Below are 89471 nucleotides of genomic sequence, written 5' to 3'. Positions count from 1 at the left end.
CCCTGGCAGCGCGGATCGAACGAGAACACCAACGGCCTGCTGCGGCAGTACTTCCCCAAAGGCACCGACCTGTCCGTCCACAGCCCAGAAGACCTCGAACACGTCGCCCAGCAACTCAACCGCCGACCACGCAAAACGCTCGACTGGAGAACACCAGCCGAGCGCCTGCGTGATCTACTGACGACCACGTAAGCCATCAGGTGTTGCGAGGACCCCGAGAATCTGCCAATCTGCCGTCTCGCGGGGCCCTTCGCCGTGGAACGGCCGCCTCAGGCGTTGCGGCGCTTGCGGGCCACCACGACGGCACCGGCGCCGAGGGCGGCGAGGCTGCCGACGCCGGAGGCGATCGGGACCCAGATGTCCGCGCCGGTGCGGGACAGTTGCGGGGTGGCGTCGGCCGCCGTGAAGTCGTAGGCGGACGCGGGGGTGCGGCGGCCGGGCGGCTCGAAGCCGTCGTCGGCGCCGTCGGCCCCGCTGCCGGGAGCGGGCTCGTCGTCCTTGGGCGCGGGGACCGCAGGGGCGCCGGACGCCGGGGCCTCGGCGCCGGGGAGCCGGGACCCGGCTGCTTCGACGCCGGGGAGCCGGGGCCCGCGTGCTTCGACTTCGGGAGACCCGGCCGCGGGGGCTTCGCTGTCAGGGACTCCGGCCGAAGGGACCTCAGCCTCCGGAACCCCGGCTCCGGTGACCTCAGCCTCTCGTGCCCCAGCCTCGGGGCCCCTGCCGCCGGGGACCTCAACGTCGGAGCCCCTGCCCCCGGGGATCTCAGCCCCGGGGCCTCGCGCCCCGGAGACCCCGGCCCCGTGGTCATCCGGCTCGGCGGGCCCCGTACCCGAACCGGGCCCTCCGGTGCCGTCGTCCTGCGCGGCGTCATTTCCGCCGTCCGGAGTCCGCGTCCCAGCGCCGGACTCCTCCTCGCAGTCGTCGTCCGGGACCGCGGCCTCGAACGCGGCCGTCTCCGACTCGATCTCCGACTCGCTCTCCGACTCGATCTCCGACTCGCTCTCCGACTCGCTCTCCGACTCGCTCTCCGCCTCGATCTCCGACTCGATCTCCGACTCGATCTCCCCCTCCATCCGCGCCTCGGTCTCCGCCTCGGCCGCCGCCTCCGACGCCGCGAACCCGGCCTCCATGTCCTCCGCGGTCTCCGCGACCGGCGGCTCGGCCCCGGCCCCGGCCTCCGCGGCCTCCGGCCCCCCGGACGCGGCGAAACCGCTCGCAGCCGCCGGTCCCTCCGACTCCTCCCGCTCCTCCGGCGCCGGGTGTACGGTCCCCGCGGCCGGCGCCGCGTGGACCTCCGGCGCCGCGCCCGCGAGGGCCGCGGCGGCAGACAGCGCCCCGCACAGCACGCGGAGCCGACGGCGTGACAAACGCTTCATGGTGGGTGTCCCTCTGCTCGGTGACGGGGCATCAGGTGCCGACGCCCACCATGGCTATCACTGATACATGATAAAACGACTAAAACGACTTCTCTCTCCGCGGCAGATTCGCCCCGTCGGCCTACCCGCCCACCCCTGCCCCCGCTCCCGCCTCGTCCTCCAGCTCCGCCGCGAAGTGGCACGCCGACGGGTGCACCACCGCCCCCTTCGCCTCCCGGAACCACGGCGGCACGTCCAGCGCCGGGTCCTTCTCCGCGCACACCGGCTGCGCCTTCCAGCACCGCGTCCGGAACCGGCACCCCGACGGCGGGTTCGCCGGCGACGGCACGTCGCCGGCGAGCAGGATCCGCCCCCGGGTCTCCCGCGCCTCCGGGTCCGGCACCGGCACCGCCGAGAGCAGCGCCTGCGTGTACGGGTGCGTGGCGTGCTCGTAGATCGCCTCGTCGGTGCCGGACTCCACGATCCGGCCCAGGTACATCACCCCGACCCGGTCCGAGATGTGCCGTACCACCGACAGGTCGTGCGCGATGAAGATGTACGACAGGCGGAACTCGTCCTGCAGCCGCTCCAGCAGGTTCACCACCTGCGCCTGCACCGAGACGTCGAGCGCCGAGACCGGTTCGTCCGCGACGATGACCTCCGGCCGCAGCGCGAGTCCCCGCGCGATGCCGATCCGCTGCCGCTGCCCGCCGGAGAACTGGTGCGGATAGCGGTTGATGTGCTCGGGGTTGAGCCCGACGACGTCCAGCAGCTCCTGAACCCGCCCCCGCCTGCTGCCCTTCGGCGCCACCTCGGGGTGGATGTCGTACGGCTCGCCGACGATGTCGCCCACGGTCATCCGCGGGTTGAGCGAGGTGTACGGGTCCTGGAAGACCATCTGGATGTTGCGCCGCACGGCCCGCAGCGCGCGCCCGGAGAGCCGGGTGATGTCCTCGCCCTTGTACCGGATGTGGCCGGCCGTGGGCTGCTCCAGGTTGACCAGCATCTTGGCGATGGTCGACTTGCCGCAGCCGGACTCGCCGACGATGCCGAGAGTTTCGCCGCTCAGCAGGTCGAAGTCGACGCCGTCCACGGCCTGTACGGCCCCGACCTGCTTGCGGAAGACGATCCCCCGGGTGAGCGGGAAGTACTTGACGAGGTCGCGTACTTCGAGGATCGCCTCCCCGCCCGGGGGGCCCGGCCGGCTCTTGGTCAGCTCAGGGCTGGTCATCGAATGCCTCCGTGGATACCCCGGCCTTCAGGCCGGGGAGGAATCGGACTCCTGCGGAGCAGGGCAGGAGTAGCCGATACGCCCCCGGGGCGGATCGGCGCCTGGTAGCGTCCCGGCCGTGGGTTGCGAGAGCCAAGCTGCCCGCGCGTGCTGATCGAGAGCCAAGACAGCACATGCACCTCCAAGAGCTTTGCCGTATCAAACCGGGCTGGTTTCAACCCGGCTGGTGTTGATCGTGGAAGACCTGTCGGGTCGCTGACCCGCAGGCAGCGTGAGCCAGGAATCCCCCTGCTTCAGCCGGGGGAGGATTCAAGCAACTGGTCCTTCCAGAAATGGCACGCGCTCCCCCGCCCCGGCAGCGGCCGGCCCTCGTCGTCCGTCACCTCGTACAGCGGCGGGCGGTCGGTCAGGCAGATGTCCTGGGCGCGCGGGCAGCGGGGGTTGAAGGGGCAGCCCGGGGGGATGGCCAGCAGGCTGGGCGGGGTGCCGCGGATGGCGCTCAGCTCCTGGCCCTTCTGGTCCAGCCGCGGGATGGAGTCCAGCAGCCCGCGGGTGTACGGGTGCGCCGGCGCCTTGTACAGGTCGTGTACGGGTGCCGTCTCCATGATCCGGCCCGCGTACATCACGGCGATCTTGTCGGCGACGTCCGCGACCACGCCCAGGTCGTGGGTGATGAGGATGAGCCCCATCCCCGTCTCCTCGCGCAGCTCCGCCAGCAGGTCCATCACCTGCGCCTGTACGGTCACGTCCAGCGCCGTCGTCGGCTCGTCCGCGATGATCAGCTCGGGGCCCAGCGCCAGCGCCATCGCGATCATGATGCGCTGGCGCATGCCGCCGGAGAACTGGTGCGGGTAGTCGTTGACGCGCACCCGGGCGGCCGGGATCCGTACCCGCTCCATCAGCTCGATCGACCGGGCCTTCGCCTCCGACCTGCTCGCGCCGCGGTGCACGCGGAACATCTCGCCGAGCTGGAAGCCCACGCTGAGCACGGGGTTGAGCGACGACAGCGCGTCCTGGAAGATCATCGCCATCCGCTCGCCGCGCACCCTGCGCCGCGCCTCGCGGCCCAGCTTCAGCAGGTCCTCGCCCTGGAAGAGCACCTGCCCGCCGGTGACGAACCCGGGCGGCGAGTCCAGGATGCCCATCACGGCCTGGGCGGTGACGGACTTGCCGGAGCCGGACTCGCCGAGCACCGCCAGCGTCTCCCCCGCGGCCACGCTGTAGGAGACGCCGTTGACGGCCTTCGCCACCCCCTCGCGGGTACGGAACTCCACCTGAAGGTCGCGGACGTCGAGCAGCGCGGTCACGGGCACCTCACCTGAGCTTCGGGTCGAGCGCGTCGCGCACCGCGTCGCCGAGCATGATGAACGCCAGCACGGTCAGGCTGAGCGCCCCGGCCGGCCACAGCAGGGCGTGCGGCGCGTTGCGGATCTGCTGCGAGGCGGTGGAGATCTCGCTGCCCCAGGAGATGGTCGGCGGCTTCAGGCCGACGCCGAGGAACGACAGGGTCGCCTCCAGCGCCACGTACGTGCCCAGCGCGATGGTGGCGACGACGATGATCGGCGCGACCGCGTTGGGCAGCACGTGCCGGAGCATGATGCGCTTCGTGGAGGCGCCCAGGGTGCGCGCGGCCTGCACGTAGTCGTGCTGCTTGGCCGTGATCACCGAGCCGCGCGCGATCCGCGCCACCTGCGGCCAGCCCAGCAGCACGATCAGCCCGATCACCGGCCAGACAGAACCGCTCTTGATCACGGAGAGGAAGACCAGCCCGCCCAGCAGGATCGGGATGCCGAAGAACACCTCGGTGATCCGGGACAGGACCGCGTCGCCCCAGCCGCCGAAGTAGCCGGCGAAGCCGCCGAGTACGGTGCCGAGGACGGCGGCGCCGAGGGTGGCCAGGGTGCAGACGGTCAGCGAGGCACGGGCGCCGTAGACGGTGCGGTTGTAGACGTCGCAGCCCTGGCTGTCGAAGCCGAAGGGGTGGCCGGGCTCGGCGCCGGCGTTGCGCTGGGCGATGTCGCAGTTGTACGGGCTGCCGGTGGCCACCACGCTGGGCCACAGGGAGACGAAGACCAGGAAGAGGATCAGCAGCCCGGCGACGACGAAGACGGGGTTGCGGCGCAGGTCGTGCCAGGCGTCGGACCACAGGCTGCGGGCCGGCTGGTCCGTGCCGGCGATGCCGCCGTGCTCGGCCTGCAGGACGTCGCTGCCGGGCAGCGAGTCCGCCTCCTGGCTCCCGATGTCCGCCCGCTGCTTCTCCTCGTAGCGCTCAGGCATAGCGGATCCGGGGGTCGAGCACCGCGTAGAGCACGTCCACCAGCAGGTTCGCCAGCAGATAGACGATGACCAGGACCGTGACGAAGCCGACGACCGTGGGCGCGTTCTGCCGCAGGACGCCCTGCCAGAGCTGGTAGCCGACGCCCTGGATGTTGAAGATCCGCTCGGTGACGATCGCGCCGCCCATGAGGTTGCCGATGTCGATGCCGAGGAAGGTCACCACGGGGATGAGGGAGTTGCGCAGCAGGTGGCGGACCGTGATGCGATGGCGCGGCAGGCCCTTGGCGACGGCGGTGCGGACGTAGTCGGCGCGGGCGTTCTCGGCCACGGAAGTACGGGTCAGCCGGGTGGTGTACGCCAGCGACACCAGCGCCAGCACCACCGCCGGCAGGATCAGCTCGTCCCACGGGGCCCCGGAGGAGACCGCGGGTGTGACCCAGCCCCACTTGACGCCGAGCAGGTACTGCAGCACGTAGCCGGTGACGAACGTCGGGATGGAGATGACGACCAGCGTGGCGAAGAGCACCCCGGTGTCCACCGCCCGGCCGCGCCTGAGCCCGGAGATCACGCCGAGGGTGACGCCGATGATCATCTCGAAGAGCACGGCGAGGAGGGCGAGCCGGACGGTGATCGGCCAGGCGTTGCGCATCAGGTCCAGCACCGGCTGGCCGTTGAACGCCCGGCCGAAGTCGCCGGTGAAGATGTTGCCCATGTAGAGCACGTATTGCTGCCACAGCGGCTTGTCGAGGTTGAGGTCCCGGCGGATCTGCGCCGCGGTCGCGGGGTCGGGCGCCCGGTCGCCGAACATGGCGGCGACCGGGTCGCCGAGCGCGTAGACCATGAAGAAGATGAGGAACGTGGTGCCGATGAACACGGGGATCATCTGCAGCAGCCGCCGGATCACGTAGCGGCCCATGGGCGCCCCTCCTCTCCTTGCGTGTCCCCGCCTTCCGTCCGTGCCGCGGCGGACCGCCGCGCGGGCGCTAGCTGACCTTGATGTCCGGGTAGAACGGCACGCTGAAGGGGTCGAGGAAGACGTCGGAGACGCGGTCGGAGTGGCCGGCGACGCCGTTCTGGTACCACAGCGGGATCGACGGCACGTCCTTCGCGAGCAGCCGCTCCGCCTCCTTGTACTTCTCGACGGCCGCGGCGGTGTCCTCGGCGGCGTTGGCCTGGTCGAGGAGGTCGTCGAACTTCTTGTTGCTGTACTCGCCGTCGTTGGAGGACGCGTCGGTGTAGTACAGGGGCGCCAGGAAGTTCTCGATCAGCGGGTAGTCCATCTGCCAGCCGGCGCGGAACGGGCCCTTGAAGCTGCGGTCGACGACCTGGGTGCGGAAGTCCGCGAAGGTGCCGATGGGGTTGACGACGCAGGCGTTCTCCTTGCCGAGCGCCTTGTTGATGCTGTTGCAGACCGCGTCCATCCACTCCCGGTGGGAGCCGGTGTCGACGTTCGAGGAGATCGTCACCTTGCCGCCGGGCAGGCCGCCGGCGCCGTCGATGAGCTTCTTGGCCTGCTCCGGGTCGTACGTGCACAGGTCGCCGCAGATCGTGTCGTCGAAGCCGCCCTTCTCGCCGATGACCGGCGAGGTCCAGTCCTTGGCGGGGACGCGGGTGTCGTTGTAGATCTGCTTGGTGATCTGCTCGCGGTCGATCGCCATGGAGATCCCGCGGCGCAGGTCGACCTTGTCGTCGCCGCCCCAGGCGTCGTCGTAGAGCGGGATGGTGAGGGTCTGGATGATGCCGGCCTTCTGGTTGATGAAGCGGTCGCCGAGATCGCTCTCGGCGTTGGCCAACTGGCCGGCGGGCAGCTCGTCGGAGACGTCGAGGTTGCCGGCCAGGAGGTCGGTGTAGGCCGTGTTCTGGTCGGTGTAGACCTTCAGCTCGACGCCGTCGTTCTTCGCCTTGTCCCGGCCCGTGTACTTGTCGTCCTTCACGAGCTTCATCGACGAGCCCTTGGAGTACGAGTCGATCTTGTACGGGCCGTTGCCGATCGGCTTGTCGAGCCAGGCGTCGTGGTCGTCGAAGAACGCCTTCGGCAGCGGCGCGAAGGCCGGGTAGCCGAGGGTGTCGGGCCAGATGGCGAACTTCTGCGACAGCTTGGCGGTAAACGTGTAATCGTCGACGACTTTCAGCCCGGCGAGCTTCTGCGCGCTCGGCTGGCCGCCCTCTTCGGTCGGGTGGACCGCGTCGTAGCCGTCGATGTACCGGAAGAAGCTGCTGTTGACCTGCCGGTTCTTGATGTTGGCCGCGTAGTTCCAGGCGTCCACGAAGGATCGGGCGGTGACCGGCTCGCCGTTGCTGAACCGGTGCCCCTTCTTGACCTTGATCGTCCAGGTCTGCTGGTCGTCGCTCTCGATGGACTCGGCGAGCATGTTCTTCGGCTCGGCGGTCTTCGGGTCGTAGACGACGAGCCCGCGGGTGATCAGCTTGAGGACCTTGCCGCCCTGGACCTCGTTGGTGTTCGCCGGCTCCAGCGGGTTCTGCGGGTCGCCCCACTGCGCGGTGACGACGCCGCCGCCTCCGCCGGAAGAACCGCCGCCGCCGTCACCGTCGTCACTGCCGCAGCCGGTCGCAGCGAGCGCGGCGCAGACGACGCAGGCGGTCCACGAGGCGCGGGTGGCTCGGCGCATGGGGTACCTCCCAGGGGTCCCAAGTATCACTTAAGTGACATAAGACCCCACAAGGCGCATGCGCGCCTCCGGTGGCACGCCATCAGGAGGGCACAACCCCCGGATGGCCCGGCCGCCCCGGCCCCCGCGCGGCACCGAGCTGTGAGTCTCGCACGACCACGGAGTGCGCCCTGCCTGGTGGGCGGCGGCTTCCTCCGCCGCTCGGCGCGGTCACGGCGTCTGGGCGTGGCAAGCCGCACTGCGGATGCACATCGCCCTGCACGACGCCCCGGGACGCCATCCCGCCGCGTCCGCGGCAGGCTTAAGCGTGCTTCGCCCGCGAGACCGCCCGGGCCCGCTCGCGCCCGTCCAGCACCACCTTGCGGATCCGCACCGTGTCCGGCGTGACCTCCACGCACTCGCCGTCCCGGCAGAACTCCAGCGACTGCTCCAGCGACAGCTTCCGCGGCGGGACGATCGACTCGGCGATGTCCGCCGTGGACGACCGGACGTTGCTGAGCTTCTTCTCCTTGGTGATGTTCACGTCCATGTCGTCGGCACGGGAGTTCTCCCCGACGATCATGCCCTCGTACACCTCGGTGCCCGGCTCCACGAAGAGCGTCCCGCGCTCCTGCAGGTTCGTCATCGCGAACGCCGTCACCGCGCCCGTCCGGTCCGCGACCAGCGACCCGCTGCTGCGCGTCCGCAGCTCGCCGAACCACGGCTCGTGCCCCTCGAAGATCGAGTGCGCGATGCCCGTGCCGCGGGTCTGCGTCAGGAACTCCGTACGGAAGCCGATGAGGCCGCGCGCGGGCACGACGAACTCCATGCGGACCCAGCCGGATCCGTGGTTCGTCATGGTCTCCATCCGGCCCCGGCGGGCGGCGAGGAGCTGCGTGATCGCGCCGAGGTGCTCCTCCGGGGCGTCGATCGTCATCCGCTCGACGGGCTCGTGGACCTTGCCGTCGATCTCCTTGGTGACCACCTCGGGCTTGCCGACGGTCAGCTCGAAGCCCTCCCGGCGCATCGTCTCCACCAGGATCGCCAGCGCCAGCTCACCGCGGCCCTGCACCTCCCAGGCGTCCGGTCGCTCGGTGGGCAGCACCCGCAGCGACACGTTGCCGACCAGCTCGCGGTCGAGGCGGTCCTTGACCAGCCGGGCGGTGACCTTGTGGCCCTTGCCCTTCCCGCCGCCGACCCCCTTGCCGACCAGCGGCGAGGTGTTCGTCCCGATCGTCATCGAGATCGCCGGCTCGTCCACGGTGATCAGCGGCAGCGCGACCGGGTTCTCGGGGTCCGCGAGGGTCTCGCCGATCATGATCTCGGGGATGCCGGCGACCGCGCAGATGTCCCCGGGTCCTGCGGCCTGCGCGGGCCGGCGGGTGAGCGCGTCGGTCATCATCAGCTCGGTGATCCGCACGTTCTGCACGGTGCCGTCGCGCTTGATCCACGCGACGGTCTGCCCCTTCTTCAGCTCGCCCTGCTCCACGCGCAGCAGCGCGATACGGCCGAGGAAGTTGTCGGCGTCGAGGTTCGTCACGTGCGCCTGCAGCGGCGCGCCCTCGTCGTACGACGGGGCGGGGACGTAGTCCAGCACGGTGGAGAAGAACGGCTCCAGGCTGTCGCTGTCCGCCGGCACCGTGCCGTCCTCCGGCTGGGTCAGCGAGGCGACGCCGTCACGGGCGCAGGCGTAGACGATCGGGAACTCGATCTGCTCGTCGTCGGCGTCGAGGTCGAGGAAGAGGTCGTACGTGTCGTCCACGACCTCGGAGATCCGCGAGTCGGGCCGGTCCGTCTTGTTGATGCACAGGATCACCGGCAGCCGCGCCTGGAGCGCCTTGCGCAGCACGAACCGGGTCTGCGGCAGCGGCCCCTCCGAGGCGTCCACCAGCAGCACGACGGCGTCCACCATGGACAGCCCGCGCTCGACCTCGCCGCCGAAGTCGGCGTGGCCGGGGGTGTCGATGATGTTGATCACCACCGGGTCGCCGCCGCCCTTGGGGTGGTACTTCACCGCGGTGTTCTTCGCGAGAATGGTGATGCCCTTCTCGCGCTCCAGGTCCCCGGTGTCCATGACCCGGTCGTCCACGGACTGGAGCTGGTGCTCGGCGAAGGCGCCGGCCTGCTTGAGCATGGCGTCGACCAGGGTGGTCTTGCCGTGGTCGACGTGGGCGACGATGGCGACGTTGCGAATGTCCTGGCGCGTCGGCATGACTGGTCGGTGCTCCGAACTCTCAAGGGGGTCAGCCGGGCGATCGGCCACGGCCTTCCTATCGTACGGTCCCCTGCCGGCACCCCCACGCGCCGCGGGTCCCCGCAGCGCCCCGCCGGGCGGCGGGGCGGCGCCGTCGGGCCCGCCGGTCAGTTGCGGTAGCCGATGTCCTGGTAGCGGGGGGTGGCGAAGCCGAAGGCGCCGGCGTTGGCCAGGTTGCGGGTGGTGGCGACGAGCTGGGGGCGCTGGTAGAGGGGGATCGAGCCGGCCGCCGCCCAGATGCGGGCGTCGGCGCGGGTCAGGAGTTCCTGTGCCGCCTCGTCGTCCGGCTCGGAGACCGCCTGGGCGAAGAGCTGGTCGATCTCGTCGGTGCCGACGCGGGAGTAGTTCTGGTCGACGACCAGGGAGCCGTCGGGGGACGGCACGGGCTTGGCGTAGATCGGGCGGGCGTCGGTGGCCGGGTAGGGGGTGCCGGGCCAGGAGTAAAGCGCGAGGTCGAACTCGCCGGCCGCGACGTAGTCCTTGAAGTAGCCGGGCTCGCCGGCCTCCACCACCTCGGTCCGTACGCCGATGTTGTCCATCATCTTCACCACCCGCGAGGCCACCGCCCGCAACTGCTCCGTGCCCGGCCCTTCCGGCACCACGAAGCGCAGCGTCAGCGGCTTGCCGTCCTTGACGAACGGCCGCTGCCGCGGCGGCTGCGCCACCCGCGTCTCCCGCTCGGCGAGGGCCGCGCGCGCCAGCCGGGCGGCCCGCACGGCCTTCTTGTACGGCTTCGAGGCCTTGCCGTGCTTCGCCGCCGCCGCCCACAGCTGGGCCTGCCGGCCCAGCGCGACGTGCTGCGCCCGCGCCGGCTGCGTGACCGACAGCGGCAGGTCGTACGTCGGGAGCGGGGCCGCGGCCGGCTTGCCGTCGCCCGAGCGCGCGCCGTCCGCCCGGTCGTCACGCCCGTCACGCCCGTCGCGCCCGTCCCGGCCGTCCCGGCCGTCCCCGTCGCCGGAGCCCTTCGCCTCCGCGCCCTGTGTCCCCGGGCCGCCCTTCCAGCCCGCCTCCGCCAGCAGCTTCTGCGCCGCCATCACGTCCTGCGAGCCGAGTGCCGCGCTCTGGTCGCTGTAGCCCGGCTGGCCCGGCATCAGCAGGTGGCTGCCCAGCGGCTTCGCCGGCAGACCGTGCGGGCCGAGGACGCTGCGCGCCAGGGTGCCGCGGTCCACGGCGCGGGCGACGGCGCGGCGTACCCGCGCGTCGGCGAGCGGGCCCGAGCTGCCGTTGAGTGCGAGCTGCGTGTACGCGGGCTCCAGCGCCCGGTGCACGGTGTACGGGCGCGGGCCGGCCTTCGGCAGGGAGACCAGGTCCGCCGGCTTGCCGTCCTGCGCCCGGTCGGGCTTGGCGACCCGCACCGTGGACAGCGCGGCCTTCTCGGCGCGGGCGGCCTCGAGGGCCTCGTCCCGTTCGACCTCGGCGATGTCCAGCCGGCCGTCGGCCAGCGCCTTCTCCCGCCCGGTGCCGCGCGGCACCTCCGCGAAGACCAGCTTGTCGAGCAGCGCCCGGTCGCCCCACCAGCGGGGGTTGCGCACGAGCGTCACCGACGTGGGTTCGCTCGCGTCGCGCGCCCCCTTCTTCCCGCCGTCCTTCTTGCCGCGCTTCCCGCCGTCCTTCTCTTCCCTCCCGTCCTTCTCTTCCTTGTCTTCCTTGTCTTCCTTCTCTCCCCTGTCTTCCCCGTCTTCCCTGTCCCCCTTGTCCGCCCGCTTGCCGTCCTTGTACTCCCCGCTCTTCCGCCGCTCGTCCTCCCCGCCGGTGACGTCCTTGATCACGAATGGTCCCGCGACCTCCGCCAGCCCCGTCCGCGCCCCTTCGTTGAACGCCTCCGGCGTCTTCGTCACGCTCATCGGGTACAGCGGCGAGAACAGCGCCTGCCAGTCCGCGTACGGCTCGTCGAAGACGACCTCCACCTCGCCCGGCTCCTCGCCGGGACCGACCGACTCGATCCGGTCGTAACCGGCGTTGCGCGCCGTCCAGTACGCCGTGTCCTCGCCGTTCAGCGCCAGCCACTGCGCCTCGAAGTCCTCCGCCCCGATCGGCCGCCCGTCGCTCCACACCGCCCTCGGGTTCAGCCGGTAGACCACCCGCTGCTTCGGGCTGCGGTCCTCGACCTCCGCGCTGTCGAGATAGTCCGGGTCGGCCGCCGGCTGGCCGTGCTCGTCGAGGGTGAACAGCCGCGGCAGCACCGCGCCCGCCACGCGGTCGGTCGCCGCGCCCGCGTCGGCCTGGAAGACGTTGAACGTCTCCGGCGCCGCGTCCACGGCCCAGCGGACCGTGCCGCCGGGCCGCAGTTGCTCGCGCGAGACGGCGGTCACGTCGTGCGCGGCGCCGGCCGCGTTGTCCGGGGAGGTGTCGCAGCCCGCCAGGGGCAGCGTGACGCCCGCCGCGATCAGCACGGCGGCGCAACGTCTGCGGCTGTGAAGGGACATGCGCGATACCTCCGTGATGCACACTTTCGGCGCCATGTGCCGCTCATCACACTGCTCTTGCCCCGCCATCTGAAACGAGCCCGCGCCGGACCCCGCGGCGACACGGCGGGCGCACCGCGCAACGCAACCCGTCCGGCCCAGCCGTAGGCAGATCGGCCCGTGTGTTTTCGGTACGGATCGGCAGGATCCAGCCCCGTATCTCACCCCGGCAGGGGGAAATCTGCAGATCCCTTCCCAAGCGAGTGCGAGACGCGCAACACTTCCCCCCACAGCGCCCTGAGCGCGTCTTCGCCGTGCGCGAAGACGCGCCCGGGGCACCGTCAGCACCGCCCGACCGAAGACGTGAGGGCATGTCATGACCCTGAACGAAGAGCTGACCGCAGCGCAGCGCTGCGTCGACGATCTCGTACGCACCGTGGGCCGCCTGGAGCGGAGCATGGGCACCGGCGCGCTGGAGCTGCGCCGCGTCCGGACCGACGCCGACCACCTGCGCGAATCCCTCGCCCTGCTGCGCGAGGTCTCCGCCCAGGGTCCGGAGGAAGCGGGACCGGCCCCGGTCCTCATCCCCGACCAGCCGTACGACCACACCCTGTGGCGGGACGCCGACGACGAGGGACTCGGCGCCGGCGGCCGGCGCGCCCCCTAGCCGGGCAGCCGGACAGCCGGAACGTCCCTGCCGCACCGCGCGCCCGGGCCTCGTCAGGCCCGGTCCGCCGCAGCACCCCCGTCCATCCCCGACCCCACTCCCCCGTCCTGCCGGAGACAACCTTGGCCACCGGAACAACCGAACGCCCACCCAGCCCCGACCAGCCCGGCGGTGTCCGCGCCCCGGGCCGCGCCGCCATCGCGGCGGGCCATCTGCGCACCGACCGCTGGTGGGTACAGCCCGCCGCCGTCGTCGCCGGGCTGATGACGTTCATCGTCTACTCGACATGGCGCGCCTTCGTCAACGACGACTACTACGCGGCGCCCTACGTCTCACCGTTCTACTCGCCCTGTCTGGGCTCCGACTGCGTGGACATGAAGAACGGCCCGAACGTCGCGCTCTTCGGCGACTGGTGGTTCATGTCCCCGGCGGTGATCATCCTGATCTTCCCGCTGGGCTTCCGCTTCACCTGCTACTACTACCGCAAGTCGTACTACCGCAGCTTCTGGGCGTCGCCGCCCGCCTGCGCGGTGGCCGAGCCGCACAAGACGTACACCGGCGAGACCCGCTTCCCGCTGATCGTGCAGAACGTGCACCGCTACTTCTTCTACGCCGCCTTCGTGGTCGCCGGGATCCTCACGTACGACGCGATCCTCGCCTTCCGCAACAGCGAGTACGAGTGGGGTCACGCGGGCCTTGGCACCCTCGTGCTCTGGACCAACGTCGTGCTCATCTGGCTCTACACCCTCTCCTGCCACTCCTGCCGGCACCTCATCGGCGGCAGGCTCCGGCACTTCTCCAAGCACCCGCTGCGCTACCGCGCCTGGGGCTGGGTGGGCAAGCTCACCCAGCGCCACGCGCAGCTTGCGTGGGCGTCCCTGATCAGCGTGGGGCTCGCCGACCTGTACGTATACCTGGTGGCTTCGGGCGCGTTCGACGACCCGGTGCTGTTCTGAGCGCAGTGAGCCGACCGATGGGAAAGGCGAAGCACAGAAAATGACGCAAGTCGAACGGCAGCAGTGGGACGTCGTCGTGGTCGGTGCCGGGGGCGCCGGGCTGCGGGCGGCTATCGAGGCCCGTGAGCAGGGCCTGCGCACGGCCGTGATCTGCAAGTCGCTCTTCGGCAAGGCCCACACCGTGATGGCCGAGGGCGGCATCGCCGCGAGCATGGGCAACGTCAACGAGAGCGACAACTGGCAGGTGCACTTCCGCGACACGATGCGCGGCGGCAAGTTCCTCAACAGTTGGCGGATGGCGGAGCTGCACGCCAAGGAGGCACCGGACCGCGTCTGGGAGCTGGAGACCTGGGGTGCGCTCTTCGACCGCACCAAGGACGGCAAGATCTCCCAGCGCAACTTCGGCGGCCACGAGTACCCGCGCCTCGCCCACGTCGGCGACCGTACGGGGCTCGAACTGATCCGTACGCTGCAGCAGAAGGTCGTCTCCCTCCAGCAGGAGGACTTCAAGAGCGGCGGCGACTACGAGTCCCGGATCAAGGTCTTCCAGGAGTGCACGGTCACGCGCATCCTCAAGGCGCCCGACGGCCGGGTCTCCGGCGTGTTCTGCTACGAGCGCGAGTCCGGCCGGTTCTTCGTGATCGAGGCACCCTCGGTGGTGCTGGCGACCGGCGGCATCGGCAAGTCGTTCAAGGTGACCTCCAACTCCTGGGAGTACACCGGCGACGGGCACGCGCTCGCGCTGCTCGCCGGGGGGTCGCTCATCAACATGGAGTTCGTCCAGTTCCACCCCACCGGGATGGTCTGGCCGCCCTCGGTCAAGGGCATCCTCGTCACCGAGTCGGTCCGCGGCGACGGCGGTGTCCTGCGCAACAGCGAGGGCAAACGTTTCATGTTCAACTACATCCCGGACGTCTTCAAGGAGAAGTACGCGCAGAGCGAGGAGGAGGGCGACCGCTGGTACGAGGACCAGGAGAACAACCGGCGCCCGCCCGAGCTGCTGCCCCGTGACGAGGTGGCCCGCGCCATCAACGCCGAGGTCAAGGCCGGCCGCGGCACCCCGCACGGCGGCGTGTTCCTGGACGTCTCCTCCCGCCTGCCGGCGGAGGAGATCAAGCGCAAGCTGCCGTCCATGCACCACCAGTTCAAGGAGCTGGCGGACGTCGACATCACCGCCGAGCCGATGGAGGTCGGCCCGACCTGCCACTACGTGATGGGCGGCGTCGACGTCGACCCCGACACGACGGCGGCGCTGGGCGTACCGGGCCTCTTCGCGGCCGGCGAGGTCGCCGGCGGCATGCACGGCTCCAACCGCCTCGGCGGCAACTCCCTGTCGGACCTGCTGGTCTTCGGTCGCCGCGCGGGGCTGTACGCGGCCGAGTACGCGCGCGACGCGGCGAACTCCGACGCCGGGCTCCCGGAGGTCGACGAGGAGCAGGTCGCGGCGGCGTCGGCGGAGGCGCTGCGCCCGTTCAGCGCGGAGGCCGGTGCCGACGGCGCGGCCGACAAGGCCGCGGGCGGCGACGGAGACGGGGACGGCGGCGCCAGGCCGCCGGAGAACCCGTACACCCTCCACCAGGAACTCCAGCGGTCCATGAACGACCTGGTCGGCATCATCCGCCGGGAGCCGGAGATGAGCGAGGCCCTGACCCGCCTCGGCGACCTGAGGGCACGCGCCCGCCGCGCGGGCGTCGAGGGCCACCGGCAGTTCAACCCCGGCTGGCACCTCGCGCTGGACATGCGGAACATGCTGCTGGTCAGCGAGTGCGTCGCGCGCGCCGCCCGGGAGCGTACGGAGTCCCGCGGCGGCCACACCCGCGACGACCACCCCGCCATGGACCGCGACTGGCGCAAGCACAACCTGGTCTGCCGCCTCGCCGACCAGGCCGGCGGCGTACTGCCCGCGGCGGACGTCCCCGACCCCGAGCGCGGCCAGATCCGGCTGGAGAAGCGCGAGATGCCGCCGTTCCGGCCCGATCTGCTCGACCTCTTCGAGAAGGACGAGCTGGTGAAGTACCTGACGGACGAGGAGCTGACGGAGTGACCACGGCACCCACCACCGGCACGGACACCGTGTCTTCCGGGGGGCAGTCCCCCCAGACCCCCCAGTTCGCCCGCTTCAGGATCTGGCGCGGCGATGACGAGGGCGGTGGCCTGGAGGACTTCGACATCGAGGTGCACGAGGGCGAGGTCGTCCTCGACCTCATCCACCGGCTGCAGGCCACGCAGGCCCCCGACCTGGCCGTGCGCTGGAACTGCAAGGCGGGCAAGTGCGGCTCGTGCAGCGCGGAGATCAACGGCCGCCCCCGGCTGCTGTGCATGACGCGGATGTCGGTGTTCGAACCCGGCGAGACCATCACGGTCACCCCGCTGCGCGCCTTCCCCGTCGTCCGCGACCTGGTCACGGACGTGGGCTTCAACTACGAGAAGGCCCGCGAGGTCCCCGCGTTCGTGCCGCCGGAAAAGCTGGCGCCGGGTGAGTACCGGATGCAGCAGGAGGACGTGGACCGCTCGCAGGAGTTCCGCAAGTGCATCGAGTGCTTCCTGTGCCAGGACACGTGCCACGTGGTCCGCGACCACGACGAGAACAAGCCGGCCTTCGCGGGCCCGCGATTCCTCATGCGCGTCGCCGAGCTGGACATGCACCCGCTGGACGCGGCGGCGGACGAGGGTCTTGACCGCAAGACCACGGCGCAGGAGGAGCACGGCCTGGGCTACTGCAACATCACCAAGTGCTGCACCGAGGTCTGCCCGGAGCACATCAAGATCACCGACAATGCCCTGATCCCGCTCAAGGAGCGGGCGGTGGACCGCAAGTACGACCCGCTGGTGTGGCTGGGGAGCAAGATCTTCCGCCGCAAGGATTAACGCCGGTCAGGTATCACCGGTCGAACCAATGACACGGGCGGCAAGGTACTTGTTGCCCGTGTCCCGGTTCGCCATGCTCCACTGTCATGAGCAGATCCCCCAGCCGCCCGAAGTCAGCGGCGCGTACGTGGACTTGGCCGGCCGCCGCCGCGATGGCGGCCCTACTCGCCCTCGGCCTCGGCGGCGGTGCCCCCGCCGGGGCGGACCCCGACGACGACCGGCTCAAGCAGGCGCTGGACAACGTCCTCGCCGACGAGCGTCTCGAAGGCGCGCTCGCGTCCGTCGTGGTGGCCGACGCGGCGAGCGGCGAGACGCTGTACGAGCAGTCCGCCGCCACCCGGCTCACCCCCGCCTCCAACACCAAGCTGCCCACCTCGGCCGCGGCGATGGAGCTGCTGGGCCCCGACTACACCTGGTCCACGGACGCCCTCACGGCGGGCGGCGACCTGTACCTGCGCGGCAGCGGCGACCCGACGATGCTGGCCGCCGACTACGACGCGCTGGCCGCCGAGGTCGCGGCGGCGGGGGTGGACGAGGTCGGCCGGCTCGTCGCGGACGACACCCGCTTCGACTCCGTACGGCTCGGCAACGGCTGGTCCGCCGACTACGAGTCGGACTACTACGCGATGCAGATCTCCGCGCTCACCCTGGCCCCGGACACGGACTACGACTCCGGCACGGTGGTCGTGGAGGCGTACCCCGGCAAGAAGGCGGGCGACCCGCCGACGGTGGAGGTCACGCCGGCCAACGACTACGTGAAGATCGACAACCGCGGCCGTACGGTCGCGGCGGGCGAGAGCGACACGCTGGGCATCGCGCGCGAGCACGGCACCAACACCATCGTCGTCAGCGGGAACATCCCGGTGAAGGCGAACGCCACCAAGGAGTGGATCACGGTGTGGGAGCCGACGGGCTACGCGGCGGCGGTCTTCCGGGACGCGCTGGAGCGGCACGGGGTCCAGGTCTCCGGCCAGACGGTGCTCGGCCGGGCGGCACCGGCTGACGCCCGTACGGTCGCGAGCCACGCCTCGATGCCGCTGAAGGACCTGATGGTCCCGTTCATGAAGCTCTCCAACAACGGCCACGCGGAGATCCTGACGAAGACGATCGGCGTCGAGACGGCGGACGCCGGCACGTGGAGCGCGGGCCTGCGCGGCGTCTCGTCGTACCTGGACTCGGTGGGCGTCGACACCGCCACCCTGCGCCAGGTCGACGGCTCGGGGCTGTCCCGGGGCAACACGATCCCCAGCCGCGAGTTCGTCAAGCTGCTGACGGCGGTCCAGGACGAACCGTGGTTCGACACCTGGTACGAGTCGCTGCCGCTGGCGTGCGACCCGGACCGCTTCGTCGGCGGCACGCTGCGCACGCGCATGTGCGACACCCCGGCAGAGGGCAACGCCCGCGCGAAGACGGGCTCGCTGACGGGGGCGTCGGCGCTGTCGGGGTACGTGACGGACGCGGACGGCAGGGAGCTGGTGTTCAGCGTGGTGCTGAACAACTACCTGGCGGGTTCGGTCAAGGACATCGAGGACGCGGTGGTCACGACGCTGGCGGGCTACGGCGCGGGCTCGCCGGCGGCGGAGCCGCGGTCGCAGCCGGACCGCGGGGCGGAGCGCCCGGCGAACGTGGAGTGCGCATGGCTGAAGCCGAGGGGGTGCTGAGGCTCCGCTCACGGCGGGGGCGGTGCGGGGCCCTGCGGGGCGCGGCGGGCGGGGGCACGGATCACCCGCCCGCTTCCCGGCCGCCCTCCTCCCTCGCCCGCCGGTGGATGTGTGACTCTCCGCTTCGTCTTTCCGGGCCCCTTGATCAGCAGGACGAGGAAGACCACGATGCCTAACAGGCCGGCGTCCGCCCAGAGGGGGGACATACCGCTGTTCGGATCGCTGCCCTGCTGCACGGCAGAGAGGCAGAGTACGAGGCCGATTACGGCTTGCCAACGCTTCATACGACGGATGCTGCCACGCACTCCCGGGGACCCCTCCCCTGCCGGAGACAGGAGCGCCAGACCGCCCGCCGATGAGCCGCTCCGCGGCCCGCCGATCCGCCGAAGCAGACAAGGCCGCCTGACAATAGACCCCCGCCAGGGCCGCACCACGCACTGACACCGAGGAGACCGCCGCTCATGACCACCGCCCCGATCGACCCCACCGGGCCGATTATTCCCATGCCCGACAAGACTCCCGCGGCGCTCCGCATCGCCATCGCCCAACTCGATCCGTCCGCCGTCGCCGCGTTCGATCAGCAGTGGAACGAGGCGATTCGCCAGGCCCGCGACGAATACACGCTCACACCGCCCCGCGCGTTCGTCGAACACTGGTGGTCCTGAGTCGATGTCGCACGGTTCCCCGAACGGCTTGCCCGCTTCCGCGAATGCCAACGCATCGTCAGCGAGTCCGCTGATCGCGCAGAGCGCCGCGCCGCCGCCTCGGAACTCGCCGCGCTCCTCGCGGAGGCGGAGGCCGCCGCCGCGTGAGTGACTGGACCTGGGAGTACGAACCCGACGCCGAGAACGTCGTCGGCAGCCTGAGCGAGACGCAGGCGCGCGACGTCATCGGCCTGCCGGCAGGCGGGCAGTGGGTCGCCGTCCGCACCCTGCAGGGCGTGCTGTGGCCGCGGGGCAGGGCGCAATAGCCGAAGGGGCGGCGTCTCGTACGCCTCCGGGGGTCGTTCCGGGGTACGCGGCGAGCGGAGCCGGAGTTCCGGGAGGGGCGGGTCAGGGAGACCCCCCGCGCCGGACCCCCTGCGTGCGATCCGAACGACCTCTGCCGCGGACCCAGGCCCCCGTCAGCCGAGTGCTTCGATCGCCCGCAGGATCAACGCCCGCGCCTCCGCTCCGTACACCGCCAGTCGGCGCAACTCCTCGAACACCTTCACGTACAGGCCGACCTCCGATGGCTGTGTCACGTTCACCTCGGCGGAGACCAGCTCCACCGACACCAGCTTGTCGTCGTAGACATGAAAGGTCTCCCGCGGCCATGGGGCCCGGTCTTCCGTCGCTGCCGGGATGATGCCCAAGGACACCGCCGGAAGGGCACCGGCAGTCAGCAGATGGCCGAGCTGGGCAGCCATCGCGTCGGCGTCACCGACGCGATAGCGCAGAACGGCTTCCTCGATCAGCAGCACGAACCGATGCCCCGGTTCGTGGATAATGCGGGAGCGCTCGACCCTGGCACGCGCTGCCTCATCGGCATCATCAACGGGCAGGTTCTCGGTGTCGACGACAGCGCGCAACACAGCGGCTGCGTAGCCCTCGGTCTGCAGAAGCCCGGGCACCAGGGTGGTCGAGTACACCCGGAACAGCCCTGTGTCGCGGTAGAACTGCACGACGCTGTCCTGCAACTGCTTGAGTCCACCGCGGACTTGAAGACGCCACTCCCTGTACATCGACTCGGCGTTGACGGACTGGGTGATCAGATCCCGGGTTTCACCTTCGGCCTGGGCAGCGGCGCACCAAGCACGGATGTCCTTCGCCGAGGGTCCGGTGAGGGCGTTCTCAATGCGGGAGACCTTGGAGTAGTGCCAGCCGCACAGGCGGGCAATCTCGACGATGGTCAGCCCCGCCTCCTTGCGAAGGCCACGCAGCCGTCCGGCGACGGCTTCGCGCGCGGCCTGGGCTGAAGAGGATGGGGAAACGGACATGAGCCGGCTTGCCAGTGCCTTTCTGTCAGCGGATCTCGTACCGGTCGTGCGGGACGGCGCGCTCCCACACCGCCTCGAAGGCCGCAGCGCACAGCTTGGCCGTGGCCGGGGCGTCGGTGACTTCGTCAGCGATCCACGCGCCGTCGCCGGTGAAGTGGTTCCAGTGCACCCAGCGCTCGTCGAACAGCCAGAAGTCGTTCCCAGGCAGGGCCAGATCCGACGCCCGGCGCCGCGGCAACCAGCGCACCTGCTCACCGGCGGCGAGATTGACCGGCGTTCCCGCGTGCTCGTACCGGATGTACTCGCTGACCGGTTCAGAGACGATGCGGGCCCGACGGACGTTGACACCGCGGGCGACCACACGAGAGATCAGATCAACCCACGGGGACCAGTACGCCGAGGCGGGATCGGTGTCCCGCTGCCCGGTGCTTCGCCAGTGGGCAAAGCCCTCTGCCTCGTCGTCGACTCCGTAGGCATCGCGCATCTCCAGGTGCACTGCCGAGCTGGTGCAGCCGGCCATCAGCGACTCAAACGGCGGTGCGCTCGACTGCATCACACGCCTCCCGGATCATCGGCACCATCCTTGCGGGGATGCGGATCACGGCCTCTCCCTCCGGAATCCCCTGGGCGTGGCCGGGGACCTCAAACCCGGCGCATTCCGCTTCGAGTTCAGGGCCCGGTTTCCATCCCTGAAGTACGAGTTCCCCGTGCTCCGGGTCGACCCATACGGTTGGGCTGTTCTTGGTCCCGGTGTCCGGGTCGATCCCGAAGAACCTTAACGACATGTCGGTGCCTCCGTCTGCCTTGCCTTGCAGCCCTTTGCTTCACCGTCGCGCGAAGCGTGCGGTACGTCAAGGGTGCAATGTCGTGGATGACATGGGCACTAGAAGTCTTGAGCAAACTTCTGCACATTCATCGCGTGATCCAACGGCTCCTCCCTACCTTCCTGGGCATGGCCGTCCCTCTGGCCAGGCCAGGTAACGCCCCGGGCGGTCCGGGGCGAACCAGTGAGGAGGCACCACCGATGAACCTTCCGAGCGCAGTGACGATCGACCTCGGCACCACCGCGGTGGTCGGCGTTCTACCCGTACCGGAACTGGACCACCCAGACCTGCTGACGGTTGCCGCCGACCACCACCCCCAGGGCCTCTACGGCTCCCGTGGCGGACACCGGAACGCCTGCGCCGCCTGGGTCGTCTGCACCGGCTGGTCCGCCCGCATCGGCGGCTCCGGCCCCCGCCTCGACCTCCCGCACACCACCTGGCGCCTGCGGCCAGGCCACCGCGTCCAACTCGCCGAGCAGACGTACGGCCACGACACCCTGCACACCGGCACCTTCACCCTCAACGACACCGAACAGATGAAGCAGGCCCTCCAACTCATCCGCTGAGCATCCGACGGCCGGTTCTCGTTACCCCCGGCCACGCCCCTCACCGGGCGCCCGCCGGGTCAATCCTCCGGCAGGACGAGCATCGCCGCAGAGTTCCACAAGTACGTCCGACCGAGTTCCACGTGCCCCCTGAGTTCGGCGACCCGAAGCCCTTTCGCGACCTGCACGCTCACCGCCGGGCGTAGCGTGGACGTATACGTCCTCTGGCGGGGGTGCAGATGTCCAAACACCGTACGATTGGCGACCGCATTCGAACGCTGCGCGAGTTCCGCGGCGGCGTCTCGCAGGAGCAACTCGCTGAGCGCGCCGGCGTCCACGTCGACACCATCCGAAAGCTGGAGCAGGGTGTACGCGCTACGGCCCGCATTAACACACTTCGCAAGCTCGCGGCAGCGTTGGACGTCGAGCTGGAGCGGCTGCTAGGCCAGCCAACCGTGACACCTCAACAGACCGACGACGGCGGCCTGCTCGCCCTGCGCGACGCCATCCAGAACATCACCGCCCTACCCGGCGTGCCCGCCGAGCCAGACCTTGAGGAACCGCCTACCGTGGCCTCCTGGATCGCCAGCGTCCAGCACGCCACCAGTCTCTACTGGGAGGGCGGCTACAGCGAACTCTCCGTCGCCCTGCCGCTGCTCCTGCGGGACGGCCGCGCGGTCGTCCGTGAGGCAGGCAACGGCCCAGAAGCCTCCGGTGCCTGGCAGAAACTCGCGCTCGCCTACCAGCTCGCCGCCTGCCTGTGCACCCAGGCCGGGCACACCGCGTGGGCGGTCGACGCCGTACGTCAGCAGCTCGCCGCGGCGCAGCGGGCCTCTGACCCGCTGATGGAGGGCATGGGGGTCTCGACCTTGTCCTGGGTACTGCTGCGGCAAGGCTCATGGGAGACAGCCCAGCAGATCGCCGAGGCGAAAGCCGACGCCTTGGAGCCCAGCTTCCGGCATGGCACCCCCAAGGAGTTCGCCGTGTACGGCAACTTGCTCGTCGCGGCTGCCACCCCCGCGGCACGGCGCGACCGTCACGACGAGGCGAAGACGATGCTGGGCACCGCCGAGCGGGCCGCCAAGCACGTCGGCCACCCGGTACGCACCTACGGAACAGCCTTCTCGGTGGTCGATGTCCGAACCCAGATGACGAACATCGCGCTCGCCGGGGAGCCCGAGCCTGCGGAGGCCCTCGCGCAGGCGGCTCGCGTCGACCTGGGCGCGATCTCGCGGCCGGTGCATGCGGCGTCCCACCGCGTGGATGTGGCGCAGGCGCAGTACCTCACCGGGGATTCCGACGGCGCGCTCGACACGCTGCTGGAGGTTGAGGAGGACCAACCCGAGTGGATCAAGTACCAGACGCTCGCGGGCGAGACGGTGCGGGAGATGCTGGAGGCTGAGCGCCGCCGAAACACGCGGCTGCGTGGCCTTGCCGGGCGCCTGGGAGTTGACCCGACGTTATGAGGTAGGACGCCGCGTCATACCCGCGGCCGATCTTCGGCACAATGGGTCCTGCGCCTGGGGAACTTCGTCCCTGGGAATGCCTGCAGCGGCTCCCTACCTTCGTACGTGACGCTGCGGCGCCGAGCACCGCACTCCCACCAGAGCCCGGTCGGCGCCGCTCCCCTCACGAAGACGCAGGGAGCCGCCATGGTCCGCCGTACCGACGACGAGAGAGCCCGCCGGGATACGCTCGCCGACGCTGCGGCGGGCATACTCACCGTCCGCCCCGAGGCGCCGCCGACGCCCGAGCGTCCGCTGATGACGCTACGGGTGTCCCGCGACAGCGGGCGTACGTGGGGGTCCCGGATGCGGTACTACGCCCGCGACTGCGACCCTCCCCTGCTCAACAGCACGATGCCGCCGTGCGAGTGCCCGCGCTGCCACGGGGGCCGCCCGTGAGCGGCGGCAGGCGGCCCGTAGAGCCGCGTCGGCTCCCTTCGGTGCCCCATAAGTGGGAACGGGGACCCGAGCCGTTCAACCATCGCCCGGCGCTGGCGAGTCTCGGTGAGGCGCCGGACTGGGGCGGCCACCCACCCACCACGCGGAAGGGGCCCTTCTGATGCGTTACTGCACCCACTGCGGCCGACTCGGCACCGCCGAACGCCCCGTGGAGTCCGTGGGTGAGCCCGGTGAGTCCGGCGGCGGCTCCGTCGTCTACGCGCACCCCGCCTGCCGGCCGAAGCCCCGCCGCACGTCGCCGTCGCCCGCCGTGCCACCCAGCCGCAGCGGGCGACCGCGATGACCGGCCGCTACCGCACTCCGGCGGGCACCCCCAAGCGCGCCTGACCGGACAGCGGGCGCCCCCGGCCCGCGCGGGGCGGAGCCCGCCGCCCGGATGCGGGGTGGAGGAAAGGCGCATAACCTCCCGTACAGGGCGTGCCGACCTGCGGTGCGTACCGGTGCGGGAGGCGCGCGCATGCGGACACGGCGGCTGGCTGCCCGGCTCACCGCTGCCGGGGCCCTCGCGCTGCTTCCCGTCGCCGCGCCGGCGCTGCCGCCCGTACCCGCGCACGCGCACCCCCGCGAGGCCGGTCCCACCGCGCACGCGCCCCGCGCCCCCGCCGCGCACCCGCCTGGCGAGGGCTCCGGTCCCGCCCGGCGCGGCCTCGGCACCGTGGGCGCCGGGTCCGGGGCCGTCGGGCCCGCCCTGGGCCGCAGTGACCGGGCCAGGGCCGCGGCCGGCGGGACGGGCGGGTACGCCGCCGTACTCGACGGGCGGACCGCTGTCGCGGCCGGAGTCACCCCCGGGCCCGCCGGCCCGGGCGGTGTACCCGGCGGCGGCTCGGGCGGCTCCGGGGGGTCCGAGGGCTCCGGGGGGGTTGAGGGGTCCGGGGGGTTTGAGGGGTCCGAGGGGTCCGCTCAGGGCGACACCGGCGCCGCCGACTTCGTGGCGCCGGTCGCCGCTGCCCTCGCCGCCGCCGTCGTCGCCTACGCCTACTTCTCCCGGCGGCGCAGGCAGCCCCGGAAAACGCGCCTGTGGCCGCAGGGCACCGCAGCCGCCCCCTCTCCGGTGGCCGAACTCGACGCCCGGGCCACAGAACTCCTCGTCGAGACCGACGACGCCCTGCGCACCAGCCGGGAGGAGATCCGCTTCGCCGCCGCCCAGTCCGGCGACGAGAGCGCCCGGCCCTTCGCCGATGCCGTCGGCCAGGCGCAGGCCGAGCTGACCGCCGCCGTCCGGCTCCGGCAGGCCCTCGACGACGCGCAGCCCGAGGACGACGACGCCCGGCGCGCCATGCTGGAGGAGATCCTCATGCGCTGCACCGACGCCAACGCCCGGCTCGACGCCGAGTCCGACGCCTTCGACCGGCTGCGCGCGACGGTGTCCCGGGCCCCGCAGGTCCTCGCCGCCGCACAGGCTGCCGCGGAGCAACTGCCGGACCGTATCGGCGCCGCCGACGACACACTCACCGCGCTGGCCGGCGCCTACGCCCCCGCCGCCGTCGCCGCCGTCGCCGGCAACCCCGCCGCCGCCCGGGACCGCCTGGAGTTCGCCACCGACAACCTCACCCGCGCCCGTACCGCCCTCGACGCCGGTGACCCGGCCGCCGCCGCCGTCCACGTACGGGCCGCGGAGAGCGCCGTCGACCAGGCCGGCACCCTCGTCGCCGCCGTCGAACGCCGCGAGCAGGAGCTGCGCGAGGCCGCGGCCCGGCTCCCCGACGCGCTGCGCGACCTCCGCGCGGACCTCGCCGAGGCGCGGGGCGTGGTGCGGGGCACGGCCTCGGAGGAGTCGAGCGCCGATCTGCAGGGGCGGATCGCGGGGGCGCAGACCGTGCTGGCGGACGTGGAGCGGGGGGCGGGGCAGGAGCCGGGGCAGGCGGCCGAGGGGCGGTACGACCCGCTGGCCGCGCTGCGCCGCGTTCAGGAGGCGGACGCGGCGCTCGCCGGGGCCCGGGAGCAGGAGGAGGCCGCGCGGCGGCTGCTGGACCGGGCGCTGGTCGGCGCGCACAGCTCGGTGGCCGCCGCCCGCGACTTCGTCACCACCCACCGCGGCGGCATCGGCCCCGCGGCCCGTACCCGGCTGGGCGAGGGCGAGCGGCACCTGACGCAGGCCGAGGCGCACGCCGGCACCGACCCGGCCGGCGCCCTCCGGCACGCCCAGCGCGCGGACGAACTCGGCCGCGTGGCGCGCCGGCTGGCGGAGCAGGACGTCCAGGGCTTCGACGGCTCGTACGGCGGCGGGCCCTTCGGCGGCCCGTACAGCGGTGGCTACCTCGGCGGACGAGGCGCGCGCGGCGGACGCGGCGGCATGGGCACGGGGATGCTCGGCGGCATCATCCTCGGCGGCATGCTCGGCGGGTTCGGCGAGGGCCGGGGCGGGGGCTTCGGCGGCGGCTTCGGCCGCGGGCCCGGCAGCTTCGGAGGCGCGGGCACGCGGCGGCGGATGGGCGGTTCAGGCCGCTTCTAGCGCTTCCGGGAGTACGGGGCAAGCGCCGGCCTGGCGGATGAGGGGGACGGGTAGGTGTGGGGTAGGTGGCTTCCGGGAGTACGGGGTACGCCCCGGCCCCCGGCGCGTACCCCAGCCGGGACCGGGCGGCAGTCTGACCGCGGCAGGACGGCCGAGCGGCGTCTGACCCGAGCAGGGCAGCCGGGCCGCGGCGCCGGGCGCCGGATCAACCGGGCGCCGAATCAACCCCGGGCCGCCGCGCAGCGGCCCCCGCGCCGGGCTCAGAACGCCGACAGCAGCGCTTCCTCGTCCAGCTCCGCCTGCGGTCCGCTGCCCGGCAGGGCCAGTTCGTACCAGACCGTCTTGCCGCGGTGGGTGCGTCTGCTGCCCCAGTTCTGGCTGAGCATGCTGACCAGTTGCAGCCCGCGCCCGCCCTCGTCGGTGTCCCGGGCGCGGCGGCGGCGCGGCTGGACCAGGTTGCTGTCCCACACCTCGCACACCAGCGTGCGGTCCAGCAGCAGGCGCAGCCGTATCTCCGGCTCGCCGCCGCCGCTCCGGCCGCCTTCGCCGTGCCGCAGGGCGTTCGTCACCAGCTCGCTGACCAGCAGCTCGGTGGTGTCGATAAGCGGCTCCAGATGCCAGGCGGCGAGCTGCGTACGGGCGTGTTCGCGGGCGAGCGCGACGGAGCGGGGCTCCGCGGGCAGCAGCCAGTCGCCGACGGTGTCGGCGGGCAGGCCGCGGATACGGGCCGTCAACAGGGCGATGTCGTCCTCTCCGTGCCGGGTGTAGAGGGTGTCGAGTACGTGGTCGCAGACGTCCTCCAGCAACTGGGCGGGGTGGGAGAGCGCCTTGCGGAACTCCTCCAGGCCCTCGTCCAGGCCGTGGTCGCGGGACTCCACGAGGCCGTCGGTGTAGAGCGCGAGGAGGGCGCCGTCGGGCAGCTCGACCTCGACCTCCTCGAACGGCTCGCCGCCGACGCCGAGCGGCATCCCCGCGGGCACCTCCAGCAGCAGCGGCGGCTCGCCGGGCTCGACGACGGCCGGCGGCAGGTGGCCGGCGTTGGCGAAGGTGCAGCGCCGGGTGACGGCGTCGTAGACGACGTAGGCGCAGGTGGCGAGGTAGACCTCGTCGGAGACGCCGCCGAGGCCGCCGGCGATCTCGTCGAGCGCGGTGAGCACTTCGGCGGGCTCCAGGTCGAGCATGGCCAGGGTGCGTACGGCGGTGCGCAGTTCGCCCATGGCGACGGCGGCACGCAGGCCGCGGCCCATGACGTCGCCGACGACGAGCGCGGTGCGGTGGCCGGGCAGCTCGATGACGTCGAACCAGTCGCCGCCGACCTCGGTGGCGGAGGTGCCGGGCAGGTAGCGGCAGGCGATGTCGAGGCCCGCGGCCTCGGGGTCGCCGGGCGGGAGCAGGCTGCGCTGGAGGATGAGGGCGCGGGAGTGCTCGCGCCGGTAGAGGCGGGCGTTGTCGATGCACACGGCGGCGCGGGCGGCGAGCTGGGCGGCGAGGGCGGCGTCGCGTTCGCCGAAGTCCTCGCTGCCGCGGGCGCGGGCGAACTGCACGAGCCCGACGACGGTGTCCCCGGCGACCAGGGGCACGGCGAGCGTCGTCTGCACCAGGCCGCTGTCGCCGCCGGGCACCCAGCGCACCTGGGCGGTGCGCAGGGCGGCGGCGTACGGGGAGTGGAAGTCGAAGTGGTGGGTGGAGCCGACGGCGGTGAGGGGGGCGTCGGAGACGGCGCTGGCGAAGGCGACGCGGCGCAGCTCGGCGCTGCCGTCGGCGAGACCGGGGCGGCCCTCGTCGCCGTCGAGGAGGCTCTGGTAGACGTCCACGCAGGCCATGTCGCAGAACTGCGGGACGGTGACGCCGAGCAGCTCGCGGGCGGTGGTCTCCAGGTCGAGCGAGTGGCCGATACGCGCGCCGGCCTCGTTGAGCAGCGCGAGGTTGCGGCGGGTGCTGGCGGCCTCGCTCTCGGCGCGGCGGCGGCGGGTGACGTCGGAGACGATGGCGGCGACGCCCATGGGCCGGCCCGTGCCGCTGTGCACCCGGTAGAGCGATATGGACCACCGCAGGCCGCCCGGCTGCCCCTCGCGCCCGGCCGGGGCGGCGGAGCCGGTCTGCGGCTCCTCGGGGACGGGCCCGAGGATCTGCATGTCGGTGACGGGCTCGCCGGTGTCGAGGACCTGTTTGAGCGCGGCGGTGACGCGCTCGGCCTCGGCGCGCGGGAGGTAGTCGCGGGGGGTGCGTCCCGCGTGCGCGGCGACGCTGCCGCCCAGGGCGGCGGCGACGCGTTCGTTGACGCGGACGAGGCGCAGGTCGGTGCCGAAGAGCAGGAATCCCATCGGGGCTTGGCCGAAAACGGCCTGGGACGCGGCGAGATCGGTCTCGATCCGGCGCAGCGCGTACGCGTCGACGGTCAGGCACAGCGCGCCGCGGGAGCCGCCGACGCCCGTGGTGGGCATGACGTACAGCTCGGCGATGCCGTCCACGGCGGGGTGCACGCCGCCGGCGGCGTCCGTCTCGGCCGGTCTGCGGTACGGCAGCAGGCCGGTCCACTCCCGTCCGTCGAGGATCTCCGCGACCTTCTCCCCCACATCCGCCCGCAGTTCCTCCGGGACCAGCGCCTCCACGGCATCGCGGCCCAGCACCTCGGCGGCGGAGATGCCGAGGAGTTCCTCCGCGCGGGCACTCCACTGCTCGATGTGCCCCTCCGCGTCCAGGGCGAAGGAGGCCACCTTGATGTGGTCGTAGATGGAGCCCGGCGGATTGCTCTGCCAGAACGGTGCTCCCACGCGACCGCCCCCTTTGCTGATCCTGCACCGGGTACGCACCGCAGAGTATGCGGGAAGATCCGTATCCGGAACATGGTCGTCGGGTCACGGGTTCGGAACGCCCCACCGCTTCCGGCCCCGGTGACCGCTGCGTCTGCGAAGTGGTGCCCGCCCGGCACCCGGCGCTACGCCCCCGCGCGCCCCCTTCCGTACGCCGAAGAAGCCTCCTTCGTACGTTCTAACCAGCCGACCCCAGCTCGAACCACACCGTCTTGCCCATTCCGCCGCACCTGGTTCCCCAGCGCAGCGCGACGCTGGCGACGAGCTGCAGGCCGCGGCCCCCTTCCTCGTCCGGCGCGGCGGCACGCAGCAGCGGCGGCACCGGCAGCGTGTCGGAGACCTCGACGCGGACGCCGCCGCCGGCGTCGGGGCCGCCGACGGGGCGCAGGCGCAGGCCGACGGGTCCCGAGGCGTAGCGCAGGGAGTTGGTGACCAGCTCGCTGACGAGCAGGACGGCGAGGTCGGTCACGGGGTCGAGGTGCCAGGTGCGCAGGGTTTCGCGGACGACGACGCGGGCGGTGCGCACGCAGCCGGGGTCGGCGGGGAAGCTCCACTCGGCGGGTCCGGGAGGACCCGGGAAGCCGGCGGGGCCCGCGGCGTCACGGAAGCCGGGAAACCCGGGGAGGGCGGCGGAGCCGGGGAGATGCGTGAGCGGTGTCACGGCGGCGTGGCGGAGGAACGGGGGCTTGCTCACGCCTACCACATCCCAGCGGAGTCCTGTCGGCTTTGCCCGACTTGAGGGGAGTGATAGCCATATACCCGCTTTGGAGGGAAATTATCACCTAGGTGCGTCCGCGGACCAAGGACTACGCGGAGCCGGCGTCTCCGACAGCCGAGCGCTCCACCCGGTATACCTGCCGTTGCTCCGCGGGCCCGAAACGGGAGACCGCGCGCTCCGCCTCGTCGCGCGTGGCGTAGCGGCCGACGCGGTAGCAGTTGCCGTTGCCGTCCTCGCGGACCACAACCCACGGGCGTGCGGCGCTGCTGTCACCCGCACTCATAGAGCCCACCCCAGGAATGTCTGCCAAGGGCACCCGGGACGGCTATGGCCCCCGGCGCCCTGTTTGCCTGCCGAATATGCCAGAGCTTACGCCCGGCATTCACTCCCCGCATACGCCTTTACACGAGAAGTGCCAGCCTCGGCCGAAAGTTCGAATCGGGGGGCGGCCGGGGCCCCGGCTACCTGACGGGCAGGTGGTAGCTGACGCGGTAGCGCTCGGCCGGAGCGATGACGTCCGCCGTCTCGACCGCCCGCCCCGAGGCGTAGAACGTCCGCTGGATGCACAGCACCGGCTGCCCCGGCACGGTGCCCAGCGCCTGCGCCTCTTCGGCCAGCCCGGGGCGGGTGCCGACGTCCTCCACGACGTTGTCCACGACGACGTCGATCGCCGCCATCCGCTCCACCACGCCGCGGCCGGCGAGCGGCCCCTCCTCGGGCAGCATCACGGGCGTACGGCCGGTCAGCGCCAGCGGCTCCCAGGAGGTGGACAGCAGCACGGGCTCGCCGGCCGAGCGGAAGACGTAGCGCGTCCGCATCACCGGCTCGCCGGCGGCCAGGTGCAGCCGGGCGGCGACGGCCGCGTCGGCGTGCTCCTGCGCGCTGCACGAGTCCCAGGAGCCGGCGACCGACTCGTCGGCCTGCTCCTGGCGGAAGGGGGTGAGGTCGCCGAGGCCCCGGTAGCCGGTACGGACCAGCCGGTGCGGCTCGGGCCGCGAGCGTACGTACGTACCGGACCCGGACCGGCCCTCGACCAGGCCCTCGGCCATCAGCACCTTGCGCGCCTCCAGCGCGACGGTGTCGGAGACCCGGTACAACTGGCGGATCCGTGCCTGGGAGGGCAGCCGTGCGTGCGGCGGCAGTTCACCGTCGACGATCTTCCGGCGAAGGTCCGCGGCCACCCGCAGGTAGGCGGGCTGCTCACCTAGAGGCACCGTTTCTTCACACCCCCGTCACCACCGTCGCCGTCCCGGCCCGCGCCGGCTCCGGCCTGCGCCGTTTCGCGCTGAACACCCGCGAAAGCTTGGCAACGTGCGAGCGGGCCCCGCAACCTCGGGGGAGAGGATGACCGAACGCGTTCGCCGATCGGTGTGCGCCGGGGTGCCGAGGCGTACGCCCGCGTACACCTCGGCACCCTCACAAGCCGGTCACAAGCCGAGCACCACGCGGGCCATGAGGAAGTAGATCACCAGCCCGGTGGCGTCGACCAGCGTGGTCACCAGCGGGGCCGAGATCACCGCCGGGTCGATCCCCAGCTTCCTGGCCAGCAGCGGCATCACCGAGCCGACCGACGCCGCCCAGGAGCAGATCAGCACCAGCGACAGCGATACGGTCAGCGCGATCCCGCCGTCCGTCATGATCGTGGCCAGCACGCTGCCCACGGCGCCGAGCCCCACGCCCAGCAGGAACCCCACCCGGCACTCGCGCCACGCCACCCGGGCCACGTCGCCGGGGCGCAGCTCGCCGACCGCGATGGCCCGCACCGCGCCCGTCGCGGCCTGGGCGCCGACGTTCCCGCCGGTGCCGATGAGCAGCGGGATGAACACCGCCAGCGCGGTCACCTCCGCCAGTTCCCCCTCGAACGCCTGCAGCACGCCGGCGGTGAGGGTGGCGGCGACGATCAGCAGGAAGAGCCAGATGATGCGCGCGCGGGCCAGCCGGAAGACCCCGACGGACAGATAGTGCCCCTCGACGGGCTCGGCGCCGGACTGCCGGGCCACGTCCTCGGTGTCCGCCTCCTCGATCAGCTCGATGGCGTCGTCCACGGTGAGGATGCCGACGACCCGGTCCTCGCTGTCCACGACGGGCAGGCCCAGGAGGTTGGCCTCCTGCATCAGACGCGCGGCGGTCTCGGCGTTGCCGGTGGCGTAGACCCGCGGGAACTCGGTGTCCACCAGCTCGATGAGCGGGCGCTCCGGTGGGGCGAGCACCACCTCCCGCAGGGAGACCACGCCGACCAGATGCCGGCGGTCGTCCACGACGGGCAGCGTGTAGACGGTCTCGGCGTCCGGGCCCTGGCGGCGCACCCGCTCCAGCGCCTCGGCGACGGTGGACTGCTCCTTCAGCCGCACCAGCTCCGGCGACATGTGCCGGCCGACGGCGTCCTGTTCGTAGCCGAGCAGCGGGGCGGTCAGGGCGCGCTCGCGGGGGCTGAGGCCGGCCAGGACGCGCTGGGTGAAGTTGGCGGGCGCCTCGCCGAGGAGGCGGGCACGGTCGTCGGGGTCCATCTCCTCGACGACGTGCCGGAAGGTCTGGTCGCGCAGCGCTTCGAGGATCTTCTGCTGGTCGCCGGGGTCCAGTTCCTCGAAGACCTCGACCGCGCGGTCCTTCTCCAGCAGCCGGAAGCAGAAGACGGCCGTGACCTCGTCGGCGCGGGCGAGTTCGTCGGCGACGACGTGCGGGGGGTGGTCGGCGAGCCACTGCTGCAGGCCGGCGACGTCGTTGCCGTCGAGGAGGTCGCCGAGGTCGGTGTCCGCGGTCATGCCCGTACCTCCCTCCTCCGCTCCGGCCGCTGTCCGGCTTCACCCTAGAACGTGCCGATTACCGCGCTGAGCAGGGACGTGCCGCCGGGTGCGGCGTACGGTACGGACCCTTGACCCGGAGGTCATCGCCCGGAAGGCCGCGTACACCGACGACCGCAACCTGGGCGGCGCGATGGTCTGGTCCCTGGACGGCGACGACGACGGCGAGCTGTACCGGGCCCTGGACCGCGGTCTGGACTGACCGACCCCGGCGGGGCGGTGCCGGGTCCGGGCCCGGCACCGCCTTGTCGCCGCCCCGCCCGCGGGGCGGCTGCCGGGGCGGGGGGCGTGACACCCCGTCGTGTGACGATGGCGGGATGATGGCGGCATGACTGACAGCGCTCACGCCGACGCGGCGTCCCTGGCTCCCCTTCCCGACGACTGGCAGCGGGCTCTCGCGATCGTCGCGCACCCCGACGACCTCGAATACGGCACCGCCGCCGCGGTGTCGAAGTGGACCGACGCCGGCAAGCAGGTGTCGTACGTGCTCGCCACCCGCGGCGAGGCCGGCATCGACGGGATGGAGCCCGGGGAGTGCGCCCGGGTACGGGAGGAGGAGCAGCGGGCCAGCTCCGCCGTCGTGGGCGTGACCGCGCTGGAGTTCCTCGACCACCGCGACGGGGTGCTTGAGGAGGGCCTGCCGCTGCGCCGTGACCTCGCCGCCGCCATCCGCCGGCACCGCCCCGAGCTGATCGTCACCCTCAACCACCACGACACCTGGATGCCCGGCCCCGGCGCCCCCCGCAACACCCCCGACCACCGCGCCGTCGGCCGCACCGTGCTGGACGCCGTCGGCGACGCCGGCAACCGCTGGATCTTCCCCGAGCTGCTGGAGCAGGGTCTTGAGCCCTGGGGCGGCGTCCGCTGGACGGCCGTCGCCGGCTCCCCGTACCCCACGCACGCCGAGGACGTCACCGACACCGCCATGGGCCGCGCGGTGGCGTCGCTGGCCGAGCACCGCGCGTACATCACCGGGCTGGGCGAGGAGAACCCCCGCGAATACGCCCGGAACCTCATCGAGCGGATGCTCGCCGACGCCGGCAAGCTCCGCGGAGCCGACCTCGCCGTGGGCTTCGAGCTGGTGCCGCACCGCTTCGACGACTGAGCTTGACCTTGACGTAACGTCAACTTCTACGGTGAAGGCACACCGACCGGCCGACCGGCCGACCGGCCGACCGCGGATCGAGGAGGGAGCACCGCCATGGAGTGGTCCATCCAGGAGATCGCGCGCACCGCGGGCACCACGAGCCGCACCCTGCGCCACTACGGCGAGCTGGGGCTGCTCCGCCCCAGCCGCGTCGCGGCCAACGGCTACCGCTACTACGACGAGCACGCCCTCCTGCGGCTGCAGCGCATCCTGCTGCTCCGCGGACTCGGCCTCGGCCTGCCGGCCATCGCCGACGTGCTCGACGGCAGCGGCGGCCCCGCGGACGCCGTGGCCGCGCTCCGGACGCACCTGGAGCTGCTGGAGCAGGAACGGCGGCGCCTCGGGCGGCAGATCGCGTCGGTGGAGACGACACTGCGGAAGCTGAAAGAAGGTGAGCCGCTCATGGCGGCAGAAGTGTTCGACGGGTTCGACCACACCCGGTACGAGGAGGAGGTCACGCGGCGCTGGGGCAGGGACGCGTACCAGCGGGGCGATAGCTGGTGGGGCTCGCTGAGCGAGGAGCAGCGGCAGGACTTCCAGCGCCGCCAGCGCGGCATCACCCGCGACTACGCCGCCGCGCGGGCCGCGGGCGAGGCGCCGGACGGCGACGCGGCGCAGGAGATCACGCGGCGGCAGTACGAGTGGATCAGCGCGGGGTGGCAGGGGCAGGGGCCGGCCGCGGAGGCGTTCACGGGGCTGGGGCAGATGTACGTGGACGACCCGCGGTTCACCGCGAATTACGACGCGCACGGGGAGGGGACGGCGGCCTTCGTACGGGACGCGATGCGGGTGTACGCGGAGCGCAACCTGGCGTAGGGCGTAGGGGCAACGCCCGTACGCGGTACGGGCGTTGCCGCAGGCCCGAAAGCCGTGGCTCCGTACCCGCGCCGAAGGCCGGCCCGTCCCCCGTGGACGGGCCGGCCTTCCCGGCGCCCCTTCACGCCGCCAGCGCGACCGTCTCGACCGCCGGCGTCCGCAGCGCCCGCCGCGCGGTGCCCAGCGCGGTGCCGAGCGTCGCCGCCGCGGCCACCCCCACGACCGCCAGCCAGATCCCGTACCCCGCACCGGGCAGCACGTCGTCCGTGCGGGCCACCGTGAAGGGCACGATCCCGGCCACCGCCGCCAGCGTCCCGAAGAACACCCCGGTCACCGTCAGCAGCAGCCCCTCCAGGCCGACCCCCGCCAGCACCTGGCCGGGCGTCGCGCCCGCCAGCCGCTGCTGGCCGAACTCGCGGCTGCGATACGAGGTCGCCGCGTACAGCGTGTTGATCAGCATCACGCAGGCGAAGACCGCGATGATCCCGACGACCACGAAGTTCAGCGTCTCCACGTTCTTGTCGTCCACCGACTGCGTCAGCCCGGCGGCCTCGATGTGGTCGTTCTCGACGGACTGCATGTACACCGTCGCGACCGAGATGCCCACGAACAGGACCATCGGCATCAGCACCCCGGACAACTGCGCGGCCCGCTGCCGCAGTCCGTGGACCGTCAGGTAGCCGCTGCCCCCGCCGAGCGCCGTCAGCAGCCCGCCGGTGAGCCGCAGCAGCCCGCCCAGCAGCGTCGGCGAGAAGGCTGCGAAGCCGACGGACAGCAGGATCGCCCCGTACGCCGGCGGCGCCATGGCCTCCGGGCCCGCGTCGCCCATGGCGAACCCGGTCAGGCACAGCGCCGCGCCCAGGCCGAGCGCGGCGCAGCCGCCCCAGGTGCGCAGCCGGCGGCGCGGGGCGCGCTGCTCGCGCGCCGTGTTGGCCCGGCGCACCGCGAGGAACGCGGCGCCGACCGACGCCGCCAGCGTGATGTCGATGCCGGACATCAGCGCGATGGTGCCGAAGGCGTGGTCGACGTCGTCCGCGACCTGCCCGCTGTCCTGGAACATGTCGAGCAGGATCCGGCCGCCGATCATGCCGGGCACGATCGCCAGCAGCGAGCCGACGAGGGCGACGACCGCCGCCTCGCCCACGATCATCCTGGTGATCTGCGCGGGGGTCGCGCCGGTGGAGCGCAGCAGGTCGATCTCGGTGGTGCGCTGCCGTACGGCGACCGTGAGGGTGGAGGCGACTGCGAAGAACACCAGCAGCGAGCCGTAGCCGCCGACGACCATCGCGGCCGTGGACAGGGACTCCGAGCTGACGTCGTCGACGCCCTTCGCGCCGGCGGTGTCGAGGAGCGAGTTGAACATCATGATGACCGTCGCGCCGAGGAAGGCGGACAGGAGCGTCGCGCCGAAGCGGCCGGGCCGCTGCCGGATCGAGCGCATGGCGAGGGAGAACACCGGTCACACCCCCATGGGCGCGGAGTCGCGCGGGTCGTAGTGCGCGGAGCCCGGGGCCGACGGCCCCTGGCCCTCGTACAGGTCGCCGAGGTGGGTCATCCGCTCCGCGACGGCGTCGGCGGTCGGGGCGTTCATCTGGCCCACCAGCCGGCCGTCGGCGAGGAAGAGGACCGAGTCGGCGTACGAGGCGGCCACCGGGTCGTGCGTCACCATCACCACGGTGCGGCGGTCGACGCGCACGGTCTCCTGCAGCAGGCCCAGCACGTCGCGGGCGCTGCGGGTGTCGAGGGCGCCGGTCGGCTCGTCGGCGAAGACGACGCTCGGCGCGGCGACGAGCGCGCGGGCGATGGCGACGCGCTGCCGCTGGCCGCCGGAGAGCTGGTCGGGCCGGTGCCGCATCCGGTCGGCGAGGCCGACGCGGGCGAGCACCTCGCGGACCCGGGCGCGGTCGACGCGGCGGCCGGCGAGCTTCAGCGGCAGCACGGTGTTCTGCGCGACGTTCAGCGTGGGCAGCAGGTTGTACTGCTGGAAGACGAACCCGATCCGCTCCCGGCGGAACTTCGTCAGCTCCGTCTCGCTGCCCGCGGTCATCTCTGCGCCGTCGACCATCACCACGCCGCTGTCGGGCCGGTCCAGGCCCGCGGCGCACTGCAGCAACGTCGACTTCCCGGATCCGGAGGGGCCCATCACGGCGGTGAAGGACCCGGCCGGCAGGCTCAGCGACACCCCGTCGAGCGCGGTGACGGCGGCCTCCTCGGCGCCCCCGGAGCCGTAGACCTTGGTCACCTTCACCAGCCGCAGCGCCTCGTGCGGCGCGCCGGCGGCGACGGGACCGGCGCTCCCGCGGCGCTCGTTGCGTCCGAACATCGTCTTCACCCCTCGTTATCCCGGCGCTCTCTGCGCCTGACTTCGAAGCTACGGACGGTGACGGCCGCGGGCACTGGGCGCACGACCCCAATGGGGGGTGGTGTTACGTACACCACGCCGGGCCGGGTTGACCTGAAGTGCGGTTGAGGTCGGAGGCTGGCGGTGCCGTCGACGAAAGAAGGACGATCATGATCCTGGTGACCGGAGCCACGGGCAGAGTGGGAGGTCAGGCCGTTGCGCAACTGCGCTCGGCGGACATTCCCGTACGCGCCCTGGTGCGCGATCCCGCCCGCGCGGACCTCCCGGCGGGGGTGGCGGCCGTACGCGGCGACCTGGCCGACCCCGCGACGCTGGGCCCGGCCTTCGACGGCGTCTCGGGGGTCTTCCTCCTCTGGGCGCTGCCCACCGCCGGCACCGCCCCCGCCGTCCTGGACGCGGCCCTCGCCGCGGGCGTACGCCGGATCGCGTACGTCTCCGCCTGGGGCGCGTCCGACGACCCCGACGAGGAACCCGAGGGCATCCTCGGCTTCCACACCGCCATCGAGCGCCTGCTGCGGGCCTCGCCGACGGAGTGGACCCTGCTGCGCGCCGGCGGCTTCGCTGCCAACACCCTGCACTGGGCGGACCAGATCCGCGCGGGCGACGTGGTCCGCGCCCCGTACGCACAGGCGGGCCGCTCCCTCATCCACGAGGCCGACGTGGCCGCGGTCGGCGTCCGCGCCCTGACGCACGGGGGCCACGCCGGGGCGACGTACCACCTGACGGGCCCGGAAACCCTCACGCAGGCCGACCAGGTCCGCACGATCGGCGAGACCCTGGGCCGCCCCCTGCGCTTCGAGGAGTCCCCGCCCGGCGCCGCCCGGGAGGCGTACGTGGCGGCGGGCCTGCCCCCGGCGTTCGCGGACGGCATCCTGGCGGCCCAGGCCCGGATGGTGACCCACCCGGAGCCGGTGACGGACACGGTGGCGGAGGTCACGGGCCACCGGCCCCGCACGTTCGCCGCCTGGACCCGGGACCACGCACGGGACTTCGGCGGCTGACGGCTGCCGGCCGGGACCCGTCGCTCCGGCACTGGGTGCGACGTGGCTACGGCCTCAGGGGTTCGTCCACGCGTCGGGGTCCTCCGCCAGCTCGTGCACGTACCCCGGCAGCCGCGCCGACGCCACGTCCGCGAGCGTGACCTCCCCCAGGATCCTGCGTACGTTCACGCGCAGCGCGATCCACAGCGGCAGCAGCGACTCCGCGGGCCCCACGTACGACAGTTCCGGCGGCCGGGCGCCGCGCACGGAGACCAGCGGGCCCTCCACCACCCGGATGACGTCGGCGATGGTGATCTCGTCGGCGGGCGCGGCGAGGCGGTAGCCGCCCCGGCCGCCGCGCTGGCTGACCACGAGCCGGCCGCGGCGCATGTCGCCGAGGATGCTCTCCAGGAACTTGTGCGGAATGCCCTGCGCGTCCGCGATGGCCTCAGCCTTGACCGGGGCCTCCTCCGTCGCCGCCGCCAGTTCCAGTGCCGCGCGCACCGCGTAGTCTGCTCGTGCCGAGATCCGCATGCCGGTCATTATGTCTGCATGGCCGCCCCTGTTCTGTCAGGGGCATGCGCGTCACCCCGCCGTACGCGCGTCACGGGTGCGGCGCGGGCGGCCGGTCCGGGAGCGGGATCACGGCGCGCACCCGGTAGCCGCCGCGGGGGCGCGGGGCGGCGTGGAGCGTACCGCCGTAGACCGCGAGGCGTTCACGCAGGCCGATGAGGCCGCGACCGCTGCCGGCGGCGGCGCGGGCGGCGGGCGGGCCGCCGGTGTCGGTCACCTCGACGCACAGCTCGCCGGGGGCGTGTGCCACCCGTACGGCCACGGAGGCACCGGCGGCGTGCTTGACGGCGTTCGTCAGCCCTTCCTGCACGACGCGGTACGCGGCGAGGTCCACGCCCGCGGGCAGCGGGGCCTCGGGGGCGCCGGTCACGGAGAGCTCGACGGGGACGCCGGTGTCGCGTACCCGCCCGGCGAGGGCGGCGAGTTGGCCGAGGCCCGGCTGGGGGGCGAGGTCGACGGCGAGGGCGGGATCGGCGGGATCGGCGGCGTCGGGGGTGCGGGCCGCATGGCGCGCGCCGCCCGCCGCCTTGCGGTACGGCTCCGCTGCCGGACCGGCGGCCGGGTCCGCCGGGTCCGCCGCCGGGTCCATCGCCGAGCCCGCCGCCGGCCCCTCCGGTTGCGCCGCCGCCATCGTCAGCAGCCCCATCACGTGCCGCAGCTCCGCCATCGCCGCCCGCCCGCCGGCCTCCACCGCGCGCATCGCCTCCCGCGCCTGCTCCGGCGAGGTGTCCAGGACCTTGCGCGCCGCCCCCGCCTGGATCGTCATCATGCTCACGTTGTGCGTGACGACGTCGTGCAGTTCGCGCGCGATCCGCGACCGCTCCTCGTCGACCGCCCGCCGCGTCGCCGCCTCCTGCTGCTCCTGCAGCGCGCGCAGGCGCTGCTGCCACGTGTGGATCGCGTTGGCGGCAAGACCGATCGGCAGCAGCACCAGCAGCGGTACGAACCCGCGCCCCACCTCCGGCACCACCCCCGCCGCCGCGAACAGCGGCACCCCGGCGAGCAGACTCGCCAGCGCGCTCCTGCGGTACGGGCTGTACATCACCGCGCTGTACGCCGCGACCACCCCGGCGGCGAACGCGAACGCCGTCGCGCCCCGGGCGACCTCGCCCAGGTGGAACGCCACGGCCGCGCCGAGCACCGCCCAGAACGCGGCGAGCGGCCAGCGGCGCCGTACGGCCAGCGGCACGGCGGTCAGCGCCGCGAGCACCAACTCCCAGCCCTGGGCGGGCGGCAGCACGTGCTCGTAGACGGGCGGCAGCGGGGGCCGCACCTCGCCCGGCGGCTCTTCCGACGCCCCCGGGGTGCGCTCCCGCACCCCGGCCGGACCGGGCTCGGGCAGCAGCGGCGGCTGCGGAAGCGGCGTCGAGCCGGGCTCCGGGTCCGGCAGCGGACCGAACGCCGGCGGCGGGGCGACCACCTGCGGGCCGTCCTGGCTCGACGCGTAGAACGAGCGGTCGAGGTCGGCGACGACGGTGCCGGTGGACAGCACCAGGGCGAGGGCGACGTCGGCGGTCCACGCCCACCGGGACAGCCGCGGCGGCAGGCGCACACCGCCGTCCCCGCCCGTACGCCCGCGCGCGAACCACCCGCGCACCCGCGCCACCGCGCGCCCGTACCGACCGATGACCACACCCGCCCACGCCATCGCCTCAGTGTGCCAACCGGCCCCCGGCGCCCGGATCCACCGCGAGGCCCACCCCCCGTGCGCCCGGCGCCTACCTCGCGCGGATGACGCCGCCCGCCGTCGGCCTGATGCGGTACGGACCTTCCGTACCGCGGCCGACGTGCCCGCGCCCCCGCCGCGCCTAGCGTCTGGCCGCACGCCGACCGCCGAGCTGGGGAGGACCCCGACCATGACCACCGCACCACCGCACACCGCCCGCACCGGGAGCGACGCCGGCGCCGGGGTGCTCATCGACCTGCGCGGGGTCAGCAGGACGTACGACGAAGGCCCGCCCGCGCTCGACGACCTGACCCTCGCGGTACGCACCGGGGAGGCGCTGGCCGTCCTCGGGCCGTCCGGCAGCGGCAAGTCGACGCTGCTCAACCTCATCGCGGGCCTGGACCGCCCGGACACCGGCACCGTCAGCGTCGACGGCCTGCGCGTGGACGAGCTGAGCGAGAGCGCGTCGGCGAAGTACCGCAGGGCGTCGGTGGGGATGGTCTTCCAGTTCTTCAACCTGCTCGACGACCTGACCGTGGCCGACAACGTCCTGCTGCCGGCGCAGTTGGCCGGGATGCCCCGCGCCCGCGCCGCGGCGCGGGCCGCGGAACTGCTCGCGTACCTCGGCATCGAGCGGCACGCCGGCGCGTACCCCGGCCGGCTGTCGGGCGGCGAGCGGCAGCGTGTGGCGGTGGCGCGGGCGCTGATGAACCGGCCACCGCTGCTGCTCGCCGACGAGCCCACGGGTGCGCTGGACACCGCGTCGGGGGCGGAAGTCCGCGAGCTGCTGCGGGACTTGCACGCGGACGGGCAGACGGTGGTGCTGGTGACGCACGACCTGACGCTGGCGGAGTCGTGCGCGACGCGGACGGTGGAGCTGGTGGACGGGCGGATCGCGCGCGACAGCGCGGAGGCGCCCGGGGCCGCCGCCACCGCCGGCACCGCTGAGACGCCCGGGGCCGGCCGATGAGCGCCCTGGGCCGGGTGGTGCGCGCCGGGGTCGGGAGGCGGCGCGTGCAGACCACCGTGATGGTGCTGACCACGCTGCTCACCGTCGCCGCGGCCGTCCTGGCGACCGGGCTGCTCGTCGCCTCCCGGGCGCCGTTCGACGACGCCTTCGACCGGCAGCACGGCGCCCACCTCACCGGGCAGTTCGACGCCGCGAAGGCCACGGCGGCGCAGGTCCGCGCCACCGCAGGGGCCGCCGGCGTCACCGCGGCTGCGGGCCCGTACGAGATCACCTCGCTGCGTCTGCGCGTCACCACCGCTCCCGAGGGCGCCGTGTCGGCGCCGCTGACGGTGGCCGGGCGGGCGTCGGCGGGCGGGCCGGTGGACGACCTGGACGTCACGGCGGGCCGCTGGGCGCGGGAGCCGGGCGAGATCGTGATCGAGTCGGGGTCGCTGACCCCGGACATGGTCCTCGGCGCGCGGGTACGGGCCGACGGTGCGGCGGACGGTCCGGTGCTCACGGTGGTCGGGATCGCCGAGTCGGTCGGCGAGAGCGCGGACGGCTGGGTCGTACCGGCGCAGCTCGGCGCACTGACCGGGGCCGGCGCCCGCCCGGAGCGCCAGATGCTCTACCGCCTGGCCGACGCGGGCACGCGCGGCGAGGTCGCGGCGGGGCGGAAGGCGGTGGCCGCGGCCGTACCGGCGGGGGCGCTGACGGGGTCGCAGTCGTACCTCGACGTCAGGCAGGCCGCGAACGAGAACACCGCCGCGTTCATCCCCTTCGTGACCGCCTTCGCGCTGCTGGGGCTGGCGATGTCGGTGCTGATCGTGAGCATCGTCGTCAGCGGCGCGGTGGGCGCGGCGACGCGGCGGATCGGGGTGCTGAAGTCGCTGGGCTTCACGCCGCCGCAGGTCGCGCGGGCGTACGTGGCGCAGGCGGCTATCCCCGGAGCGGTGGGGGCGGTGCTGGGCGCGGCGGTGGGCAACGCGCTGTCCGTACCGCTGATGAGCGAACTGGCGAGCGCGTACCGCATGGGGCGGATCCTCATCCCGCTGTGGGTCTCCGTCGCGGTGCCGGCCGCCGTCCTCGCCCTCGTCGCGGTGACGGCCCTGGGCCCGGCGCTGCGCGCGGCCCGGCTGCGGACGACGGCGGCGCTCAGCGTCGGCCGCACCCCGCGCGCCGCGCGGGGGCGCCGGGTACGGCACGCGCTGGGCCGGCTGCCGCTGCCGCGGGCGGTGGGGCTGGGCCTGGCGGGTCCGTTCGCGCGGCCGGCGCGGTCGGCGACGATGGCGGCGGCGGTGACGTTCGGGGCGCTGGCGGTGACGTTCGCGGTGGGGCTGGGGACGTCGCTGATCGCGGTGCAGACGGAGGGGACGCCGGACGAGGCGGGGGAGGTGACGGTGCACAGGATGATGGCGGCGGGGCCCCCGGCCGACCATGGAGCCGACCCGGGAGCCGGCCCGGGCGCGCCGCCGAAGCCCCCCGCTCCACCCGCCGGCACCACTCCCGGCGCCGCCCCCAACCAAGCCCCCGGCCCCGCCTCCGGCACTGCCCCCGGCCCCGCCTCCGGCACCTCCCATGCCGAGGTTGCCGCGGCGATCGACGCCCGCCCGGAGACGGAACACCGCTTCGCCACCGCGGCAACCGACGTCGCCGTCACCGGCCGCAAGGGCGCCGTCCCGCTGGTCACCTACCGCGGAGAGGCCCCCGCCGACGGCCACCGCCTGGCGGCGGGCCGCTGGTTCAGCGCCCCGGGCGAAGCGGTCGCCGCGGCCCGCTTCCTCCAGGCCACGAACACCGGCATCGGCGACACCGTCACCCTCCGGGACGGCAACCGCACCGCCGAACTCCGCATCGTCGGCGAGGTCTTCGACCTGGACGACGACGGCATGGCCGTACGCACCGCGCACGCGTCCGTCGCCGGCCTCGTCCCCGACCTGGAGCCGGAGCAGTACATGGTGGACCTGGCCCCGGGCACGGACCGCGGCGACTACCTCAAGGCCCTCAACGCCGACCTGCAGCCGCTGGGCGCGGAGGCGGTCGCCACGGAAGACGACGACGCGTCGCCCGTGCTCCTCGCCATGCAGGCGCTGATCGCCATGCTCACGGCGATGCTGGTGGCGGTGGCCTGCCTGGGCGTCCTCAACACCGTCGTCCTCGACACCCGCGAACGGGTCCACGACCTGGGCGTGTTCAAGGCCCTGGGCATGAGCCCGCGGCAGACGGTCGCGATGGTCCTCACCTCGGTCGCGGGCATCGGCCTGGCCGCCGGCGCGGCCGGCGTCCCCCTCGGCGTGGCCCTGCACCACTACGTGGTCCCGGAAATGGGCCACTCGGTCGGCACGAACATCCCGGACGCCCTGGTCGACATCTACACCCCGCCGGGCCTGACGCTCCTCGCCCTCGCCGGAGTCGCCATCGCCACAGCCGGCGCCCTCCTCCCCGCCACCTGGGCAGCCGCCACCCGCACGGCAACGGCCCTGCGCTCGGAGTGACCGCGGCCCGGCCGCCGGGGGGAGGCGGCCGGGGCCGGCGCTGTACCGGCCCCGGCCGTCCTCGACGATTGCGGGGACACCTCAACTGGCCTGGCGGGTAGGCATGATGGTGACCTGCTGGAGGTTGACCCGCGGCGGGAGGCTCGCCACGAAGCCGACGGTCTGCGCGACGTCCCGGGGCGTGAGCCACTCCATGGTCTCCTTGGATCCCTCCAGCCACTCCAGCGCCCCGGCGTCGGTGACATGGCTCTGCAGCTCGGTGCCGACGATGCCCGGCTCGATCGCCGAGACCCGGACATTCTTCGCACCCAGTTCGGCGCGCAGGTGCCGGGAGAGATGGGTGACGTACGCCTTGGTGGCGGAGTAGACGGCGAAGTTGGGGAAGATGTTCTGCGCGGCGATCGACGACGTGTTGACCAGGTCGGCCACGCCCCGCTCCCGGGCGGCGGCCACCAGTTGCGGCGTGAACGCGCCCATCACGTTCATCAGACCGCTGATGTTCAGGTCGATCTGGTGCTGCCACTGGCCGGTGGCCAGCTCCTCGACCGGGGCCGGGAGCATGACACCCGCGTTGTTGAACAGCAGGTCGGCCCCGCCGAGTCGGGCCGCGACCCGCTCCGCGACCGCCTGCACGGCCGCGGTGTCGGTCACGTCGACCGCCAGGGCCAGCGCCTCGCCGCCGTTCTCTTCGATCCGGGCGACCAGGTCCTCCAGCCGCTCGGCGCGCCGCGCCAGGGCGACGACGCGGGCGCCGAGCCCGGCCAGGTGCTCGGCCGACGCCTCACCGATACCGCTAGAGGCGCCGGTGACGACGGCGACGCGGCCGGAGAGGGGACGGGCAGAGGTGTGCGTGGTCATGGGGAATCCTTTCGGGGTGGGTTGGTGAGGGGCCGGGTCTGCGGCCTGTCACCGCCGGGGCCTTCACCAGAACACCACCCGCAGACGTCGCATGGGGCGCCGCAAAGGGCCCTGAGCAGGCAGGTATCCGCGGGGCAGGTACGGGCAGTACCACCCGGCGCCCGGTGGGACGCGCCCTCGCCCGCCACACTGGGGGTATGGATGACCGTGGTCGCGAACTCGCCGATTTCCTGCGCACCCGCCGGGCCCGGATCACCCCCGGCCAGGCGGGGCTGCCTGCTGACGGCCGGGTCCGCCGGGTGCCCGGCCTGCGCCGTGACGAGGCGGCCCGCCTGGCCGGAGTGAGCACCGAGTACTACACCCGGCTCGAACAGGGCCGTGCGCAGAACCCCTCCCCCGAGGTCCTCGACGCCCTGGCCCGCGCCCTTCAGCTCGATGCCTCCGAACGCGAGCACCTCACCGATCTCCTGGCCCGCCACGCCCCGGCCCGGCGCGCCCCCGCCAGCCCGCAGCGCGTACGGCCCGGACTGCACCTGATGCTGCAGACCCTCGACCACGTGCCCGCCTTCATCCTCGGCCGGCGCACCGATGTCCTGGCGTCCAACCGCCTGGCCAGGGAAGTCCTGACCGACTTCGATGCCCTGCCCGCGCCCCGGCGGAATCTGGCCCGCTACTACCTTCTGGACCCCGAGGCCCGCGTCCGCGTCGGCGACTGGGAGCGGATCGCCGCCGAGACCGTCGCCATGCTCCGCCTCGAAGCCGGACGCCGCCCCAACGACCGCCAGCTCGCCGATCTCATCGGCGAGCTCACGCTCAAGTCAGCGGAGTTCTCCGCCTGGTGGAACGACCACCGGGTGCTGCGCCGCACGCACGGTGCGAAGCACTACCACCACCCCCTGGTCGGCGACCTGTCCTTCTCGTACGAGTCCTTCCAGGTCCCCGGCGACGCCGAACAGACCCTGTGCGTCTACAGCGTCGAGCCCGCCTCCGACACCGCCCAGGCCCTCCGGCTCCTCACCAGTTGGACCGCGCCGCAGCCGGCGGGGACGCCGGAGGAACGAGGAGCGTAGCCGGCGAACCCTTGCGTGACCGAGATCACCTATGTCACGACACATGTGTCGTGGCCGCCACCGTGGGGTGCAGCTCCGGCCGCGCCAGCACGCAGGTGCGGGCGCTGCTGGACGAGACGGAGTTCCCCGAGCGGCGCGGCCGTTCGCATCCCCTGCCGGCGAAGGTCCGCACGCTCGCGGAACGGGCGCTCGCCCAGGAGCCGGGCGACAGCGGGCTGGACCTGCCGTCGACCGGCAGCCTGCGGCTGCGGACTGGTCGCGGTACAGGTCTGCGGTACAGGTCGTGGGATGCGCCGGGGCGCACGCTCCGCCGTCCGGATGACTGCGGGCCGGCCCCTGGGCCGCGGACCGGGCGGGCCTGCCATCGTGGGACCGCACAATCCAACCGACTTGTCCGGGTTGTGGGGAGGCGCGCAAATGGACGTGACGGCTGTGATCGTGGCCGCCTCGCGGGCGGTGGAGACCGGCGGCGACCAACCGCTGTTCGAGGACGACTTCGCCGCGGAGTTCGTCCGTGCCGCGGGTCTGTCCGAGGTCTTCCCGGTCAGCCACGCACAGATCGGGCAACGCGACAACGCCGAGAACCTGCGGGCACTCGCCCGCATCACCGCGCTGCGCACCCGGTTCCTTGACGACTACTTCGCCGAGTCCGCGCTGAACCAGGCGGTGATCCTGGCGGCGGGTCTTGACACCCGGGCGTTCCGGCTCGTGTGGCCCGCGGGGTGCACCGTGTTCGAGCTTGATCACGGCTCGGTGCTCGACTTCAAGCAGAACGTGCTCGACCACGCCGACGCGCGCGCGAGGTGCGACCGGCGCCCGGTGCCGATCGACCTGCGGACGGACTGGGGCGGCGCGCTCATCCGGGCCGGGTTCGATCCGGAGCGGCCCACGGCGTGGCTGGCCGAGGGGCTGTTTCCGTTTCTGCCGCCGACCGCCGAGGGGCGGCTGCTCGACCGGATGCACGAACTGTCGGCGGTCGGCAGCACGGTCGCGGTGTGGGCGATGGCGGCGGACATCCGCGGCGCCGACGAGTCCGTACGTTCGACGATCACCGACTTCGGGATCGACATCAACCGGGTCACGAACACCGAGCCGCGCCGCGACGCCCGGGCGCACCTGGCGTCGCTCGGCTGGACGGTGACGGAATCCACCGTGGACGAACTGGGTGAACGCTACGGCCGTCCGCAGCGGAATCACCCGGTCACCTTCTTCACCGCGCAACTGGCGTGAGGCCGACGCGGGCGAACAGGCAAGGACGAGGCGGGGAATCATGGAGATGCCGAACATCGGCCGGCTGCTGACGAACGCGGCGCGGGCCCACCCGACCGCCACGATCCACTACTGCTCCGGAACAGGCGTGCGGCAGAGCGGCTACGCGGAACTGCTGGACGAGGCACTCCGCGTGCTGACCGGCCTCCGCCGGCACGGGCTGCGCCCGAACGACAACGTCCTGCTGCTCCTAGACGACGCGGGATCGTTCCTTCCGGCCTTCTGGGCATGCGTACTCGGCGGCTTCGTCCCCTGCCCGCTCCCGCCGGGCACCACGGACGCCGACCGGGACCACCACAAGCACCTGCACGAACTCCTGGACCGGCCCCTGCTCGTGGCCGGTGAGCGGTTTCCCCTGCCGGACGTGCGCATCGCCGCATTCGAGGAGCTGGCGGGCCACGAGCCGGCGACCGGCACGTACGACGCCGGTCCTGACGACGTCGCGGTCCTGATGCCGACCTCCGGATCGACCGGCCGGCCCAAGGCGGTGATGCTCACCCACGGCAACCTCACGGCGTCGATGGCCGCCAAGAACGGGTTCCACCGGCTGACGCCCGCGGACGTCACGCTCAACTGGATCGGCTTCGACCACGTCGCCGCGCTCCTGGAGTGCCATCTGCTGCCCGTCTTCGCCGGGGCCTCGCAGGTGCACGTGCCGGCGTCGGCGATCCTCGACGAACCGCTCGACTTCCTGCGTCTGATCGCCCGGCACCGGGTGACCGTCACGTTCACCCCGAACTTCCTGCTCGGTCTGCTCAATTCGGACCGGCACCGGCTCCCCGCGGACGTGGACCTCTCCTGCCTGCGGCACATCGTCAGCGGCGGCGAAGCCGTGCCCTGCGCGACCGGAACCGCGTTCCTGGAGAAGTTCGGGCTGCCCGGTGGCGTGCTGTGGCCCGCGTTCGGCATGACCGAGACCTGCGCGGGAAGCGTGTACTCGCGCGACTTCCCCGACGCGGACCAGGGGCGGGAGTTCGCCGCGGTGGGCCGTCCCGTGGAGAACCTGGACATGCGGATCTCCGACGCGGGTGAGCTGCAGCTCCGCGGGCCCGTGATCACGCCCGGCTACTACCGGAACGAGGAGGCCACGCGCGCGGCGTACACGGAAGACGGCTGGCTGCGCACCGGCGACACCGGCCGGATCGACGACGGGCGGCTCACGCTGATCGGCCGGAACAAGGACAGCATCATCGTCAACGGCGTCAACTACTACAGCCACGACATCGAAACGGCGCTGCACCAACTCGACGGCGTCGCCCCGTCGCACGTCGCCGCGTTCCCGACCAGGCCGCCGGGCAGCGACACGGAGCAACTCGTCATCGCGTTCCACCCGACCACCGAGGACGACCGGACGCTGTTCGGCGTGCTGACCGCCGTCCGCAGCACCGTCGTCATGCACTGGGCGTTCCGGCCCGCGCTCGTCATCCCCCTGCCCCGCGAGGAGTTCACCAAGAACAGCCTCGGGAAGATCTCCCGGTCGAAGCTGCGCGCCAGGGCGGAGGCCGGCGAGTTCGCCGACGCCATCGCGCGCACCGCGGACCTCGTACGACGCCACCAGGGCGAGTACTCGCCGCCGCGCACGCCGACCGAGGAAGCCCTCGTCGAGGTCTACGCCGACCTGTTCGACATGAGGCCGGACGACATCAGCGCCACCGCCGACTTCTTCGACCTCGGCGGCACCTCGCTGGACCTGCTCCGGCTGCGCGGCGCCGTCAGCAGTCGTCTCGACGTACCGGACGTCGAGACCAGCACGCTGCTGACCGCGCCCACCGTACGCGCGCTCGCCGCGCGCCTCACCGGCGGAGCGCGGGGCTACGACCCCGTCGTGACGATGCGTGCCGACGGCGACAAGGCACCGCTCTTCTGCGTGCACCCCGGCGCGGGTGAAGTGCTCGCGCTCCTGGACCTGAGCCGGTACTTCGCCGGCGACCGGCCCTTCCACGCACTGCGCGCCCGGGGCTTCAACGAGGGCGAGACGCCGTTCACCACGCACGCCGAGATGCTCGCCGCGTACACCGCGGCGATCCAGGCCCGGCAGCCGCACGGCCCGTACGCGCTCGCCGGCTACTCCTCCGGCAGCATCGTCGCCTTCGCCATCGCCCAGGAGCTGCAGTCCCGCGGCGAACAGGTGGCGTTCTTCGGCGCCATCGACTTTCCGCCGCTGCTGCGCCCGCTCCTGCCCGGCCTCGACTTCTCCGTGACGATCTCGGTGCTGGCCCTCTTCCTCGGCCTGATCACGCCGGAGCAGTCACGGACGCTGCCCGCCAAGGTGCGCGGCCTGCCGGCCACGGAGCAACTCGCCGAGGTGATCGGCTCGGCGTCGCGGCGGCGGCTGGTGGAACTGGACATGGACCTGGAGAAGTTCACGGACTGGATGATGCTCGCCGAGAGCCTGAAGGCGGTCCGGGCCGAGTACGACCCCAGCGGGACCGTGCCGGAGATCACCGTCTTCCACGGCGCCGAGCCTCCGCCGCTGCCGATGTTCGACGACATGCCCGCCGACGAGTCCAAGGCGCTCTGGCTCGAACTCCTGCGGGACTGGGACAGGTTCTCCGACCAGCCCGTCCGCTACCTCCAGGTCCCCGGCGAACACCACATGCTCACCACCCGACCGCACGCGGTCACGCTGCAGGCCCGGCTGCGCCGGGAGATCGACCGGCGGCTGGGCGCCGCCTCTCGGGCATGACCTCCGGCCCGCAGCGGGCCCGTCCCGGTGGACCCCGCCCGGAATGCCCTATCTCACCGCCCGGAAGCGGCCACTGACAGCAATCTGCCAATCCCGCTTTCGCCTCCGGCGGGTGATGATTCCGGTACGGGTCCGAAGCGGTGACGCCTGAAGTGGGGTATCCGGATGGGCAATGGCACCTCGCGCGCACCGAACCCGACCCCGAACGCGAACCAGCACCCCGGCCCTGCCCCCGCCCCGACCCCGCCTCCCGGGCCCCCGGTGGCCACGCACTGCCCGTACTGCGCGCTGCAGTGTGGCACGCACCTGCGGCCCGGCGCAGCCGCCGACGCCTCCCCCGACGCACCCGGCACCTCCCCCGAGCCGCCCCTCCACGTCGAGCCCGACCCCGGCTTCCCCGTCAACCAGGGCGGGCTGTGCCAGAAAGGCTGGACCGCCCCCGCCGTCCTGCGCGCCCCCGACCGGCTGCACACCCCCCTCGTACGCGACGGCGCCGGCCGCCTCGCACCCGCCGCGTGGGACGCCGCCCTGGACACCGTCGCCGCCCGGCTGGCGGAGATACGGGCCGCGCACGGCCCCGACGCCGTCGCCGTCTTCGGCGGCGGCGGGCTGACGAACGAGAAGGCGTACCTGCTCGGCAAGTTCGCCCGCGTGGCCCTCGGCACCCGGATGATCGACTACAACGGCCGGTTCTGCATGTCCTCCGCCGCGGCGGCCGGCACCGCCGCCTTCGGCCTGGACCGCGGGCTGCCGTTCCCCGTCACCGACCTCGCCGAGGCCGACACCGTCCTGCTCGCCGGCGCCAACCCCGCCGAGACCATGCCCCCGTTGATGCGCCACCTCAACAAGGCCGGCGCCCTCGTCGTCGTCGACCCGCGCCGCACCCCCACCGCGGAGCGCGCCGCGCTCCACCTCGCCCCCGCCCCCGGCACCGACCTCGCGCTCGCGCTCGGCCTCCTGCACGTCGCCGTCGTCGAGGGCCGGCACGACGAGGAGTACGTACGGACCCGTACCGCCGGCTTCGACGCCGCGTGGCGGCACGCCGCGGGCTGGTGGCCGGAGCGCGTGGAGCTGGTGACCGGGGTCCCGGCCGACGCGCAGCGCGAGGCGGTACGGCTGCTGAGCGAGGCGCGGCGCGCGTACGTCCTCACGGGGCGCGGCGCCGAGCAGCACAGCAAGGGCACGGACACCGTGGCGGCGTTCGTCAACGTCGCGCTGGCGCTGGGGCTGCCGGGGCGGTCCGGTTCCGGATACGGGTGTCTGACCGGGCAGGGCAACGGGCAGGGCGGTCGCGAACACGGCCAGAAGGCCGACCAGTTGCCCGGCTACCGGCACCTCACCGACCCCGCCGCCCGCGCGCACGTCGCCGGGGTGTGGGGCGTCGATCCTGACAGCCTGCCGGGGCCCGGGCTGAGCGCCGCGGAGCTGCTGGGTGCGCTCGGCACCGACGGCGGGCCGCGGGCGCTGCTGGTGTTCGGCTCCAACCCGGTGGTCTCGGCGCCGGACGCCGAGCGGGTCCAGCACCGGCTGGCGGAGCTGGACCTGCTGGTCGTCGCGGACTTCGTACCGTCGGAGACCGCGGCGCTGGCGGACGTCGTCCTGCCGGTCACCCAGTGGGCCGAGGAGGAGGGCACGCTCACCAACCTGGAGGGCCGCGTCCTGCGCCGCCGCCGCGCCCTGACCCCGCCGACGGGCGTCCGCAGCGACCTTGCCGTACTCCGCGACCTCGCCGTCCGCCTCGGCGAGCCGCCGGACCGCTTCCCGGCGGACCCGCGCCGCGTCTTCGACGAACTGCGCCGCGCCTCCCGCGGCGGCCCGGCGGACTACAGCGGCGTCAGCTACGAGCGCCTGGACGCCGGCGAGGCGCTCCACTGGCCCTGCCCCGCCGCCCCCGAGGGCGCCGCCCCCCACCCCGGCACGCCGCGGCTGTTCCTCGACCGCTTCGCCCACCCGGACGGCCGGGCCCGCTTCCAGGACGTCGACCACCGCCCACCGGCAGACGCGCGCGACGACCTCTTCCCGCTGTGGGCCACGACGGGCCGGCAGCTCGCGCACTACCAGTCGGGCGCGCAGACGCGCCGGGTGCCGGAGCTGGTACGGGCCGCGCCGGAGGTGATCGTGGAGATGCACCCGGACACGGCCGCGCGGGCGGGGCTGGCCGAGGGCGAGCTGGCGCAGGTGCGCTCGGCGCGCGGTGCGGTGCTGGCGCGGGTGCGGCTGGTGGCGACGCTGCGGACGGACACGGTGTTCCTGCCGTTCCACTTTCCGGGGCACGGGCGGGCGAACCTGCTGACGGGCACGGCGCTGGATCCGCGCAGCAGGATGCCGGAGTTCAAGGTGAGTGCGGTGAGCGTGGGGCCGGTGGAGCAGCCGGAGCGGGTGCGGGAGCCGGCGGCACGGGGCGCGGCGGAATGAGGCGTACGGGGACGGAACGCACCCGGCCCGCACCCGGCGGACGCCCCGGCCCCGCCGGGAGCCCCGCTCGCGGCGGGAATCCCGGCGCCGGCAAGAGTCCCGCTCGCGGCGGGAGTCCCGCTTCCGGCGGACACCCCGCCCCCGACGGGCATCTCCGCCCCGCGGGGCGCCCCGCCCCCGCCGGACGCCCCGCCTCCCCGGCCGCCCGCGTCGTCATCGTCGGCGGCGGTCCCGTGGGCCACCGCGTCGCGGAGCGCCTGCGCCACCACGGGCACGACGGCCCCGTCACCCTCCTCGACGCCGAACCCGGCCCCGCCTACCACCGCGTCCTCCTCCCCGCCCTCCTCGACGGCAGCCTCGCCCCCGCCGACCTGAGCCTCCCCGACCTGCCCGGCGTCACTGTCCGCCGCGGCGTCTCCGCGGCCGGCATCGACCGCCGCCGGCGGCAGGTGCGTACGACCGAAGGCGACCGGCTCCCGTACGACACCCTCGTGCTGGCCACCGGCGCCCGCCCGCACCTGCCGCCCGTGCCCGGCCTGCGCCACGCCTCCGGCTGGCTGATCGACGGCGTCACCGGGCTGCGTTCCCGTACGGACTGCGCCCGCGTGCGCGGCGACGAGATCGTCGTCCTCGGCGGCGGCCCGCTGGGCGTGGAGGCCGCGGCGGCGCTGCGCCGCGGCGGCCGGCGGGTCACGCTGGTGCACCCCGGCCCGTACCCGCTGGACGACCGCCTCGACGCCGAGGCCGGCGGGCTGCTGACGCGGCATCTGGCGGAGCTGGGCGTGGGGTTGGAACTCGGGCGGGTGGCCGCCGAGGTGCGGCCCGGCAAGCTCGCGCTCGACGACGAGTGGCTGCTGTCCTGGGACACCCTCCTGTGCTGCACGGGCGTCCGCCCCCGCACCCGACTGGCCGAGGCGGCGGGTCTGGCGGTACGGACCGGGGTGCTCACCGACGGCGAGGGCCGCACGAACGACCCGGCCGTCCGCGCGGTGGGCGACTGCACGGAGCCCGCGGGTTCGCTCTTCGCGGGCTGGGAGCAGGCGGAGGCGGTGGCGAGGTCGCTGACGGGCAGGGGTGCGCCGTACGGGCCCGGCGGCCGGCACCGGCCGGTGTTCCGGCTGCGGGTGCCCGGGCTGACGCTGGGAGTGCTGGGCGGCGGCCGGGGCGCCGCGGGGGACGAGACCGTGATGTACCGGGACCCGGCCCGCGGCCGGTACGCCCGGCTGTCGGTCGACGCGACGGGCCGGCTGCGGGCGGCGGTCCTGGCCGGCCTCCCCGCGGCCCTGGCCACGCTGACCCAGCTCTACGGCACGGGCACGCCGCTCCCCGAGAGCCGCCTCGCCCTGCTGCTGGGCCGCCCCGCCCCGCGTACGGGCCCGCTGCCGGCGCTGGGGCCGGAGGCGGTGGTGTGCCGGTGCAACAACGTGACCAAGGGGGCGCTGGCGGCGGCCTGGAAGCAGGGCGCGCAGGACCCGGGCGCGCTCGCGGGGGCGACGCGGGCGACGACGGGGTGCGGTTCGTGTACCGAGGAGGTCCGGGAGTTGTGCACGGAGTTCGCGGGGAGCGCGCCGTGAAACGCCTGCTGGTGATCGGCTGCGGCATGACGGCACACCGCCTGGTGGAGGAGGTGCGCTCCCAGGACGTGGCGGGCCGCTGGCGGATCACGGTCCTGGGCGAGGAGCCGTACGGGGCGTACAACCGCATCGCGCTGGCGGACCGGCTGCGCGGCGTACCGGAGGGCGGGCTGGCGCTGGCGGCGGCGGACGACCCGCTGGTGGAGGTGCGTACGGGCGCACGGGCGGTGCGGATCGACAGACCGGCGCACGAGGCGGTGACGGCCGGGGGCGAACGGGTCCCGTACGACGCCCTGGTACTGGCGACGGGCGCGACACCGGCGAGACCGCCGCTGCCCGGGGCAGAGCTGCCGGGGTGCTACGTGTACCGCACGCTGGACGACGTCAACGCGATCCGCGCGGCGGCGTCGGCCAGGGCGGGCGAGAGGGCGGTCATCGTCGGCGGCGGCCTGCTGGGCCTGGAGACCGCGGAGGCGCTCCACCACCACCTGGGCGTACGCCCCCACGTGGTGGAGGCGGCCCCGCACCTGATGCCGGCCCAGTTGGACCCCGCGGCGGCCGGCCTCCTGGCAACCGGCCTGAGCCGCCGGGGCATCCGCCTCCACCAGGGACAGGCACTCCGCTCCGTGGACCCCGGCCCGGACGGCGAGGTGACCGGGATAACCCTGGCGGACGAGACCCGGATCACCACGGGTCTCGTGGTCTTCACCGCGGGCACCCGCCCCCGCGACGACCTGGCGGCGGGAGCCGGCCTGCCCCGGGGCGAGCGGGGCGGCTACCTGGTGGACGACGACTGCCGCACACCGGACCCGGACATCTGGGCGATCGGCGACTGCGCGGCGATCCACGGCCGCCGCACGGGCACGGTGGCCCCCGGCTACCACATGGCAGCCCAGGTGGCGGGCCACCTCCTGGACCACCCCGTACCGCCGCCCCCGCTGTCCCCCGCGGAGCCCTCGACGGTGCTGAAGCTCCCGGGCGTCGACGTAGCCAGCATGGGCGACCCCCACGCCACCGCCGAAGGCGCCGTAGAACTCACCTACACCCGCCCCGACCCGGCCCCCCGCTACGCCAAACTGATCCTGGACCCGGCGGCGAACACCCTCCAGGCAGCCATCCTCCTGGGCCACCCCCGCGCGTACTCCCGCCTCCACGCCCTGGTGGGCCACCCACTCCCGGCCCCCGCAGAACAACTCCTCGCGTAAACGCCGGCCGTGATCGAACGCCCACTGCCGGGCGGGACCGTCCGGGTCGACGGCAAGGGGCAGCGGGGCATCCAGCCGGGTGGTCTCGCCCGCGAGCGCGGTCGTTCGCTCGACGTACCGGCCGTCTTCAAGCTCGTAGACCACGGGCATGGGCGCGGGGTCGAACTCAAGTCGCCAGAAGTACGGGATCGCGGCCTCCGCGTAGAGCATCGGCTTGAACTTGCAGTCGATAGTGCGGTTGCCGGGTGAGACGAGTTCGACATCGGCGTTTCAGGCATCGTCGTCGAGGTCGACCTCGTACTCGACGACAGTTGTGTCAGCTCGCCGCACGATAGGACGGGCGACCTCCACCACACGCCCACCGGTCGTGATATGCCGGCGAATGATCCGCAGGACCGGCACACCGGCGCCCAGACGCAGTGTCTCGGCCTCGTCCGGGGTCGGCATCCCGCCCGTCAGAGCTTCTGTCACCTTCATTACGCGAATGCCCAAGCCGGCCAACTGCGCTCGTGTGCCGCCCGGCCATGGCTCGTTGATCGGATCGGCCACGGGCGTATCGGCGACGTCGGACCACCGCACGTAGCTGGTGCTCATCTGCGTAGGTACGTCGTTGTCGTGGAACACGAAGTGCCGTGCGAGTAGTTGCTCGCCGGCCTCGCCCTCGAACAGTTCGGCGAGTTCGTCGTCGGCCTCGACCTGCTCGAACCGCTTGTCGAGCCGATACTCGGACCATCCGATGCCCTGGTCGCGTGTGTAGGGAGTCGCCGGCAGGTGGGTGCCCCTGTTGCGGTACCGGTCGGCCTGTAGCCGGTGCACTGGCGGGCGCGCCCGCACGAGTGTGCCGGCGCGCGCTCGCGTCTCAATCAGCCCTTCACTGCGCAGCGTCGCGAGCGCCTGCCGGATAGTGGTTTCCGACACGCCATATGTGGACGCCAGTTCAGGGAGCGTCGGAAGTTGCGAGCCGGGCGGGTACTCGCCGGTCATGATCCGTGCGCGTAGCTCGCGTGCGATGCGCACGTACTCGGCCTGATCGTGCCGACCCGCCACCGTGCCACCTCCTTGGGAAGTGATCGTTTCGATTTCTGTGCACACATACTGCCTTCACTGACTTGACCGGCGCCAACCCCGCACGCCAATCTGTACACAGAAAGAAGTTATCCGTACACAGATAGTGCCTGAGGGGATCCCTCATGGCCGATGCGGGCCAGTCGGGACAGTCATGGCAGCGCGCGTTCAAAGGACTGCCCGAAGAAGCACGCGCGGTGCGCTGCTGGACCAGCGAACGCGTCTCCCACGCCAACGCACCCCAGGTCGCACACGAGATGTTCCTCGTCGCCCTCGCATGCTCACCCGGCTCCATCGAGGTCACCCTCTCGACCGCCGGCGCCCGCGTACGGATCACCGTCATGGGCCTATGCGAGATACCGCTCAAGTACGTCTACGGGCCCGGCCCCCGCATCATCTACGCCCTGTCCGACGGCCTGTCGGGGACCACCACCGACGGGCGCCGGCCTGTGGGCACAGCTCGCGAAGGAGTGAACATGTCCACTAGCGAAGAGCCTGGTGGAGCGCCGGACGCGCCACCAGCCCACCCCGCACCGGCCGACGGCGACGTTGAGCCGCTGCCTCGACGCACCCGCGGCGCCACCATCCCCCACCGCGCCGCCCGCGTCGCCCGGTTCCACGGCAAGCCCGGGCCTGCCCCCGCTACCGAGGGAAGGCGAGTCCGTGTGAGATCGCGTACGTTCTCCCGCAGCGCTGAGGCCGTCGGCCGTGCACGAACCTTCGTAGCCGGCTGCACCCTTGGATGCGCTCCCGAACTGGCCGACGACATCCAGCTCTGTGTCTCGGAGTTGGCGACCAACGCCATCCAGCACACGCCCACCGGCCGCCGCTTCCTCGTCCGGGTCGTTGGGATAGACAGCATCCTTCGCATCGAGGTGCACGACGCCGGTAGGGACACACCACGTCCGTGCGCGCCCTCAGACACCGACGACCGCGGCCGTGGCCTGATGCTCGTTTCCGCGTTCGCGGATGACTGGGGAGTGTCCGACCGTTCCGGCCCCGGCAAAATGGTGTGGGCGGAGTTCAAGATCCAGACCGTGGCGGCGGCGTGTTAACCGCCCGCCCCGCGGCTCCCCGCCCCGTACGCGCCGTCGTTGGCCGCGGGCGCGCGCCCCTCGGCGCGATCACCGTACGAACGCGCCACCGGCCGACAGATACCACGCCAGCGCCGCCCGCGCCACCACTCCCCTGACCCCGCTCCGGGCCGCCTCAACCCCCGCCCAGCCGGCCGGCATCCCGGCGAGGGCGGAGGGCAGCCCGGAGCGGCCCCCTGCCGCCTTCTCGCCCCCGCGGCTGGACGGCAGGGGCACGGCGCGCCGCCGGTGGCCCCGTCCCGGCGACCCGCTTCTACGACGCCGTCACCGACGCCCCGGGCCTGTTCGTCGAGACGATCCGCGCCATGGCCATCAAGAGCGCTGTGTACGAGGAGACCTGTGACGAGCGGACCGCCGAACTGCCCGTGAGCGTGCCGGTCGACACGATGTCGCACGCCTTGTGCGCACAATTCGCCCTCCAGTCCCGCATGCAGGAGCACACCGGAATCGCGTTGGTCCACATGACGGACATGGAGGAAGGACAGGGGCAGGCCGGCGGCACCTGGGACCACGGCGACTACACCTCACAGTGCTACCGGCAGGCGTTCGGCCCGATGACCGACCGGTACTGGACCGGCTCCGCCGAAACCGAGCGCCGGCGAAAGGTGCTCGACCAGATGTACGCCGGTATCGGCGTCACCGACCGCGGAAGGAAAGTCTCCATCGCCTTCGGTGCCGCGGCGCAGGCTCCGGCGCCGTGGGGGACTCCGGCATGCTGGCCGGCGCAATGCGGTCCGGCTCCAGCCCGATCTTGCGCGGGTGCGCACAGGCCGGGGTCCCCTCTGCCGTGTGCCGGTACCCGTCGGCCGCGGCCTGGGCGCAGGCAACGCATATTGCGGGGCAAAAATCGGCCTCGGTGGGCGATTTGACCCGATTCTATGGACAGGTTACCCCGAGTTTGTCACCGCGAAGTGCAGTCGCGGCCCTTCACGCCGGCCGCGGCAGGACCGCGCCCGGCGTGAAGGGCCGCGCCGCCCGGCGGGGTCGGGGTTCGGGGGCGGCGCGGGGCACGGGTGGGGGCTGCGGTGGGGTCAGCCTGTTTCGGTGGCGGAGGAGTGGGCGGGGACCGTGAGGGTCTTGCCGTCGGAGAAGGTCACCGTCTGGGCTGCGGCGCCGTAGTTGTGGGCCGCGTACGTCTTCGTGGTGCCGTCGCTGAAGACCGCCGCCGTCGGGCTGTCCGCCGTCACCGTGGGGTCCGGGGCGCCCGTCGCCGCGAGGGTGTGGATCCAGTGGTAGACGTGCGCCCACGACTCGCCGGCCTCCGGCGCGTACGTGCCGCCGCCGCCCGCCGCGTACGCCTGGCGTGCCGCGGCCGGGTCGCTGAGGGCCTGGAACTCCCAGAGCAGTTCGCGCCACTCGACCGCCGGGCCGCCGTTCTCGCGTTCCATCTCGGCGAGGTTGCGGTCGATCGCGGCCTTGTCGCGGGCCAGGTGCAGCGAGCCGCCGGTGACCGGGAGGACGTTGATGCCGTGGATCTCCTCCGGGTTGCCGGTCCACCACGTGGCGTGGGCGCCGCCGGCGCTCCACACCATGCCGAGGGTGTTGTGCTGGAAGTCCGCCGGGAAGGTGGTCTCGTCGGCGTCGAACCAGTAGCTGCGTACGGCCTCCGACTCCGTCGTGAGCAGGTACACGCCGAGATCGCGCAGTTCGGTGTCGCCCGTGGCGGCGCCGAACATGATCAGGCCGGTGCTGAGGTTGACCGACTCGGAGGCGGTGATCTGCGCGGCGCCGCCGGTGGCCCCGGCGTAGACGAAGGGGCTGCCGTGGCCGATGGTGGCGCGCAGGGTCCTGCCGCCGTCGGACCAGTAGGGGCTGACGGTCCAGTCGGACCAGCCGTCCGCCCTGGCGTCGGGCGAGTTGAGGCCGGCGACGCCGAGGGTCAGGTCGGCCTTGTGCGGGAACTCGTACTGCGCGCCGCCCCCGACGATGACGTGCTCGGTGGGATACCCGACCTCCAGCCCGCCGGCCACGGCGCGGTAGCTGAGGGGATGGGCGAACATGGGCAGCGAGTACGGGTTGTCGGCGGCCCGCTGGAACGCGAGCGACGACCACCAGTCGTTGGTCGGTACGGGCTGGTCCGCGACCCGTTCCGTCACCTTCGGCGACACCGGCTGCCCGGCGTTGTCGACGGGTCCTGAGGTGCCGGGCGGCCGGGTGTCGGAGTAACTCCCGCTGCCGACCGGTATCTCGGCGGCGCTGGCCGGCCCTGCGGGCAGGGCGGCGCCGGCGAAGGCGGTGGCGGCGGCGGTGAGGGCCAGGAGGGTGCGTCTGCGCTTCGGATGTGGTCCCACGAGCTGCGTACCTCGCAATGAGTGGGGGCAGAGGAGGGTGAGAGCGCTCTCAGAAGGGCGTCGCAGAAACTAGAACCACCCGGAACCGCTGTCAACACCTCTCGTCAGGACTCAACCCGGTGTCTGCCCATACGCGTTCAGTTTCTGAACGCACCTCGGGGGCCGGAGGCGTCAGGACTTGCGGAGCACACCGCCGTACTCGTACAGCCTGTCGCTCTTCTTCGTGGCGCCGACGAACTGCTCCAGCTCCGCCGCGACCGGCGGCAGCGGCGGCTGGGACGGGTCCGGGCGCCACTTCAGGACGTTCACCAGGCCCGGGTCGACCGGCTCCAGGCCGTCGGTGAAGGCGTCGACCTGCCGGGGGGTGCGGGTCTGCCAGGGGACGCGGTTGGTGTTCATGTACTCGGTCGTTCCCCGGGCGGCCTCCTCGTCGTCGGAGACGACCTGGGAGAGCGCGAGGTAACTGCCCGGCACGGCGTCGTCGATGACGGTGCGCAGGATGCGGCGGGGGTCGTCGGCGTCGAGAAGGTGGTGCACCACGGAGAGGAAGAGCACCGCGACCGGCTCGTCGAAGTCGATGAGCCGCTGGAGGTCCGGATGGCCGAGGACGACCTCCTGGTCACGCATGTCGGCGGTGATCACCGCGGTGGAGTCGTCGTCGGCGAGCAGCGCGTGGCCGTGGGCCAGGACGATGGGGTCGATGTCGACGTAGACGACCCGGCAGGACGTGCCGTACTCCTGCGCGACCTGGTGGACGTTGTTGTTCGTGGGCAGGCCGCAGCCCATGTCGATGAACTGCCGGATACCGGCCTCCCGCGCGAGGTAGCGCACCGCGCGGTAGAGGAACAGCCGGTTCTGCCGGGTCATGTCGACGCCCTCGGGGAACCGCTTCAGCCCGGTGCGGAGCATCTCGCGGTCGACCTCGTAGCTGTCCTTGCCGCCGAGCATCCAGTCGTAGGCACGGGCGGAGGTGGGGCGGTCGGTCGGGATGCCGGGTACCGCGGGTGCTTCGTCGGACGTCACTGTTCACTCTCCTCGTCTCGCTGGTCTTGCTGCGTCTTGCTTCCCCTTGCCGGCCCCCGTCTTGGCGAGTCCCGTCTTGTCGAGACTCGCCTCACCGAGTCTCATCTTTCCTTGCTGCGGCCGAACATGCCTTCGTACGGGGGGAGTTGACACTACCCAGTGCCCGCCCACGCGGACCACGGCCCCCCGCCGAGCCGGCGCGCCGCGCGGCCGGTGCTCCGCGGCAGGCCGCGGGAGCGTGGCGCTGACCGGGGGTTTACGGGGGAGCCGGCGGGCGGTCCGGTGCCGCGCCGCGGGTACGTACCGGCCCGGGCGCCGTCTTCGGCCCGTACAGGCTGAACGCGGTCTCCCCGAGCGGATCCGGCGCGTCGGCGACGCGCGTCCTGACCGGGCCGGAGCCGCAGCCGCAGCCGGAGCCGGAGCCGCAGCCGCGGAAGCAGGTGCGGAGCAGGAGCGTCCCCGATCGGCAGCACCCGGCTCCGCGCGGGCTCCACCGAGCGCGGGGCCGTCCCCCGTGTGACGGCCCCGCGGCCGGTGACCGCGTCCACGATGCGGCATGGACCTGGCACGGACCTTGCAGGCACCTAGAATCCGCTGGTGCCGCCGGGGGGCGGCACAGCCGACGGGGGACGGTGACGGGGATGGAGTTCCACCTGCTGGGCGGGATCGAGGCCGTGGCGGACGACGGCAGCACGGTGGACCTCGGCCCGGCGCGGCAGCGCAGCGTGCTCGCCGCGCTGCTGCTCGACGCGGGGCGCGCGGTGCCCACGGAGCAGCTCATCGAGCGGGTGTGGGGGTACGGCCCGCCGCAGCGGGCCAGGGAGACGCTCTACAGCTACCTGTCCCGGCTGCGCCGGGCCCTGGCCGGCTCGCCGGCAGCCCTCGGCCGCAGCTCCGACGGCTACGAACTGGCCGTCGCGGGTGCGGAGGCGGTGGACGTACACCGCTTCCGCCTGCTCCACACCCGGGGCCGGGCCGCGGCAGACGACGCCGAGGCCGCGCGCCTCCTCCGCGAGGCGCTGGGGCTGTGGCGCGGCGTGCCGTTCCCGGGCGTCGACACCCCCTGGTTCAACGCCGCGCGCGACGCCCTCGGCAAGGAGCTGCTCGCCGCGGAGCTGGACTGCGCCGACGTGCGGCTGCGCCTCGGCGACCACGCGGCGCTGGTGACCGTACTCGCCGGCCGCAGCGCCGGGCACCCGCTGGACGAGCGGCTGGCCGCCCAGTACATGACCGCCCTGTACCGCTGCGGCCGGCAGGCCGACGCGCTCGACCACTACCGCCGCATCCGCCGCCGGCTCGCCGAGGAGCTGGGCATCGACCCCGGGCGGCACCTCCAGCGGGTGCACCAGGCGGTGCTGGGCGGCGAGAAGGAGCTGAGCCCGCCGGAGTCCGCCCGGGCGGCGGCCGTACGGGCGCCGTCGGCGGCCAGGACCGCCCCGCCCGCGTGGCGGGCGCAGTGCCAACTGCCTCCGGCCGTACGGGGCTTCGCCGGCCGCACCGACCTCGTCGCCCGCCTCACCGGGCTGCTGGAGTCCGCCGACGCCGCCCCCGTCGTCGTCTCCGGCTCGCCCGGCGTCGGCAAGACGGCGCTGGCCGTCCACCTCGGCCACCGGCTGCGGCGGGCGTTCCCCGACGGCCAGTGGTACGTACGGCTGCAGGGCACCCGCGAACGCCCGCGGGAGCCGGCCGACGTCCTCGCCGGCCTGCTGCGCGTCTCCGGCGAGGACGCCGCCGCCATCCCCGAGTCGCTGGAGGACCGGGCCGGGGCGTTCCGCGGCCGGGTCGCCGACCGCCGCGTCCTGCTGGTGCTCGACGACGCCGCGGACGCCGAGCAGGTACGCCCCCTGCTGCCGGGCACCGCGGGCGTGGCGGTGCTGGTCACCAGCCGCTCCGACCTGCGGGGCCTGACGGCCAGCCACGCGGCGCACCCCGTACCGCTGGACGTCCTGCGCCCCGGCGAGGCCACCGACCTGCTCGCCGGCATCCTCGGCGAACAGCGGGTCGCCGCGGAGCCCGCGGCGGCGGAGCGGCTGGCGGAGCTGTGCGCCCGGCTGCCGCTGGCGCTGCGGATCGGCGCGGCCAACCTGGCGGCGCGGCCGGGGCGTTCGCTCGGCGCGTACGCGGAGGAGCTGGCGGCCGAGGGGCGGCTGGCGAAGCTGTCCATCGCCGGCGACCGCGAGGCCGCGGTCCGTACCGCCTTCGACCACTCCTACGCCGCCCTGGAGCCGGCCGCGGCCCGGCTGTTCGGCCTGCTCGGGCTGCACCCCGGGCCGGACTTCACGGCGGCGTCGGCCGCCGCGCTGCTCGGCTGCGCGCCCGCCGGGGCCGAGGAGCCGCTGGACCGGCTGGCCACCGCGGGGCTGGTGCAGCCCTCGGGCGCGGACCGGTTCCTCTTCCACGACCTGCTGCGCCTGTACGCCGCGGAGCGGGCGGCGGCAGAACCGGACGGCGAGGCGGCGTGGCGGCGGCTGTGCGACTGGTACCTGGCCTCCGCGGACGCCGCCACGGCGTTCGACTTCTCCGGCCTCGCCCAGCTCCCCCGCCCGCGCGGCACCTCCGGCCGGTTCCGCGACGGGCAGCAGGCGCTCGCCTGGCTCGACGCGGAGCGGGCCAACTGCGTGGCGGTCGTCACCCGCGCCGCCACGGCCGGCCCGTACGAGATCGCCTGGCAACTGGCCGACCAACTGCGGATGTTCTTCTTCTTCCGCCGCCACAAGACCGAGTGGGAAGCGACGGTCACGGCCGGGCTGCGGGCGGCGGAGGAGCACGGCGAGGTGCGGGCGCGGGGGGCGATGTACCACAGCCTGGGGCTGTTGCGGCAGGGCACCGGCGACGCCGGCGCCGCGTCCGAAGCCCTGCACCGCGCGCTGGACGACTACCGCGACACCGGCCTGGGGCAGGGCGAGGCGGCGATCCTCAGCAACCTGGCGGTGCACGCGGGCACGCACGGCGAGATGCGCCGGGCGCTGCACTGGCAGCAGCTCGGCATGGAGGTGCTGCGGAGACTGGACATGCCGGTGCAACTGGGCAGCGCGCTGAACACCCTGGGCCTGATCTACGTGTACCTCGGGCAGCTCGGGCGCGGGCTGGAGTACACCACCCGGTCGATCGAGGTCTGCCTGCGCCACGGGCAGCCGTCGCGCACCATCAGCCCGCTGGTCAACCGCTCGCTCGTCCGCCAGCACCTGGGACGTTACGAGGAGGCGCTGGCGGACGGTACGGAGGCGCTGCGGCTGTGCCGGGAGCACCGCGAACGGCACAACGAGGCCGACGCCCACGAGGCCGTCGCCCGCGCCCACCTCGGCGAGGGCCGCACCGACCTGGCCGAGCCGCACGCCGACCGGGCCCTGCGGACCGCCCGCGAGGTCGGCGACCCCACGGAGGAGGCGGACGCCCTGGTCACCCTCGCGGCCCTGCACCGACTGCGCGGCGAACTCACCCCGGCTGCGGACCACCTCACGGCGGCCCTCGCGATCACCCGCCGCCACGGCTTCCGCCACCAGGAGGCCGAGGCCCACGCCGCCCTGGCCCCCCTCCACCTGGCCGCCGGCGAGCCGGCCACGGCCGCGGACCACGCGGAACTCGCCCTGACGACGGCCCGCGAACTGTCCCTGCCCCTGACGGAACACCGCGCCCTGACGGCCCTGGCGGCGACGGCCCGGGCGGCACACGACCCCGGACAGGCCGCCAGCCACGAGGCGGCGGCCCGCCGCATCGAGCAGCAGACGGGCTACCGCCCGGGCCCGGCCGCCTAGTAGTGATACCTGGCGGCCAGGATCACGATCTCCTCGTCCAGGACCAGGTAGACGAGGCGGTGCTCGTCATCGATCCGTCGCGACCACGCCCCGGGCAGGTGGTACTTGAGCGGCTCGGGCTTGCCGATCCCGGTGAAGGGATCGCGCTCGACGTCCTCGATGAGCCTGTTGATCCGGGCCAGCATCTTGCGATCGTTCCTGAGCCAGGACGTGCAGTCCTCCCAGCCCTGGTCTTCGAAGACAAGCCTCACTCGTCGCCCTCGCCGGGATCAGCCGCGTTCGGGTCGATCAGCTCGCGTTCCGACACGTTGACGTGACCCAGGGCGTTCTCGTACGCCTTGAGCAGCCGTCGCGCGTTCGCGGGCGAGCGCAGCAGGTACGAGCCCTCGCGCAGGGCGGCGTAGTCCTCGGCCGAGACGAGGACGGCGTTGCCGTGCCTGGAGACGATCTCGATCGCCTCGTGATCGTCGTTGACCTTCTTGATCAGCGGAAAGAGAGCCTTGCGGGCTTCGCTCGCGGTTATCGACATGGACTGACTCCCTTCGGCATGCGGTACCAGATACGTACCACTCTCCACTGGACCGGGCAGGCCGGCGCCGATCTCCGAGCCGTCGGCGGAGGGCGCCGCCCACGCAGAGAACGGTGGCGAACTGCGGTCTCCGTACGGGCGGCGGTTATTACCCGTGATTATCTTGCGGGTTCCCTTGACGGCCTTCCGCGGGCGGCGGCACAGTCCTGCTCATCCACACAGCTCCCGCCCTCCCGGTGCACGCTCCGGTGCTAATGCGTATTAGCAGTACGCCTGACGCAGCCCGCCCCCTCCGCAGCCGACATCCGCAGCCGACAAGGAGCCCCCATGGCACTCGACCGCCGCCGCTTCCTGCGCACCGCCTCCGCCGCGTCCGCCGTCACCGCCGGCGGCACCCTGCTCGCCCTCGGCGAGCCCGGCGCCGCCCCCGCCGCCGCCGCGCCCGGCGGCTTTCCCGACTACCGCTACGTGCGCACCCTGCTCACCCCGGGCCAGCTCTCGTACAACCCCACCGGCGAGATCATCTTCCCCTGCATCCGCGGCGTCTACGACCGCCTCCCCACCTATCTCGGCCGCTACTACCTCTACTACGCCCCGCACGACCGGCCCGGCGGCATCTGCCTCGCCTACGGCGACTCCCTGGAGGGGCCGTTCACCGAGTACCCGCGCAACCCGATCGTCAGCAACGTCTGGAAGCCCCACTACAGCGTCAGCCATGTCTCCTCCCCCCACGTCATGTGGCATGCCGGGCGCCGCGAGATGTGGCTCTACTTCCACGGCGAGAACACCACCACCCGCCTCGCCCGCTCCAAGGACGGCATCAACTTCACCTACGACAAGACCGTGCTGACCACCGCGATGCTCCCCGCCGGCACCACCGAGGCCTCCTACGCCCGCGTCTTCCCGTACGACCTCCCGGACCGCGGCGCCCACTTCGTCATGCTGTTCATGCGCAACGACACGTCCAACCACCGCGACATCGGCTGGGGCTGGTCGGCCGACGGCCGCACCTGGACGTTCGACCCCGCGCCGCTCATCGACCACGCCGCCGTCGGCGCCTCCGACGTCTCCGGCGCGCACCTGCTGCAGCGGAACGGCACCACGTACGTCGTCTACCACACCGACAAGGGCAGCGGCGGGAACATCCTCATCACCGAGGTCGGCCCCGGCTTCGGCCGCCGCAACCACCTCGGCGTCTTCTACGACTCCAGCACCACCGCCCCCGACAACGGCCGTTCCGCGGCCCCGACCTTCGGCACCGACCGCGGCGTGCCGTACATGATCTACGAGGCCGGCGAACGCCTCTCCGGCGTCATCGCCATGGCCCGCGGCTGACCGCGCCGGACGGCACGGGAACCCGGCGCGGCCCCCGCCACCGCCCCGCCCGCACCGGGTCCCCGCCGCCGTCCCCCGCCGTCACCTCGTACGACGCCGCGGGGCGAACGGGCGGCGAACGGGCGGCAGCCCGGCCCGCGACGCCGGGCCCGGACAACAGCCTGCCCGGGGGCAGTTCCGCAGTCCCGGCGCGCCCGGGAATCCGGCGAGTGCGCGTAGGTAGGCGAAAGTCAGCCCCGGCGGGCGATTTGCCCTGGTTTTGCGGGTGGGTTACCGCGAGTTTGTCAAGGCGAGACGCATACGGAACCCCCGGCGCTACGGGACACAAGGCCGCCCTCCGCAGGCGGTGGGGGCGGCGGGATACGAGGGCGAATCGGTGCAGGCCCGCAGGCCGCGCCGCCCCCGAGCAGCCGGACCCGCTCGCCGCGGCCCTCGCCCCCACCGGGCCGGGCTGAAGCGGGCGCAGCAGTCGGTGGCGCCCCTGTTCGAGCGCACCCACCGCTTTCGCATGTACCAGTCCTGGGTCGTCCCCGGACTGCTGCAAAGCCCCGCCCACACCACCGCCATCCTGCGCACGGTCGCCGAACTGCGCGACGTGCCCGACGACGTCGCCGACGCCGTCGCCGTGCGCATGGAGCGGCAGCGCGTGCTGCACACCGGCGCCCACCGCTTCGCGGTGCTGGTCGAGGAGTGGTGCTGCGCACGGTCATCGGCGATGCCGAGGTGATGGCCGGCCAGTTGGGGCACCTCATCGCCGTGGGCACGCTGCCCGCGGTGAGCCTGGGCGTGATCCCGCTCGGGGCGGCGCGGGGCATCGGCTGGCCCGTGGAGTCGTTCACCATGTACGACGACGCGCAGGTCAACGTCGAACTGGTCTCGGCACACCTGACCGTCACCCCGCCGCGGGAGATCGAGGAGTACGCGCAGTCGTTCGCGAACCTGGCGCAACTCGCCGTGTACGGCCCGCGGGCGCGGGCACTGATCACCTCTGCAATCGACGCCCTGGGGTGATCCCATGCAAGTTCGTAGAAGTTCGTTGAGGCCCCTCTGACGCGGTCCCTGCCTTCCTGGGCATGGCCGCCCGAGCAGAGGCGCCGTCGGCGCCTGAACGTCCGTTGCTGACCCTGCGCGTGTCCCGCGACAGCGGGCGCACCTTCGAGCCCGAGAAGCGGTTCTGCTCCCGCGACTGCGAGCCCCCTCTCCTCAACGGCGTCATGCCGCCCCGCGAGTGCCCCCGCTGCGGTGGCAGGCGGTGACCGTGAGCGCCGATACGGGGGACGTGACCGACCCGCACACCTACCCCTCACCGCCCGTGTTCCTCCCCGTCCACGAGAACCGGGAAGCGCGGCCCGTACTCGGCTGCGAGGGATGCAGCCGGCTCGACCAGGAGCGCCGGGACGCGCGCAACCGCGGCGACCACTCGGCCGCCACCGACTGCTCCGTCCGCATCCGCCGGCACCCCCACCACTGAACTCCCGCCCCCTGGCGGCCTGTCCGACCGCCGGCCAGCGGGCCCCGGCCGGTCGGCCGAGCGGCGAACCGGCCGGGCGCGCCCCGTCCGCCGGCACGCCGGCTTTGGCGGGCGGGGCGCCGCACCGCCGCCCCGGGCGGTCCGGGGCACGGGAGAGGAGGCACACCGATGACCCTCAACACCCCGCTCACGATCAACCCCGCCGTGTGGGACGACCCGGGCGACCCGGGCGACGAGGACGACAACACCGACATCGAGGACGGCGACGGCCGCGGCGGCAACCCGTCCCCCGGCCACCGCTGAAGTACCCCGAAGTATCAGTCCCCGCGGCTCTCGCGCCGCGGGGGCCGACACGCACCGGCAGGAGCCCCATGGGCAGCGCGCAGACCGGCACCGGCCGCGTCACCGTCTTCCCCCTCACCCACCGCTGGCCCGACCGCCGCTGCCTGCTCGCCTACACCACCACCGGCCACTTCGGCACCACCGCCGCCTGGCCGGCGCCCGGGTGCCGCACCCGGCGAAGGTCCTGGTGCTGACGACGTTCAACCTGGACGCGTACGTGTACGAGGCCCTGCGCGCCGGCGCCGCCGGCTTCCTGCTCAAGGACTCGCCGCCGGCCCAGTTGCTGCACGGCATCCGCACCGTGGCCACCGGCGCGGCCCTGCTGGACCCCGAGGTGACCCGCCAGCTCGTCGGCCGCTACGCCGCCCGCATCCGCCCCGCCGACGGCAGCCCGCGCGACACCCCGCTGACGCCCCGCGAACTCGAGGTGCTCCGCCTCATCGCCGACGGCCTGTCCAACGGCGAGATAGCCGCGTCCCTGCAGCTCAGCCACGAGACGGTCAAGACCTTCGTGTCCCGCATCCTCACCAAGCTCGATCTGCGGGACCGGGTCCAGGCCGTCGTCTACGCGTACCGCCAGGGCCTGCTGACCTGACGCACCCGGGGACGGCCCCGCTCAGCGGCTGCGGAGCGCCGCGAGCGAGGCTTCCCGGACCAATGACGACGCAATCCACCGGACCAATCGGGTTTCCGGGGAGACCGGCCGCGGCACCGCCGTACGATGACGGCGTCGCCTCTCGTCGCCGACGTACGTCGTGTCATCCACCTCGACTGGCCCGGCCCTGAAAGGGCGTGCCCTTGAGGAGGACGGCGGCGCGCAGTCGGCGGGAGGCCCGCTGCCGTAGCCCGATGAGCGGCAGCAGAGCAACGGAGGATCGACGAAGTGACCGAACTGCGCCTGCTGGGCCCGGTGGAGCTGCGCGGGGCGGACGGCCGGCAGTACGCCCTGGGACCGCCGCAGCAACGGTGCGTGCTGGCCGTGCTGGCGATGTCCCCGGGGCGGCCGGTCACGGTGGAGTTGCTGACCAGGCACCTCTGGCGCGACGAGCCTCCCGGTACCACACGTGACGTGCTGTACACCTATGTCTCCCGGCTGCGCCGGGTGTTGCGGCAGGCTGCGGGGGAGGACCCGGACGCTCCGGTGCTGCGCCGCGGCAACGGCGGCTACGTACTGGACATCGCTCCCGGGAGCGTCGATCTGCAACGTGCTCGCGCACTGGCGGACCAGGGAAGGTCACAACGGGCCGGCGACCCGGAGCGGGCGCAGACTTTGCTCGGTAAGGCGACCGCGTTGTGGCGTGGCACGCCGCTGGCCGGGCTGCGCGGACAGTGGGCCGAGCTGGTGCGGGCCGGGCTGGAGCGGGAGCGGGTCACGCTGCTGACCGAGCGGTACGACCTGGAGCTGGAGCTCGGCCGGCACGCCGAGTCGGTGGCGGGTCTGTCGGCGGAGGTCGTGGAGAGCCCGTTGGTGGAGCCGCTGACAGGGCAGTTGATGCTGGCGCTGTACCGTTCCGGGCGGCAGTCCGACGCCCTCCAGGTGTACGCCCGGGCCCGCCGGGCGCTCGTCGAGGAGATCGGCGAGGGGCCGGGGCCGGAGCTGCGCCGGCTGCACGAGCAGATCCTCCGCCAGAGTCCCGTCCTGGACCGCGCCCCGGATCCGGATCCGGAGGACCCTGCGGCGGAGGAGCGCACGCCGGGGGTGCCGTTTCCCGCCGATGCCCCGGGCACGCCCCGGCCCGCCGATGCCCCGGGCACGCCCCGGCCCGCCGCCGCCCCGTCGGCCGTACGCCCGGCCCAACTGCCGCCGGACGTGGCCGGGTTCACCGGACGGGACGCGTATCTCCGGCGTCTGGAGCGGCTGTCGCCGAAGCCGGGCGGCGGTTCGCCGGACGCGACGATCTGCGCCGTGGTCGGTACCGCCGGGGTGGGGAAGACCGCGCTGGCGGTCAACTGGGCCCATCGCGCGGCGGAGCAGTTCCCGGACGGGCAGTTGTACGTGAACCTGCGCGGGTTCGCGGCGGCGGACAGCCCCACCGAGCCGGCCGAGGCGCTGCGGGGCTTCCTGCAGGCGCTCCGGATCCCGGACAGCCAGATCCCCGAGGGCACCGACGCGCGCACCGGGCTGTACCGCAGCCTGCTGGCGGGTCGGCGGGTCCTGGTGGTTCTCGACAATGCCCGCGACGCCGGGCAGGTGCTGCCACTGCTGCCCGGTGCCCCGGGCTGCGCCACCCTGATCACCAGTCGGCGCCGGCTTCCCGGCCTGATTGCCACGACCGGCGCGGACCAGATCGTGCTGGAGCCGTTCAGTACCGAAGAGGCGGAGCAATTACTCGTCCGACGCCTGGCGGACGAGCAGTTGGAGGGCGGAGAGGGGGCGGTTTCCGACATCGTGAACGGCTGCGTGCGGTTGCCCCTGGCCCTGGCCCTGGCCGCCGCCCACGTCGCCTCCCGGCCGGGCCTCACCCTCACCGCGCTGGCCGACCGGACGCCCGATTCCGGTGGCTGTGAGCTGATGGCGGACGTACGGACGGTGTTCTCCTGGTCGTACCGCATCCTCACCTCTCCCGCCGCCCGGCTGTTCCGTCTGCTCGGTCTCCACCCGGGGCCGGAGTTCAGCACCGGCGCGGCGGCAGCCCTGGCCGGCATCGAGCTGCCGCGGGCCCGCGCCCTGCTGCGCGAGCTGACCTGGGCCAGTGTGCTCGACGAGCGTGCACCGGGCAGATTCGCCCTGCACGACCTGCTGCGCGACTACGCCGCCGAGCTGGCGCGCGAACAGGACGAGGAAAAGGAGCGCCGGGAAGCCGTCTGCCGCGCGCTCGACTACTACCTCCACTCGGCGCACGCCGCGTGCCGCACCCTGTGGGCACACCGCGACCGGCTCACGGACCTCGGCCCTGCCCCGTCCGCCTGTACCCCCGAGGTCTTCACCGAGACGGCCCCGGCCTTCGCCTGGTTCACCACCGAGCGCCGCACCCTCACCGACGCCGTGCGACTCGCGGCGAGCACCGGACTCGACACCCATGTCGTCCGGCTGGGCCGCAGGCTGGGCAACTACCTCGACCGCGACGGGCGCTGGATAGAGCAGAGCCAGTTGCAGCAGACGGTCCTCCAGGCGGCCCGTCGGACGGCCGGCGACCCCGCCGGTGCCGCCGAGCTGGCCGCCGTACTGTGCGACCAGGCCCGCTCCGCCTTCCGCCTGGGCAGCATCGAGCAGGCCCGCGAGCATCTGCACGACGCCTACGACCTCTTCCGCGGCAGCGGCGACCTCGCCGGGCAGGCGGAGGTCCACCACTACCTGGCCAACCTGCACGAGGTACGTGACGACCTGGGGTCGGCTCTCCGGCACGCGCGCAAATCCCTCGCCCTCTTCTGCGCGGCCGGTGACCGCCGCGGCCAGGGCCGCGAGTTCAACATCATCGGCTGGATCTACGGCCTGCTCGGCAAGCCCGAGTTGTCGCTGGCCCGCTCCCGCCAGGCGCTGGCCGTGCAGGAGAGCGTGGGCGATCTGTACTTCATGGGCATCACCTGGGACACCCTGGGCCGGGCCTACCACCGCCTCGGCGATCCACACGAGGCGATCACCTGCTTCAGCCGCGCCGTGGAACTGCTGGAATCTCCCGACGCGGCAGATCTGCTGAACGCCGCCAAGGCGCACAGCGCTCTGGGCGACGCGCAGGCCAGCGTCGGCGACGGTGTGGCTGCACAGGCGTCGTGGACGACGGCGCTGCGCATCTTCGAGGACCTCCGCCACCCGGCCGCCGCGGAACCTCTTTCCCGCCTGCGAACCGCGTAGGGTGCCTGCGCAACGACGGACCGGCCAACGGCGCCGCCACGCGGCAGGTGTGGTTCCGGGGCGAAGCGCGACATGTACCCCGGACTGCCGCCCACGACCGGCACGAGCACCCCGGAGCAGGGTCCTGCCACCCCACTGACCAGCCACTTCAAGAGGGCGCAGCGTCACTGTTCGACGTCGTCCCGAGCAGGGACGTACAGTACCCGTAGGGGTATTTTTCGGAGGAGTGAGCGTGGAACTGGAACTGGAAGGCGCGGACCTGAAGGCCGTGCTGAACCGCCTGCGCCGGGCCCAGGGCCAGATCGCAGGAGTGATCCGGATGATCGAGGAGGGGCGCGACTGCGAGGACGTCGTCACGCAACTCGCCGCCGCCTCGCGGGCGCTGGACCGGGCCGGGTTCGCGATCATCGCGACCGGGCTGCAGCAGTGCGTGACCGACTTGGAGTCCGGCCGCCGGAACGGGGAGGACCCCGAGGCGATGCGCGCCCGCCTGGAGAAGCTCTTCCTGTCGCTGGCGTGACCTTCTCCCGGGGCCGGCTCACGCGACCGCGTCGATCACGACTGCGTCGATCAGCATGGAGGCCGCCACCGCGAGCAGCACGGCGGCGAAGATCCGCTGCAGCCTGTCCCCGGAGGCCCGGGCGGCGAGCCGCTTGCCGCCGGCCGCGCCGAGGACCGCGACGCCGGTGAACGGGCCGACGACCGCCCAGTCCAGGTCCCCGACCGTGCCGGCGCGGGTGGCGAGGGCGGCGAAGGTGGCCCGCGGGAAGGAGGCCAGGGCCTGTCCGTCGGGCACCCAGTCGGCGGGCGCGCCGGTGGCCGCGGCGGCTGGGCGGTCGATGCCCACCCGGACCAGCTCGCGCTGGGCGGCGAGCTGGCCGGCCGACTCGGCGAGCAGGGTGACGGGCTTGCCCCAGGGGATCAGCCAGGCGAGGTACGTGGCGAGCTGCCCGTCGGCCTCGAAGTTGACCGAGCCGGAGACGTGCCCCTCGGCGAAGGCGACGCGGTTGCGCAGGTCGACGACCCACTCCCCCGCGGCGAGCCGGCCGGCGATCTCCGCGGCACCGGCGGGCGCGGGCGGGGTGAGGTCGACGGGGGCGGGTCCCGCGGCGTTGGCGGTGCCCATGTGGACGTAGTAGGCGGGGATGTCGTCGAGACCGGCGAGCAGGTCGGCGACGAAGGTGTCGACATCGCGGGTGAGGGCGTCGTTGACGGCCTTCTCCCGGCCGATGGTGGTGTCGCCGCCGGCGGCCTGGGCGACGGCGGCCCCCGCGGGCACCAGATACCGGGCCCCGGTGACCCGCGCCAGCTCCAGCCCGCCGGTGATGTAGTCGTTGTGCACGTGTGTCTCGACGACGTGCGAGATCCGCACCCCGCGGCGCGCGGCGGCGGCGATCAGGTGATCGATGTCACGCGGCGGGTCGACGGCGACGGCGGTGTGCTCGCCGCCGGCGAGATAGCTGCGGTTGCCGAGCCCCGGCACCTCGATCGTGTCGACGAAGAACACGGCGTACTCCCTTCCAGCGCCATTACCCCGGGGGGTATAAATGGAACCGTAACACAGGTACCCCGGGGGGTATATTTCCGCTCGCGGCGGAAGACCGGAGAACCGCTGTCAGGCATGTCGGCGCATCGGCACGCGGTGTGCTCTTTGTCGGGGCACAGCAGGAAAATCGGCGCCTGCCCTGGTCTGGCGGGTGCACCACGTCAACTCACCGCAACGCGGAGTCAATTATTCCGCTGGAACGCGCGATGACCTTGTCATCGGACGCACACCCCTCTAGCGTGACTGGCCGTTCGAGAGTCGAACACCCGCTCGCGCCGGACCGCCGAATCCTGCCCCCGGCGCCGCGGTACCACCCGACCAGCTCTCACCGCCGGGCAGGAGCGGGGGACCCACGGGTCCGGCCACCGCCGGACCGCGCCGTCCCTCCGACGGCTCGGGGTGAGGCCCGCCGAAGCCGGCGGCCGGGCAGCTCCAGCCCGAACCCGACAGCTCACCTCGCAGGCGTCCGGAGAAAGAGGCCCGTCAGATGTCATCCCCTCACGGCCGTCACCGAGCGCGGCGCCGCCCCAGCGGCGCCCGTAAACTCGCCACCCGCGCCTCGGCGGCGGGCGCCACCCTCGCGCTGCCGGTCATCGGCGCGTCCACCGCCTTCGCCGAAGAAGACACCACGTACACCGTCGCCTCCGGCGACACCCTCTCCGTCATCGCCCAGGAGCAGGATGTCGAGGGCGGCTGGGAGAAGCTGTACGAGAACAACAAGGCCGTCATCGGCGACGACCCGAACCTGATCGCCCCCGGCATGGAGCTCTCCCTCGACGGCCCCGCCGACGGCTCCGCCACCACCGACACCACCGCCGACAACGCCTCGTACGGCACGGACACCACCGCGGACGACCCGACCGCCGTCATGCCCGTCGACGGCAGCACCCCCACGGCGGGCTACGAGGCGTCCGGCGCGAACTGGGAGAACGGCCACACCGGTCAGGACTGGTCCGTGCCCGTCGGCACGACGGTCAAGGCCGCGGCCAAGGGAACCGTCGTCGAAGCGGGCTGGGACGACTCCTTCGGGTACCAGATCGTCATCAAGCACGGCGCCGAGGACTTCACCCACTACGCCCACCTCTCGCAGATCGACGTCTCCGTCGGCGACCCGGTCGGCATGGGCGAGACCATCGCCCAGTCCGGCGCCACCGGCAACGTCACGGGCCCGCACCTGCACTTCGAGGTCCGCACGACCCCGGAGTACGGATCGGCCAAGGACCCGATCACGTGGCTGGAGAACCACGGCGTGAACGTCTCGACAGGCACCTGAGCAACACCGCTCTTCCTCCCCGTATGGGCCCCGGCCGGGAACCGGCCGGGGCCCGCGCGCGTGCCCGGAGGACTGCTCCGGCACCCGCCCGCGGTTCGCCCACCGGGGGGCACCAGCGGAGAAAACGAGTCGTCACTCGCGGTAACACCCCCGGAATCGGCCCGAACCGGCCCCTGTAGGCCGACTTTTACCAGCCCCACGTGCGGCCACTGGGCGGCGGGCCGTGGGCCGGCGCCCAGGCAAGCCTCGCGTGCACGGCGGGGCGGGGGCTGCGTCAGATTTCGTCAAGGCTGTGGACAGAACCGGCTGGGATAGTCGGCACAGCCAACTCGGCTGACCGAAATATGCGCGTGATCGCACACGAGAAGGGATATGTACATGCACACGAAGTCACGGCTGGTGGGCGCGGCCATCGCGGGGGCGGCCGTCCTGCTGCCCCTCGCGGCATCGTCATCCGCCTACGGCGAATCGGCGAGGACGGGAGCGTCAACGAACGCCGCACAGTCCTGTTCCGCAGAACTGCCGGACGACCCCACGGCGGCGGCGGAGCGCCTCCTGACGATCGTCAACAGGCTGGAGAGGCAGGGCCTGACGCAGGCGGAGGTCGACGCGAAGCTGGCCAAGGACAACTGCGTGGAGCGGGTTGACGAGGGCGGAGAGGTCGGCACCCGCGCCAACCCGGACGATGAGATCACCGTTAACAAGCCGACGATCTACAAGGCCAGCGGGAAAAACCTGTACATCGCCAAGGCCGCCTGGAAGTGGCTGGAGATTCCCAGCAAGGTCAAGGGGCTCGACGGCTTTGGCCTGAGCTTCAGCAAGAAGGTCGCCCCCCAGGCCCATGTCCTCAAGTACCGGGGCAAGTTCATGGACGAATGGAAGACGACCAGGCAGGCGGAGGAGACGAACGCCCACGGGTCGGGGTTCGTCTTCAACGAAGGCCCCAGGGGCGGAACGGGCGACTTCGAGGACATGCAGGGCAGGATCGGCGAAATGGCCATTTCCTTCAAGAAGGCATCGACGGGCTGCACGAAGATCCAGGCTTTCTCGAAGTACGGCCACACCTGGAACTCCACCAACGTGAGCGGCATCACCATCGGCGGTTCCTCTGTCGGCTTCACCTGGTCGACCACCGCCAACAAGTGGCAGCAGGCCGGCCCGCCCAGCAGCGAAGCGCGCATATGCCGGTCCTAGCGGCGTAGACCACCCCGGTCGGCGTCCCCGGGAGGGTCGCCGACCGGGGTTCGTGGTGGACACACCGTGGCGCACCGGTGGCTGACCCGGCCGCGTTCGCGGGGCCGGGTCAGCCACCGGGGGTGTTGCCGGCTACTGGGCGATCCAGAGGTCCGGGCCGAACACCTCGTAGTGGACGGCCTCGGCCGGCAGGCCGCGGCCGAGGAGGTCGCCGCGGACCGTGCGCATGAAGGGCAGCGGGCCGCAGAGGTACGCGACGGTGTCCGCGGGGAGGTCGAGCGTGCCGATGTCGGCGTGGCCCGCGGAGGTGTGCGCGGACGGCGGGGTGCCGGGGTTCTCGTAGAAGCCGGGGTTCTCGTAGAAGAGGTGGAGCGCGGCGTTCGGGAGCGCGGCCACCAGCGCCTGGAGTTCGTCGCGGTGGGCGTGGTCGGCCGGGCTGCGGTCGGCGTGGACGACGGTGACCTGGCGGGTGGAGTCGGTGACGGCGATGTCCTTGAGGAGGGCCAGCATCGGGGTGACGCCGATGCCGGCGGAGGCGAGCAGGAGGGGGCCGTCGCCGGGGGCGAGGACGAGGTCGCCGAAGGGGGCGGAGACGGTGAGGGTGTCGCCCGCCTGCGCGTGCTCGTGGAGGTGGCAGGAGACTTCGCCGTCGGGCAGGCCGTCGTCCCGTACGCGCTTGACGGTGATCCGCCACTCGGCCTCCGTGGGGGCGGAGGTGAGGCTGTACTGGCGTATCTGCCGGGCGCCGTCGGGGAGTTCGACCTGCACGCTGACGTACTGGCCCGCGCGCGGCACCCCGGCTGGGCGGCCGTCGGCGCGGCGGAGGGCGAAGGAGGCCACGTCGGGGGTCTCCGCGCGCCGCTCGGTGATCGTCATCTGCTGCCAGACGTCGCCGTCGGCGGCGCCGGCCTGCTGGTAGAGCTCGGATTCGAGGGCGATGAGCGCGTTCGCCATCAGCCAGTAGACCTCGTCCCAGGCGGCGGCGACCTGCGGGGTCACCGCGTCGCCGAGGACGTCGGCGATCGCGGCGAAGAGGCGGATGTGGACGATCTTGTACTGGTCCGCGGTGACGCCGAGGGAGGCGTGCTTGTGCGCGATGCGCGAGAGCATCACGTCGGGGCGGGTGCCGGGGTGTTCCACGAGCACGCTCGCGAAGGCCGCGATCGATCCCGCCAGCGCCTTCTTCTGCTCGCCGTTGGCCTGGTTGCCGCGGTTGAACAGGTCGCGGAGCAGCTCGGGGTGGGCCGTGAACATCTTGCGGTAGAAGAGATCGGCGATCTCTTCGATGGCGCCGCCGACGGCGGGCAGGGTCGCACGGATGACGGGGGTGGCCTGCTCGGAGAGCATCAGACCTCCAAATTGTCTTTCTGAATTCCAATTTTGATCTGTGCGGAACCCCCGACAGGGGGCGGGGGCCGGTCAGCCGGAGCGAGGGCCGGTCAGGCTGACGAGGACCGGGCCGGTGGGCGAGGCCACCAGGTCGGCGACGGTGAGGGGATCGAGGGAGGCGTAGAAGGCTTCCTGTGCGTCGCGCAGCGCGCGCCGCAGCCGGCAGGCCGCCCGCAGCGGACAGGGCGTGTCCCCTTCGCAGGAGACGACCTCCCCCGCCCCTTCCAGCTCACGCACCAGCCAGCCGATCGACGCCTGCCGCCCCAGGACGGTGAGGCCGAGGCCGCCGCTGCGCCCGCGCCTGGCCTCGACGACGCCGAGGTGCTGCAGGCGGCTGATCACCTTGGCCATGTGGCTGTAGGTGATGCCGACGGTCTCCGCGACCTGCCGGGTGGTCAGGGACGTGCCTTCGCCCGCGACCGCCAGGTACATCACGGCCCGCAGGCCGGCGTCAGTGAACTTCGTCAACCGCACGCCCGTCACGCTAGCAAATACGCATATCGAGTTCTTGTTTGGGGGGTCCCCGACGGGTGTGGGCTCCCTCACTCCCGCCGCTTCGCGCCCGCCCCGCCTGTCCCGCCCGTCCCGCGGGTCGCCCGGCGCCCGGTCCGGGCGCCGGGCGACCCGGCCCGGATCGGCACACCGTTCAGGCTCTTCAGCTCTGTCCACCGCTCGCGCCCGCCACCCGCGTGCCGGCGGCCCGCCACCCGAAGGTGCCGGGCGGGCACCTGCCGGGTTGACGGCCGGGTCAGACCCGCTCCCCCCGGAGGCACCCGCTCAAGGGATCTGCCACGAGCAGAACGGAGACCACGCCGGCGGCCGGCCCGCCAGAATGGGGCGATGCCGGACGACGAACACACCGAAAGCCTCCGCGCGGCCGAACGGCGCCTCCAGCACGCCCAGCTCACCTCCGACGTCGGCGCGCTGACCGAACTGCTCGACGACACGGGGCGGTTCACCGGGCCGGACGGGAACCTCTATGCGAAGAGCGACGACCTGCGCGCACACGAGACCGGCCACCAGTCGCTCACCAGCCTCGTCGAGGAGGACCTCCAGTTGCTGGCCACCGCGCACACCGGCGTCACCTGGTTCCTCGGCACGCTGACGGGCTCCGTCGGCGGGCAGCCGTTCACCGCCCGGATGCGCTACACCCGGACCTGGCTCCGCGACCGGGCCGGCTGGAAGATCGTCGCAGCGCACGCCGCGTTCGTCACCGACGGACTCCCCGTCGCCGGCACCGGCGAGCACGGCGCCTGAGCAGCGCCTCCGGCACGGTCGCGCCGTAACGAGAGAGATCAGTCACGGGTTGATTGCGCGTGCACGTCAGCCGTGCTTGGCTCACCCGATGAACCTTCTGCTGACGGCGGGCGGCCTGCGCAACGAGACGCTGCGGGATGCGCTGCGGGACATGCTGGGAAAGCCGTTCGGAGCGGCGAACGTCGTGTTCGTGCCCACGGCGTCGGTCGCCCAGCCCGGGGACCACGGGTGGTTCGTCGCGGACCTGAACCGGCTGCACGGCCTCGGCTGGCGGGAGTTCGACGTCCTGGACCTGAACGGCCTGCCCCGGCAGGCGGTGCTCGACCGGCTGCGGCACGCCGACGTGATCTACGTCGAGGGCGGCAACCAGTACCACCTCGCGCGCAGCATCACTGGCAACGGCCTGGCCGACGGGTTCCTGGAGGCGCTGCAGAGCCGGGTCTACGTGGGGGTCAGCGCCGGTTCGATGGTCTTCAGCCGGCATCTCACCGGCCACTCCGCCGACGTCATCGGCGACACCGCGGACCTCCACGCGCTCGGCGCGACGACCCTGGAGCCGCCGTTCGGCCTCTTCGACTGGTACGTCAAGCCCCACCTGTACTCGCCGCACTTCCCCGAGCGGGACGACGCCTGGGCCGACCGCATCGCCGCGCGAGCGGACTTCCCGATCTACTTCATCGACGACGAGACGGCCGTCCGCGTACGGGACGGCAAGGCGGACGTCGTCACCCAAGGCCGGTGGCGGTTCCACCCGTGACCCGCCCCGGGGCCGAATCGCCGGCTCCCGCGGTGGAACCGGTGCCGTCGGATCCGGTACGCATCCCGGCGGCGCCCCGGACTCAGCGCCCCGGCGTGCGCGCGGCCCCCGCGGTCAGGGTGCCGCCAGGCAGGCGGCGCCGATGAGCCCCGCGTCCGGGCCGAGCGCCGCCGTGAGCAGCGGCGGGGGGCCCGGGCGGGCGGCGGTCCGGCGGGCGTAGGCGGCGTCCAGGGCCGCGCGCAGCCGGCCCGGCGCGCTGCCGAGGCCGCCGCCGAGCACCACCGCGGGCGGGTCGAGGAGCCGGACCGCCATGGCGAGTACGGTGCCGAGCGCCGCGCCCGCGCCGTCGAGGACGCGGGCCGCCGCGGCGTCCCCGGCCGCCGCGAGGCGCGCCACCTCCCGGGCCCCGGGGTGGCGGTGCCGCCCAGCGCGGTGTAGCGGTCGCCGATGCCGCGGCCGGAGCAGTACGACTCCAGGGTTCCGGGCCAGCCGGCGTCGACGGAGGCGGGGACCTCGAACTCGCCGAGTGCGATGGCCTCGCCGCGGTGCCCGGGTACCGGGGTGCCGTCGAGCACCACGGCGGAGGACAGGCCGGTGCCGAGGGAGACGTAGAGGAAGCCGGCGAGGCCGCGCCCGGCGCCGTGCCGGGCCTCGCCGAGTGCGCCGCAGCGCACGTCGGAGCCGGTGGCGCGGGGCAGGGGGGCGCCTCGACGGCCAGTACGTCGCGGGGCTGGCCGAGGCCGGCGGGGTGGACCTGTTCCTGCTGGCCTCGGGCGCCTCGGACGGGCACGTCGCGTTCAACCCGCCGGGCACGGCGGCGGACTCGGCCAGCCGCGTCACGGCCCTGGCCGACAGCACCCGCGCCGAGCCCGCGCCCCTGCCGTACGCCGGCAGCCGGGCCCGGGGCTGAGGGACGGGGCTGAGGGACGGGGCTGAGGGACGGGGCTGAGGGACGGGGCTGGGGGGGCGGGCGGCGGAAGTGGCGAACGGGACGTCCGTGACGGGCTCTTCACCACCGCGTCAGTGCTGGTCGCAATAGCGCCGGAACCGGTCGGCGATCTCGCTCTCCGGCCGGCAGACCAGCGCGTCGCGGACGTCCTCGCGGGCGGCCAGGCGCTGTATTTCGAGGCGCATCCGCGGCTCCCAGCGGGGCTCGACGTGGCGGTAGGCGTAGCCGGCGAAAAGGCTCACGCCGGACATGAACGCGTCGTCGGGCCCGCCGTTCCCCCGCAACTGCGCGCGCCAGTGGCCGGCTTCCGCCGGCTCGCCTAGGCCGAGGTGGTGCAGGTACAGGCAATACGCGGCGGCGGGCTTGCCGGCACCGGCGGCCAACTGCCACCAGAACTGGGCGCTCTCACGGTGATCCGCCTGGTACAGCATGCAGGCGAACACCTGCATGCCGTCGATCGCCTCGTCGATGTCGGACACCGCGAGCCACACCTCGTGGCCCTGCGGCCCGTGGTCGCTGAGCAGGCTGGCCAACTGGCCGACGACGCCGGTGGCCCCGGCCTGGTTGACGACCCAGCGCACCAGGACGGACAGCTCGTCGCGCGCCTGCACCACGGGCGCGGCGTCCGCCCCCGGGGCCGTCAGCCCGGCCGGCCCCTCCCGCAGCCGCCGCAGCCCGGCGACCGCGTCGAACCGCCGCCGGCCCCCCAGCATCATCCCTCCGGCCCCCTCCAGAAGCCGCTCCACCGTCGTGCTCTCGTCGCTCACTTGGTGTTTCCCCCCTCCTTCTTCAGCAACGGCCCCAGATCCCGCGCCAGGCGCTTGACCGCCCTGCGGCGGTGATAGTCGACGGTGCTGTCCGTGACCCCCATGTACCAGGCGATGCGCTTGGTGGGGAACTTGCACAGGTAGCGGAGGACGACCACGTCGAACTGCTTCGGGGAGAGCCTGGCTATCGCCTCGTACAGCCCGACGCCCTCGTGCTGCTTCTCCAGCAGCCCGTGGAACTCGCCCAGCACGCGCGCTATCACCCGGCGGACCTCCTTCTCCTCCGCGTACCAGGCGACCACCCGGCGCAGGATCGCCCACGCCTGCTGACGCAGATCGCCGTGGCGGCTCAGCTCCTCCCAGCGGTTGCGGATCTGGTGGAACGTCAGGTGGACGACCTCCGCCGCGGTGTCGTCGTCGAGCCAGTGCTGGGCGTAGGCGAAGTAGGCGTCCGCGTTCTCCAGGTACAGCGCCTCGCACACGGGCGGGACGTGCAGCATGGCGTGCGTCACCGGGCTGCTGTGATCCCCTGCCGGAACTTCCTCGGTCATGAATCCTCTTCGGGCGAGCAGATATGGAAAACCGGGTGACGCCGCTGTCACCCGATGCACTTCTGCACCCCAGCCAACCCGACCGATTGAGCAAACACGCATGCATGGCGCACCAATTTCGTTCAACGATCATGAATGCCGCGCCGCGTACGATCGATAACCAGCGGTAACGCAATGTGAACTGCACATTCAGCAATCCGCGAATGACGGGGGTCTACACCACTCCCCCGCCGTGACATACCTCACAGTGCAACCCCTGGGCCACGCCCTGGAATTTCAGCCACCCCGCGATTTCACACCCGCCCATAACGTGCCCGCTATTGCTCACCTCTTGACCGGAACGGGCCGCTTGTCAGTCCCCGAGCCGCGCCGCCGCGGTGGCGAGCCACGTCGGGAGGACGACCTCCGCATGCCCCTCCAGCGCCGCTGCCGCGCGGGACAGCGCCGCCGCGGCGGGCGAGGCCCCGCCGGCCGCGGCACGGGCGGCCTCGGCGAGGTGGCCGGCCGCTGCCGCCAGCGGGGTCCCGGCGTTCGTCAGGACGGTCTCGGCACGCTCGGCCGCGGCGGCGGACTCGTCGAGGCGGTCGTCGCGCCAGTACGCCCAGGCGAGGTCGAGCAGGCAGACGCCCTCGGCCCGGGGGTTCTCCATCAGCGACGCCTCGTGCCGGGCCTCCTCCAGCACCTCCGCGGCCCGTGCGGGCTCGTCCAGGGCGATCAGGGCGATGCCCTGCGCGTTCAGCGCGTATGCGATGGCCTCCGGTACGTCCGCGTCCCGGTACGCGCGGGCCGCCTCGGCGCCCGCCGCGGCGGTTTCCTGCCAGCGCGCCAGCGTGAGCAGGGCGATGGTGCGTGCGTTGGCGGCGCGCGCGGCGGTGAGCCGGGTGCCGTCCGCGGCAGCCGCCTCGGCCAGTTTCCCGGCCGTGGTCAGCGCGCTCGCGCCGTCGCCCGCGTAGCTGTGGGCAAGGCTGAGGGAGAGCAGCGTGTGGATCTCGCGCTCCGCGTCGCCGAGTTCGCGCGCAAGTTCGGCGGCGCGGGTGAGCGGCGCCACGGCCTTGCCGTTCTCGCTGAGCTGCCGGTACGTGTCGCCGAGGCCGAACAGCGCGCCGTGCAGGGCGGCGCGCTCGCCGAGCCGCTCGGCGAGCGCCACCGCCTCGGTGAAGAGCGCGGCTGCCTGGTCCATCGGTCCCGCGCTCAGCCGGGCGTGCCCGTAGGCGATGGTGTGAGCGAGGCCCAGCCGCTCGTCGGTGATCCGCCCGTGCACGTCGAGATGCATCCGGACCGCGGCGAGCACGGAGCCGCGCCAGACGAGCACGCCGCTGATCTCGTTGAGCACCCGCGCGGCGCCGTCGTGGTCACCGGCCCGTACGAGGTGGTCGAACTGCCGCCGCCGCGGCTCGATGTCCGCCAGCGTCGGCGGTGTGCCGCCCGGCCCGGCCTGGCTCGCGTACCAGGATGCGATGCGCTGTTCCACTGCCTGCCTCCCGAAGGTTCCGTGCGGTGAGAGCTGCGCGTATGCGAGGTCCGCGTCCATCGGGTGCAGACCGAGGGTGCGGCTGGGCCGGTCGGCCCAGATGAGCCGGGCCCGGACGAGCGCCGCCAGGACGGTGGGCACCGGCAGGTCCGGATCGAGTCCGCCCACGATCTCCGCGACCGCCTCCCGGGCCACCGGAGTGCGCAGGGCGGCGAGGACGGAGAGCACTCCGCGGGCCGGCGGATCGAGCCGGTCGTAGCGGTCCTGGGCGAGGTCGGCGACGACGTCGTGGCGGCGGGTGAAGTCCGCCAGCACCTCCTGCAGGCTGGGCAGCAGCGCGTCTTCGGCTACCGCGCCCACGAGCAGTTCGAGCGCCCGCGGGACCCCGTGGACGCGCACCGCCGCCTGCAGCAGCTCGTCGTCCGACAGGCCGGCGACGCCGAGGCTGCCGTCCCGGTCGAGCTCGCGCAGCATGGTCACCGCGTCGTGGGGGCCGAGGCCGTCGGTGAGTTCCACCTGGGCGGTGAAGCGCCGCAGCTCGGGTCGCAGGCGCAGCGGGATCTGGCTGGTGACCAGCAGCCGCGGGGTGGCGCGCGGGCCGAGGAACAACCAGTCGAAGAAGAGGGCCAGTTCCTTGTCGGAGACGGTGCCGTCCTCGTGGAGCAGGTCTTCGAGGTTGTCGAGGAGGATGACGACCGGCCGCTCGCCGAGGGCGGCGAACAGCGCGTCCAGCCGCTGGTGTGCCGTGCCGGAGCCGGCCCAGACCTGCCGCAGCCGCTCCTGGTCCGCCGGACCGAGCAGGGCGGCGCAGTCGAAGTAGAGGCGTTCCAGGGAGACACCGGAAGTGCGGGTGGAGAGGTTGACCAGCCCGGACAGCGGAGGGCCGCCGACGGCCCCGGGCCACTCGCCACGGTCGAGGAGGTCCATCATCTTCGCGGCGAGGGCGCTCTTGCCGATGCCGCGCCGCCCGAGGATGGTCACCATGCGGATGGTGGGGTCGCTCAGGTCGCGGGCGAGGGCGGCGCGTTGTTCCGTACGGTCCTTGAACAGCTCCATGCCGTGCGCGACGGGCACGCCGATCACCCGCACGCCGGCCGGGGGCTGCGCCGGGACCCCGGACCGCACCGGCCCGGGAGCCGCGAGCGGCAGCGTCGCCGGCAGCCCGGCCAGGCGCGCGAACTCCGCCCGTTCCGCGGCGCCGAGGCCGCGCAGCACGTGGTCGAGGTGGACGGCGGCGAGCCGGCCGGGGCCCTCCGCCCGGTGGTGCTCGGTGGCGACGCCGACGATGCGGTCGCCGGCCCAGACGGCGGCGCCCGACATGCCGGCCCACGGCGACGCGGCGGGGTCGTCGCCCGCCGGCGGCAGGGTCAGCTCCAGCGTGCCGTCGCGGCGGTTGGCGAGCGCCTCCACGGTCCCGCGCGCCACGTGCAGTTCCCGGTACGAGCCCCCGCCGGCCCGGCGGCGTAACTTGAAGCGGGGGAAGCCCGCGGCGTGCACGGCGATGACGGCGGGGCGGTCGTCGGCGATCCGGGCATAGCCGGGCGGCGCTTCCGGCGGCCGGTCACCGGGCACGGTCAGCACGGCGAGATCGGCACCGGCGGTCCCGCCCGCCCAGGCCACGGTCGCCGGAGCGGACCACTCCCCGGGCCGGTCGGCGTCGCAGCGCACGACGATCCGGGTCGCGCCGGCGACCACGTGGGCCGCGGTGAGGACGGCGCCGGTACGGACCACGTACCCGGAGCCACGCCGGCCGCCGCCTTCGCGGGTCTCGACGATGATCTCGGCGATCCGGTGCGGCTCAATACTCATCTGGCAGCGCGTCGCCCGAGATCAGCGGGGTCCGGTCGGGGGCGTCGGCCCGTACCGGCTGGAGGGTGAGCAGCAGCCGCTGTTCGGAGGTGCGGGCCGAGCGTGCCGACTGGCCGGCGGTGAACACCCAGAACTTCACCTCCGCACCGGGTTCCCGGCTGCGTTCCACTCCCACGGTGAGTTCGAGTTCGACCTTCTCCGCCTGGAACCGGAGTTCCTGCCCCTCGCCTTCGGCCATCGCCCGGCTCAGTGCGCCCCGTAACTGGCGGATCATCTCCTCCAGTTCCACCGCGTCGTCCACCCGCAGCCCCCGGTCTCGTCGGCGTTGAAGGGTCCGTGCCGGGTCGAGGATACCGGCGGTTCCGCCATCAGCGGGAGCGCTCCTTCGGGGCGTACCGCAGCAGCACGACGTCATCGATACGGCGGACTTCCAGCAGCGCCATCCGGGCCGCGGCTCCCCCGGGGTACGGCGCGGGGCCCAGGAACGCCGGCGCGGCGGCGTCGCCGACCAGCAGCGGGGCGACGGCGAGGTGCAATTCGTCGGCCAGGTCCTGCGCCAGCAGTTGGGTGTGCACTCTTCCGCCGCCTTCGACCATGAGCCGCCGCACGCCGCGCCGGTGAAGTTCGCCGAGGATCCGGGGCCAGTCGATCGCCGCCCCGGTGCTCACGACGCCCGCGAGCGTGCCGAGTTCACGGCGGGCCCGCGGCAGCGCGCCGTCCACCGTGAAGACCAGCTTCTCGCCGCCGCAGTGCCAGAACGCGAGCCGCGGGTCCAGCTCGGCGGAGCCCGTGACCGTGACCTTCAGCGGATGCTCCGGCCGCCCCGCCGCGAGGCGCCGGGCCCGCCGCCGTCCGCTCGCCACCAGCAGCCGCGGATTGTCCCGGCGCAGGGTGGTGGCGCCGACGAGGATGGCGTCCGCGGCGGCGCGTTCGGCGTCGACCCGGTCCAGGTCCCGGCGGTTGGAGAGCACCAGCCGTTCCCGCGCGGTGTCGTCCAGCCGGCCGTCCACGGAGACGGCGGCGGAGAGCACCACGTACGGGCGGCGGGTCACAGCGCGCGGTGGTACTCGGCCCAGGCGACGTGCGATTCGCTGAGCCGGACGGTGAGCCCGGTCAGGCCGCGGGCGGCGGGACCGAGGCCGCCGTCGCGTATGTGCCCGGCGAGGCGGTCGGCTATGACCTTGGCCAGGAACTCGGTGGTGGTGTTGATGCCCGCGAACGCCTCGTCCTCATCGAGGTTGCGGTACGAGAACGCGGCCACGGCGCCCCGCACCGCACGGGCCGCCAGGTCCATGTCGAGCACCAGGTTGTCGTCGTCCAGCTCCGGCCGCTGGAAGGTCGCGTCGAGCACGTACGTCGCCCCGTGCAGCCGCTGCGCGGGACCGAAGACGTCACCGCTCAGGCTGTGAGCGATCATGAAGTGGTCGCGGACGGTGACGCTGAACATGGCTGCTCCGTGGGTGAGTGCGGCTCATAGCGGATGCGGTGGCACAGGCCCGGCAGCCGGCCGGCGGCGATCTCGGCCATGACGTGCGGGAGTTCGTCGAACGCGGACTCATGGGTGATGAGCGCGTCGAACGCCGGGTCGCGCAGCAGGTCGAGCGCCAGCGCGAGCCGCGCCTGCGCAGTGAACCGCCCGCTCCGGCCGGGCGCGACGGCGCCGACCTGGCTGCCGCGCAGCGACAGCCGCCGGGAGTGGAACCACTCACCGAGCGGCAGCGTCACCGGCTGGTCCCCGTACCAGCTCAGCTCGACCACACACCCCTCGGGCGCGAGCAGTTCGAGCCCGCGCCGGAGCCCGTCCCCGGTGGCGCTGGCGTGAAAGACGAGATCCCGCCCACCCGCGGCCCGCCCCGGCGAGGCGAACCCGACCCCCAGCGCCGCGGCGACCTCCGCCCGCCCCGGATCGACGTCGACGAGCTGGACGTCGACCCCGGGAAACCCGGCGAGCAGCACGGCAACGCAGCAGCCCACCATGCCCGCACCCACCACCGAAACCCGGTCCCCGATACGCGGCGGCGCATCCCACAGCGCATTGAGCGCCGTCTCCACGGTCCCGGCGAGCACGGCACGCTCGGGCGGCACCTCGTCCGGCACGGGGGTGAGCGCCTCGGCCGGCACCCGAAACCGCGTCTGATGCGGATAGAGACTGAACACCACCCGCCCCACCAGCCCGACGGGCCCCTCCTCCACCCGCCCGACGTTGAGGTACCCGTACTTGACGGGCCCGGGGAAGTCCCCTTCCTGGAACGGGGCACGCATGGAGGCGTACTGCCCGCTGGGCACCTGCCCGCGGAAGACGAGCGACTCCGACCCGCGGCTGACCGCGGAATACAGGGTCCGGACTACGGCCTCACAAACAGGCGGGGAGGCGGGGAGGCGGGGAGGCGGGGAGGCGGGGAGGCGGGGAGGCGGGGAGGCGGGGAGGCGGGGAGGCGGGGACTCGATGATCGCACCCCGGCCAGGGGAGATGACCCAGAAGGAGCGTATGTGGCTCGGCACGGGCGATCCTCTGCTATCCGCGTTCAGAGGCGGGCGTTCCGGCGATCGTAGACGATCAGCCCGGATCACGGACCGTCCCGGTGGGCATCATGCCGACGCGGAGAGGGTGCAGAACTACGCCCGTTGGCCCATCGATCCGTCCCGGGGCAGGCCGGCGTCAGACGCTCGGCTGGCTCCCGTACAGGCTGAGACCCACGGTGGGCAGATCACCGCCGAGCTCAGCGGGAAGCGGCACGTCCTCACCATATTTGCCGTGGTCTACGCGCTTGTACTCGCCTTCCCCGGGGCGGCCGAAGAGCGACCATGTGCCCGTACGGGGGTCTACCTGGAGAAGATGAGCGACGCCTGCGGCGGCGTACCACGCGGTCTTCTCGTTGATGCCCTTCAAGCGCTCGCTCGGAGAGATGACCTCCACGGCCAGTTCAACCGCATCTGCGTCAAGAAGCCAGCCGTCGTCGTCTTTGAACGTGCGTGGGCCGATGGTCAGATCCGGGGTCGCGTAGTCGTCCGGATCGTCCGGCATCGGGACGGATACGTTCTCGAATGCCTCGTAGAGGGGCGAAAGCCCGGGGCGGATGGCGTCACGCAGGTCGATGACGATCCCGGCGTGCTTGCCGCTCGGGCTCGGGGACATGACGAGTGTTCCTCCGATGATCTCAACACTCATGCCGGTGGCCTGCTCGATCCGCTCCGCAGCCTCGCGGAGGTGCCCAGGGCGGACGGGGATGGGGTGATGGGCCGGGATACCCACGGTGTCACCTCTCTTGTTGCCTGGCTGGAGCGCCTGCGGGGATCGTCTCACCAAGTCAGACGGCACGTTCTCACTCTACGGCAGGGTCGATAGGACCGGGCTCCACAGACCCGACCGGACCAATCCCGACAGTAACTCGACCGTCACCGACTGTGCACATCAGCGCTCGGCCGCTGCGCCGTGGCGGCCTCCGTCTCGTACCGTCAGCGGATCGGCGGCACCCACGCGCAAGGCGGGGCCGTCGTCCAGTGCCAGCACCACGACGAACCCACCCGCCGGCGCCGGCTCGGCGCGGACGCCGCGGACCGTCTGCCACCGGCCCAGCACCCTGACCTGCCGCCCCGGTTGAAGCGTCACCGCCGCCACCTCCCGCTCGTCGGGGACGGCCACGATGTCCGGGGCCTTCAGCTCCGCCCACACCGTCTTCCCGATGCCACACGCGCGTTCCTGTACGCCCCAACGATGGGCCAGGGCCTCCACGACGAGCAGGCCACGCCCACCGGTCTCGTCCCCGGCCGGACGCCGCACCTCCGGCAAGCCCTCCCCCGCGTCGCTCACCTCCAGCCGCAGCACCCCGTCCTCCTGTGAGTGCGCGATCCGCACCCCCACCTGCCGGTCACGCGGCACGGGGACCCGCAGGGCGTTGGTCACCAGCTCGGACAGCACCAACTCTGCGGCGTCGAGTGCGTCTTGGCCGAGGTGCCATTCACCGAGTGCCGCGTGCAGCAGTGCCCGCGCTCGGGGGACGGTGCTGCGGCGCCGAGGGAGGCGGAAGTTGACTTGGTTTGGCGCAGCCATGGATGCCTCCAGGGACTCAGCATTCGACCGGAATCCCGTCTTGTGTGGTCGGTCGGACCTTGGGAAGCCGGTGCCTCTGGCCAGCAGCATGAAGGCGCTTCAATCGAAACTGCAACGTTGCCAGATGATGCCGTCGCTATATTCACGCTTTCGAGTTAGTGCCGATGCGGTGCAGGTTGTCGATTTGCTACACGTGTGGGCATGCGAAACGCCACCCCGAACCCATCGACCGTTCTCGGCCGCCAACTCGGAGACGAACTGCGCCGCTTGCGAGAAGCATCAGGGCGCACCATGGCCCAGGCAGCCGAGGCCCTCGACTGCACCAAGGGCAAGGTCAGCCGCATCGAGAACGGCAGGGTGGCGCTGCGCATGCCGGACCTGATCGCCCTCATGGAGGCGTACGGCATCCAGGAAGCGGAGGTACGTCAACGCTTGACGACTGTGGCCCGCAGAGCGAACCGGCGGCGCCGCGTGGGCTGGTGGCACCAGTACAGCTCCGTCCTCGGCGACGCTTACCGCGACTACATCGAGATGGAGACCATCTGCGATGGCATCAGAACGTTTCAGGCCCAGTTGATTCCTGGGCTCCTTCAGACGCCGGCGTATGTACGAGCCGTCACCGTCGCCTCTCGGGCGTGGCAGACCCCCGAAGAGGTGGAGCAGTTCGTACACGTGAGGCTGGCCCGGCAGGAACGGCTCTCCGGTGAAGATCCACTAGAACTCTGGGCAGTGCTTGCCGAGAGCGTCCTCCACCAGCAGGTAGGAGGCCCGGCGGTGATGCGCGCCCAGTTGGAACACCTGGCACGTATGGCCGAGCGACCCGGCATCACCGTCCAGGTGCTGCCATTCTCACGCGGGGCACACTCGGGTATGTTCGGCCCGTACTTGCTGTTGAGCTTTCCGCAGGTAGCAGCCCTGGACTTGGTACTGACGGAGACTCCGACGGGCAACCTCTGGATCGAGCAGGAGTCCGAAGTCACGCGTTATCGCGAACTCTTCGATGATGCACGCACCTTGGCGTTGCCCCCTACGGAATCGCTCACACTGATCCGTCGCATCGCCAAGGAGCTTCCCAATGCTGATGTCAAGCCGCTGCCGTGACGGGTGGTGTGGCTTCGTAGCACGCTCCGTCGCGGATCATGGCCCACAGGACGTTGACGCGGCGGCGCGCGAGCGCCAGCAGCGCCTGCTTGTGGCCCTTGCCCTCGGCTCTCTTGCGCGCGTAGTACGCCTTGGAGGCTGGGCAGCCCTTAAGACTGGAGAGCGCGGAGAGGTACATAGCGTTGAGCAGGCCGCGGTGAAACCGGCGTGGTCTG

At 72.9% G+C, this 89471-nt stretch carries 78 protein-coding genes and 5 pseudogenes; 41 read left to right on the top strand and 42 right to left on the bottom strand.

Annotated features, from left to right (window positions below; translation table 11 throughout):
* On the top strand, positions 1-192 hold a 192-nt coding region (locus B124_RS23540), incomplete at its 5' end, for a transposase (protein WP_496504921.1).
* Between the two features lie 77 nt (positions 193-269).
* Here the strand turns inward: B124_RS23540 and B124_RS23535 are convergent.
* From B124_RS23535 to B124_RS23500, 8 genes are all read right to left on the bottom strand, one after another.
* A complete protein-coding gene (locus B124_RS23535; protein ID WP_496504920.1) occupies positions 270-1376 on the bottom strand; it encodes a hypothetical protein in 1107 nt (368 codons plus the stop codon).
* A 121-nt stretch (positions 1377-1497) separates the two neighbouring features.
* Positions 1498-2586, bottom strand: a complete 1089-nt coding sequence (locus tag B124_RS23530) for an ABC transporter ATP-binding protein (protein ID WP_496504919.1) — start codon at positions 2584-2586, stop codon at positions 1498-1500.
* Between the two features lie 293 nt (positions 2587-2879).
* Entirely contained in the window at positions 2880-3893 is a 1014-nt protein-coding gene (locus tag B124_RS23525) for an ABC transporter ATP-binding protein (protein ID WP_496504918.1), read from the bottom strand.
* Positions 3894-3900: 7 nt separating this feature from the next.
* Positions 3901-4863 (bottom strand): ABC transporter permease, encoded by a 963-nt coding sequence (locus B124_RS23520; protein WP_496504917.1) that lies wholly within the window; start codon positions 4861-4863, stop codon positions 3901-3903.
* A complete protein-coding gene (locus B124_RS23515; RefSeq protein ID WP_496504916.1) occupies positions 4856-5779 on the bottom strand; it encodes an ABC transporter permease in 924 nt (307 codons plus the stop codon). The genes B124_RS23520 and B124_RS23515 overlap by 8 nt, the downstream gene beginning before the upstream one ends.
* 67 nt (positions 5780-5846) lie before the next feature.
* Positions 5847-7493 (bottom strand): peptide ABC transporter substrate-binding protein, encoded by a 1647-nt coding sequence (locus tag B124_RS23510; RefSeq protein ID WP_496504915.1) that lies wholly within the window; start codon positions 7491-7493, stop codon positions 5847-5849.
* A gap of 301 nt (positions 7494-7794) precedes the next feature.
* The gene (gene typA / locus B124_RS23505) at positions 7795-9684 is read right to left on the bottom strand and encodes a translational GTPase TypA (RefSeq protein WP_496504914.1); all 1890 of its coding nucleotides are present in this window, start codon (positions 9682-9684) and stop codon (positions 7795-7797) included.
* 149 nt (positions 9685-9833) lie between these two features.
* Positions 9834-12152, bottom strand: coding sequence for an ABC transporter family substrate-binding protein (locus tag B124_RS23500; protein ID WP_496504913.1), 2319 nt, complete (start codon positions 12150-12152; stop codon positions 9834-9836).
* A 355-nt stretch (positions 12153-12507) separates the two neighbouring features.
* Between B124_RS23500 and B124_RS23495 the strand changes: the two genes are divergently transcribed.
* The 7 genes from B124_RS23495 to B124_RS23465 all read left to right on the top strand — a co-directional run bounded on the left by B124_RS23495 (position 12508) and on the right by B124_RS23465 (position 19253).
* Positions 12508-12798 carry an Rv0250c family protein gene (locus tag B124_RS23495; protein ID WP_496504912.1) on the top strand — a complete coding sequence of 97 codons (291 nt, stop codon included), beginning with the start codon at positions 12508-12510 and terminating at the stop codon, positions 12796-12798.
* A gap of 122 nt (positions 12799-12920) precedes the next feature.
* Positions 12921-13754 (top strand): succinate dehydrogenase subunit SdhC, encoded by an 834-nt coding sequence (gene sdhC, locus B124_RS23490; RefSeq protein ID WP_496504911.1) that lies wholly within the window; start codon positions 12921-12923, stop codon positions 13752-13754.
* Between the two features lie 40 nt (positions 13755-13794).
* Positions 13795-15798, top strand: coding sequence for a fumarate reductase/succinate dehydrogenase flavoprotein subunit (locus B124_RS23485; protein ID WP_496504910.1), 2004 nt, complete (start codon positions 13795-13797; stop codon positions 15796-15798).
* A 29-nt stretch (positions 15799-15827) separates the two neighbouring features.
* Positions 15828-16622 (top strand): succinate dehydrogenase/fumarate reductase iron-sulfur subunit, encoded by a 795-nt coding sequence (locus B124_RS23480; RefSeq protein WP_496504923.1) that lies wholly within the window; start codon positions 15828-15830, stop codon positions 16620-16622.
* Positions 16623-16708: 86 nt separating this feature from the next.
* Positions 16709-18283: a D-alanyl-D-alanine carboxypeptidase/D-alanyl-D-alanine endopeptidase gene (dacB, locus tag B124_RS23475; protein ID WP_496504909.1), complete on the top strand. Its 1575-nt coding sequence runs from the start codon at positions 16709-16711 to the stop codon at positions 18281-18283.
* Positions 18284-18744: 461 nt separating this feature from the next.
* The gene (locus B124_RS23470; RefSeq protein ID WP_496504908.1) at positions 18745-18948 is read left to right on the top strand and encodes a DUF6247 family protein; all 204 of its coding nucleotides are present in this window, start codon (positions 18745-18747) and stop codon (positions 18946-18948) included.
* Between the two features lie 143 nt (positions 18949-19091).
* On the top strand, positions 19092-19253 hold the full coding sequence (locus B124_RS23465) for a hypothetical protein (protein WP_496504907.1): 162 nt from the start codon (positions 19092-19094) through the stop codon (positions 19251-19253).
* 153 nt (positions 19254-19406) lie between these two features.
* On the opposite strand, the gene B124_RS23460 is transcribed toward B124_RS23465, so the two are convergent.
* Genes B124_RS23460 through B124_RS23450 form a run of 3 tightly spaced genes read right to left on the bottom strand, consistent with a single transcriptional unit; the run spans position 19407 to position 21046 of the window.
* The gene (locus B124_RS23460; protein WP_496504906.1) at positions 19407-20261 is read right to left on the bottom strand and encodes a helix-turn-helix domain-containing protein; all 855 of its coding nucleotides are present in this window, start codon (positions 20259-20261) and stop codon (positions 19407-19409) included.
* A gap of 25 nt (positions 20262-20286) precedes the next feature.
* Positions 20287-20814 (bottom strand): DUF6879 family protein, encoded by a 528-nt coding sequence (locus B124_RS23455; RefSeq protein ID WP_496504905.1) that lies wholly within the window; start codon positions 20812-20814, stop codon positions 20287-20289.
* On the bottom strand, positions 20789-21046 hold the full coding sequence (locus B124_RS23450) for a hypothetical protein (protein ID WP_496504904.1): 258 nt from the start codon (positions 21044-21046) through the stop codon (positions 20789-20791). The genes B124_RS23455 and B124_RS23450 overlap by 26 nt, the downstream gene beginning before the upstream one ends.
* Positions 21047-21285: 239 nt before the next feature.
* Between B124_RS23450 and B124_RS23445 the strand changes: the two genes are divergently transcribed.
* From B124_RS23445 to B124_RS23430, 4 genes are all read left to right on the top strand, one after another.
* Complete coding sequence (locus B124_RS23445) at positions 21286-21651, top strand: hypothetical protein (protein WP_496504903.1); 366 nt, start codon at positions 21286-21288, stop codon at positions 21649-21651.
* A gap of 218 nt (positions 21652-21869) precedes the next feature.
* Positions 21870-23096 (top strand): helix-turn-helix domain-containing protein, encoded by a 1227-nt coding sequence (locus B124_RS23440; protein WP_496504922.1) that lies wholly within the window; start codon positions 21870-21872, stop codon positions 23094-23096.
* Positions 23097-23282: 186 nt separating this feature from the next.
* Positions 23283-23534, top strand: a complete 252-nt coding sequence (locus tag B124_RS23435; protein ID WP_496504902.1) for a hypothetical protein — start codon at positions 23283-23285, stop codon at positions 23532-23534.
* Between the two features lie 517 nt (positions 23535-24051).
* The gene (locus B124_RS23430) at positions 24052-26046 is read left to right on the top strand and encodes a TPM domain-containing protein (protein WP_496504901.1); all 1995 of its coding nucleotides are present in this window, start codon (positions 24052-24054) and stop codon (positions 26044-26046) included.
* A 260-nt stretch (positions 26047-26306) separates the two neighbouring features.
* Here the strand turns inward: B124_RS23430 and B124_RS23425 are convergent, their stop codons facing one another.
* From B124_RS23425 to mgtE, 5 genes are all read right to left on the bottom strand, one after another.
* Positions 26307-28820: a SpoIIE family protein phosphatase gene (locus tag B124_RS23425; RefSeq protein WP_496504900.1), complete on the bottom strand. Its 2514-nt coding sequence runs from the start codon at positions 28818-28820 to the stop codon at positions 26307-26309.
* Between the two features lie 217 nt (positions 28821-29037).
* Entirely contained in the window at positions 29038-29553 is a 516-nt protein-coding gene (locus B124_RS23420; RefSeq protein WP_496504899.1) for an ATP-binding protein, read from the bottom strand.
* Positions 29554-29665: 112 nt separating this feature from the next.
* Positions 29666-29860 (bottom strand): hypothetical protein, encoded by a 195-nt coding sequence (locus tag B124_RS23415; RefSeq protein ID WP_496504898.1) that lies wholly within the window; start codon positions 29858-29860, stop codon positions 29666-29668.
* A 178-nt stretch (positions 29861-30038) separates the two neighbouring features.
* Positions 30039-30791 carry a GntR family transcriptional regulator gene (locus B124_RS23410; protein WP_496504897.1) on the bottom strand — a complete coding sequence of 251 codons (753 nt, stop codon included), beginning with the start codon at positions 30789-30791 and terminating at the stop codon, positions 30039-30041.
* A gap of 213 nt (positions 30792-31004) precedes the next feature.
* Complete coding sequence (mgtE, locus tag B124_RS23405; RefSeq protein WP_496504896.1) at positions 31005-32339, bottom strand: magnesium transporter; 1335 nt, start codon at positions 32337-32339, stop codon at positions 31005-31007.
* A gap of 88 nt (positions 32340-32427) precedes the next feature.
* Here mgtE and B124_RS23400 point away from each other — a divergent pair, with 88 nt between their 5' ends.
* The 3 genes from B124_RS23400 (at position 32428) to B124_RS23390 (ending at position 34341) form a co-directional block, all read left to right on the top strand.
* Complete coding sequence (locus tag B124_RS23400) at positions 32428-32580, top strand: hypothetical protein (protein ID WP_496504924.1); 153 nt, start codon at positions 32428-32430, stop codon at positions 32578-32580.
* A gap of 126 nt (positions 32581-32706) precedes the next feature.
* On the top strand, positions 32707-33483 hold the full coding sequence (locus B124_RS23395; protein WP_496504895.1) for a PIG-L deacetylase family protein: 777 nt from the start codon (positions 32707-32709) through the stop codon (positions 33481-33483).
* Positions 33484-33579: 96 nt separating this feature from the next.
* Positions 33580-34341, top strand: a complete 762-nt coding sequence (locus B124_RS23390) for a MerR family transcriptional regulator (protein ID WP_496504894.1) — start codon at positions 33580-33582, stop codon at positions 34339-34341.
* Positions 34342-34462: 121 nt separating this feature from the next.
* On the opposite strand, the gene B124_RS23385 is transcribed toward B124_RS23390, so the two are convergent.
* Positions 34463-35797: an FtsX-like permease family protein gene (locus B124_RS23385; protein ID WP_496504893.1), complete on the bottom strand. Its 1335-nt coding sequence runs from the start codon at positions 35795-35797 to the stop codon at positions 34463-34465.
* Between the two features lie 3 nt (positions 35798-35800).
* The gene (locus tag B124_RS23380) at positions 35801-36664 is read right to left on the bottom strand and encodes an ABC transporter ATP-binding protein (protein ID WP_496504892.1); all 864 of its coding nucleotides are present in this window, start codon (positions 36662-36664) and stop codon (positions 35801-35803) included.
* A gap of 188 nt (positions 36665-36852) precedes the next feature.
* On the opposite strand from B124_RS23380, the gene B124_RS23375 reads away from it, so the two are divergent.
* On the top strand, positions 36853-37704 hold the full coding sequence (locus B124_RS23375; RefSeq protein ID WP_496504891.1) for an NAD(P)H-binding protein: 852 nt from the start codon (positions 36853-36855) through the stop codon (positions 37702-37704).
* Positions 37705-37758: 54 nt separating this feature from the next.
* On the opposite strand, the gene B124_RS23370 is transcribed toward B124_RS23375, so the two are convergent.
* Together B124_RS23370 and B124_RS23365 are read right to left on the bottom strand one after the other, a co-directional pair.
* A complete protein-coding gene (locus tag B124_RS23370; protein ID WP_047020342.1) occupies positions 37759-38217 on the bottom strand; it encodes an RrF2 family transcriptional regulator in 459 nt (152 codons plus the stop codon).
* 70 nt (positions 38218-38287) lie between these two features.
* Positions 38288-39904: a sensor histidine kinase gene (locus B124_RS23365; RefSeq protein WP_496504890.1), complete on the bottom strand. Its 1617-nt coding sequence runs from the start codon at positions 39902-39904 to the stop codon at positions 38288-38290.
* A gap of 208 nt (positions 39905-40112) precedes the next feature.
* On the opposite strand from B124_RS23365, the gene B124_RS23360 reads away from it, so the two are divergent.
* Both B124_RS23360 and B124_RS23355 read left to right on the top strand, forming a co-directional pair.
* On the top strand, positions 40113-40892 hold the full coding sequence (locus B124_RS23360) for an ABC transporter ATP-binding protein (protein ID WP_496504889.1): 780 nt from the start codon (positions 40113-40115) through the stop codon (positions 40890-40892).
* Positions 40889-43366 (top strand): ABC transporter permease, encoded by a 2478-nt coding sequence (locus B124_RS23355; protein ID WP_496504888.1) that lies wholly within the window; start codon positions 40889-40891, stop codon positions 43364-43366. Before B124_RS23360 ends, B124_RS23355 begins: the two co-directional genes overlap by 4 nt.
* A gap of 81 nt (positions 43367-43447) precedes the next feature.
* On the opposite strand, the gene B124_RS23350 is transcribed toward B124_RS23355, so the two are convergent.
* A complete protein-coding gene (locus tag B124_RS23350; protein ID WP_496504887.1) occupies positions 43448-44224 on the bottom strand; it encodes an SDR family oxidoreductase in 777 nt (258 codons plus the stop codon).
* A 197-nt stretch (positions 44225-44421) separates the two neighbouring features.
* Between B124_RS23350 and B124_RS23345 the strand changes: the two genes are divergently transcribed.
* The 6 genes from B124_RS23345 to B124_RS23320 all read left to right on the top strand — a co-directional run bounded on the left by B124_RS23345 (position 44422) and on the right by B124_RS23320 (position 54443).
* Positions 44422-45294: a helix-turn-helix transcriptional regulator gene (locus tag B124_RS23345; protein WP_496504886.1), complete on the top strand. Its 873-nt coding sequence runs from the start codon at positions 44422-44424 to the stop codon at positions 45292-45294.
* A 417-nt stretch (positions 45295-45711) separates the two neighbouring features.
* Complete coding sequence (locus tag B124_RS23340; RefSeq protein ID WP_496504885.1) at positions 45712-46524, top strand: SAM-dependent methyltransferase; 813 nt, start codon at positions 45712-45714, stop codon at positions 46522-46524.
* Between the two features lie 40 nt (positions 46525-46564).
* Positions 46565-49249 carry an AMP-binding protein gene (locus B124_RS23335; protein WP_496504884.1) on the top strand — a complete coding sequence of 895 codons (2685 nt, stop codon included), beginning with the start codon at positions 46565-46567 and terminating at the stop codon, positions 49247-49249.
* A 165-nt stretch (positions 49250-49414) separates the two neighbouring features.
* Positions 49415-51664 carry a molybdopterin oxidoreductase family protein gene (locus B124_RS23330; protein WP_496504883.1) on the top strand — a complete coding sequence of 750 codons (2250 nt, stop codon included), beginning with the start codon at positions 49415-49417 and terminating at the stop codon, positions 51662-51664.
* Between the two features lie 233 nt (positions 51665-51897).
* Positions 51898-53238 carry an FAD-dependent oxidoreductase gene (locus tag B124_RS23325; protein ID WP_496504882.1) on the top strand — a complete coding sequence of 447 codons (1341 nt, stop codon included), beginning with the start codon at positions 51898-51900 and terminating at the stop codon, positions 53236-53238.
* Positions 53235-54443: an NAD(P)/FAD-dependent oxidoreductase gene (locus tag B124_RS23320; RefSeq protein ID WP_496504881.1), complete on the top strand. Its 1209-nt coding sequence runs from the start codon at positions 53235-53237 to the stop codon at positions 54441-54443. The genes B124_RS23325 and B124_RS23320 overlap by 4 nt, the downstream gene beginning before the upstream one ends.
* A gap of 270 nt (positions 54444-54713) precedes the next feature.
* Here the strand turns inward: B124_RS23320 and B124_RS23315 are convergent, their stop codons facing one another.
* Complete coding sequence (locus B124_RS23315; protein ID WP_496504880.1) at positions 54714-55490, bottom strand: GntR family transcriptional regulator; 777 nt, start codon at positions 55488-55490, stop codon at positions 54714-54716.
* A gap of 143 nt (positions 55491-55633) precedes the next feature.
* Between B124_RS23315 and B124_RS23310 the strand changes: the two genes are divergently transcribed.
* Entirely contained in the window at positions 55634-56563 is a 930-nt protein-coding gene (locus B124_RS23310) for an ATP-binding protein (RefSeq protein ID WP_496504879.1), read from the top strand.
* 69 nt (positions 56564-56632) lie between these two features.
* On the opposite strand, the gene B124_RS23305 is transcribed toward B124_RS23310, so the two are convergent.
* Positions 56633-56818: a hypothetical protein gene (locus B124_RS23305; RefSeq protein ID WP_496504878.1), complete on the bottom strand. Its 186-nt coding sequence runs from the start codon at positions 56816-56818 to the stop codon at positions 56633-56635.
* Positions 56819-56907: 89 nt separating this feature from the next.
* On the opposite strand from B124_RS23305, the gene B124_RS23300 reads away from it, so the two are divergent.
* Positions 56908-57471 carry a hypothetical protein gene (locus tag B124_RS23300; RefSeq protein ID WP_496504877.1) on the top strand — a complete coding sequence of 188 codons (564 nt, stop codon included), beginning with the start codon at positions 56908-56910 and terminating at the stop codon, positions 57469-57471.
* A 165-nt stretch (positions 57472-57636) separates the two neighbouring features.
* On the opposite strand, the pseudogene B124_RS23295 reads toward B124_RS23300, so the two are convergent.
* Positions 57637-58818: pseudogene (locus B124_RS23295) on the bottom strand (glycosyl hydrolase); the annotation flags it as partial.
* 246 nt (positions 58819-59064) lie between these two features.
* Complete coding sequence (locus tag B124_RS23290) at positions 59065-59916, bottom strand: SAM-dependent methyltransferase (RefSeq protein ID WP_496504876.1); 852 nt, start codon at positions 59914-59916, stop codon at positions 59065-59067.
* A 641-nt stretch (positions 59917-60557) separates the two neighbouring features.
* Between B124_RS23290 and B124_RS23285 the strand changes: the two genes are divergently transcribed.
* Positions 60558-63671 (top strand): AfsR/SARP family transcriptional regulator, encoded by a 3114-nt coding sequence (locus B124_RS23285; protein WP_496504875.1) that lies wholly within the window; start codon positions 60558-60560, stop codon positions 63669-63671.
* Here B124_RS23285 and B124_RS23280 read toward each other — a convergent pair.
* Both B124_RS23280 and B124_RS23275 read right to left on the bottom strand, forming a co-directional pair.
* A complete protein-coding gene (locus B124_RS23280; RefSeq protein ID WP_496504874.1) occupies positions 63668-63922 on the bottom strand; it encodes a Txe/YoeB family addiction module toxin in 255 nt (84 codons plus the stop codon). The two genes, B124_RS23285 and B124_RS23280, sit on opposite strands and share 4 nt — an antisense overlap.
* Positions 63919-64200, bottom strand: a complete 282-nt coding sequence (locus B124_RS23275; protein ID WP_496504873.1) for a type II toxin-antitoxin system Phd/YefM family antitoxin — start codon at positions 64198-64200, stop codon at positions 63919-63921. Before B124_RS23275 ends, B124_RS23280 begins: the two co-directional genes overlap by 4 nt.
* Positions 64201-64527: 327 nt before the next feature.
* Here B124_RS23275 and B124_RS23270 point away from each other — a divergent pair, with 327 nt between their 5' ends.
* From B124_RS23270 to B124_RS23235, 8 genes and pseudogenes are all read left to right on the top strand, one after another.
* Positions 64528-65535 carry a hypothetical protein gene (locus B124_RS23270; protein WP_496504872.1) on the top strand — a complete coding sequence of 336 codons (1008 nt, stop codon included), beginning with the start codon at positions 64528-64530 and terminating at the stop codon, positions 65533-65535.
* 508 nt (positions 65536-66043) lie between these two features.
* Positions 66044-66546: pseudogene (locus B124_RS23265) on the top strand (DUF5753 domain-containing protein).
* Positions 66547-66793: 247 nt separating this feature from the next.
* Entirely contained in the window at positions 66794-67006 is a 213-nt protein-coding gene (locus tag B124_RS23260) for a hypothetical protein (protein WP_496504871.1), read from the top strand.
* A gap of 168 nt (positions 67007-67174) precedes the next feature.
* Entirely contained in the window at positions 67175-67309 is a 135-nt protein-coding gene (locus B124_RS23255; RefSeq protein ID WP_496504870.1) for a hypothetical protein, read from the top strand.
* 68 nt (positions 67310-67377) lie between these two features.
* On the top strand, positions 67378-67542 hold the full coding sequence (locus B124_RS23250; protein WP_496504869.1) for a hypothetical protein: 165 nt from the start codon (positions 67378-67380) through the stop codon (positions 67540-67542).
* Positions 67491-67943 (top strand): annotated as a pseudogene (locus B124_RS23245) (LuxR C-terminal-related transcriptional regulator); the annotation flags it as partial. The gene B124_RS23250 and the pseudogene B124_RS23245, both read left to right, overlap by 52 nt.
* A 288-nt stretch (positions 67944-68231) precedes the next feature.
* Positions 68232-71141 (top strand): AfsR/SARP family transcriptional regulator, encoded by a 2910-nt coding sequence (locus B124_RS23240; RefSeq protein WP_496504868.1) that lies wholly within the window; start codon positions 68232-68234, stop codon positions 71139-71141.
* Positions 71142-71373: 232 nt separating this feature from the next.
* Positions 71374-71661, top strand: a complete 288-nt coding sequence (locus B124_RS23235) for a metal-sensitive transcriptional regulator (protein ID WP_496504867.1) — start codon at positions 71374-71376, stop codon at positions 71659-71661.
* An 18-nt stretch (positions 71662-71679) separates the two neighbouring features.
* Here B124_RS23235 and B124_RS23230 read toward each other — a convergent pair whose 3' ends face one another.
* Positions 71680-72648, bottom strand: a complete 969-nt coding sequence (locus tag B124_RS23230) for a hypothetical protein (RefSeq protein WP_496504866.1) — start codon at positions 72646-72648, stop codon at positions 71680-71682.
* 526 nt (positions 72649-73174) lie between these two features.
* Here B124_RS23230 and B124_RS23225 point away from each other — a divergent pair.
* Together B124_RS23225 and B124_RS23220 are read left to right on the top strand one after the other, a co-directional pair.
* Positions 73175-73960: a M23 family metallopeptidase gene (locus B124_RS23225; RefSeq protein ID WP_496504865.1), complete on the top strand. Its 786-nt coding sequence runs from the start codon at positions 73175-73177 to the stop codon at positions 73958-73960.
* Positions 73961-74338: 378 nt separating this feature from the next.
* Entirely contained in the window at positions 74339-75154 is an 816-nt protein-coding gene (locus B124_RS23220) for a hypothetical protein (protein WP_496504864.1), read from the top strand.
* Between the two features lie 132 nt (positions 75155-75286).
* Here the strand turns inward: B124_RS23220 and B124_RS23215 are convergent, their stop codons facing one another.
* On the bottom strand, positions 75287-76501 hold the full coding sequence (locus tag B124_RS23215; protein ID WP_496504863.1) for a globin domain-containing protein: 1215 nt from the start codon (positions 76499-76501) through the stop codon (positions 75287-75289).
* Between the two features lie 72 nt (positions 76502-76573).
* A complete protein-coding gene (locus tag B124_RS23210; protein ID WP_496504862.1) occupies positions 76574-77017 on the bottom strand; it encodes an RrF2 family transcriptional regulator in 444 nt (147 codons plus the stop codon).
* Positions 77018-77383: 366 nt separating this feature from the next.
* Between B124_RS23210 and B124_RS23205 the strand changes: the two genes are divergently transcribed.
* Both B124_RS23205 and B124_RS23200 read left to right on the top strand, forming a co-directional pair.
* Positions 77384-77800 carry a nuclear transport factor 2 family protein gene (locus B124_RS23205; protein ID WP_496504861.1) on the top strand — a complete coding sequence of 139 codons (417 nt, stop codon included), beginning with the start codon at positions 77384-77386 and terminating at the stop codon, positions 77798-77800.
* Between the two features lie 88 nt (positions 77801-77888).
* Positions 77889-78557, top strand: coding sequence for a peptidase E (locus B124_RS23200; RefSeq protein WP_496504860.1), 669 nt, complete (start codon positions 77889-77891; stop codon positions 78555-78557).
* Positions 78558-78671: 114 nt separating this feature from the next.
* Here the strand turns inward: B124_RS23200 and B124_RS23195 are convergent, their stop codons facing one another.
* Both B124_RS23195 and B124_RS23190 read right to left on the bottom strand, forming a co-directional pair.
* Positions 78672-78953, bottom strand: coding sequence for an ROK family protein (locus B124_RS23195; protein WP_496504859.1), 282 nt, complete (start codon positions 78951-78953; stop codon positions 78672-78674).
* A 92-nt stretch (positions 78954-79045) separates the two neighbouring features.
* Positions 79046-79231 (bottom strand): annotated as a pseudogene (locus B124_RS23190) (ROK family protein); the annotation flags it as partial.
* Here B124_RS23190 and B124_RS23185 point away from each other — a divergent pair.
* On the top strand, positions 79216-79467 hold the full coding sequence (locus B124_RS23185) for a hypothetical protein (RefSeq protein WP_496504858.1): 252 nt from the start codon (positions 79216-79218) through the stop codon (positions 79465-79467). The pseudogene B124_RS23190 and the gene B124_RS23185 overlap by 16 nt on opposite strands.
* 110 nt (positions 79468-79577) lie before the next feature.
* On the opposite strand, the gene B124_RS23180 is transcribed toward B124_RS23185, so the two are convergent.
* The 9 genes from B124_RS23180 to B124_RS23140 all read right to left on the bottom strand — a co-directional run bounded on the left by B124_RS23180 (position 79578) and on the right by B124_RS23140 (position 88155).
* Positions 79578-80273 carry a hypothetical protein gene (locus tag B124_RS23180; protein WP_496504857.1) on the bottom strand — a complete coding sequence of 232 codons (696 nt, stop codon included), beginning with the start codon at positions 80271-80273 and terminating at the stop codon, positions 79578-79580.
* A complete protein-coding gene (locus B124_RS23175) occupies positions 80270-80824 on the bottom strand; it encodes a sigma-70 family RNA polymerase sigma factor (RefSeq protein WP_496504856.1) in 555 nt (184 codons plus the stop codon). Before B124_RS23175 ends, B124_RS23180 begins: the two co-directional genes overlap by 4 nt.
* A 352-nt stretch (positions 80825-81176) precedes the next feature.
* Positions 81177-84104, bottom strand: coding sequence for a trypsin-like peptidase domain-containing protein (locus tag B124_RS23170; protein WP_496504855.1), 2928 nt, complete (start codon positions 84102-84104; stop codon positions 81177-81179).
* Complete coding sequence (locus tag B124_RS23165) at positions 84094-84405, bottom strand: trypco2 family protein (protein WP_496504854.1); 312 nt, start codon at positions 84403-84405, stop codon at positions 84094-84096. The genes B124_RS23170 and B124_RS23165 overlap by 11 nt, the downstream gene beginning before the upstream one ends.
* 67 nt (positions 84406-84472) lie before the next feature.
* Entirely contained in the window at positions 84473-85156 is a 684-nt protein-coding gene (locus B124_RS23160) for a RibD family protein (RefSeq protein WP_496504853.1), read from the bottom strand.
* Positions 85153-85551 (bottom strand): 6-pyruvoyl trahydropterin synthase family protein, encoded by a 399-nt coding sequence (locus B124_RS23155; RefSeq protein ID WP_496504852.1) that lies wholly within the window; start codon positions 85549-85551, stop codon positions 85153-85155. The genes B124_RS23160 and B124_RS23155 overlap by 4 nt, the downstream gene beginning before the upstream one ends.
* On the bottom strand, positions 85518-86606 hold the full coding sequence (locus B124_RS23150) for a zinc-dependent alcohol dehydrogenase (protein WP_496504851.1): 1089 nt from the start codon (positions 86604-86606) through the stop codon (positions 85518-85520). Before B124_RS23150 ends, B124_RS23155 begins: the two co-directional genes overlap by 34 nt.
* A gap of 157 nt (positions 86607-86763) precedes the next feature.
* Positions 86764-87357 (bottom strand): Uma2 family endonuclease, encoded by a 594-nt coding sequence (locus tag B124_RS23145; RefSeq protein ID WP_496504850.1) that lies wholly within the window; start codon positions 87355-87357, stop codon positions 86764-86766.
* Between the two features lie 159 nt (positions 87358-87516).
* On the bottom strand, positions 87517-88155 hold the full coding sequence (locus B124_RS23140; RefSeq protein ID WP_496504849.1) for an ATP-binding protein: 639 nt from the start codon (positions 88153-88155) through the stop codon (positions 87517-87519).
* Between the two features lie 201 nt (positions 88156-88356).
* Here B124_RS23140 and B124_RS23135 point away from each other — a divergent pair, with 201 nt between their 5' ends.
* A complete protein-coding gene (locus tag B124_RS23135; RefSeq protein WP_496504848.1) occupies positions 88357-89256 on the top strand; it encodes a helix-turn-helix domain-containing protein in 900 nt (299 codons plus the stop codon).
* Here the strand turns inward: B124_RS23135 and B124_RS23130 are convergent.
* A pseudogene (locus tag B124_RS23130) lies at positions 89240-89471 on the bottom strand (IS110 family transposase); the annotation flags it as partial. The gene B124_RS23135 and the pseudogene B124_RS23130 overlap by 17 nt on opposite strands.

It is taken from the genome of Streptomyces sp. CNP082 (assembly GCF_059570535.1).
The sequence above is the reverse complement of the archived record's forward strand: the minus strand, read 5'-3'. Positions and strand labels throughout refer to the sequence as shown.

Coding starts and splice junctions, on each gene's coding strand:
- B124_RS23430 (WP_496504901.1), top strand. CDS start 24,052: ATGCGGACACGGCGGCTGGCTGCCCGGCTCACCGCTGCCGGGGCCCTC.
- B124_RS23455 (WP_496504905.1), bottom strand. CDS start 20,814: ATGCAGTCGAGCGCACCGCCGTTTGAGTCGCTGATGGCCGGCTGCACC.
- B124_RS23375 (WP_496504891.1), top strand. CDS start 36,853: ATGATCCTGGTGACCGGAGCCACGGGCAGAGTGGGAGGTCAGGCCGTT.
- B124_RS23460 (WP_496504906.1), bottom strand. CDS start 20,261: ATGTCCGTTTCCCCATCCTCTTCAGCCCAGGCCGCGCGCGAAGCCGTC.
- B124_RS23135 (WP_496504848.1), top strand. CDS start 88,357: ATGCGAAACGCCACCCCGAACCCATCGACCGTTCTCGGCCGCCAACTC.
- B124_RS23520 (WP_496504917.1), bottom strand. CDS start 4,863: ATGCCTGAGCGCTACGAGGAGAAGCAGCGGGCGGACATCGGGAGCCAG.
- B124_RS23470 (WP_496504908.1), top strand. CDS start 18,745: ATGACCACCGCCCCGATCGACCCCACCGGGCCGATTATTCCCATGCCC.
- B124_RS23350 (WP_496504887.1), bottom strand. CDS start 44,224: ATGACCACGCACACCTCTGCCCGTCCCCTCTCCGGCCGCGTCGCCGTC.
- B124_RS23220 (WP_496504864.1), top strand. CDS start 74,339: ATGCACACGAAGTCACGGCTGGTGGGCGCGGCCATCGCGGGGGCGGCC.
- B124_RS23250 (WP_496504869.1), top strand. CDS start 67,378: ATGGGCAGCGCGCAGACCGGCACCGGCCGCGTCACCGTCTTCCCCCTC.
- B124_RS23270 (WP_496504872.1), top strand. CDS start 64,528: ATGGCACTCGACCGCCGCCGCTTCCTGCGCACCGCCTCCGCCGCGTCC.
- B124_RS23275 (WP_496504873.1), bottom strand. CDS start 64,200: ATGTCGATAACCGCGAGCGAAGCCCGCAAGGCTCTCTTTCCGCTGATC.
- B124_RS23205 (WP_496504861.1), top strand. CDS start 77,384: ATGCCGGACGACGAACACACCGAAAGCCTCCGCGCGGCCGAACGGCGC.
- B124_RS23535 (WP_496504920.1), bottom strand. CDS start 1,376: ATGAAGCGTTTGTCACGCCGTCGGCTCCGCGTGCTGTGCGGGGCGCTG.
- typA (WP_496504914.1), bottom strand. CDS start 9,684: ATGCCGACGCGCCAGGACATTCGCAACGTCGCCATCGTCGCCCACGTC.
- B124_RS23345 (WP_496504886.1), top strand. CDS start 44,422: ATGGATGACCGTGGTCGCGAACTCGCCGATTTCCTGCGCACCCGCCGG.
- B124_RS23155 (WP_496504852.1), bottom strand. CDS start 85,551: ATGTTCAGCGTCACCGTCCGCGACCACTTCATGATCGCTCACAGCCTG.
- mgtE (WP_496504896.1), bottom strand. CDS start 32,339: ATGACCGCGGACACCGACCTCGGCGACCTCCTCGACGGCAACGACGTC.
- B124_RS23225 (WP_496504865.1), top strand. CDS start 73,175: ATGTCATCCCCTCACGGCCGTCACCGAGCGCGGCGCCGCCCCAGCGGC.
- B124_RS23330 (WP_496504883.1), top strand. CDS start 49,415: ATGGGCAATGGCACCTCGCGCGCACCGAACCCGACCCCGAACGCGAAC.
- B124_RS23335 (WP_496504884.1), top strand. CDS start 46,565: ATGGAGATGCCGAACATCGGCCGGCTGCTGACGAACGCGGCGCGGGCC.
- B124_RS23390 (WP_496504894.1), top strand. CDS start 33,580: ATGGAGTGGTCCATCCAGGAGATCGCGCGCACCGCGGGCACCACGAGC.
- B124_RS23140 (WP_496504849.1), bottom strand. CDS start 88,155: ATGGCTGCGCCAAACCAAGTCAACTTCCGCCTCCCTCGGCGCCGCAGC.
- B124_RS23495 (WP_496504912.1), top strand. CDS start 12,508: ATGACCCTGAACGAAGAGCTGACCGCAGCGCAGCGCTGCGTCGACGAT.
- B124_RS23340 (WP_496504885.1), top strand. CDS start 45,712: ATGGACGTGACGGCTGTGATCGTGGCCGCCTCGCGGGCGGTGGAGACC.
- B124_RS23415 (WP_496504898.1), bottom strand. CDS start 29,860: ATGAGTGCGGGTGACAGCAGCGCCGCACGCCCGTGGGTTGTGGTCCGC.
- B124_RS23440 (WP_496504922.1), top strand. CDS start 21,870: ATGTCCAAACACCGTACGATTGGCGACCGCATTCGAACGCTGCGCGAG.
- B124_RS23530 (WP_496504919.1), bottom strand. CDS start 2,586: ATGACCAGCCCTGAGCTGACCAAGAGCCGGCCGGGCCCCCCGGGCGGG.
- B124_RS23485 (WP_496504910.1), top strand. CDS start 13,795: ATGACGCAAGTCGAACGGCAGCAGTGGGACGTCGTCGTGGTCGGTGCC.
- B124_RS23370 (WP_047020342.1), bottom strand. CDS start 38,217: ATGCGGATCTCGGCACGAGCAGACTACGCGGTGCGCGCGGCACTGGAA.
- B124_RS23395 (WP_496504895.1), top strand. CDS start 32,707: ATGACTGACAGCGCTCACGCCGACGCGGCGTCCCTGGCTCCCCTTCCC.
- B124_RS23500 (WP_496504913.1), bottom strand. CDS start 12,152: ATGTCCCTTCACAGCCGCAGACGTTGCGCCGCCGTGCTGATCGCGGCG.
- B124_RS23435 (WP_496504902.1), top strand. CDS start 23,283: ATGGTCCGCCGTACCGACGACGAGAGAGCCCGCCGGGATACGCTCGCC.
- B124_RS23215 (WP_496504863.1), bottom strand. CDS start 76,501: ATGCTCTCCGAGCAGGCCACCCCCGTCATCCGTGCGACCCTGCCCGCC.
- B124_RS23255 (WP_496504870.1), top strand. CDS start 67,175: ATGACCCTCAACACCCCGCTCACGATCAACCCCGCCGTGTGGGACGAC.
- B124_RS23450 (WP_496504904.1), bottom strand. CDS start 21,046: ATGTCGTTAAGGTTCTTCGGGATCGACCCGGACACCGGGACCAAGAAC.
- B124_RS23510 (WP_496504915.1), bottom strand. CDS start 7,493: ATGCGCCGAGCCACCCGCGCCTCGTGGACCGCCTGCGTCGTCTGCGCC.
- B124_RS23365 (WP_496504890.1), bottom strand. CDS start 39,904: ATGGCGTGGGCGGGTGTGGTCATCGGTCGGTACGGGCGCGCGGTGGCG.
- dacB (WP_496504909.1), top strand. CDS start 16,709: ATGAGCAGATCCCCCAGCCGCCCGAAGTCAGCGGCGCGTACGTGGACT.
- B124_RS23355 (WP_496504888.1), top strand. CDS start 40,889: ATGAGCGCCCTGGGCCGGGTGGTGCGCGCCGGGGTCGGGAGGCGGCGC.
- B124_RS23515 (WP_496504916.1), bottom strand. CDS start 5,779: ATGGGCCGCTACGTGATCCGGCGGCTGCTGCAGATGATCCCCGTGTTC.
- B124_RS23175 (WP_496504856.1), bottom strand. CDS start 80,824: ATGACCGAGGAAGTTCCGGCAGGGGATCACAGCAGCCCGGTGACGCAC.
- B124_RS23380 (WP_496504892.1), bottom strand. CDS start 36,664: ATGTTCGGACGCAACGAGCGCCGCGGGAGCGCCGGTCCCGTCGCCGCC.
- B124_RS23360 (WP_496504889.1), top strand. CDS start 40,113: ATGACCACCGCACCACCGCACACCGCCCGCACCGGGAGCGACGCCGGC.
- B124_RS23285 (WP_496504875.1), top strand. CDS start 60,558: ATGGAGTTCCACCTGCTGGGCGGGATCGAGGCCGTGGCGGACGACGGC.
- B124_RS23300 (WP_496504877.1), top strand. CDS start 56,908: ATGGCCATCAAGAGCGCTGTGTACGAGGAGACCTGTGACGAGCGGACC.
- B124_RS23170 (WP_496504855.1), bottom strand. CDS start 84,104: ATGAGTATTGAGCCGCACCGGATCGCCGAGATCATCGTCGAGACCCGC.
- B124_RS23310 (WP_496504879.1), top strand. CDS start 55,634: ATGGCCGATGCGGGCCAGTCGGGACAGTCATGGCAGCGCGCGTTCAAA.
- B124_RS23200 (WP_496504860.1), top strand. CDS start 77,889: ATGAACCTTCTGCTGACGGCGGGCGGCCTGCGCAACGAGACGCTGCGG.
- B124_RS23445 (WP_496504903.1), top strand. CDS start 21,286: ATGAACCTTCCGAGCGCAGTGACGATCGACCTCGGCACCACCGCGGTG.